The organism is Paraburkholderia phymatum (assembly GCF_038900715.1).
GTDB lineage: Bacteria > Pseudomonadota > Gammaproteobacteria > Burkholderiales > Burkholderiaceae > Paraburkholderia > Paraburkholderia phymatum_A.
This window is the reverse complement of record NZ_JAYMRZ010000024.1, coordinates 1-114,231: the sequence shown is the minus strand read 5'-3', so window position 1 is coordinate 114,231 and position 114,231 is coordinate 1. Positions and strand designations below refer to the sequence as shown.

The window sequence follows — 114,231 nt, the reverse complement described above, 5'->3', positions numbered from 1 at the left end:
TGCCAGAAAAAACCCCGACTAGCCGACTAATTGCGACAGACGCTTGCGGAAATGCGACACGGGCAAAAGAGAACGGCCGTTAGAGGATGGCTGCGAGGCTTGCCCAGCAAGGGTTTGTGACGATGGTGCAGTGCGTGATCAGCGGATGCGCATGTCGCTTGTGGAAAGGTCCGCGTCCGTTCAGCGATTCAGGCAGTGCGTCGCGCGGCTTGAGCGGCCGTGCCTTGCCACAGGAGCGCAGCGCTGTCGATGCGGTTTTGTCCTTGGTCGCGCTCTGCTGCAATGCAACCGCCCAGCTTCGCGAAGCGGGCCGCTTCTGCGTGGGTGCATGCATCGCGCGGCGAATCGGCTAAGCTCACCTTGCAGCGACAGGACAACGAAGAAGCAGGCAAAACGAAGCAGACCCAGGAGACATCATGCGCAAACTTCGCTCGCAAAGCTGGTTCGGCGGCAACGACAAGGACGGCTTCATCCACCGCTCGTGGATGAAGAATCAGGGCATTCCTCACGACGAATTCGATGGCCGCCCCGTGATCGGCATCTGCAATACGTGGTCCGAACTGACGCCCTGCAATGCCCACTTTCGCGACCTCGCCGAATACGTCAAACGCGGCGTGCGCGAAGCGGGCGGCCTGCCGCTCGAATTCCCCGTGATGTCGCTCGGCGAATCGAATCTGCGGCCCACGGCGATGCTGTTTCGCAACCTGGCTTCGATGGATGTCGAGGAGTCGATACGCGGCAATCCGATCGACGGCGTGATTCTGCTCGTCGGTTGCGACAAGACCACGCCGGCGCTGCTGATGGGCGCGGCGTCGTGCAATCCGCCCGCGCTGGCGGTCTCGGGCGGGCCGATGCTCAACGGCCGCTTTCGCGGACGCACGCTCGGCTCGGGCACGGGCGTCTGGCAGATGTCCGAAGAAGTGCGCGCGGGCACGATGAGCCAGCAGGAGTTCATCGACGCGGAATCGTGCATGAACCGCTCGCGAGGCCACTGCATGACGATGGGCACAGCATCGACGATGGCATCGATGGTCGAGTCGCTCGGCATGGGACTGCCGCACAACGCAGCGATTCCCGCCGTCGATGCGCGCCGCCAGGTGCTTGCACATCTCGCGGGGCGGCGCATCGTCGAGATGGTGCGCGACGACGTGACGATGGACAAGATCCTCACGCGCGCGGCCTTCGAGAACGCGATCCGCACGAATGCGGCGATCGGCGGATCGACGAATGCCGTCGTGCATCTGATCGCGCTCGCGAAGCGCATCGGCATCGACCTCACGCTCGAAGACTGGGAACTCGGATCGAACGTGCCGTGCCTCGTGAATCTGCAGCCGTCGGGCGAGCACCTGATGGAAGATTTCTATTACGCGGGCGGCTTGCCCGCGGTGTTGCGTCAACTGGGCGAGCAAGGTCTTCTGCATCGCGATGCATTGACCGTCAACGGCAAGACGATCTGGGAGAACGTTTGCGATGCGCCCAACTACGATCAGAAAGTGATTACGACTTTCGCCGAGCCGTTCAAGCCGCACGCGGGCATCGCTGTGCTCAGAGGCAATCTCGCGCCGAATGGCGCCGTCATCAAGCCGTCTGCGGCGACGGCTTCGTTGCTCAAGCATCGAGGCCGCGCGGTGGTATTCGAGAACGTCGAAGAACTGCACGCGAAGATCGACGACGACTCGCTCGATATCGACGAGCACTGCGTGATGGTGCTCAAAGGCGCGGGGCCGAAAGGCTATCCGGGCTTCGCGGAAGTCGGCAACATGCCGTTGCCGAAAAAGGTCCTGCAAAAAGGCATCACGGACATGGTTCGCATTTCCGACGGCCGCATGAGCGGCACCGCGTATGGCGCCGTCGTGCTGCACGTGTCGCCCGAAGCAGCGGCAGGCGGGCCGCTAGCACTCGTGCAGACGGGCGACATGATCGAACTCGACGTCGACGCGCGACGCCTGCATCTCGACGTGTCCGATGAAGAACTCGCACGGCGCCGCGCCGCATGGCGAGCGCCAGAACTGCCCGCGCGCGGCTACTACCGGCTCTACGTCGAGCACGTGTTGCAGGCCGACCAGGGCGCCGATCTCGACTTCCTCGTCGGCGCGAGCGGCGCGCCCGTGCCGCGCGAATCGCATTGATATGGCATCGATCATGACGACCATCACGTCACGCCTCGATTCTTTTTCGCCGCGCGGCATATGGCCCGTGCTCTACGCGTACTTCGACGCCGACAACGCGCTAGATCGGCGCGCCATTCACACGCAGATCGATCGCACGATCGAAGCAGGCGCAAGCGGCATCGTGATTCTTGGTCTCGCGACTGAAGTGAACCGTCTGTCGCTGGAAGAGAAGCAACGCTTCATCGAATGGACCAGCGAACATATCGGCGATCGCGTTCCGCTGGCCGTCACGATCACGGGCGATACCATCGAAGCGCAACTCGCGCTCGCGGATTACGCAGTGGAACACGGCGCGTCGTCGCTGATCCTCCAGCCGCCTTCCATGCGCGACCAACCCGAATCGTTCTACTTCGATTTCTTCTCGCAAGTCATGGCGCGCGTGAAAGCGCCCGTGGGAATTCAGAATGCGCCCGAGTATCTGGGCGTGGGCTTGTCGGTGCAATCGCTCGTCGCGCTTTCGTCGCAGTGCCCGCAATTTCAGTGGCTCAAAGGCGAAGGCCCGGCCACGGTCATTCAATCGACGATAGAACGCCTGCGCGAACAACGCAGTCCACTGCCCGTTTTCAATGGACGCGGCGGACAGGAACTCATCGACAACCTTCGCGCCGGTTGCGCGGGACTGATCGTTGCGCCCGATACATTCGACTGGCAAGCCGCCATTTACGACGCGTTTGCCAAAGGCGATCATGCGAACGCAGAAGCGCTATATGAGCGCATCCTGTCGTCGATCGTATTCGTGATGCAATCGCTCGATGCTTTGACGTGCTACGGCAAACGCATCGCTGCATGGCGGATGGGTTTCGACGTCGCTCACGATCGCGGCATGCGTCCGACCGCGTTCGGACTGGAATGCGCGCGCCGGTTTGCGCGCCGGCTCGGTCCATTTTCGGACCAGCGCCAGACGCGCGTCTGATGCAAATGCAAAGGGGGAAGACGCTTGCGCGCTTCCCCCTTTCGCCTCAGCGTGGCGCGCTCGTTACTGCGCTGCCGATGCTGCTTCGTCGCTGGCTGCCTTCGGCGCTGCCTTGTGAGCGTGGTGCTTCTTGGCGTGATGCTTCTTCGCGTGGTGCTTTGCGGCCGGTGCCGAAGCCGGTGCCTGTTCCGTGGCAGCGGCAGCCGGTGCTGCGGCGGCGGGTGCCGATGCCTGCGCGAATGCGGCGACCGAGAACAGACCTGCCAGAGCGGCAGCGATGATGTGCTTGTTCATTGACTTGATTCCTCAAAACCTTGCATTGATTAAACGGCTCATGGGCCGCCGACCTGATAGGTCATCGCTCTAAACGCCTCGCCCGACAAAGCGTTGACGACTTTTCCACCGCCCCTTCATTTTTGACAGTTCTTGACGAACAGTTGAAAGTTCAACGAAGCAACGTGTTGATCTCGACGACATCCGTGAGACTCAACGTCGACGTATCGCCTTTGAGCTGCAACAACGTGACGACGGCGTCGTAGCGGGCTGCGAGGAGATCGCGCTGCGCCGAATAGAGCGTATCGATGGCGCGCAATACGTCGATGCTCGTGCGCGTGCCGACCTTGTAGCCGATCCGTGTCGCCGCGAGCGTTTCGCGGCACGACGCGACCAGATGCACGAGCATGTCCACGCGTGCGCGGCCTTGCTGATAGCGCGCGTAGTTGTCGCGAGCGGATGCGTCGGCCGTGCGCGTCGCGCCGACGAGCGCTTGCATCGCCTCATCCTGCAGCGCCTCGGTTTGCCTGACTTTCGATTGCGTCGCCCCGCCGGCGTACAGCGGAATCGACACGGCGAGCATGCCCGTCGCCGTCGTCGTCGGTCGCGCATAGCCGGATGCCGCGCCCGACGGCGTATAGCTGCCCGTCAGAAAGACGGACGGATAGTGCTCGCCCTTCGCCTTGCCGACATCGAACTTCGCGACCTGCCATTCGAGCTGCTTCTGTTGCACCGGATAGCCGTGATCCTTTGCCTGATTCGCCCACGCATCGGCATCCTCGGGCGCGAGACGCGGCAGCGCAAGCGTATCGGGCAAACGCGACAGCGCGGCGAACGGCACGCCCGTCACCTGTTCCAGCGCGCGGCGCTTCGTAGCAAGCGCGTTTTGCGCGTCCGACTGTTGCAACGTGACCTGTTCGCGCGAGGTCAGCGCTTCGCGCATGTCGATGACGGTCGCCTCGCCGGCCGCGCGGTTGCGCTGCAGAATCTGGATCTGCGTGTCGACGGCGGCGCCGTAGTCGGACGCGCGCTTCACTTCGTCCTCCGCCGCGAGTTCGTCGAAGTACGCGCGCACGGCGCGCAGCAACGCCGTCTGCTGCGCGACGTCCACGTTGACTGCGCCCAGTGCTTCGACGTAATCGGCCTGCCTGTAGGCCTCCCATTTGGTCCAGTCGAAGATCGGCTGCGTGAGCGACACAGTCCAGCCGTTCTGCCAGTACGACGTGCGCGGAAAGCCTTGCGTCGCGATGCTGTTGTACGTGCGTCCCCAGCCTCCGGAGATCTGCGGCAAAAGGGCCGCGCGCGCCTGCGGCACCGCCTCTTTCGCGGCGACCTGAGCGGCCCGCGCCTGCGCGAGATCGGCGTCGCGCCCGAGTGCCTGCTGCACGACGGTGACGAGATCGGCGGCCTGAGCGCTCGCGCCGATGTTCAGCAAGCAGAAGGCTGCCGCCATCGCGATTGAGTGTTTGAAACTATGCATGCAACGGGTCCGATTCGATATGACCTTGATGTGACGGCTCGCGCATAAACGCACCGTCGATGAGCCGGTAGCGCGTGCCGAAGCTCGCGGCAAGCGACATGTCGTGTGTAATCACGACGACCGTGCAATCGAGGCGCTGCAGCAGCGCGCCGATGTGCTTGACGGATGTGGGATCGAGATTCGACGTGGGCTCGTCGAGCAGCAACAGGCTGCGCTGCTGATACAGCGCGCGAGCAAGCAGCAGGCGTTGGCGCTGGCCTGCCGAGATGTTCGCGATGGTGTCGCTGATCACCGTGCGCGCGCGCATCGGCAGACGCATCACGTCGTTCCATAGGCCCACGTCTTCGAGCACCGACTGCACGCGCGCCTCGTCGATATTCCCCGAGAACAACGACACGTTATCCGCGATCGAGCCGTGCAGGATCAGATCGCCCTGCCGCATATGCGCTGCGTGACGGCGGATTTCATCGACGGTGAGGTTCGGCCATGCAATACCGTTGAGCGACATGTCTCCATGCTGAAGCGGCACTGCCGCCGACAGCAGCTTGAAGAGCGTCGACTTGCCCGCGCCCGATGGGCCTATGATCGCAATCTTGTCGCCCGCGCTGATGTCGATGCTCGCGTTCTTCAGCACCGGCTGGTCGGATACGCCATAGCTGAATGTCACGTCGCGCATTTCGATGCGCTCGAACGCGTGCACTTCCGTTGCGCGGTTGGTATCCGAAGGCGGCGTGTAACGCTCTTCTTCGCATTCGACGATATCGTCCACGCGCGCGACGGGCACGCTCAGCATGAAGTGCGAGAACACGCCGTTGACGGTGCGCGCAAAACGCTCGGACATCAGCGACTTGTAGATCAGGAAGGAATAGAACACGCCGACGGACACTTTGCCGCCCAGCATCAGTTGCGCGGAAAACCACGTGATCGCGAGCGTATCGGCGTACTGCACCGCCTTGAGAATGGCGTCGCGCGCGCTGCTCAAGCGGTTGTCGGTCAAAAGCGCTGCGACGTACTCGCGATACTTCGTCATGAAAATTGCCGTGCGCCGCGTCTCGCCTTGTGCGAGCTTGATCAGCGACGCGGCGCGTATCGTCTCGATCAGCGCATCGTCGCAACGCGCGGAAGTTTCGAGCACGAGCGCGTGGTTGTCGCGCATGCGAGCGAACATGCCCAGCGCGATCGACAGATAGACCACGAAGATCGCCACAGCCACAGCCGTCAACCGCGGGCTCTGGATCAGCATCAGCGCGAGCGCGAACACGCCGACGGCCGTGTCCACGCACATATGCGTGAAAGTACGGACGGCCTGCACGCTGATTTCGTCCTGTGCCTTGAGACGCGCATAGACGTCGCCGACATGGCGCTTTTCGAACCACGACATCGGATTGCGCAATAGCTTGCCCAGCAGCCCTTCCGTCGTGTTCATCTGCGTGCGCTGATGCAGCAGTTCGATCAACCGCGTTTCCACATACTGGCTCAACGCGCCGACTGCGAAAATGCCTGTGAATGTCAGCACCAGCACGTTCAACAGATTGACGTTGTCGACCGCGACGACATAGTCGAGCACCAGACTGCCGAGATACGGTGCCGCGAGAATCGCGAACTGGCTGCCGAGCATCACGAACATCACTTTCGCGAGATGCCTGCGCAGATCCGGATTGAGCGCGCGCACGCGCGCCAGCGCTTTCGGAACCTGGGATTTCACCTTTACGCGCGGCATGCCGGGTGTCGGCGAACATTCGAGCAGGAAGCCCGACACGGCCGCGGCAAACGTGTCCATCGAAATGCGCCGCCGCCCCGTCGCCGGGTCGATGACCTGCACGTGGCCGCGTCCGCACTTCTCGAAGACGACGAAATGCGCGCCGCCGAAATGAAGAATCGAGCCGCGTTTGATGGTCGGCACGTCTTCGAGTCCGAAGCGATAGGCCTGTACCGCCAGTCCGAACTCGGTGGCCATGTCGTAGAGGTCCATCAGCGAGAGGCCGTTCGCGGAGATGGGCCGATGTGCGGACAGTTCGCGCACCTCGGTCGCGCGGCCGAGATGCGTGAGCACCATCGCAAGACACGCGTAGCCGCATTCCGCGACTTCGTTTTGATAGATCGTGCGCATTCCTTCAACCTCTGATCATGCGAAACAACGGCTCAAGTACCCACTCCGCAATCGTTCTGCGTTCGACGACGATGCTCGCCGTCGCGCGCATGCCGGGCAGGATGTCGAAGTGCTGCTTGCCGTAGTCGAACGTTTTGCCGCGCAAGGTCGCCCACGCCATGAAATCGCCCTCACCGTTGTCCTTCGGACGCGTCGCCGCCACAGGCGATGGCGACATTGGCGACTGGACCGTGGTCTGCGAGATTGCGTCGATGCGCGCTTCGTAGGTGCCGAATTTCACGTAGGGAAACGCGTCGAACTTGAGACGCACGGTCTGTCCTGTCTGCACGAAGCCGCGACGGCGCGACGGGATGCGCAGCGCGGCGCGCAACGCGCCTTTGTCGTCGGTGGAAATGACGAGCGCAACATCGGCGGGGTCCAGCGTGCGGCCGGCCACAAGAGCGGAGAACGTCACGACGCCCGACTTCGGCGCTGAAATCGTGGAATTCTGGCGAGTCTGTTCGAAACGCATCTGGATGTCCTGAACATCGCGCGCATGTCTGGCATCGTTCTCCTTCAACTGTGCCGCCAGGTCGCTTTGGGTGCTGCGCAGCGTCGCGATTTCGCCATTCAGCTGCTCACGCCGCGCGACGCCTTGCGCCACCGAGACCTTCGCCTGATGCGTGTCGGCGCTCGCCTGCTCGATGCGATCGGCGCTCACGTAGTCGGACACCGATTGCAGCCGGCTCAGCTTGCGCTGTGCCTCGATGACGAGTTGCCGGTTTTGTGTGACCTGTTCGTCGAGCGCGGCCACCTCGGCGCGGCGGCTTTCGGCCGTCGCATTCGACGCGTCGAGCTGCGCGCCCAACTGCGCCTTGCGCTGCTCGTACTGCTGATCGGCGGTGCGGATCTGTTCATCGCGCATCTGCTCGTCGAACATGGGCCGCTGGCGCCCATCGCTCGCAAGCGACAGATCGCGTTGCACGCTGAAAAGCGGCATGCCCTCGATCACGCGCTCGCCGGGATGCACATAGACAGACGACACGAGCCCGTTCAAGCCCTGCACCTTGACGTCGGATGGCGAGACGATTTCGCACTGGACGTCCTGCTTGAGTTCGACCTGATGCACAAATCCGAATGTGACGGCCGCGACGACGATGCCTGACGCGCAGTAGGCAATCCATCGCCACGGCACGTCCTTGAATTGAGGAAGACTGGTTGGTTCCATAATGTTCTGCGCGACTGCTACAGCCCGCATCGACTCTCTAAGGGCTATTAAGTGCTATTTCGCAGGCGCAAACGCATACAGGGAAGGATGACCCACCACGAGCGAACTCTCGAAGTTGGTCATGAGAGCCTGCTCGATCTCGCACGCGACGCGTTGCGGCGCGTCGGGGTCGGCGAGCCGTATGGGATCGAGGATAGTGCCGTCAAACCTGCCGCGCTCGAAGCGCAGATAGAACGGCAACAGGATCGCGTCGAGCGACGCTCCCATGCGGAACACGCCATTGTGAATGCGAGCCGCGTGGCCGAAGATGGACACGCCGACGGTCTCCATCGGGTAGCGATGTAATGTGTACGGCGGCACGTCGGCAAAGATCACGACGACACCGTTGCGCCTGAGCGAGCGCGCGACCTGCAGTCCGAGGCCGCCGCGATTGTCCTGACTGTAGGTGTACAGCACATCCACGTTGGGAATCATCGCGTCGTCGCTGCCATAGAGATCGCGCGGCACGCCGGACACGACACCGATGCGCGAAAGGCCGAGCTTCGCGCGCAGATCGTCGATCACGTAGATGTTCGCGTACTGCGATACGTAGTGAAACGGCGACACGATGATGGGCCGTCCGGGCGCTTCGCTCTTCAGCTGCGCGATGGTCTGCGCAAGCATGCCGGCAATGCGTTGAAGGTCGGGCCATGCTTCCGCGAAATGGCGTTGACGACCGAAGTGAAGGCGCTGGTCGATCAGCTTTTCCAGGGTGCGGGCTGCGAGCAGGCGACGGTTGCTCACGCCGCACTTCTTCATTACATCGAGCGCGAACTCGCGGCGCTCGATGCCGCTCCAGCGGACGTTGGGACTGTATAACCGTTGAAACAGCACGATCGCATCGGCGATTGGCTCTATTGCGCCCAGCGAAATGCGCGACATCAGCGCGCGAACGGCGAAACGTCCGAGGCTTTTGAAAGCGCGATCCAGGCGGCGCCGAATGGCGCCAGGCCACTCGAGCGGGGACTTCCAAGACATCATAAAGTGAGAGATTCAGAAATCGGAAGCGGAGGCGGAAACAGGCAAACAAGTGCAAAAGCCCCACGCTCATGGCGTGGGGCTATCTCAGCGCTATGCGGTCAATAATGACCGGGGTGTACTGGAGCGGTGATTACAGGGTGTTATTGCCGCCATTGCCGCCAGTTGCCGGCGGCGTCACCGGCGTCTTCGGCTTGCAGCAGCACTTGCAGCAACCGCCTGCGACCTTCGATTGTTCCAATACGTTGCGTTCGACTTTTTGCATTTCTGTTACCTAGTAAAAAAATTATGGAAGTCACAACTACTTCTACTGCCAACACCAACAGCGATATCGCTACCCCTGTCAATACTTGAATGTCGTTTCGCGGGCCGCCGTCATTGATAGGACATCGTGAACGTGGCCGATCCGTTTGCCGCCCCCCCGCGGATCGTTGACAACGTCTGCACGTAGCGTGCGCTCAGCGGAATCGTGGTTACCGTGCCGTTCACCGGACCGATATCGATCTGGTTGGTCGTGCCGGCGATGTTCGAATCAGGTCCGTATGAAACAGCCGCTCCGTTGCGCAAGATCTGAATACCGACGCCGCTGGCCGTCGATGTTGAACTCAACGGCAACGTGTTCGTCTGGTTCGATGGATTGGCCGCATCCGTGAACGTAATGTGGAGATCTGTCGACAGCCCCGTACAATCGACTCCGATGCTGAAATCCGCCGGCTTGGAGCCCGACCCCACCGTCGTGAACTGGTTGACTGGTACTGCTCCGAGATCCACGCCGATCGACGGCGTAGTGACCGAACAGGTCTGGCTGATGATCTGAATGGCGTTCGAGATCGACACTGTCGAGTCCGGAAGTCCGTTGATCGTGACGTCCATGTAATTACCGGCCAGCAATGTGGGATTGTTGAGCGTCTGTTTCAATTTGACGAGTTGCATCGTCAGGGGGGATCCAAGCGTCACAGAACAAGGCGACGCGGTACATGTCGTTCCGTTTGGCGCGAAAGTCGCAGCGCCTAAGTTTCGTGTGCCAGTCACATAGTTGCTGGTGCCAGCGTTCGCCACCAAGGTGAAACCGATTCCCGTATTTCCAATCGGCGTAACGTTGCCTGACGACGCGATACCGCCCTGATCGTTAGTGAAAACGGCGGGCACCGTTTCGGAACCAGTGAAAGTGCACGTGACGCCGTGTGATGCGTCCGCCGGCCCCGTGACGGTGACCGATGCGCCCGGTATGGAGGCATTGACGGGCAGATCTCGCGGCACCACGATGGAAGGAGGAAAGGCCACCATGAACTGCGCCGGAGTAAGCGCAGTGCACGTCGCCGCGCGTACACCCATAGGCAGAAGTGCCCACATCAACACGCATGACAGAACCGAGAGCCATCTTGCTTTCCGCTCGCCATGCGTGTGGCTCGTGCTCACATATGAGAGAAGCGCGCGCATTACAGCCCCCTCCAGCCTCGTCGCCCGCTTTGCTGTTGCGCAGCCTGAGCGGCCGCATTCGCAGGCTGATTCACAACCGCCGCCGAAGTGCCGACAGGTGCCGCCGTGACCACAGGCTGGGTGACGACGGGACCGCGCCCAATTGCGCCGCGCATCGTGAACTGCTGCGTGAACGGACCAACCACAGGCCCACTCGCGAGCGCGCTGTTCGCAAAAGTTATCGTCGCCGCGAAAGCAGCAGCCATCGACGTAGCTCGCGCCACCCGATACAGACATCCGTGCATTTCATTCACCTCTGTGATTTCATCCGCCTGTGCGATGTTCGCATCGCAAACATCACCACGTCCGCACACTGCTGCGTCACTGCGCTACAGCGTTATTCATCGACAAGACCGACAAAGTCGAAACGCGCGCCTTCGTCGTCACAGGCGCAGCGCTCATCAACTGCATCAGCCGCCCCGCGCCGTCTGTCTGATCGGTCGTCGCGACATTCGACGCAACCGCTTCTTCGATCGCGGGCGCCGCGTAACTCGTGCTGACCACGGGCGCCGCGTCGACTGGCGGCTGGCTGTCGCCCGTGGAGATGGCGGGCTTCGGCTGCCAGTCGTCCCACGCCGACGTGCGCTTGACGACCTCTGTCGGCACGCGCAGCGGAGCGTTAGCCGCTCGCGCGAGTGTCGGGAAGGTCGGCCCCAGCGCGACGGGCTTGATCGGGTTTGCCTCGGCCACGGGCTGAGCGGGAGTCGCCGGCACTGCGTGACGCGCGGCTTCCTGCGCGTCGGGCGCTGCGTTCGCAGCAGGCACACGTCCGGCAGACTGCGCGCCGTCGATTTCTACGATGGGCTTGCGCTCGACGGCAACGGGCTTCGACGCGCCCGCCTGCGTCGACACGCCATTCGATGCAATGCCGACGTCGCCGCATACACCCGTCGCGTGTGCATACGAACCCCGGTCCTCGGAACTCGGCGGCAAGCGGTACGTGATCTCGCACGTCTGATCCGCCTCGCTGCCCCACTTCGCGATCAGCGTGCCTTCGTCCGCGATCCCGCGCACAAACAACTGGCTGTTCTGACCGATTGCACCAACGGCATTGCCCTTCTCGTCCGTGACCGTCGCGCCGAACGGTATCTGCGCGCCGTTGGGCAGACGCGTCGAAATGATGGCCGAACGCCCCCTTGAAGTCGGAAAGCGCACCATCACGACCGAGTTCGCCCGCGGCGCAATCTGCTGGCTCGTAGCCTTCAGTTCGACATCGAGCGGAATGCCCTTCGGATCGATCTCGACCGTGTTGAGGGAATACGGCGACAGATAGGGCACGACTGCATAGCCTCGGCTGTCGATACGCACGCCCGATGCATTCGTGACGCGCGCGCCCGCAGCATCCTTCGCCTCCACGACAGCAATCGTGTCCCCCAGATAGTTCGCGAGCGTGAGGCCGCCCGGATGCGCGACAACCGCGCCCTGGATGCCCGCCGATACCTGCGAATAGCCCGATCCGCCGCTGGCGCTGCCGGAGAAGGTAGCAAAGGGTGCGCGGTACTGTCCATTGCCGCCGGCCGTTGTCGTGCTGTCCGAATGCGTGCCGAATACGCCGTATGTGAACTGGTTGTCGGTGCCCGCCGCACCAGCGAGCATCGCCTGCTCCGACCAGCCGGCATTGCTGTCGCGCATGACGGCTGTCGTGAGCGACGGAGCGTGTTGCGACTTGCCGAGCGGCACGGAGAGGCTGGCATATACCTGATTGCTCACCTGCCCATACACGCCATTGGTCTGCCGCGACAACGACAGGTTGTAGGCGACGTTCGTATCGAGCACGCGCAAGAAGTTGTTGTAGCCGACCTGAAACTGCGTCAGCGTGCCACGACGATTCCAGTAGTCCGACGTCGAACCGACGGCATACAGGTTGCCGTACTTGTCGCCGAGGCTCTGGTTCAGCGTGATCTGAAGCTGATTACGCTGATGGTCGACGCGATTGGGATCCTGGCCCCGGTCCACCCAGCTACGTGCAACCATCGCGTCGCGCAGCGTCCAGAAGCCGCTCGACGAATATCGATACGCCGCAACGGCCACGTTCGTATTCGTCTCCGGCAGAAACTTGCTGAAACCAATGCGGAAGCTCTGGCCCGTCGTGGCCTGCATGCGTGGAATATCGGACTGCGCTTCCGTGAAGTCGGCCGACAACGCGCCGATCGGCGTATTGAACGCCGCGCCGACCAGTGCGGCGATGTAGCCGTCCGCGAGAACCGTGCCCGCGTAGCCTGTGACCAGATTGCTCAAGCCGCGCTGGATCGTACCTTGCACGAGCGCCTTGTGACCCGACACCTCGGTGTCGCGTATCACGCCCGCGACCACGTTGTAGCGAGTCGCGCCCGGCCTCAACAGCTGCGTCACCGATGCGTACGGCACCGTGAAGCTATGCTGGCTGCCGTCTGCCTCCGTCACGGTCACGACCAGATTTCCGCCGTACCCCGTGGCATACAGGTCGTTGATTTCGAATGGACCCGGCGCGACGACCGTTTCATACAGACGATTGCCGTTCTGCGTCACGGTCACGTGCGCATTCGAAGTCGCAATGCCTCGAATGACGGGGGCGTAACCGCGCATAGAGTCAGGCAGCATGCGATCGTCGGTGACGAGCTGCACGCCTTTGACCCCGACGCTGTCGAACACCGCCCCGTCCGTATACGAATCGCCGAGAATCAGCTGGCTTTTCCACGACGGAATATCGTGCTGCAAATACGTCGCGATGTTCTGATACGACGTGCCTTGCCCGGTAGCCTGCAGGATCGAAGACTGCTGACGCAGATGCCAGCTGCCGATATTGATGCCCGCAGTAAGGCCAAGAAAGGACTGCGTACCTGAGAAGCCATGCCCAGAGTAGTGAAACGTGTTGGCGTTGTAGCCGAGCGTCGCCGACGTGACGCCCTCATCCCAAAGCTCGGGGCTGACGTACCCTTGCGGATTGCGCAGCACGATTGCCTGAGGAAGGCTCACGTCAAGGCGCAAATCGGACATGTCGAACTGATATGACGCGCTATCCGAAATACCCGGCAAGCTCGCGCACTGCCCAGCCACTGCCTTTGCGACTTCCGCTCGCGCGGAGTCGGGAAGCCCTTCAATGTTCAGGCCGAAATGCGTCAGCAGCGATTTGTCGAAACACGGTACCGCACTGTCCCGGCCGTCTTGCGCAACGAAGCGCACCGTGCTCTTTCCCGCCCAGTTGCCGTTCACATAGACGTCGACGGGAAAATCGCCAGCCGGCACGGGAGTGCCACGCTCGAAGCGCGAAACGTCGAGGCTTTGCCCGCGCGGCTTCATCAGCAACTCGTCGTTGAAGTGAACGTCCGCGACCGTCATCGTTTGCGCGTGAGCCGCCATGGGAACCCAGGCCGCAAGTGCGCCGAGCACCAATGCGTGACTACGCCTGAGCGCGGGGCGATTCAAATCGCAGGCAAAAACAGTCTTTTCGTTGAAGCGCATATCAAGGATCGCAGTTCGTGTGGTACGGATGCGCTGCGCACAGACACCCAACACGGTGCCGGATGGCAGACGCGTCGAGTCTCGATGACGTGCAATGGAATTCAGTGCTCGGCATGCGGGCGGTACTTCCCGCTCACGCCCGCACCGTAATCGTCGACAAATCCATAGTCCACTTCAGTCGGCACAGCGCCAGGCGGCGGCGTATTGCCGACATCGAACTCGGCAGTCGCACCGGGATTGACCATGCCACCCGTCTGATTCGTCCATTTCGACGAGCCGACGGTCGCAGTCATGTTCGTGAACGTCACGTGATACGGCGTCGGGTTCGTCGCCTGCAATGCGTATCCGCCGTTGTGACCGTGCACGAACTTCCATGCCACCTGCGCGGGCGCTTCGCGAGCGTTACCCCGCAGTCCTGCGGGACGGAAGAAGAACTTGATGCGCGAGCGGAACGCGAGCTGCAGCATGTTCTTGTCCACGTTCGTGTCACTCGGAGGCACTTCCAGCACGTTGAGCCAGAAGAGCGTTTCCTTGTCCTGCGCGAGCGGCTCCTGCGTATACACGACGCGCAGCGTCTGCCCTTTCTTCGAATCGAGACGAAAGAGCGGCGGTGCAAGCGTGAACGGCACTTTGGTATCCTGCGGCAACGCCCGGGGGTCGCCGTCGTCGAGCCACGCCTGCACGAGCGCAGGCAGACTACCTTCGTTGGTGAGCTTGACGGTGACTTCCCGTTCGTCCGACGGATAGATCACACGCGTTCCGTTGATGACGACACTCGCCTGCGCGCCAGCCATGCCAAGCACCAGCGCAACGGCCGTCAAAGCCGTTATCAGTTTGTTCCTCACTGCCATTTCACTTCGCTCGTTTGATTTCGCGAACCATAGTCCGCTGTGAAATCCGTCGCGACCACCCTTGCATGAACGGTGGCCGAGTGATCGCGTACTTCGACCCAAATCGTTGAACGATTACTGATAGATGATCGTGTACTGCGATGTGGTCTGGACCGAGCCCGCACCCGCTGCGCCGCCCTTTGCCACGTACTCCGCGATGTACGACAGGGTCGCGCTGCCCGAGGCGATCGAGGCCACCTTCACGTTCTGCGTGGTAGCACCCTGACCCAGATTGATCTTGCTGGTGTCGCCATTCAGCAGACCCACTTCAACGTTCGTCGCCGTACCGGTAGCGTTGATCAACTGCCCCGTCGTCGTGTCGACGGTAGCGCCCGGCTCGAAGTACACACCCGCGCTACCCGATGCCGGCGTGCAGTTGGTCAGTGCGATAGTGAACGGCGTACGCATCGCCCAATCCGTGTCTTTGGGGAGCGACGACACCGACACTGTCGGCAGCGACACGGTGAAGTTGCTGCCTTGACCATTGCCGCTGATCTGGCATGTCGTCGCCGTGATGTTGCCGCTGAACGTAATCGTTCCGTCATATGCAAACGAAGCCGTCGGCAACGCAGCACCCGCGGCGATAGCCATCGCGATCAGCAATCCTGATTTTTTGACTTTCATATCTTTTTCTCACAAATAGAATCGGGAAGCAGCAAACTGTTTGACGGCCATCTGCACAACCAGAAAGTGCCTCAAACCGTCCGACGAAATTATGCTGATCGTTGGTGCGTTCCGGTATCGGATTTCTTCGAAATATCTAACGATTGCGATAGAAGCGGATCATTCGTGGATATTTTCGTCATCCTTACGACATCCGTTTGATTCGTCGCCATACTGCGATATAGAATCCGCGTCACTTCAGAACTGCGGACAAGTCTCCACCGATCAGCAGGTCTCCATCTCAAATCTTCCGCATGCAGCAGACACGGGGCCCGCGCCGCGCTGCCTTACTATCATGAACGCCACACGCGAGTTCAGGATTGCCATTGCCGACGACCATCCGGTGATCCGACATGCTGTCATCAATGCGCTAAGCAGCCTTCCCGGCTTTACCGTCAACGCGGCCGTGAAGTCGGGAATGGAGCTGCTGGAGACGCTGTCCAGCGGCCTGTGGGACCTGATCGTCACGGACTTTTCGATGGACAGCACGCAGCGCGACACCGACGGACTCGCGTTGATCGCTCGCCTGCGCAGACAATACCCGCGCATTCCCATCGTCGTGTTCACGATGCTCAACAACGACGACACGCTGATCCGGCTGTCACGCTCCGGCGTGGCCGGCATCGTCGACAAGACCGAGGGCATCGCGGAATTTCAGGCTGCGGTACTCGAAGTGACGAGCCATCGCGGACCTTACTTTTCGCAGAAGATCCGCGCGCGCCTGCTGCGTCGCGTGGGCGACGACGCGCTGCAAAGCGGCAAGCCGATGCTGACAAAGAAGGAACTCGAAGTGATACGACACTTCGCGGCGGGTGCGTCGCTGACCGTCATCGCGCGGCAGGTGAACCGCTCGATCTCGACGGTCGCCACGCAAAAGAGCACGGCAATGAAAAAGCTCCGCCTGGAGACGAATGCGGATCTCGTCAAATACGCACAAGAGCACGGGCTCGCCTGATGCTGCCGCGCGTCACGTCGAGTCGCGCTCGCGACGTGCGTGGCAAAGAAAAAGGCCGCTTGCATCGCGCAAGCGGCCTTTCTTCCGTCAAGCAAACTGAAACGCGTCAGAAGTTGAAGTTGTCGATATTGTTCGCATCGAACGTGGTCGGCGGACCGAGAATGATCTCGCCTTGCGGGCCGATCGTGCGCTTGCCGAGCTTGCCCGCGTCGAACGATTCACCCTCTTTGCCCGTGATCGCACCCGACGCGAGACTGGCCGCCGCGTACGCCGCGAGATAGCCCAACTGGCCCGGGTCCCACAGCTGGAACGCCTTCACGGTGCCGTTCTTGACGAACGCGCGCATCTGGTTCGGCGTGCCGAGGCCCGTGACAGCGACCTTGCCCTTGCTCGACGACGACGAGATATACCGCGCCGCCGCTGCAATGCCCACCGACGTCGGCGCGACGATCGCCTTCAGGTTCGGATACGCCTGCAACAGCCCTTGCGTCTCGACGAACGACTTCTGATCGTCATCGTTGCCGTACGCGATCTTCACGAGCTTCATCTTCGAATACTCGGGCTTCTTCAACTCCTCCTGCATCCACTTGATCCACGTGTTCTGGTTCGTCGCGTTCGGCGTCGCGGACAGGATCGCAAACTCGCCCTCGCCGCCCATCAGCTTCGACACCAGCTGAATCTGGCCGCGCCCGATACTCTCCGCGTTCGCCTGATTCACGAACAGCTGGCGGCCTTCGGGCGCCGTATCGGAGTCGAATGTCACGACCTTGATGCCTTGCGACATCGCCTTCTTCAGATACGGCACGAGCGCGTTCGCATCGTTCGCCGCGATCACGATCGCGTCCTGGCGTTGCGTTGTCAGCGTGTTGATGTACGACACCTGCGACGAAGCGCCCGCGTCCGACGGTCCCACCACCTTGCCCGCACCGTTGAATTCCTTGATCGCGGCCATGCCGCCGTCGTCGGCGATTACTTCGTATGGGTTGTTGATCTGCTTCGGCACGAACGCGATTTTCAAGCCGGACTTGATGCCGGCCGCGCCCGCCGCGGCGCTGATGCCCAGCAAGGCCGCGCAGAGCATCAGCGCTCCCGCGTGACGCAATGGTCTGTTCATGTGTTGTCTCCTGGTGGTGGATCGGACTTGTGCTGTCCGGGTTTGTCGATTGAACACGTTGCCCGTCTGACGCTTCTTCTACCTTCTTCTACCTTCGTCTACGGTGTGGCCTTCGTTTGCGCGGCAATCAGCTTGCGGTCGCGCATCGCGCGCCAGCGCGCGACCACGTTCGGAATCAGCACCGATGCGAGCAGCAGCGCGCCCGTCACGATGGTCAGCGTTTCGCTGGAAACGTCGTCGAGCGTCAACGCATTCTTCAGCACGCCGATAATCAACAACGACAGCAGCACGCCGACCATCGATCCGCGTCCGCCGAAAATGCTCACGCCGCCGAACAGCACGGCCGCGATCACCGACAGCTCGAAGCCTTCGCCGTTGTCGCCGCGCGCGCTCGTGAAGCGCAGCGTGTAGACGGTGCCCGCCAGCGCGCTCACCAGCCCCGACAATACGAACAGACGCAGCCGCACTTTCGCGACCTCGATGCCCGAGAACGCAGCCGCCGTCGAGTTCGCGCCGATCGCATAGAGGCTGCGGCCGAATGCCGTCGCCTGCAACAGCACGGTGAAGAGCACGGCGCACACGATGACGATCACGAACGGCAGCGGAATGAACGTGCCGCCGAGCGTGTCCATCCCGAACGCGGTATAGCCCGCCGGAAAATCCGCGACGGCCTGATCGCCGAGCAGCACGTAAGCGAGGCCGCGAAACAGCGCGAGCGTGCCGATCGTCACCGCGAGCGAAGGCAGATTCAGCTTCACGATCACGAGCCCGTTGAACAGCCCCGCAAGCATGCCGAAAAGCAGCACCAGCGCGATCACGACGGGCATCGGCAGACCCATGTGCCACAGCACGCCCATCAGCGCGCTCGACGCGCCGAGCACCGACGCGACGGACAGATCGATTTCCGCCGCGACGATGATCAGCGTCATCGGCAGCGCCATCAGCGCGATCTCGGTCAGATCGGCGAGCACGTTGCTGAGATTCGCGCCCGTCAGGAACACGGGCGACAGCGCGCGCCCCAGCCCGAGCGACGCGATCAGCACGATGACGAGCAACGTTTCCCAGCGCAGCGGCGTTTCGCGCTTGCGCGTGAGCAGCGCGGAATCGGGTTTAGCCATGATCGCGTTTCCTCATCATGCGTTTGGCGACGGAGCGGGCGAGCAGCGTATCGGCGGCAATGGCCGCGACGATCAGCGCGCCTTCGATCGCCTGCTCCCAGAACGGCGACACGTGCAGCACGACGAGCGCAATGCTGATCACGCCGAGCACGAGCGCGCCCAGCGTCGCGCCGAGTATCGTGCCGACGCCGCCCGTGATCGCCACGCTGCCGACCACGGCGGCCGCCACGACCTGAAGCTCGATCCCTTTCGCGGTGCTCGCATCGACGGTGCCGAAGCGCGCGAGCCACAACGCGCCCGCAAAACCGGCGATCGCGCCCGACAACAGGAAGCCCGACATCACGCGCCGTTCGACATTGACACCCGCGAGCCGCGCCGCCTCGGGGTTCGAGCCGATCGCGTAATGCTCGCGTCCCGCGCGGAAATGCTTCAGATAGAACGACAGCGCGAGCAGCACCACGGCTGCGATCAGTGCGAGCGTCGGAATGCCGAGCAGCGTGCCCGTCGCGAGACGCGAGTACGCATCGGGCAGGCTCGTCGCGTTGATCTGGCCGCCGTGGACCCACGCGTAGTCGGCGCCACGGAAGATGTAGAGCGTCGACAGCGTCGCGACGAGCGACGGCACGCGCCCCACCGCGATCAGCAGCGCGTTGATGCCGCCCGCAACGAGCCCGATCGCGACGCCTGCAAGAAGCGCCACGAGCACGGGCATATGCGGAAACGCGACGTACAGACTGCCGACGGCATACGCGCTGATCCCGACCGTCGAGCCGACGGACAGATCGATATGCCGCATCAGGATCACGACCGTCATGCCCGCCGTGAGCAAGCTGATGATCGACACATTGAGCAGCACGTCGCGCAGATTCTGCAGATTCACGAACTGCGGCCGCGCGAGCGACGTGCCCAGTATCAGCAGGATCAGCACGATGAAGAGCGTCGTCTCGCGGCTCTTCGCGAGTGTAGAGACGAAGCCGCCGCGACCCGTGCGCGTGTGTTGCGGCGGCGCGTGCGCGATGGGCGCTGCGTGCGAAGGAACCTGTGACGCGGCGTGTGAAGAAGTATGTGAAGCAGTCGAATGCCGGATCATGCTGCGCGCCCCAGTAGTGCCGCCGATTGTCCGAGCGCCGCGCTCATGATGCGCTCTTCGCTCGCGTCGGCGCGCGCGATCTGCGCGCTGATGCGGCCTTCGTGCATCACCAGCACGCGGTCGGCCATGCCGAGCACTTCGGGCAGCTCGCTCGAAATCATCAGCACGGCCATGCCTTCCTGCACGAGCTCGGACAGCGCGCCATACACTTCGGCCTTTGCGCCGACGTCGATGCCGCGCGTCGGCTCGTCGATGATCAGCACTTTCGGGCCTGTCGCGAGCCACTTGCCGAGCACCACTTTCTGCTGATTGCCGCCCGACAGCGTGCCGACGGGCGCGGACGGATCGCTCGCCTTCAACCTCAGCCGCGTGCCCCAGCGCGTCGCGAGCTGCGTTTCGCTGCGCGACGAGATCAGGCCGTGGCGCACGAGCCGTCCGAGCACCGTCATCGACGCGTTGCGCGCGATGCTCAGCTCGAGCGCGAGCCCTTGCTGACGGCGGTCTTCGGGCACGAGCGCGAGCCCCGCGCGCACGGCTGCGGCGGGATTGCCCGTCTTCAGCCGCTTGCCCGCGATATGCACGTCGCCCGAATCGATGGGATCGATGCCGAAGATCGCGCGCGCCACTTCGCTGCGGCCCGCGCCGACGAGCCCCGCGAGCGCGACGATTTCGCCCGCGCGCACGTCGAACGACACATCCTTGAACACGCCGATGCGCGTCAGGTTGCGCACCGACAGCCGCACGTCGCCGGGCGTCACGTCGGCCTTCGGATAGAACGTCTCCAGATCGCGCCCGACCATCTTCGCGACAACCGATTCCGTCGTCATCTCCGAAGTCGGCGCATCGAATACTTTCGCGCCGTCGCGCATGATCGTCACGTGCTGCGTCAACGCGAACACTTCATCGAGCCGATGCGTGATGAACAGGATCGCGACGTCGCGCTCGCGCAGCTTGCGCACGATCGCGAAGAGCCGCTCGACTTCGGGCAGCGACAGCGCGGCTGTCGGCTCATCCATGATCAGCACGTTCGCGTTCAGCGACAGCGCCTTCGCGATCTCGATCACCTGCTGGTCGGCGATCGACAGACCGCGCACGAGGCGATCCGCGCGCAGATCGACGCCGAGCGATGCGAGCAGGCTGTCGACTTCGCGGCGCATCGCATCGTGCTGGATGCGCCCGAAGCGATCGACAGGCTGCCGCCCCATGAAGATGTTCTCGGCGATCGACAGATCGAAGAACAACGTCGGTTCCTGATAGATGACGGCGAGTCCCGCGTCGCGCGCTTCGGCGGGCGTCGCGAAGCGGCGCTCGATGCCGTCGATGCGAAGCTCGCCCGTATCCGGCTGATGCACGCCCGCGAGAATCTTCACGAGCGTCGATTTGCCCGCGCCGTTTTCGCCGAGCAGCGCATGCACTTCGCCGGGCCATAGCACGAGTTCGCCGTCCGACAGCGCGCGCACGCGTCCGAACGATTTGCTCGCATGCCGCAGTTCCAGTCTCGGCACTTCCTGAATGTGTTGCTGCACCCTCTCCTCCTTCATGCTGCGACCGCGTGTTGTCGGATGCTTCAGATGGCCAGATGCTTCAATGCCCCGATGCTTCAATGCGCCGATGCTTCAGATGCGATAGAGCCGTTCGGCGTTGCGCACGAAGAGCGCGTCCTTTTCCGCGTCGCTCGCCGCGCCGACGATCGACGCATACGCGCGCCACAAGTCGCCGTACGCGCCGAACTGCCCGTCCACAGGAAAGTTCGATGCGAACATCGCGCGCTCGACGCCGAACGTATCGATGGTTTCGAGCACATAAGGGCGCAGGCTTTCCACCGTCCAATGATGATCGAACATCGCAAGGCCGCTGATCTTCACCGCGACGTTCGGACATTGCGCGAGCGTCTTCATCCCTTCACGCCACGCGCGATAGCCGGCAACGCTGTTGCGGTCGACGAACATGCCCGCGTGATTGACGATGAACTGCGTGTCGTGATGCTCGTTCGCGAGCGAGGCCGCTTCATCCATCTGCGACGGATAGAGCTGCATGTCGAACGACATGCCGTGTCGGCGCAGCAGCCCGAAGTTTTCGCGCCATGCCGCTTCGCGCATGAAATGACGGCCGACGTAGTCATACAGCTTGTCGTGATGCACGTTGAGGATCTGCCGCACGCCGCGCGTGTTGGCGAACGCCGCATGTCCTTCGAGTATCTGCGCGGCGTTCTTCGCCGACAGATCGACGCCCGCGACGATCGCGTTCGGCATCGAGCGCGAGTCCGGCGCCTGCGCCACCGATTGCAGCCAGCGCGTCTCCTCGACGGGATCGGCGGGATCGTGATTCGCCTCGACGTGCACGCACTTGAGCAGCTCGATATCGGCGGCGTCGTTCAGCAGATCGGCGATCAGATAATCGTGCTTCAGATCGCGCGCATCGCCGGCGAACGACACGCCCGGATTGGCGAGCCACGGGTAGTGATGCGTCTTCAGATCCCACAGATGAATGTGCGGGTCGACAACTTTCATGGCGCGTCCTTCGTCGCCTGCGCATGTGCGCGGCGAGCGTCGCGAATCAGTTGAAGGGATGCTGCAATTCAAATACAGGGACGAGCGGCGCTTGCAGCGGTGTGTGGTCGGGCGCCGTCTGCATGATGTCGGCCATGTAATCCCACCATTTGCGCATCACGGGCAGATCGGGAAGACGCTCCATCGAATGATCGGCCGTGCGCGTCAGGATCGCGAACAGATGCTGCGTGCCTTCATCGAAAAAGATGCGGTAGTCGCGCACGCCCGCCTGATGCAGCGCATCGACGAGCTCAGGCCAGATCTCCCGATGCCGGCGCTCGTACTCGTCGCGCATGCCGGGGTTCAGCACCATCCGGAAAGCGATTGTCTCCATGCCGGGCGTGTCTCCACTCTTGTTCATTTATACGTTGCGCTCTCTGAGGAAGCGTCTCGATGCGACTATAATTCGGGCGTCGATAGCATCTCAATCCGTTGTTGGGATTGGGCGATACGCAAACCGAATCGCTGACTGTCCCACACTGCCGACCATTCATGAGCCAGAACGCCGCCACCGTCGCCCTCGTCAACCGGCTCAAGTTCAAGCATCTTGCGCTGCTCGTCGCCCTCGACGACGCCCGCAACGTCCATCAGGCCGCCGACGCGATCAACGTCGCACAGCCGAGCGCGAGCCGCATGCTCGGCGACATCGAGGAAGCGCTCGGCTTTCTGCTGTTCGAGCGCAACGCGCGCGGCATGCAGCCGACGCCGCTCGGCGTCGTCACGCTCGCCTACGCGCGCCGCGCGCTCGCGGACCTCACGCGCTTTGCCGACGACCTCGACATGAAGCGCAAAGGCGGCCACGGACAGCTGACCGTCGGCGCGATCATGGGCGCCGCGCCCGATCTGCTCGCGATGGCCGTCGCCGCGCTGAAAACCGAAAGGCCGCTGCTGCACGTGTGCATTCTCGGCGAAACGAGCGATCAGGTCGTGCAGTTGCTGCATCGCCGCGAAATCGACCTTGCGCTCGGACGTCTGACCGATCCGCTGCAGCACAACGACTTCGGCTTCGAGCCGCTCGCGCGCGAGACGCTCGTGCTGGTCGTGCGCGCGGTGCATCCGCTTGCGAAGCGCGCGTCGATCACGCTGCCCGAGCTGATGGCCTGGCCTTGGGTCGCGCAGCCGATCACGAGTCCGGCGCGCATGCTGTTCGAAGAAGAGCTGGCGCGCGCGGGTCTCCGCACGCCCGCGAACCTGACGGAATGCGCGTCGATCTTCGCGACGCTGCAACTGCTCGAAAACTACGACGCCGTCGCGATGCTGCCGGAGTCCGTCGTGCGCGATCACGTGCGCGGCAAGCTGCTGGTCGCGCTGCCCGTCGAGATCGGCAAGAGCCTCGCGGGCTTTGGCATCCTCACGCGCAAGGATGAAGCGCTTGCCGAACCGGCACAGCGCTTCGTCGAACTGCTGAGGGTGCATTCGCAGCGGCTGGCGGGTGAGGAGAGCCTGGCGGTTTGAGTTTTTTTGTTGTCGGCGACGCTGTTGGGTTTTTGCTCTTTTCGCGGGCATCTGCGATGCGGTTTGTGTCTGCGACCGCTTTGTTTTGGTCTTTATGGCTTGCAGCCGGCATCCGCGATTGCGTTGGCTTTCTTTGCCCTTCGCGGGCATCCGCGATGCGCCTCGCGGCGCGGGCGTTGCCCCTGTGCGGGGCGCTAACGCGGATGCCGGCTGCAAGCCATAGAGACCAAAGCAAAGCGGTCGCAGACACAAACCGCAATCGCGGATGCCGACGACACGCCCAAAAAGCAAAACAGCGTCGCAGACACAAATCCGCTATTGCAGACTAACAAAAAGCCCCCCATCGACGAGAAGCGCAGCGCCCGTCACATACCGCGCGCGATCCGACGCGAGAAACACGACGCAATCGGCGACATCTTCCGGACGGCCTAAACGCCCCAGCGGAATGCGCCTCTCGAAGTACGCTTTCTTCGCCTCATCGGCGAGATCTTCGGCGTTCAGATCGGTCGCGATCGTGCCGGGCATCACCGAATTGCAGCGGATGCCGTAAGGCCCGAGCGCAATCGCGCACGACTGCATCAGCGAATGCACACCCGCCTTGGTCGGCGTGTAATGCGTCTGCATCCCGCCGCCGACGAGCGCGCTGATCGAACTGGTCGCGACAATCGCGCCGCCCGTCCCCTGCGCCTTCATCTGCTGCGCGGCCGCCTGCGTGACGAAGAACGCGCCGTTCAGATTCACGGCGACCGTGGTTTCGAGCACGTCGGCGGGCATGTCGAGAAACGCATGGAACGGGCAAATGCCCGCGTTGCTCGCGAGCACGTCGACCTTGCCGAACGCATCGACCGTGCGGCGCACGAGCTCGGGGCCCGTCTCTTTCGCCGCGACGTTGCCTTCGACGGCAATCACGCGCCGCCCCAATGCCTCGATCTCGCCGACCACTTCTTCGACGGCGGAACGCCGGTTATACGACGCGTCGTTGTCCCCCCAATAGTTGATCGCCACATCGGCGCCCTCTTTCGCGCACGCCACCGCGATCGCACGACCGATGCCGCGCGAACCGCCCGTGACGATCACCGACTTGTCTTTCAGCAGCACGTGCCTCTCCTTCAATCGACGTATGGATCAATGCTGATAAGGCCGCTCGAGCTTGCACTCCGGATTCAGGCGCACGCCGAAACCCGGCGTATCGGGCACCTTCATGCGGCCGTTGACGGGCACGGGCTCGTCCAGCAGCAGCGGCGTGAACATCGGCACGACCTGATCGGCCTTCGGCGCCATCATCAGAAACTCGGCGAACGGCGAGTTGTGGCGCGTGACGACGAAGTGATAGCTGTACACCGACGAGCCGTGCGGCACGACCATCACGTTGTGAGCATCGGCGAGCGCGGAAATCTTGATCAGCTCGGTGATGCCGCCGCACCAGCCCACGTCCGGTTGAATCAGGTCGCAGCAGTTCATCTCAAGCAGCATCCGGAAGCCCCAGCGCGTCGCTTCGTGCTCGCCCGTCGACACCATCATGCCGCGCGGCACATTGCGGCGCAGTTCGGCGTAACCCCAGTAATCGTCGGGCGGCAGCGCTTCTTCGATCCACTTGAGCCCGTGTTCGTGCGCAGCCTTCGCGAGCTTCGTCGCGTAGGTGACGTCGAGGCTCATCCAGCAGTCGTACATCAGCCAGAAATCGCTGCCGACGCGGCTGCGCATATCCGCGAGCTTGTCGATGTTCTGCTTGAGGCCCGCTTCGCCTTCGGCGGGACCGTGCTGCAACGGCAGCTTGCCGCCGATGAAACCCATCTGCTTCGCGAGATCGGGCCGCGCGCCCGTCGCGTAGAACTGAAGCTCGTCCCGCACGGGACCGCCCAATAGCTGATACACGGGCTCCTTACGCACTTTCGCGAGCAGATCCCACAGCGCGAGATCGACGCCCGAAATCGTGTTGAGCACGATGCCCTTGCGTCCGTAGTAGAGCGTCGAGAAGTACATCTGATCCCACATCTTCTCGATGTCCGTCACCAATTGCCCTTCGAGAAAGCGCGCGAGATGCTTCTCGACGATGAACGCGCCGATCTCGCCGCCCGTCGTCACCGCGAAGCCGACCGTGCCGTCGCTCGCTTCGATTTCGACGACCAGCGTGCCCAGCACATTGATGCCGAACGACTGGCGGCTTTGCCGGTACTCGGGATAACGCGCCATCGGCGTTGAGATGTGATCGTCGATCCAGTGTCCGTCGGCCTGGTCGTGATAGTCCGCGCCGCCGCCGCGGACGACGAAGGCACGCACGTGCCGGATAGTGGGCATCGCCATGTTCTAGAGCTCCGTTCGTGGTTTGCGCGCGCTCGTATCAGCGGACGCGGTGAATGGGTTGCGAGAAAGCGGGCGCTTCGCGCGCGGTGCGAAGGCGAACCGCCGTGCCGATCAGCAACGCGGCGAAGAGGCTCGCCGCGCCCAGCAAAAGCAGCCCCGCCGACGTCGACTGGAACGCATGCTCGGCGCTCGTGCGCAGCGTCGGCGCGATGAAGCCGCCGAGGCTGCCGAGCGAATTGATCAGCGCGATGCCGCCCGCGGCCGCCGCGCCCGTCAGATAGCGTGTCGGGAAGGTCCAGAAGAGCGGCTGCGCGGCGATGAAGCCGCTCGCCGCGCAGCACAGCGCGAGCAACGCGACGAGCGGACTGTGGGCAAGACCCGACACGCCGATGCCGCAGCCCGCGAGCACCAGCAGCGCGACGGCCCAGCTTCGATGCGCGCCCGTGCGATCGGCGCGGCGCGGCACAGCCCAGGTCAGCGCGAGCGAGCAGATCCACGGCACGGCCGCGACGAGACCGACGCGCAGGCCCACCGATTCGCCCATCAGCGCGGCCACTTGCTGCGGCAGATAGAAGATCACGCCATACACGCTCATCTGGATCAGCAGATAGATCGCGGACAGCAGCAGCACGCGCCTGTCCACCAGCGCCGCGACGATGTTGCGCGGGCCATGCGCGGCAGCGGCGCGGGCGTCGTCGTCGAGTGCAGCGCTCAATGTCTTCCGCGCGCCGGGCGTGAGCCACGTCGCGTCCTCGGGCCGGTCGTCGAGATAGAAGAACGCCCACACGCCGACTATCGACGCGAGCCCGCCCTCGATCAGGAACAGCCACTGCCAGCCCGCGAGGCCCAACATGCCGTGCAGATCGAGCAGAAGGCCCGACAGCGGACTGCCGAACATGAATGCGAGCGGCGCGCCGAAATAGAACACGCCGACGGCACGCCCGCGCGCCGCTTGCGGAAACCAGCGCGTGAGGTAATAGATGACGCCCGGAAAGAAGCCGGCTTCCGCGACGCCCAGCAGGAAGCGCAGCGTGTAGAAGGCCGTCGCCGTATGCGCGAGACTCATCGCCGCCGACACGATGCCCCACGTCACCATGATCCGGCACATCCACAGCCGCGCGCCGACGCGATGCAGCAGCAGATTGCTCGGCACCTCGAACAGCGCATAGCCGACGAAGAACACGCCCGCGCCGAACGCAAACGCCGCGTTCGAAATGCCCGTGTCGTGCTGCAACGCTTTCTGCGCAAAGCCGATGTTCGCGCGGTCGAGAAACGCGAGCACGTACATCAGCAGCAGGAACGGCAACAGCCGCCGCATGACCTGGCCGACGATGCCGTCGATGGATTCGGTTGGGGTCCGGCTCATCGTGTCTCCTGATGTCCTTTGTATCGCGCGAGCGCGCGGACGGCATGCATGTGCCGCTGTTGTTCTTCTCGAAGTGACTGCGGGTTACTGCGGGTCGCGGCGCGACACGCTCAATAAGTCGCGCGGCCGCCCGACAGATCGAACACCGCGCCCGTGCTGAACGCGCAGTCTTCCGACGACAGCCACAGAATCAGCGACGCCGCCTCTTCGGGCAGCAGGAAGCGGTTCATCGGTATCTTCGAGAGCATGTAGTCGATGTGCTGTTGCGACATCGAATCGAAGATTTCTGTTTTGGCGGCAGCGGGCGTGACGGCATTGACGAGAATGTTCTTCGTCGCGAGTTCCTTGCCGAGCGATTTGGTGAGACCGATCAAGCCCGCCTTCGACGCGCTGTAGTGCGACGCGTTCGGATTGCCCTCCTTGGCCGCCACCGATGCAATATTGACGATGCGCCCGTAGCCTTGCTTCAGCATCTGCGGAACGACTGCGCGACACACGAGATACGGGCCGATCAGATTGACGTCGATCACCTGCCGCCATACATCCGGGTCGAGTTCCCACGTCGTGCCGTTGCCGCCCGTAATGCCCGCGCAGTTGATCAGCACGTCGATCGCGCCGTGCGCAGCGAGCGTCTTGCTGACGGCGGCGTCGATCTCGGCTTCTTTCGTTTGATCGACGGTGACGGCCGAGACCGTGCCCCGTTCGCCGACGAGTTCGTCAAGCTCGCGCGCGCTGCGCGCGAGCCGTTCGCCGTCCCTGTCCCACAGCGAGACGCTCGCGCCCGAGCGCAGCGCGCGCTGCGCAACCGCGTAGCCAATACCTCGCGCGCCGCCCGTGATGACGACGACACGGCCCTCCAGATCGATACGATTCATGCTCGCTCCAATGTTCCCGGTGCGCGGTCTTAACGTGCCGCGCATTCTTCGTTGTGGGTTCGTGGTCAGTGACGGCCCTCGGTGTACGCAATATAAATCGGTGCCCGATACAGGAACAATCCGAGGTTTGGATGGGCTGATAACAAAAGCGGATCGCGCGGTGAATCGCGTGTTGGACTGCGTGTTGGACTGCGTGTTGGACTGCGTGTTGGACTGCGGGTTGGACTGCGTGTTGGACTTTATATAGAAGCGGAAAAAAACCCGCCCATTCGGCATCGATGACCTAACCTGATGGAACGTGCCGCCGCAGGCCACATGCGCCGCACGAGCGACATACGCGACACGCGCAGATCCATCGCCCCGTCCCTATCCGCCGAGGAGCACCGTCATGACCACTGCCACCGCCGAGCAGGCGACTGCCTTCGTGACGAGCGCCGTTCTGCCCGACCAGCGCCGGCGCGGCGCCGATCCCAACACGTCGAACCTGCAGCCGCCGGCGTTCGACGCGAGCAAGGACCAGGCGATCGTCGCGGGCTCGGGCGTCGTGTCGTTCAAGTCGGGGGTTCCGGCTAACCGGCGCCAGGCCGTCGCGGACTCGCTGTTGCTCGCGCAACTGATCCTCAAGCACCAGGGCGTTTCACCCGACGACACGCAGAACTGGTATCGCGGCTATGGCGGCGTGCTGTCGAACCTCGGATGGCGCGTCGAAAGCTGCGAGATGACCGACTACGTATCCGGCGACGCGGGACTCGACGTCCACGAAGCGATCACGGCCGTCGCGGCGCTGCTGCTCGGGCCGGGCGCTATCGCCGCCGCGCCGCTGATCGAGGCGGTGCTGAAGGCGCTGCGTTCGATGGATACGTCAACGCCCTGGATCACGCTCTTCAATCGCGAAAGCCGCCGCGCGAACACGGCGAGCTTCCAGATCGCGCTCGCCGAGCCGACGGAAGCGGGCGATCTCAGCGTATCGCTGATGGCGTTTTCGCTGGCGGCAAGCATGACGATCACGCAAGTGCTGTTCGTCAAGGTGCAGAACAACGAGGCGAACCTCAAGCGCTTCTCGACGACGGCGCAGATCAACCTGTCGGTGCTCGATTCCGTTCAGGCCACGCTGCAACAGAAGGTGGCGAGCTTCACGAGCAACTATCTGAGCGCGCTGCCCGATCTGTCGTGACGAACGGCGCGAACGTTACGAACGCTACACACACCACGAGCGCTCACGCCGACGGCTGCTGCGGCGATTGCGGCGGCTGGTCCTCATGCGCCCATTGCCCGAGCATGTCGAGCAACTGCGAGGCGGCCGCTTTCTCGCCGTCCGCGAGAGCCGGCTGGTTCGCATACCGGTAGAGCACGAAATCGTATTGATCGAGCACGGAACTCCAGTTGCTTCTGGACGGGACGCGCGTGTGCAGATCGACGAAATCCGCGCGGATCGCGGCAAAGCTCGCCTCGAGCTCCTTCGCCGCGAGGCTTTCGTAGATCCTCAGCTCCGTCATCGCCGAGATGTTCCAGAAGTCCGGTTCCCCACGCGCGCACTGCTCGAGCATGTGCCTGAGCCTGTCGACGGAAGCGGCGTCGAATCCGTCCGCTGACGGCACGCCCATGCTCAGCATCAATTCGGCCGCGAGCCGGTTGATCAGCGGATAGAACGTCGCGGCATCGCCTTGCGCATCGCCGAGCTGCTCGGCTTCCCGATACAGCGCGAGCATCTTGCCGATCGCCGCCGACTCCGCTGCTGCGTCGCCCGCGATCCGCTCGACGAGCGCGATCCGCTTGTACGCCGCCGCGCAAATGCTCAGGCGGTCGACCGTGCGCCGCACGTCGAGCAGCGACTGAAGCAGCGCGATGCTGCTGCCGACCTGGCTGCGAGCGGCGTCGATATCGGATGCGGATACGACGCTCTCGCCGCCCTGCGCCGCCATCGCCTTCAGCGTGATCCACGCGAGCCGGGCCTGCAGGTTCGCGAGCTGATCGGTCGCGGCGAACGTCGTGCGACCGTCGCCCGCGCGCACGGCCCGCTCGTACCACTCGACCGCCTTTTCTTCGATCCGCCACGCGGCCCATGCTCGGCCGAACGCCTCCGCGACGTCGCCCTGCGCGCCCCAGCGCGAGCCGAAGCGCTCGTCGAGATAGCGCAGCCGATCCGGCGAGCCCAACGCGTCGAAGCGCGCGCTCGTCTCCAGTTCTTCGAGCGCGAGTATCAGCGACACCGACGACGCGATGCCCGCATAGCGGTCCTCGGCCGTGCGCTCGCGGGCGCCCACGCTGCCCGATGCCGGCTCGAGCGTCCAGTTCGCGTCGCCGTAGCACTGGTACGCGGCCCACGTGTTGCCGCCGCATAGCCACGCCGCGTCGCGCGCGACGGCGACGGCATCGAGAAAGCGCTCCCCTTCGAGTATCTGCCGGTAGAAAGTGGTCGCGAACTGTTGCGCCGGCTCGTCGTCGACGGCCCAGCCCGACGCGATCACGCACTTCACGCCGATCCGGATCAGCGCCTCGGCGACATTCGCGGCATAGCGCGGCCGGTCGTAGACAGGCACGTCCGCCGCCTTCAGCAGCTGGTCGCCGCTGCGCGCGGCGAGATAACAGCAGTTCACGAACACAAGTTCGGGCGTGCGCTGCAACATGCCGATCTCGCGCGGCCCGAGGAAGATGCCGTCCGACAGCACGACGCCGCGCAAACGGTCGTCGCCGGCATCGACCGGGTTTGCGTCGTCGGCGGGCGGCTCGCCGTGTCCCGAGATGTGCAGCACGCGCCAGTCGCGTTCGAGCAGCGTGCTGATGACGTTGCGCGCGTCCGGTCCGCGTTCGCCGTCCGAGGCGGCGACGAGCCCCGTCACGCGCGCCGCGCCGATCTTCTCGCGCAGCAGGTTCGCGATCGCCTGCGCTTCCTGCCGCGCGCCCGGCAGCGCCGGATAGCGCGGATCGTTGCAGTACGGCTCGCCGATCACGAGAATCTGCGCGTCGCGCGGCGCATCGTCGACGCGATGTCGAAAGTCGCCGATGCGCAGCTTGCGCAGCAGTTTCGCGCGTATCGCCCACGGCCTTGGCGATTCGGCGTTGCGCTGCGGCGCGTTCGCGGACGTGTCGAGCATTTCCCACGGAATGCCCGCCGTGCCGCTGTCGACTTCGATCTGCATCTCCGATCCGCCCGCAAGAAACGGCCGCATCTCGCGCGGAACGATCAGCTGATACAGCACCTGGCCGATATTCGCGTCGTCGTTGTCGGCGTTCGACGCCGCCTTCACGAGTTGCGCGAGCAGACGCCCTTGCGTCGCCGTCGCGCGGACTTCAGTGCGCGCGCGGCGCGTGTCGAGCGTATAGACGATGTTGGTGTCGCCCGACGCGTCGATCTGCGTGACGGCGCTGATCAGATCGTAGTCGGCGCCGCGATAGCTGCTGTCGAGCGGCCGCAGCAGCGCGCCCGTCGACGGCAGGATCGTGTCGTCGATCTCGTAGCACTCGGGGCTCGCCTGTTCGAGCAGCTTCAGCGAGCGCCACGCTTCCGCCGAGCGGTCGAGGTATAGCTCGATCAGCCGCAGGTGCCGAACGCAAGGCCAGTCGGTGCTTGCCAGCCGCAGGTTCGCGTCGCGCACCCCTTCGGCGACGAGCCGCGCCGCCTGGCCGGGCGCGATGCCCGTGCCGCCGCTGCCGATCAGCGTCGCCGCGAGCGAGAACGGCTCCGCGCACTGCTCCTCGTTCTCCGCGAGCCGCTGCGCCCATGCGATTACGCCGAGGCGCACGGTCGTCGCAAGGTCGCTCGCGCGAAGCTGTCCCTCGCTGCCGAGCCCGACGACGATCAGCCCCGCAGGCCGCGGCAGGCGAAACGGATGCGGCGAGCGGAAGCCCGCGTTGACGAACACCTGCTGGCTGCCGAGATGCTGCGGATAGCGCCCGAGACGGATCGACGTGCTCAACGCGCCGCCGATCAGATCGTCGACGACGCGCTCGACGCCCGTCAGCGACGCATCTCGGTAGTGCCCGATCAGGAGCGGCTCCTGAATGAATTGCAGATTGCCGTTGATGACGCTGATCTTCAGCCGCCTGTCGTCGGCGGCAGCGGGCGCGCGTTCTTGCGACAGTCCCGCGAGCACATCGGGCGGCACGGCCCCTTCGATGTTTTGCACGCTTCGCTCCATCGGGCCCGTCGTTGCGCGAACCCGCCGCGGTTCGTCGACAGCGGGCGTATCAGCTGCTCAATCCCTGTTCGAACAGCAGCGCCTCCAGCTCGCGGCGGCGCACGAGACCCTGCATGTTCGCCTGGTTCTGCCACAGCCGCTTCATCGCGCGAAACTGCGCCGGGATATCGGCGAGATTGCCGTTGGCGACATCGGCCGCGATCGCGCGCATTTCGGTGTAGCGGTCGCCCGCGGCCGCGAACGACGCGCCGCGGTTATAGACGAGCGAGACCAGCGCGCCGAGGCAATCGGGTTTCAGCTGATCGGCTTTGGGCAACGCGGCAATCGTCTGCGCAATCGTGCGTTGCAGCGTCACCTGTCTGAACACCGTATTCGCCGCCGCGAACGGCACGTTCACCGACTTCACGTTCGCGAGCGCCTGTTGCGCAGCCGTGCCCTTGAGCCCGCATACGCCCGCGAGCAGCGCGACGTCGGCGGCGGCCAGTTGCGCGGCGTTCCAGTCGGAGGTCATGCGTTGGGCGTCCACGTACCCGAGGTCATAGCCGACGCCGATCGTGCAGCCCGATTGCCCTTGCGGCCAGACGGGATGCACGTAGAGCCGGTTGTACACGGCCTCGCTCGTGACCTCGAACGTGACGATCAGCTCGACCGCCCGGTCGGAGATCGCGGGCAATGCCGCGCGGCGCACGGGCAGCGTGACGGGATGCTCAGCGTCGTATGCCTGGCGCTCTTCGCTGCCCGTGGTATCCGAGAGCAGATCGGGCGAGCTGAGGGTTTGCGCAAGCAGCGTGTCGAACGCATTCATGGCGAGGCTCCCGATGAGCGCGAAAATCCGGCGCGTGCGCGCCGACGCGTCTGTGCCTGGGGGATCGGCAGGCTTGCCCAGGCTTCAATGAGGATAGCAAAGAGGGCTGACTTGCCAAGGTGAGTTTGCGGATTTTGCGCGATGCCGAACAGAGCGCGGCGTGCGGGTGCTGATAGCGCGTCCGAAGTTGGCTTTTATATTTACTTTTGGATTGTCCTTCACCGCGATCATTGCGCGCGGGAACGCACCTCGCGCGTCACGCTTCCGGAGCATTCGCAAGCGCACGGATATCGATGATTCGCACTTCGCCGTGAGCCGCGCGCACGGCGCTCGCCAGATGCGCGGTGCCGCCCGGCCCGTCGCCGGGCTGGCCGTCCCACACGCACACGAACGCGAACGCGCGCGCGCCGATCCGCCTCGCTTCCGACAGCATCAGCAGATTGTTGCGCGTGAACGGATCGGCGCCGGACGGCAGCGGACCCAGCACGTCGTCGGCAACGATGCAGGTCGCCGCATCCGTGACGCGCCGATAAAGCTCGACCCATCGCTCGCCGCCGTTCGCGACCGAGCGCTCGATGAACGCGCTCTCGTCGAAAGGCAGATGAATGCGCAACGTCATATGCCGTTCGAGCGCCGCGACAGCGAACAGCAGATCGCTTCCGCACGCGGCACCGCACAGCCCGATAGCCGCGCCGTCAGTACGTAGCGCGTCCAGTTCGTCGCCGATCGCCTGCGCGACGCGCGGCGCGAGTCTCGCCGGAAAACGCTCGATGGGCCGCCCCGGCGCATCGATCATGTGGCCGGAGAAAAGCACAACCTGATCCGCAACGTCGGCCGTCATTCGATTCGATCTCCAGGAAACGCGCGCATTCGATACGGCCTTGCGCGGATGCCTCGCGGAAGCGTTCGTTCTCGCGCGGCGTGGCGTCGGACGCGTTGGATGTATCCAAGGCGATGCGCGCATCGGACCGCACAGCGTCATCCGCTTTACGCGGCGCAGTCGGTTGGCTACCGCACATAACGTCCGCGTCGCGAGCGCCGGATGCCCGCTCGCATTCCCGACACGACACGCATTGCTCTGCTTTAATTAAAAGGCTTTGAATTGCAGGCTCGGCTCGCCGTTCAACCCGTTGAGGGAGGGATCGTTCGATGCGGCCCATTTTCATCAGTTATAGGCGCGAAGACTCGGAAGGCCAGGCGGGACGCCTGTTCGAATCGTTGCGCGAAGTGTTCGGCGAGCAGATGGTGTTCATGGACGTCGCGACGATCGAACCGGGCGCCGACTTCCGCCGCGCGATCGAGACGAATATCGACCAGTGCGGCGTCGTGCTCTCGCTGATCGGCCGAACGTGGCTCACCGTCACCGGCAAGGACGGCAAGCGGCGGCTCGACAATCCGAATGACTTCGTGCGGCTCGAAACGTCGTCGGCGCTCAAGCGCGGCGTCACGCTGATTCCCGTGCTCGTGCAAGGCGCGACGATGCCGCAGGAAGCCGACCTGCCCGACGACATCAAGGATCTCGCCTATCGCAACTCGATCGAGCTGACGCACGCGCGATGGGACAGCGACGTGCAACTGCTGATCAACGCGTTGCGCGGGCATGCGGGCGCAGAGAAGGATGCGACGCCTGCGCCGTCGCCCGTTTCCGGCAACCCTGCCGAACCGAAGCGGCGCACGCGCGTGCTGCCGATCGTCGGCGCGCTGGCCGCCGTGGGGCTGATGGGCACGGTGCTGCTCAAGATGTCGGGTTCGAATCAGGACGCGCCCGCCGTCGAGGACGCGGCCGCATCGCCGGCTTCCGTTGCCGTCGATCGGCCCGTCGCGAGCGGCGTCATATCGAAGGTCGAACTGCAACGGCGCGCGCATCTGCGCGGCGCGTGCATCAAGGGCTACGTGTGGCGCCAGGCGCGGCCCGGCGACCGCGTATGCGTGACGCCCGATACACAGGCGCGCATCTACGCTGAAAACAGGGCCGCCACCGACAACCGCTCGCCGACAGGCGGCGCATATGGGCCGAACACCTGCAAGAACGGCTTCGTGTGGCGCGAGGCCTTTCAGGGAGACGACGTGTGCGTCACGCCCGACGCGCGCCAGCAAACCGCGCAGGACAACTCGCTCGCCGTGCAGCGGATCGTCCCGATGCCGCAATAGGGCCTATCCGTCGGCGGTCCATTGCCTCTCCTTTGCGCTGCTGCACGCATTTGCTGCACGCATTACGCGCAAATCGCGCACGCATCCATCCGAAAGCACGCAAAAAAAAAATGCCCCGGTCCTGTTCGAGCCGGGGCCAATCCCATGTCAAGGAGTTTTCATGGAGGAGACGCGTTCATCATAACGCTCGTCGCCGTGCCTTCCAACGATGCCTTTCGCACAACGATTCCACCCTGCGCGGCGCGGCGAAAGACCCTTTCCCCGTTATATCGTTAGAACAAAAAGTCGTTTCGCGCTGCTACCATCGGTCACTAAGATGGCAGTTCAGGTTCACGCGCCGTTCGCATGGAAAACACGTCAGGTCGTCGACCGTGCATTCGGCCAGCCGTCACAGCAGCAAGGAGCATCCAGTTGACCCGTTTCGATCAGAACCGCCGCCCGCTCGTGATCGGCATCGGCGGCACCACGCGCGCCGCGTCGTCCACCGAGCGCGCGCTCGGATTCGCACTGCGCGGCGCGGAGCAGGCCGGCGCGCGCACGCGCCTTTTCGGCGGCACGTTCTTGCATAGCCTGCCGCACTATTCGCCCGAAAGCACCCATCGCACCGACGCACAGCTCGAACTCATCGAGGCCGTCCGTCACGCCGATGCCCTCGTCATCGCGACACCCGGCTATCACGGCGGCGTGTCGGGTCTCGTGAAGAACGCGCTCGATACGCTCGAAGAATTGCGCGGCGAAGCGCGGCCCTATCTCGACGGCCGCGCAGTCGGCTGCATCGTCACCGCGTATGGATGGCAGGCGGCGGGCTCGGTGCTGACGTCGCTGCGCTCGATCGTGCACGCGCTGCGCGGCTGGCCGACGCCGTTCGGCGCGGGCATCAATACGCTCGAAACACGCTTCGATACGGCCGATACGTGCTCCGATCCGAAGGTCGTCGAACAGTTGTCGATGGTGGGCCAACAGGCCGCGCAGTTCGCGCTCGCGTTCTGCTCGCAGGCGCAGCATTCGCAACACGCGCAACACGCGCAGCACGCGTGCGCCGCGTCGCATGTCTCCGCCGCGACGCCGGACCACTCCGACGAAACCCACGCCAGCAAGGTTTTCGCACTCGCGAACTGACGCGCTTGCGAACCGACACGCTTACGAACTGACACGCTTGCGAACTGGCGCGCTTGCGAACCGACACGCTCGCGAACCGTCGCGCGTGCGAACCGACACGCTTGCGAAACGACACGCATACGAACCGACACACTTACGAACCGACGCGGTTACAAAGTAACGCGATGTAGCGGCGCAACGCGTTCACGCACGCGAGCCCGTGCACTTCGGCCTGCGCCATCGCCAGGCTGACAGCGTGTGTCCCTGGTGCGCGATGCAGCGGCGCATTGCGTTCACGCACGCGAGCCCATGCACTCCGGTCTGCCCCATTGCCAGGCTGACAGCGTGTGTCCCTGGCGTATGTCACTCTCTGAGCACGCGCTCTGCGTGCGCTCGCCCACACACCCGGGCCCGCCATCGTGGCCCAAACAACAGACACGCCCCCCTCGCCGCCCGATGATCCCGACAACGCACGCGATACGCCACATCCAGATCTTCGAAGACCGTTCCCGGCCACCCGTGATTTGCTTGCGACGAAAGATTGGTTCACGCGCTACACGGCACAGCCTACGCTAGTCCCTGCCCGCTTCATTCGACTGATCGCTGCGCTGCGCGCAATCCGCCGCGGGGAGGCGATCGAACATGAAACCGATGAACCGACACATCCGCTACAAAGGCTACGAAGTTGCCCCCGCTGCGCAGCGCCTGCCCAACGGCCTCTTCGCAGCGAATCTCACGATCGAAAAAGCCACGGCCGCCAACGACGGACACGCGTATTCGTTCGACGCGCTCGACTACTTCTTCGACGAAGAACACGCGCTCGCGTATGCATTTCGCTGGGGGCGCCTGTGGGTCGATAGTCAGCAATGAGCGCAATACTGCATTGCAATTTTTCACGCCGCGCGGCGCGAAAACGCGTGCGGCACTCCGGTAAGCGCCCGCTCCACGCCACAGATTGACGGGGTATGACAGAATAGGCGGAATAACTCGCCAAAGTATTCGCCTGTCATGTCCGACACCCTGATAACAGAAGCCGATCACGATCGCGCGCTGCGTCACTGGACGTTCCACGGACACGCGTGCATGCCCATCGGCTCCGAAGAACACAAGCAGATGTTCTGCCGGATGCTTCTGGAAACGCACAACCCGTACAAACCAGCCGTCATCGACTGGCCGCAGTTGCCCACCGACGCGCTCAAGCGCATCACGTCGCTGCCCATCTGGGACATCGCCGTGCAGACGGAAGGCCGCGCGTCGATCCGGGTCGCGACGTATGCGGCGCAGGTGCAAGACCCTTTGGTGCGCGAAGCAATCGAAATGGACGCGGCCGAAGAGGCGCGCCACAAGCACGTCTTGTCGCGGCTCGTCGCCGCGTACGGCATCGAGCTCGCGCCCGAGCCCCATTACCCCGCGCCGCGCGACGCCGAATGGGCGTGGATGTTCACCGGCTACAGCGAGTGCATCGACAGCTTCTTCGCGTTCGGCCTGTTTCGTTCCGCGCAGCTGTCGGGCTATTTCCCGGAAGAACTGGTCGAAACGTTCGAGCCCGTGATCCAGGAAGAAGCGCGCCACATTCTTTTTTTCGTCAACTGGGTCGCGTGGTATCGGCGCACGATGCCGTGGTGGCGGCGTCCGTGGCACGCGTTGCGTGTCGGCGCAATCTGGATCAAGCTGATCTGGGACCGCGTCGCGATCGCGAAAGGCATCGATGCCGACGGCGTCGCGCACGACTCGAACTTCCTGGCTGCGAACAGTTCGACGATCGGCCAGGCGCTCTCGGCGCGTCAGCTGATCGAACTCTGCCTTCAGGAAAACGACCAACGAATGAGCGGCTACGACAAACGGCTCGTTCGTCCGGCGCTCGTTCCGAGGCTCGCGCGCCTCGCGCGGCGGTTCATGCGCAAGTGAGCGCGCCGCGCGCTCGCGCACGGGCACATTCACGACACGTCGCGCGGCGCAACGCGCCGGCGAACCGGGAGGAACACACTACATGCAATGGACCGTCGATGAACAACTCGCGCTGACGGCAACGCAGGCCGTCGCCGCCATCCAGTCGGGCCGGCTCAATGCAACCGATTACGTCGCGACGCTGCTCGCGCGCGCCGCCGCGCTCGCGACGCTCAACGCGTTCACGGCGCTCGACATGGAAGGCGCGCTTGCCGCCGCGAAGCGCATCGACGCATTGACGCCCGACGAAAAAGCCCGCCTTCCGCTCGCCGGGCTGCCTGTCGTCATCAAGGACAACATCAACACGGCGGGGCTGCTGACTTCGGCCGGCACGCCCGCGCTCGACGGCTTCAAGCCGAAGACCGACGCACCTTCCGTGCGCAAGCTCGTCGATGCCGGCGCAATCGTGCTCGGCAAGACCAACATGCACGAACTCGCGTTCGGCATCACCAGCACGAATCTGGCCTCGCACGCGGGCCCCGTGCGCAACCCGTACGATCCGTCGCTGATCGCGGGCGGCTCGTCGGGCGGCACGGCCGTTGCCGTCGCCGCGCGCATCTCGACGGCGGGGCTCGGCAGCGATACGGGCGGCTCGACGCGCATTCCCGCCGCGCTCACAGGCATTGCGGGCTTTCGCCCGTCCGTCGGCAACGGCGGCGGCGAGCGCCGCTATCACGATCCGCAAGCCGTGGTTCCCATCAGCCATACGCGCGATACCGTCGGGCCGATGGCGCGCACCGTCGCGGATGTCGCGCTGCTCGACGGCGTGATTACGGGCGACACGACCTTGCCCGACGTGCAACTGTCGGCGCTGCGCATCGGCTTGCCGTCGCCGCTGTGGGCCGATCTCGAACACGCGACGGAAGACGCAGCACGCGCGGCGCTCAGGAAGCTCGAAGCGGCGGGCGTCACGATCGTACCCGTCCACATGCCGGAGTTGCTGCACCTGAACGACCAGACGGGCGGCCCCGTCGCGATTCACGAAGCGTTCGACGACGTGCGCGACTATCTCGTCGCGAACGATGCGCCCGTCAAGACCGTCGCCGACGTCGCGGCGCACATTGCAAGCCCCGACGTGCGCGACGTGTACGACGTGGTGTTGGCGCATGCGCTCGCGCAGCAGTATCACGACGCAATGACCATCTGGCGTCCGCAATTGCAGCAGCATTACGCGGACACGTTCGCCTCCGGGCGCCTCGACGCACTGATCTTCCCGACCACGCGGCTCGTCGCCGCGCCGCTCGACGAAGTGAACGGCTCGTCCGTCGTGTCCATCGACGGCGCGCCCGCCATCGACGAAATGACCGCCTACCTGCGCAATACCGATCCCGCGAGCAACGCGGGCATTCCGGGCCTGTCGCTGCCGGCGGGCCTGACGCGGGACGGCTTGCCCGTGGGCATCGAAATCGATGGGCCGCTCGGCAGCGACCGGCGGCTGCTGGCGATCGGCATCGCATTCGAGGCTGTGCTGGGCGCAGTTCCCGCGCCCACCATCTGACATCCGCACGCTCCAATGATCCGACCGCGTCTTCGACACCTGGCCGCGCTGGCCATCGCGCTTTGCACATCGGGCTGCGCGATCATCGCGGCCGCCGATCCCAATGCGCTCTGGTCGATCGTCAACCGTCAATGCGTGCCCGTTGCCCGCGCGACCGGGAGCCCAGGCTTCTGCACGACCGTCGATCTCTCGAAACGCTATGCGATCCTGAAGGACATCAACGGCAACACGCAATATCTGCTGATCCCGACGGATCGCGTGATGGGCATCGAAAGCCCGAGCGTGCTCGACACCCATGCGCCCGAGTATTGGGCCGATGCGTGGAATGCGCGGCAGTATGTCGGCTCGCGCATCGGCCTGACGTTTCCGCCCAATCAACTGGGACTCGAAATCAACTCGAAGTACCGCCGCACGCAGCAGCAGTTGCATATCCATATGGACTGCATGCACGACGACATCATCAAGAATCTTGCGCGCTACCGCACATCGGAGCCGGGCAAATGGCAATGGACGACGCTCGACGGCAGCCGGTATCGCGTGATGCGCGTTCTCTCGCTGACGGGCGACAGCGACCCGTTTCGCATCGTCGCGCGCGACCGCCAGGGCAGCGATGCAATGGCGCAGCAGACCATCCTCGTGACGGGCGCGGGGCCGTCGGACAAAGACGGCTGGCTCGTCGTGAACAGCGGACTCGAACTCGACGACGGCAGCGGCACGGCGGAAGGATTGCTCGATCATTCCTGCGAGATCGGCATGCATCAGTAAAGGCGACCGCGTTCGCGCAGACGCGGTTCGCTTGGTTCGCTTGGTTCGCTTAACCCGCTTTCCTCAAAAGCTTAGCGAAACAAATTGGTTCGGCCGCTGCGTGCCCGCCATTAGGATCGTATCGACTGCAAAACGACCGATCCGCCGATGGCCATTTATCTCGACGACACGCAACGTCTGGCGCTCTCCCATCAACGCACGCGCTTCACGTGGCGCACCGAATGGCCGACGTGGCTTCTGATCGGCGTGATCTACGGCGGGTGGTTTTTCATCGCGAGCCATGCACAGACGCTCGGGCTGAGCGTTTCGCTCCCGCTGCTCGCGCTGTTCAGCGCGTGGTACATGTCGTTGCAGCACGAACTGCTGCACGGCCATCCGACGCGTTCTACGTTCATCAACGGCCTGATCGGCTTTGCGCCGCTCGCCGTGTGGTTTCCGTATGCCGTCTATCGCGATCTGCATTTGCAGCATCACGACGACGCGCATCTGACGCGTCCCGAGATCGATCCCGAAACGTTTTTCGTGAGCCTCGAAACGTGGCGACAGGCGGGTACGCTGACGCGCGCTCTGCTTGTCGCGCGCAATACGTTCGCGGGACGTGTTCTGCTCGGCCCCGCGTTCTCGATTGCGGCGACGGCCACACAGGCGCTGCGCAAACCTTTGCGCGGCGACGGGTCCGATGTGCCCGCGTGGCTCGCGCATTTTTGCGCGCTGGCCGTGCTGATCGTCTGGCTCGATCGCGCGTGCGGAATCACGCCGTGGCTCTTCATTGCGGGCGTCGGCTATCCGGCGCTCGCGCTGAGCTCGGTGCGCTCGTTCCATGAGCATCGCGCCGCGGCTTCGCACGAGGAACGCTCGGTCATCAATGAAGCCAGTTGGTTCTGGCGGCTGCTGTTTCTGAACAACAACTACCATCTGGTTCATCACGACCTGCCGCATGTCCCCTGGTTTGCGCTTCGGGACATCTATGAACGATCCCGCCAGCAATACATAGAACGCTCAGGAGGCTTTCTGGTAAAGGGCTATCGCGAATGGGCGAGGCTCTACTCGTTCGTGCCGGTTGCTCATCCGGCGCACGTCGATCGTTGCGGCGTCATCCCGTTGAAGCCGCCTGCATCCGTTGAATTTGCGGGTAAATCGCGCGTAGAACTGACGAAGGACGATTGGTCTGCACTCCGTCACGAAGCTCGAGTACCCGCTGCCGCCGATCGTCAGGCCAGACGACACACACAATGAGCTTCGTGGCCGCGGCTCCACGTATTTGCTTGTGCCCGTCACGCGTTCGCAAACGTTGTATCGAGCTTGCCACCTCTTGACGCCCTAAAGTTGTCTCCCGCAAGCGCCGATAACCGGTCATGTGGTGCCGATCGCTTCACTCACGGGACGGCCATCCCGCTGCCGAGTTGAAGCTCACGGACATCCGGTATGTGCCGCGGACGCGTCGATCCCTGCCCTTTTCGCGTTCCCGGTCACACCGCATGGGGCGACAAATAATCGTCGCGAGGCAATTCGCAGGTGCTCAGGTGACGAATCCAACCAAATCGTTCAGCTTGCCGCAGGGCAAGCTTGCTTGCTGGCTGCTGCACCCCGGCAGAGACACCCCGCAAGAGATCCGGACAGCGCTTGTCTATACGCTGTTCGGCACGCTGCCGATTTTCCTGGGCGGCGTGTTCAACACGATAGCCGTTGCGTGGGTGCTCGAATACCGCCATCCGAGCGCGCTGTTCCGGTTCTGGCTGATCTCGGAGATCGTCGTCTGCGTGGCTCGTCTGTTCGTGCTGATGCTGGCGCATCGACGGGCGCAACAGGGCAAGTCCACGCCGACTGACCTCTATCTTCTTCTTGCGCCGCTGTGGGGAGCGACGGTCGGCTATGGCGCGTTCATCAGTTCGATAAGCGGCGACTGGGTGGCGGCGACGCTCTCCTTTCTTTCGGCGGCGGCGATGGTCGGCGGAATCTGCTTCCGGAACTTCGCTGCGCCGCGGCTCGTCGCCATCATGATCTTTCTGTCGCTCGGCCCATGCTGTCTCGGCGCGGTGCTATCGGGCGAACCTGTGCTGCTGCTGACCCTGGTTCAGATTCCGTTTTATCTGTTTGCGATGAGCGTTGCCGCCAGAAAGCTCAACGCGATGCTCATTACCACCATGGAGGCGGAGCGCGAGAACGATCGCCGCGCGCGTCACGACGGCCTGACGGGACTGCTCAACCGCGCCGGCCTTTTCCATGCGACGACCTATGAACTCGCCAGATCGGCTCGCATCGGAACCGGCGTGCCGCTTTTCTATATCGACCTGGACGGTTTCAAGGCGGTGAACGATGCGCATGGGCATCAGTTCGGCGACAAGTTGCTGGTGCAGGTCGCGGCGAGACTGCGCCAGCTTGCCGGACCGGACGCGCTCGTTGCGCGTATGGGCGGCGACGAGTTCGTGATCGTCGGCCAGGTACCGGGTGCGGCGGAACCGAACACCTTCGCGGACAGCGTCATCGCGGAGATCGAGAGGCCGTTCCATCTGGCAGACGATGTCGTCATCGAAATCGGCGCCAGCATCGGTATTGCGCCGGTGACTGGCGTCGGGAACGGGATCGACAAGGTGCTCGGATCGGCGGACGTCGCGATGTACGAGGCCAAACGCCATAAAAAGAAGAGCGCGGTCGCCGCTTGAGCCGGGTCGACGCGCGTCGATCCGATTTCCCTGCACGCCGGTTACATCCAATGCGCGTGTGACGACGCGAGGGCAAGAGCGCGGCGCGGGGACGTCCGTAGATGCCTCTATTTCGTCGCCGGAGACTGGATCATCTTCCAGCCATTGCCCGCAGGATCGCGGAAGCCGGCGTCGACGCTGCCGAAGCGCTCGATGGGCTCCTGGATGAATTCCACGCCTCGCGCTGTCAACTGCGCATAGCTCGCGCGGCAGTCGGCCACGGAGAGAACGAGCGGCGGCATAGCCCCTTTGGCGACCATCGCGCGCAAGGTTTGCGCGGTGGCTTCGTCGTGGATGGGCGGGCCGGGCGTGAACAGGCCGAGCTGGAACAACGGCTGCTCCGGATGCTGGACCGTGAGCCAGCGATAGTCGCCGTTGCGCACATCCGTATGGACGCGAAATCCGAGTTTGTCGACGTAGAACGCAAGCGCCTCGTCCTGATTGTCGACGTACAAGCCCACCACATTGATACCCTGGTTCATCATCACGACACCTCCTCCTCGATTGATGACGGGAATGTACCTTTGGCCACGCGGCGGCGCTTCTCCAAAACTGCGATCGTGAGGTCCGGCCGCTGCGCCGCCTTCAGCACGCAGGCAGGCACGCGGTCGAGTTGAGCGGTAGCGGCCCGCGCTTCGATGCGCATCGCGCTGGGGCTTTGGCCCGTGATGTCGCGGAATGTGCGGCCGAATGTACCCAGGCTCTCCCAGCCGGTAGCGAAGGCAATGTCCGTGATGCTGAATTCCGTGTCGCGCAGGAGGGTCGTGGCCCGCTCGATGCGCCGTGTCAGCAGGTATCGGTGCGGAGGAACGCCGAACGCTCGCTTGAACGAGTGCGCGAAATGGGCCTCGGATACGCCGCTGACCTCGGCCAGCCGCTTGACGGGCCAGGCCTCGTGCGATGCAGCATCCATGCGATCCTTGGCGCGCAGCAGGCGGCGCAGCAGGCCCGGGTCTTGCAACGCGTCGTCATCGACCGGTGCGGGTGACGAAGCAGATTGCCGAGCGTTGCAGGTTGCGCGTGGAGGCATGATCTTCCGAATCGGGTGGCACGTGAGCAGAGTTTAAGTCCCACCAGGCGTGCCCGCTAGCGAAGGATGCCGCAATGGACACGCGCCGCGCGAACGCCAGATCGTCGACTCAAATACCGCCACACTTGTTACTCCCCACGCTCGGCTCAACGGCCCAAACTGTCTTTCAGCAAACATCCGGCGACGCATGCTGAATGGAATCGCGCTTCAGCCTCGCGACGCAGGAATTTCTCCCAGATCAGGAGGTTGCACAAGCCATGACTACATCAGCCGGAAACAGAGCGAAAGACGCAGCGAAAGAAGGACAGTCCGCGATGCATACACCGCCCGTGGTGTCGCAGCAGGCATGGGAAGAGGCTCGCCAGCAGTTGCTCGTGAAGGAAAAGGCCCACACTCGCGCCCGCGACGCGCTGGCCGCCGAGCGTCGCCGCATGCCGTGGATGGCCGTCGAGAAAACATATGCATTCGAAGGGCCTGCGGGCAAGGCAAGCCTGCTGGACCTGTTCGACGGTCGGCGCCAACTGATCGTCTATCGCGCTTTCTACGAGCCGGGCGTGTTCGGCTGGCCCGACCATGCGTGCCGGGGCTGCTCGATGGTGGCCGACCAGGTCGCCCACCTCGCCCACCTGAACGCCCGCGACACGACCCTCGTGTTCGTCTCACGCGCGCCTCAGGCGGACATCGAGCGACTGAAGGCGCAAATGGGCTGGCAGATACCGTGGTTCACCGTCACGGACAGCTTCGACGCCGACTTCGGCGTCGACGAATGGCATGGCACGAACGTGTTCTACCGTGACGGCGACCGCGTGTTCCGCACGTATTTCATCAACAATCGCGGCGACGAGCAGATGGGCGGCACCTGGAACTATCTCGACATCACGCCGCTCGGTCGGCAGGAAGTCTGGGAGGATTCGCCCGAGGGCTATCCCCAGACGCCGACCTACAAGTGGTGGAACTGGCACGACAGCTATGTCGCCGACGCGCCGCCCGACAAGAAGTGGGTCGAGGTGTCGGATGCCGGAGAGGCGGCGTTCAGGAACCAGCAGAAGAGCGACGGCCAGCCGTAAACCCGAGCAATCCGATGGGCGGTCCCTCTGGACGGTCGTGACCGTTCTGAGAGACCGCCATCGATTGCACGAGCTATTCGATACGGCGCCGCGTCGAAATAGCCGAAGCCGTGGAAATGACCAGATCGGCGAAGCGCTTTTCGTCGCGATCGGCTTGCCATCGCGATCGCGCCACCGCGATGTTCACCGCGCCGATGCCGCGCCCATGCGCGTTCGTGATCGCCGCCGCCGTCGAGATGTCGCTGACGAAATACTCATCCTCCGTATGCGCGTAGCCCTGCTTGCGGATCTGCACGATGCGTTCCTTGATCTTGCGCGGCTGGTACACGGTCGACGCCGTATAAGGCACGAGATTCGTGCGCGAAAGAATATCGTCGATCTCGCCGTCGCCGAGCGTCGCGAGAATCGCGAGTCCCGGCGCCGTGCAGTATGCCGGTAGGCGCGAGCCCGTAATCACGTGTGCATTGAACACGTTCCGGCTCACGATGCGCAGAACGAACACGATATCGGTATCGTCGAGCACCGTGAGATTGGTCGCCTCTTCCGTCTCCGAGCCCAGTTGCTGCAGATAAGGCGTCGCGCGGCTCACGAGTTCGTTCGACGTGAGGTAGTGATACGTGAAGTCGAGAAGCCGCGGCGACAGCTCATACTTGCGGCTGTCCGGGTCCTTCAGCAGATAGCCGAGCGCGGACAGCGTATACGCGAAGCGCTGCGTCGCGCTCATGTCGAAACCTGTGAGCGCCGAGATTTCCGAGAGCGACAACTGACGCTTGCTGCCGTCGAAAGCGGTGAGCACTTTCATTGCCTTTTCGACGGACTGCACATAAAGCGAAGACGCGCCTGGATCGGCCGCGTCGCCGCGCGGCTTCGCCACGGGGCTCTTGCGCTTGCGCGGAACTTTGGGCTCGTCGCTCATTGCTTTTTTCGTCTTTATGATCGGTCGTTAAATTATCGCATGGCCCTGGAGCGCTATCAGTATCCGATAACTACGCGGTAACGACGGGGATAGCCACCCGACAACTATGCGCGAACACGGCTGAGCCGGTCCCATGCGTCGTCGACGGTGCGCGGCAGCAGATGCTTCCGGATGCGCTCGCTCGCCGTCAGCTCGAAGCCATCGACGGCCCGGTAATAGCGCGGCAACTGGAAGCTCGCGAGCCGCTCGCGCGCCCACGCGTCGATCGTTTCCCACTCGACGGGCGCGCCCTTGAACTGCACGTTGAGCAGAATATCCTGCTCGCCGATCGGCGAAGCGACGCCGATCGCGGCGCTCGCGCGAATCGCAGGATGCGCAGCGAACACGCGCTCGATTTCCCACGCCGATACGTTTTCGCCGCGCACGCGCATGCTGTCCGTCTGCCGGCCGACGAAGAAAAAATCGCCGTCGGCATCGCGCCGCGCGCGGTCGCCCGTATGCAACCGGCCGTTGCGCAAAGCGGCTTTCGTCGCTTCGGGGTGCTTCAGATACGCCGGCAGGAACGTGCCTTCCACTTTGCTCGACAGCACGATCTCGCCGGCCTCGCCCTCTTTCACAGGCTGGCCGTTTTCATCGAGCAACTCGACGTCGATCCACGGCAGCGCGCGGCCGATCGATCCCGGCTTGCCCGTGACGTTCGCGGTCGCGAAGCTCGAGCATTCCGTCATGCCGTAGCACTCGCGCAGGCGCACGCCGAGCCGCGCCTGCACCGGCTCCCACGCAGTGGCGCTCACGCCCGCGCCCCACGCGACGCGCAGCGTATGCGCGTGAGGCTGCGCGCTCTGCGGCAACTGCATCAGGATATCGAGCACGCCGCCCAGGTAATGCAACTGCGTCGCGCCCGCGCGCTCCACTTGCGACCAGAACTGCGAGGCCGAAAAACGCGGCACAGCGTGCAGCGTCACGCGTTCGAGAAACGGCAGCAACAACATCTGCGCGCCGCCGATATGGCACAGCGGCTCCCACAGAAAGAGGCGGTCGCCGTCGCGCACATCCGCGATGCGCAGCGCCGCCTCGCTCGCGATGCGCATCATCCGGTGCGTGAAGACGACGCCCTTCGGCGCGCCCGTCGTGCCCGACGTGTAGATGACGCACAGCGGATCATGTACGCCGATTCGAGGCGTCACGAAAGCGGCGTCCGCATCGTTCGCGTCGAACGCGGGCAGACGCACGCGCCGCGATGGGCCGCACTCGATCTGCGAAGTCACATCGTCGAATGCGTCCTCGATGACGAAGAGCTTCGGCTCCGCATGCTGCAGCACATATTCCAGACCCGCCGCGCGCAGCTTCGTGTTCACCGGCACCCAGACGAGGCCGCTCAGCACCAGCGCGTAAATCAGATGGATGTGTTCGGCGCTGTTGCCGAGCATCACGGCGACGCGATCGCCCGGCACGAGCCCTTCGTCCGCGAACCAGCGCTGCAACTGCGCGATGTGTCGCGCGGCATCCTCGCAGGTGATCGCGCGATCGTCGAAATGAACCACGGTGCGCGCGGGCTCGCGACGCAATCCCGCGGCGAGCAGCGGCGCGCAGTCGAGTTCGTCGTCGGGGTGCCGGTGAGCGAAGTATTCTGGGTAGTGATGCATGTCTGGATGGGTATGAGAGCCTGAGATTTAACGCGCGCGGCGCTTGAGCCAGGAAGACGCCGCGACGACGAGCGCGATCAGGATGACGAGCGTCGTCGATACGGCCGCGAGCGTCGGCGTGATCGCGAGCTGGATGTCGTCCCACATCTGCTTGGGCAGCGTCGAGTTGATGCCGCCGCTCACGAAGATCGCAATGGTCAGATCGTCGAAGGAAACGAGGAACGCGAACAGGAACGCCGCCGTCACGCTCGCCATCAGCAGCGGCATCACGACCGACGTGATGCGCCGCAACGGCGACGCACCCATCACGCGTGCGGCGTCGTCGAGACGCCAGTCGAAGCGCTGAAAGCCTGCGGCGAGCGTCACGACCACATACGGAATCGCAAGCACCGTATGACCGATCACGAGCCCGAGGTTCGTGCCCGTGAGCCCGAAGCGTCCGAAGAGATACAGCAGACCCACCGCGACCACGATGCGCGGCACGATCAGCGGCGCGACGAACAGCGCGAACATCGGCTTGCTCGCGCGGCGCGGCATGCGGGTCATCGCGAGCGTCGCGCCGAATCCGAGCAGCAGCGAAAGCAGCGCCGTGCCGAGACCCACTTCGAACGAGCGGACGATCGCGCTCTGCCACACGGGCGAATCGATGAACGTGCCGAACCAACGCGTGCTGAAAAGCTTCGGCGGAAACGCGATGTAGTCGCTCTTCGTGAACGCATACGGAATCACCGAGAGCACGGGCGCGACGAGCACCACCATGACGATGCACGTGTAGAGACCGAGCGGGCTCGTCGCGCGCGCGGACGGTTCGCCGTGGGCGTTACGACGCATCATCAGAGGCGCGAAGACGCGGCCGAGCGCCATCAGCAACGCGAGCCGCAAGCCTTGCGCGCGCGAGCCGCGCGAGCGCTCCGTCACTTCGCCCGTCAGCGACGTGAGGCCCACCATGCGGTCGTACACGAAGAAGATCACGATCGAGCAGACGAGCAGCACCGTCGAGAGTGCGCCCGCGAAGCGCATGTCGAACAGTTCGAGCACCGACGAGATCACGAGTTGCGCGATCATCGTTTCCTTTGGCGAGCCGAGCAGCGCGGGCACGATGAAGAAGCCGAGGCTCGAGATAAACACGAGCAGCCCCGCCGCCGCCACGCCCGGCGACGACAACGGCAGGAACACCGTGAAGAAGCTGGTGCTGCGTTCCGCGCCGAGCGTTTCAGCCGCTTGCGCGAGGCGATCGTCGATGCCGCGCATCACGGGAAGCATCGTCATCACGGCGAGCGGCAGCATCGAATGCACCATGCCGATCAGCACGCCCGTCAGCGATGGAATCGTGCCCGTCGTCTCGTGTACGAGGCCGAGCGAGAGCGCGATCGTCGAGAGCACGCCTGTTTTCGACAGCAGCAGCATCCACGCGTAGGTCTTGACGAGATAGCTGGTCCAGAACGGCAGCATGATCCACAGCAGCCAGCGTTCGCGCACCCGCTCCGATAGCCGGCTCAACATGTACGCGACGGGATAGCCGAGCAGGATCGACAGCGCCGCCGTCATGAACGAAATGGCGAACGTGATCCACAGCACCTTCGCATAGACAGGCGTGCGCGCGATGCGGGCAAACTGCGCGAGGCCGACCTGCCCGTCAGCGCTGACAAGCCCCCCTTGCAAAATTTCGCTGACGGGCACGATGAAGAACACGAGCAGGAACAGCAGCGTCGGCACGATCGGCAGGAAGCGCAACGAGCGCGCGAGCCAGGCGGACCGGCCGCGACGCGAGGCTTCGTTCTCGCGGTGCGCGTGCAGAGCGATGGTCATGACGGTTCCTCAGGCGTGGAGCAGCGTCGTGCGATACGGGTCCCACACGAGGCCCACCTTGTCGCCGATGCGCGGCGACAGGCTGCGCTCGCAACGCACGGTGAGCTGGCTGCCGTCGTTCATCGACAGCTGTACGCGCGTGTCGCTGCCGAAGAAGACGACATCCGCAATGGTGCCGTCGACAAAGCCGCTCGCAGGCTCGACGAGGCGCGGCGCTTCGGGGCGCACGAGCAGCGTGTGGCGCGCGGCGGGCATGATGGGCGCGCTCATCGGCAGTGGAATGCGGCCGCCCGCTGCGAGCAGGATCGGCTCGCCGCTTGCGCTGCGCGCATCGTCGAGCGCGCCTTCCAGCAGATTCGAGTGGCCGATGAAGCCAGCCGCGAAGCGTGTCGCGGGACGGTCGTAGAGATCGGCGGGCGTGCCCACCTGTTCGATGCGCGCCTGGTTCATCAGGCAAATGCGATCGGAGAGCGTGAGCGCTTCGTCCTGATCGTGCGTCACGTAGACGAAGGTCGCGCCGAGTTCCTTGTGCAGCCGGCGAATTTCGGACTGCATGTGCTCGCGCAATTTTTTATCGAGTGCGCCGAGCGGTTCGTCGAGCAGAATGACGGAAGGCCGGTACGCGAAGCAGCGCGCGAGCGCGATGCGCTGCTGCTGCCCGCCCGACAGCTCCTTCGGAAAGCGCTTCGCGTATTCAGTCATGCGCACCATCGCGAGCGCATCGTCGACGGCGGCGCGCACGTCGTCGCGCGACTTGCGGCGCATGCGCAAACCGTATGCGACGTTGTCCCACACGCTCATGTGCGGAAACAGCGCGTAGCTCTGAAACACCATGCCGATGCCGCGCTTACCAGGCTCGACGTAGGTGACGTCGCGCCCGTCGATCTCGATGCGCCCCTCGCTCGGCGCGACGAGGCCCGAGATCATCTGCAGCATCGTGGTCTTGCCCGAACCCGAGGGACCGAGCAGCGTCAGGAATTCGCCGGCCTGCACGGCGAGATCCGTCGGTTCCAGCGCAACCGAATCGCCGTAGCGTTTCGCGATGCCGATCGCCTCGAGTTTCGAGCTCATCTTGCCGTCCTCACGAAATGACCCACGAATTGAACCGCTCGGTGACCTTCTGACGGTTCTCTTCCCACCACTGCGGACTCGGCAGGCGCATGTCGCGGATGTTGTCGGGCGCCGTGGGCAGAAGCGTCGCGCGCTCCTTGCTGATCGTATCGAAGGCCTTGCGGTTGGTCGGGCCATAGGCGAGCGTGCGCGTGAGCAGCGCCTGGCGCTTCGCGTCGGCGCAGAAGCGCACGAACTGCTTCGCGGCATCCGCACGAGGCGTGCCCTTCGGAATGCCCCAGCCTTCGATCGAATACAAGCCCTGATTCCAGACGATCGAAACGGGCGCGCCGCCGTCCTTCGCCGCTTGCGCGCGGCCGTTCCACGTCGAGATCATGTCGACGTCGCCGCTTTGAATCGCCTGCATCGCCTGCGCGCCGGAGGTCCACCAGATGTTGATGTGCGGCTTGATTTTGTCGAGGCTCTTGAACGCGCGATCCACGTCGAGCGGATAAAGTTTGTCGAGCGGCACGCCGTCGGCGAGCAATGCCTGCTCGAGCGTGTCGAGCGGACTGCGGCGCAGGCAGCGGCGGCCCGGAAAGCGCTTCACGTCCCAGAAGTCCGCCCACGATTTCGGACCATTCTGGCCGAACTTGTCGCTGCGATACGCGAGCACGGTCGAATACACATCGACGCCCAGCCAGTTCGGCGTGATCGCCTCCGACATCACATCCGGATAGTCGCTCGTCTTCAGGCCGATGGGTTCGAGCAGGCCTTTCGCTTCGAGATACGGAATGTCGGCGGATAGCGTGAGCGTCGTGACGTCCCACACGTAGTTCTTCGTCTGGACCATCGCGGCGAATTGCGCAACGGGCTGCGATTCGCGCGCGACACTCACGACCTTGATACCGGTGGCTTTCTCGAACGGATCGTAGAAAGCCTCGCGATAGGCGGTGGTGTAAGGGCCGCCTGGATCGGACACCACGATCTGCTTCGTCTGCGCGCGCGCGGCGAGCGGCATCGCGCTGGTCACGGCGAGCGCGCCCGCGCCTTGCAGAATGCGGCGGCGCGTCGGGTTGAAGTCTTGCGTCATTGCTCAGGTCTCCCGCAGTTGTGATTGCAATGGGAACAGCTCGACTCGTGCTCGATTCAGGCTCGACTCACTTCGCGCGCTTGCTGAAGAACGCCTCCATCATGCGCGCAGGCTCCCCGGAGTCATACGCTTCGCGCTGAATGCGCACGCCCGCTTCGATGCAGTCGACGAAACCCGGCTCGGTCATCTCGCGAAAGCGCTGCTTGTCCAGACGCATCGCGACGGGTGGCTTCGCGGCCAGCTCGGTGGCGATTTCCAGCGCCTTCCCGAACACCTGGTCTTCGGGAACGAGGTGATGAATGAGGCCGATGCGATGGCACTCGTCGGCGTCCATCAGACGCCCGGTAAGCGTCAGTTCGATGGTGCGCGACATGCCGAGCATCGCATTCATGATCCACGGGCCCGTCGTGCTGGCGATGCCCGCGTTGATTTCCGGCTGGCCCATCCGCACGCCGGGATGGCCCACGCGGATATCGCCGAGCAAGGCGACCTGGAACGCCGAGCCCGCGGCCGTGCCGTTCAGCGCGATCACGAGCGGCTTTTTCAGGCCGCGCAGCGCGGTGTAGTACCGCTGCCATTCCTTGACCCATGCCACCGCACGTTCGCCGTCGAAATCATGCGCCTCCGACAGATCCTGTCCCGCCGAGAACGCGCGGTCGCCCGCACCCGTCATGATGATCGCCGCCACTTCGTCGTCGGCGTTGAAGCGGTCCAGCGCCTCGATGATCGATTCACGCATCGGCGTCGTCCATGCGTTCAGGCGTTCGGGACGGTTCAGCGTGATGACCGCGACGCGGCCATGATTCGACAACAACACGTCTTCGCTCATGATTTATCGCATAGTAATAGTTGATGGTGTATTCCAATATAGAAGGATCAAAAACATGGTGCAAGCGGGTTTACGCGGAAAGACGCGACGAACGGGAAATCGGGGAAGACGGACGAGCGACGCAGGATCGCGGTCGCAAAGGGGCGGGACTTCAGGCGCCGGAGCGGCGTGCACTACGCTGGGACTTTATGTACCGGCAGCGATGAACAGGCAGCCGCTGTCTAGCCCGGTCGTGCCGTGAGCGGCTGGCAAGCGGCGGCTGGGGAAGCCGCCGCATATGAGATGCCTAGCCGGTCAACGAAGCTGCAATAGCTTTTCTGAAAGGCGTCGCGAACGAAGCAGCACGCAGCATGATGTTTCGCGCCAGTTTCGCCGGAACGCTACTGTTCGTGTAGATGTCAGTGACAAGGCGCGTGGCGAGATAGAGCGGTCTGGTCGCGCGGCGATGGCGATCTTCGTAGCGGCTCAAGACGGACTCGGCGCCCACATCGAAGCGGTTCCTCTGCGCGGCGACGATTTCCTTGCATAACGTCTCGACACTCGCCAGTCCGAAGTTGAACCCGTGCGCAGTCACGGGATGCATGCCGACAGCAGCGTCGCCCACTGCCGCGAAGCGCTTTCCGACGAATCGCGCGGGATAAACGGAGACTAATGGATAGAGATGACGGGTACTCGCCAGTTTCATCGCGCCCAGCCGCCGCGCGAATCTTTGCTCGATGTTTGCGCTGAATTCGTCTGGATCGAGCGATACAAGCCGCGTCGCATCACACCCGGGCAGCGTGAGCACCACTGACGACTGATGCGCGTTCGTCGATCGATCCGGATTCATCGGAAGCAGCGCGAGCGTCTGGTCATATCCAAACCATTCCCACGCGGTATGCTGATGAGGCTGCGCGTGTGTCATTCGGCACACGATCATCGATTTGCCGAAGTCGCGCATATCGGCCGAAATTCCCATCATTTTGCGCGTCGCCGAGAAGCGGCTATCGGCTGCAATGATCAGACTGGCCGAGAGGGTCTTTCCGCTTTCCAGTGTCACGCTGGCAGAGGTGTCACCGCTCTTGACGCTACTCACCTTTTCCGACGCGAGCAGCGTGACGTCATGGTTCTCAGCGATACTGCGATGTACCGCGTCATAAGCGGCCTTGCGGATCAAGTGATTGGAAACCAGCCAGCCCAGCTCCGTATGACCGGCCAGTTCGTGCCCGATCTCCAGCGCGGAAAGCGACGAGCCATTGAATACCTTCGCGCGGCGCAGCGGAGAACGTGCGTCTGCGTCGATGAGATCCCAGAGACCCAATTGCTGCATGAATCGAACCGACTTTTGAGTCAGCGCGATTTCACGGCCATCGAATTTCGGCTCGCTGATTTCATTCAAAGGCTGCTGCTCGATCAATGCGATTCGCAGGCCGAGGCCACTGAGTGAGTGCGCGAGGCATAGCCCCACGGGGCCTGCGCCCACGATAACGATGTCGTTTGCCATGTAAGCGAATGACTGGTCTGAAGTTGCGTGAATCGATGAGAGTGGCTCGTGTATCGTTCACGCAGCCTGAGGAATGCCGTGTTCCTGCATGTAGGCGACCATCATTGCATCCATCGTTCTCACGTGATGCGCGAACCACACACGCAATTCGCTCAACAGTCGCCGGCCCAGGTCAAAGCGGCCGTTGTCAGTCATTTCGCTGCGCACCGCGTCGACCACGTGCAGAACATGATGATGCTGGCCCGCATGGCAATGACGAGGTCCAAAGTCCAACGCTTCCATCCACGATTCTTCTTGTGCGAAATGTTCGTTGGTGTGCGCGATCCAGGCGTCGAACGACGCGATGAGCGATTCGTCGGAAGCAGAGTCCGCCACGTCGAGCAGGCGAATGAACTCGCTATGCGTTGCATCGGTTATAGGTTCTCCCAGCTGCAGATCGGGAGGAAGTATTGGCGTGCATTGCATTGCGGATGTCGACATAGCGGGAACTCGAAGCAACAGGTACGGCTTTCTCAGAGAGGAATGAAGATAGCAAAGTACTGCAATTGCTCCGCTGATCTCGATCAAGCGTCACATCATTGATGATTCGATGGAGGCTTGAGGCGAGCGGCATGCTCAATACGGGCGTGGCCATCGCCACGATCATCTCGCCCATGCTGTTCGGCGCGGTGATCGATGCGACGGGCAACTGGAGTTTGCCTTTCGTGGGATCGCTGCTTTTCCTGCTGCTCGGCGCGGTGATGACGCTGAGAATCCGGCCGGATATCGGTATTGCCGACGGAGCCGCTTCGACAGCAAACGCTGTTCCCGTGTCGCCTCGATCTGCGAAGCCTGAACGCTGATTCGCTTTACTGGCATCAAAGGGAGTGGATCGCGAAAATGAAGTACGTCGAATAGCATCCACTCCGAATAACGTGAGAACTACTCGCAATTTGAGAACATTTAAAGTCCTTTCTTTATCGGACTTCAAACGTCGAGTCATTGCGCGCGTACTCGCAAAGCCGAAGATCTCATTGAATGGCGTATTGATGTTCCGCAACGCCCAGCAAATACCCTCGCCGTCACAAAAGATTCTTGCTACAAATGCGGCCACGACCTAAAGTCCATTGCATTCGGCCGACGATTGTCAGCCGTTAAACGGCGGACGGGCAACCCAAGCAAAGTACTGTCGCCCGACGACGAGAGCACACCTCAACTTGTGATGGAGCCGTACCGACGCGGTGTCGGTTTTCACCGCTGGTGGCATGCAGCAGCCGGATGGGTAGCGCATGTGCAGCCTCGGAAGCTACTGTCGCGCCTGTTGCAGACCGCAAATGAAAAGAGAGGGCTTTCATGCGTCGCAACACATCCAATGTACTTCTGTCAGGGACAACACTGGTTCTCGCGTTCGCCGCGAGTACAACGAGCCTGGCTGCCCCCGTTCTCGTTTCCGCCACACCCAGCCCGTTTGCAAACTGCACGATCGGCGGACCCGGCACTAACTTCGTGAACGCCGAGGTCGAACCGTGGCTGGCCGTCAATCCCGCCAATCAGTCGAACCTGATCGGCGTATGGCAACAGGACCGCTGGGACAATGGCGGAGCGCACGGTCTCGTCGCCGGCTACTCTTTCGATGGCGGCCAGACGTGGAAGCAGACCAATCTTCCCTTTAGCGCATGCGCAAACGGACTCGGATATGAGCGTGCGTCGGACCCGTGGGTGTCGATCGGACCGGACGGCACCGCGTATTCGGTATCCATTTCCTTCAACCAGTCCAACAACAACAATGCCGTGGCCGCGGCAGTGTCGACGGATGGCGGCATCACGTGGGGAAACCTGAGCGTGCTCATCGCCAACAACGAGCCGACGGTGCAGTTCTTCAACGACAAGGAGTCGGTCACTGCCAACCCGATCAAGGCAGGCGTTGCATACGCAGTGTGGGACCGGCTCGAGTTGCCGAATGGCAATCCGTACGCCAATCTGCACACGGCCGCTTTCCGCGGACCGGCTTACTTTTCGAAGACTGTGGACGGAGGCAAGACATGGAGCTCGCCCTCCGTCATCGTGAAGGTTCCGTCGCGGCAGCAGACTATCGGCAACCAGATCGTGGTCGATTCACGGAATGGAACCCTCTATGACTTTTTCAATCTGATCTCGCCGCCCTTCAGCGTGACGGCCAACAAGGTCGCGTTCATCAAGTCGACGGACGATGGGGCAACGTGGACGAAGCCGCAGATCATCGCCGACTTGAGAACCGTCGGCGTCACGGACCCGAATACGAATGAGCCTTTGCGTACCGGCGATATCATTCCCGAGCCCGCAATCGACGCGGCGACAGGTCAGCTTTACGTCGTCTGGCAGGACTCGCGCTTCAATGGCGGTCAGTTCGACGAGATCGCGCTGTCCACGTCCACCGACGGCGGGAAAACCTGGAGCAGTCCGATCCGCGTCAACACGCCGACGGGGCATGCCGCTTTCAATCCGTCCATTCGCGTCAATTCCGCCGGCACGGTCGCCGTCACCTACTACGATCTTCGCGACTTGCAGGCCGGAAACATGACGACATTGCCCACCAACATCTGGCGCACCACATCGACCAATGGCGGACAGAGCTTCGGCGGCGAAGTGAAGGTGTCAGGTCCATTCGATATGAAATTGGCGCCGAACGCGGAGGGCTTTTTCGTGGGTGATTATCAGGGTCTCGACGTCCGGGGAACGAGCTTCGTGCCGTTCTTCGTGCAAACGAACTCGGGCAGTCCCGCGAATTCAACTGATGTGTTCGCTGCGCCGTAATTCGTAGAGTCGAGTCTGAACGCGGGTCCCGAGAGTGTTAGGGCATCCGCGAAACAGAGTGCGCGCGGCGATGGTCCGTCTTGCCCGATGGGCAGGATGCACATTGCGATCGTCGCTGCGCCATCGACATCGGTGCGGTGGCCACATCACCGGCCGATCCGCGTTTAGAATCGCAGGCATGAACGCGATCGCCGCCCTGCCGATGTACAACGTGTCGCCCGCACTCGCGGCCGACTGGCGCACGCTGCTCATCGACGTGCTGAAGCATGTCGATCCGACCGCACGGATCGTCGAGCCGGACGATCTGCATGCGTTCTGGCGTCAACCCGGCCTGCTGATCTCGCAGACATGCGGCTATCCCTACGTGCTCGGCCTGCACGAACATGTGCGATTGATCGCGACGCCGCACTTCGACGCGCCAGGCTGCGACGGTGCAACGTATTCGAGCGTGCTTGTCACTCGGGCCAGCGCGCAGTTCGATTCTCTCGACACATGTCGCGACGCGCGTGCCGCATACAACGCGACCGATTCGAACAGCGGCTACAACGCATTGCGGCACGCGGTTGCGCCGCTTGCCCGCGATGGCCGGTTCTTCGGCGCGACATTGGAGACGGGCTCGCATCTCGGCTCGCTTCGCGCGCTTGCCGACAACCGCGCGGACATTGCCGCGATCGATTGCGTGACGATGGCGTTCGTGCGCGACGCGTATCCGCAGCTCGCGAGTGCAGTGAAAGAGATCGGCTATGCGGGCGCATCACCGGGCTTGCCGCTGATCGCCGCGAAGAACATATCGATCGAACAGATCGCCGCGCTGCGCGTCGCGCTCGATCAAGCCCTCGCGACACAGCCCGCGCGTTCGCGACGCCTGCGGCTCAAAGGCTTTTCGGTGTTGCCACACGAAGCGTACGACTGCATCGCGCAAATGGAAAACGAGGCGCGCGTAGCGAACTACGCGCGCCTCGCATGACGTCGAGTGCCTAAGCGTTATCTGTGCGTTATTCGACGTCGAGCACCAGCAGCTGCGCACCGTCGGCGACCTGATCGCCGACGCCGTACAGCACCTCCGCCACCTTGCCCGCTGCGGGCGCGCCGATCGTGTGCTCCATCTTCATCGCTTCCATCACGAGCAGCGGCTGCCCCTTCTCGACGACAGCGCCCTCTTCGACCAGCACCGCGATCACCTTGCCGGGCATCGGCGCGGTGAGACGCCCTTCGCCGTGCTCGGCATCGGCGGCATGCGCGAGCAGGTTCTGCCATTCGAATGCCAGCGCTTCGCCACGGCAAAACACATGGAACGTATCGCCGTCGATGAACACACGACCCGTCACGTGCGCATCGCCGATCGTCGCGCCGTATTCATGCTTGCCCGCGCCCGTCCACCACTTGAACGGCTCCGTCTTGCCATCGTGCGTGAGCGTCCGCGATTCGCCGTCGCGCGAGAAAACCGCTGTAAATGCAGCCTCTTTCTCGACATCGCGCCAGTTGAGCGTCTGCGTATAGCCGCCATTCAGACGCCAGTGCGACAGCGCATCCCACGGCGACGCGCCGTGCGCGAGCCCGCCTTCGCGCGTCATCAGCGCGCCGCAAGCGAGCGCCAGCGCTTCGCGGAACGGCTTCGCAACCGGCGCAAAAAGCGCATCGTGATGACGCTCGATCAAACCCGTATCGAGGTCGCCCGTCGAGAACGGCACGCTCGTCACGATGCGTTGCAGGAACTCGACGTTCGTATGCGGCCCAACCACTTCGCAGTCGCGCAACGCATGGCTCATGCGCTTCAACGCTTCGTCGCGGCTCGCGCCGTGCACGATCAGCTTCGCGATCATCGGGTCGTAGAACGGCGTGATCGTATCGCCTTCGCGCACGCCGCTGTCGATGCGCACGGGCGCGCGCTCGCCGCCCAGCCCCAACGAGAACTCGACGCCATCCGGCATGCGCAGATGCTTCAACGTGCCCGTCGACGGCAGGAAGCCGCGCGCGGGATGCTCGGCGTAGATACGCGCTTCGATCGCATGGCCTTCGATCTTCAACTGTTCCTGCGCGAGCGGCAGCGGCTCGCCCGACGCGACACGCAACTGCCATTCGACGAGATCCTGGCCCGTGACCATCTCCGTGACGGGATGCTCGACTTGCAGGCGCGTGTTCATCTCCATGAAGTAGAAGTCGCCGCCCGCCGTCATGATGAACTCGACCGTGCCCGCGCCGACGTAGTTCACCGCGCGCGCCGCCGCGACGGCCGCCTCGCCCATCGCGCGCCGCACATGCGGCTGCAAGCCCGGCGCGGGCGCTTCTTCGAGCACTTTCTGATGGCGGCGCTGCACCGAGCAGTCGCGATCGAACAGATACACGGCGCCGCCGTGCTTGTCCGCGAACACCTGCACTTCGACGTGGCGCGGCCGCGTCAGATACTTTTCGATCAGCACGCGGTCGTTGCCGAAGCTGCTCGCCGCTTCGCGCTTGCACGACGCGAGCGCGGCCGCGAAATCTTCCGTGCGCTCGACGACCCGCATGCCCTTGCCGCCGCCGCCCGCGCTCGCCTTCAGCAACACCGGATAGCCGATTTCGTCGGCCTGGCGATGCAGCAGATCGGCGTTCTGATCGTCGCCGTGATAGCCCGGCACGAGCGGCACAGCGGCCGAATGCATCAGCGCCTTCGCGGCCGCTTTCGAGCCCATCGCGGCAATCGCTTCGACGGGCGGCCCGATGAACTCGATGCCCGCCTTCTCGCACGCGTGCGCGAAGTCCTCGTTCTCCGACAAGAAGCCGTAGCCGGGATGCACAGCCTGCGCGCCCGTCGCAAGCGCCGCTTCGATGATGCGTTCGACGCGCAGATAACTCTCCGCCGCCGTCGATCCGCCGATGTGCACGGCTTCGTCGCACGCGGCGACGTGCTTCGCGTTCGCGTCGGCGTCGGAATAGACCGCGACGCTCGTGATGCCGAGCCGCTTGCAGGTCGCGGCGACGCGGCAGGCAATTTCGCCCCGGTTCGCTATCAGGATCTTGTTGAACATGAGGTGTCTCGATGGGGTGTTGTTCTGTGTGCGCGTGCCGTCGCGTTCGGCTTCATATGCCGCGCGTTCACGCGCGCCACGAAGGCGAACGTTTTTCGAGGAACGACGCGACGCCTTCGCGTCCTTCGGCACTCGCGCGAACCTGCGCGATGCGCGCCGCTGTCTCTTCGATCAACGCCGCGTTCAGCTCGCGGCCCGCTACGTCCTGAACCAGTTGCTTGCAGGCCTTCACCGCTTGCGGGCCGTTCGCGCACAGCGTCGCTGCGATCTGCTGCACGGTTTCGTCGAGCTTGTCCGCGCTCACGCATTCGCCGACGAGGCCAAGGCGATATGCCGTTGCGCAGTCGAACTGCTCGGCGGTCGTGAAGTAGCGGCGCGATGCCTGTTCGCCGAGCGCGCGGATCACATACGGCGCGATCGTCGCGGGAATCAGGCCGAGGCGTGCTTCGGAGAGACAGAACTTCGCGGTATCGACGGCCACGACGATATCGCACGCCGAAATCAGGCCCATGCCGCCCGCGTAGGCATCGCCGTTCACGCGGGCGATCACCGGCTTGTTGCAGCGGTAGATCGACGCGAGCATGTCGGCAAGACGCATCGCATCGGCGCGGTTCTCGTCATCCGAGTAACCGGCCATCTTCTTCATCCAGTTCAGGTCCGCGCCCGCGCAGAACGCCTTGCCGTTCGCGGCGAGCACGACGGCGCGCACGTCGTCGCGTTCGTTCATCGCGCGAAAGACCGACGTGATTTCCGCGATCATCGCTTCGTTGAACGCGTTGCGCACGTCGGGGCGATTGAGCGTGACGGTGGCGATCCGGTTATCGATTGCGACGGTCAGGTTTTCGTATTGCATGATCGTGGGCTCCTCGATCGATGGCATCACATGCGGAATACGCCGAAGCGCGTGTCTTCGATGGGCGCATTCATCGCCGCCGACAACCCGAGACCCAGCACGTCGCGCGTCTGCGCGGGATCGATCACGCCGTCGTCCCACAAGCGGGCGCTCGCGTAATACGGATGGCCCTGATGCTCGTACTGCTCGCGGATCGGCTGCTTGAACGCCTCTTCCTGCTCGGCCGTCCACGTGCCGCCCTTCGCTTCGATGCCGTCGCGCTTCACGGTCGCGAGCACCGATGCCGCCTGCTCGCCGCCCATCACCGAGATACGCGCGTTCGGCCACATCCACAGGAAACGCGGCGAATACGCGCGGCCGCACATGCCGTAGTTGCCCGCGCCGAACGAGCCGCCGATGATCACCGTGAACTTCGGCACCTTCGCCGTTGCGACGGCCGTCACCATCTTCGCGCCATTGCGCGCAATGCCCTCGTTCTCGTACTTGCGGCCCACCATGAAGCCCGTGATGTTCTGCAAGAACACGAGCGGAATCTTGCGCTGCGCGCACAGCTCGATGAAGTGCGCGCCCTTCAACGCGGACTCGGAAAACAGAATGCCGTTGTTCGCGACGATGCCGACCGGGTGCCCCCAGATATGCGCGAAACCGCACACGAGCGTCGTGCCGTAGCGCGCCTTGAACTCGTCGAACGCGGAATCGTCGACGATGCGCGCGATCACTTCGCGGATATCGAAAGGCTTGCGCGTATCGACGGGAATCACGCCGTAAATGCTCTTCACGTCATGGCGCGGCGGCTTCGGCTCCTGCATCGTGACGGGCATGTCCTTGCGCCGGTTCAGATTGCCGACGATGCTGCGCGCAATCGCCAGTGCGTGCGCATCGTTTTGCGCGAGATGATCGGCGACACCGGACAGACGCGTATGCACGTCGCCGCCGCCGAGATCTTCCGCGCTGACCTCTTCGCCCGTCGCCGCCTTGACCAAAGGCGGGCCGCCGAGAAAGATCGTGCCCTGGTTCTTCACGATGATCGACTCGTCGCTCATCGCGGGCACATACGCGCCGCCCGCCGTGCACGAGCCCATCACGACGGCGATCTGCGGAATGCCTTGCGCGGAGAGGTTCGCCTGGTTGTAGAAGATGCGGCCGAAGTGGTCACGGTCGGGGAACACGTCGTCCTGGTTCGGCAGATTCGCGCCGCCCGAATCGACGAGATACACGCACGGCAAGCGGTTTTCCTGCGCGATTTCCTGTGCGCGCACGTGCTTCTTCACCGTGACGGGGTAGTAAGTGCCGCCCTTCACGGTCGCGTCGTTGCAGACGATCACGCACTCCTGGCCCGCGATGCGGCCAATGCCCGTGATGACACCCGCGCCCGGCGCATCGTCGTGATACATGCCGAACGCCGCAAGCTGCGACAGTTCGAGAAACGGCGTGCCCGGATCCAGCAGTTGCGCGATGCGATCGCGCGGCAGCAGCTTGCCGCGCGACACATGCTTGTCGCGCGCGGCGGGACCGCCGCCCAACGCGAGCTTGCTGATCTTCGCTTTCAGGTCTTCGACGAGCGCTTCGAGCGCGGCCGCGTTCGTACGGAAATCGTCGGAGCGCGGATTCAACTTCGATTCGATGATCGGCATCGCGTTGTTCTCCTTTTCGATGCGCGTGCTTTACATCGTTTCCGCGAACAGTTCGCGGCCGATCAGCATGCGGCGGATTTCGCTCGTGCCCGCGCCGATTTCATAGAGCTTCGCATCGCGCCACAGACGGCCCACCGGGTACTCGTTGATGTAGCCATTGCCGCCGAGAATCTGGATCGCTTCGCCCGCCATCCACGTGGCCTTTTCGGCCGTGTAGAGAATCACGCCCGCGCAGTCCTTGCGCACCTGGCGCACGTGTCCCGCGCCGATCGTGTCGAGCTGGCGGCCAACCGCGTACAGATACGCGCGACACGCCTGCAATGTGGTGTACAGATCGGCGACCTTGCCCTGGATCAGCTGGAATTCGCCGATCGACTGGCCGAACTGCTTGCGGTCGTGGATATACGGCACGACGGCATCCATCACGGCCATCATGATGCCCGTCGGGCCACCCGCGAGCACCGCGCGTTCGTAGTCGAGGCCGCTCATCAGCACCTTCACGCCGCCGTTCAGTTCACCGAGGATGTTCTCTTCCGGCACTTCGACGTTCTCGAACACCAGCTCGCCCGTGTGCGAGCCGCGCATGCCGAGCTTGTCGAGCTTCTGCGCAACGGAGAACCCCTTCATGCCCTTCTCGACGATGAACGCCGTAATGCCGCGCGGGCCCGCTTCGATGTCGGTCTTTGCATAGACGACGAGCGTGTCGCAATCCGGGCCGTTCGTGATCCACATCTTCGTGCCGTTCAGCACATAGCGGTCGCCCTTTTTCTCGGCGCGCAGCTTCATGCTGACGACATCCGAGCCCGCGTTCGGCTCGCTCATCGCAAGCGCGCCGACGTGCTCGCCCGACACCAGCTTCGGCAGGTACTTCTGCTTTTGCGCTTCGTTGCCGTTGCGGTGGATCTGGTTCACGCACAGGTTCGAGTGCGCGCCATAAGAAAGACCCACCGATGCCGACGCCCGCGAAATCTCCTCCATCGCGACCATGTGCGCCGTGTAGCCCATGTTCGCGCCGCCGTACTCTTCGGAGACGGTCATGCCCAGCACGCCCAGATCGCCGAACTTCTTCCACAGGTCCATCGGGAATTGATCGGTGCGGTCGATTTCGCCCGCGCGCGGCGCAATCTCCTTTGCCGCAAACGACGCGAGGCTGTCGCGCAGCATCTCGATCTCTTCACCAAGCGGGAACTGCAAACCGGGCAGGTTAATCATTTGTGTGTCTCCAGGAGTTCATCGTGCGCGGACCACGCGCAGGTGCGCGCCGCATCGCATCAACCGTTTTTTCTGAGCGGGGCTCAGCCAGCTTGTCGGCCGCGCAGCCGGTGTGATGGCCGATGGTGCCCGAATGACCGGCGCGCGACAGCATAGACCGCATTTCACTCCAGATTTACGTATGCGTCAATCGGTATTTTTGAGTGTCACTCAAAATCGTTAAGTGCGCGCTGAACCGCTATTTGCCGTGGTAGTATCGGCCACAGCGGGGCTTTCCTGCCCTGAAATCTGAACTGGACTCATATGATGGGCGTAGCAAGGGCCGAAGTGCCGGGATCGCGCCGCCAGCCGGCGGGACGCAAATCGCAGCAGCGCGTGAAGGAAATTCTTCAGGCGGGCCGCGACGTGTTTTCCGAAAAGGGTTACGAGCGCGCGACCACGGCGGAAATCGCGCAACGGCTCGGCATTTCCGAGGCCACCGTATTCAGCTACTTTCGCGGCAAGCGCGAACTGTGCGCACGCGTGATCGGCGACTGGTACGACGAGATCATCGAGGCCATCGAGTCGGGCCTGCCTCGCGACGGCAGTATCCGCCAGCAGTTCGCGTTCATCGTCCGCACGCATTTGCGGCTGATGCTGGTCAACGGGACGGGCCTGTGCGCGCTCGTGCTGTCCGAGGGACGCACGCGCCAGCACGAGCTCAGCGAAGAACTGACGGGCCTGCAACGGCGCTATACCGCGCCGCTGATGCGCGTGCTCTCGCAGGGCCAGCAAACCGGCCAGATCCGCTCGGACATGCCGCTGCGCCTGTTGCGCTCGCTGGTGTTCGGCCCGATGGAGCATGTGCTGTGGGACGCGACGCTCGGCAATCGCCGCAGCGATATCGATGCGACGGCCGACCGTCTGATCGACGTGCTGTGGTCGGCGCTGCAACCGCCCGACGCATCGCTCAGCGCGCTCGTGCAGTTCCGCCAGGAAGTGGGCGAAGCGGCGCGCCGGCTCGCGGAAGCCGAGGCCGCGCAAAAGCAGGCGAAACCACGCGAGACGGCAACTGCAACCGCGAAAAACGGCGAGAACGCGTAGATCGCACGCGAGCGCCCGGCCGGGAGCGCTACTTGCTGGCAACACCTATGCCAGCAATGAACCCAAGGACGACCGGCCATGCCCACGAAGCCCAGCCAAGGCGACGATCCGATCCGCCACGATCAGTCCGATTCGCCCTCACCCGGGACTGTCAAAACCGACGTGCCTAACGTCGGTCCGCCGCAGGACCCGGACGCTCCGCCACTCGATCCCGACGTGAACCCCGACTACGAGGACGACAAGCCGTAGGGTGCGCACCGTTCATCAAAAAGAATGACGGTTACGCCATGCACGTCCATGCATGGGATCAGGACAGCACGCGTCACAGGCGCCAACTATGGTCGACAGGGAGGACCATCGTGCAACAAGCATTCAATCGAACATGCCGGATCGGCCTCGCAGGTCTGCTGGCCGCGCTCGTCACGACATCGGCGCTCGCGCAAGGCGCGCAGCAGTCGATCACCGAGCGCCACACCGAGGTCATGCAGACAGGCACCGGCTTTCGCGCATCGAAGCTCTCGGGCGCGACTGTCTATAACCGCGACAAGGACAAGATCGGCATCATCGACGATCTGGTCGTCTCGCCGTCCGATCACACTGCGTTCGCGATACTTTCGGTGGGCGGCTTTCTCGGCATGGGCAAGCACTATGTCGCCGTGCCATTCAGCGATCTGCAGATCAACAGCAAGCAGGTGACGATGCCGGACGCGACGAAGTCATCGCTGGAGGCGCTGCCCGAGTTCAAGTACGCACCGGACTGACGGGCTTTCATCGCCTTCATCACTTTCATCGCTTTCATCGCGCAGCAAGAGACAGCGCGGATATGTGCATGCTGCACATGTCCAGACGTGAGGCACTCGCGTCTTTCGCTCACGCCCGATCAGTAATAGGGATACGGTGAGTAGACCACGCCCGGCGGGCCATAGTAGTAGTAAGGACGCGGCGCGTAATAGACGGGCGGCGCCGAGTAGTACGAGGGCGCGGGCGGCTGCGCGATTGAGTTGCCCTTCGCCACCATGCACTGCGCGTAGGCGGCGTCGTAGCGCGCCTGCAAACCGTAAGCCGAATACGACGCGCTGTTCGCACCTGTCGCGCCGCCGAGCAGCAATCCGCTGCCCGCGCCGATCGCCGCGCCCGCGCCTGCGTTGCCCGCCGCCGCGCCGAACAGCGCGCCGACCGCGGCGCCCCCGAGCGTGCCGACGGCCGCGCTGTTCACCGAATTGTGCGTCGCCGCCTGCGACGCGCCATTCGCATCGGTGCTGCGGAACGCGTAGTCGCGGCACGCGTAATCGTCCTGCTGGAACTGCTCGAGCGGCTCGCCCTTGCGCGGCAGCGCGACCACGCTCGGCCCGCTGGGCGGCGCAACGGCGCAACCGCCCAACGCAAGCATCGTTCCGACGACGAGCGCCGGCACGGCAAGCTTTCTCGTGATCTGTGTTCTGTTCATCTTCGTCGACACGCCAGTATGTAAATCCGGAGTCCGGTATAAGAACAATAGTCGAAGCGACTCGTCGATGAGTTACGAATCCGTTACTGGATATTTCCGCGCAATTCACTGAAAAACGAAAAAAAGAGGGTCAGCCGGATTCGCGTTGAATCCGTGTATCGATATGTGCATCATGCACATATGCACATTGCACACGTCGAGGTGGCGTCATGATCCAGCGCACGGCAAACCTGCTCGGTGTGGTCGCCGTTCTGGTGAACGACGATCTGAGTTCGCGATCCACGCTGCCCGAACTCGCCGGACCGACCGCACGCGCGATGCTCAATGCCATCGGCCAGTATCCCGATTCGTCGATCGAAGTGCTGCGCGAAGCCGTCGCTCTGTCACACCCCGCCGCCGTGCGCGCAGTCGCTGGGCTCGTCGACGCGGGCCTCGTCGAAAAGAAGGCAGGCAGCGACAAGCGCTCGGTCGCGCTGGCTTTGACGCCTGCGGGGCGTCGCGAAGCCAGCCGCTTGCGCACGGTGCGTGGACGCTTGCTGGAGCGCATCGTCGGACGACTCGGTGACGACGAACGCGCCGTCTTCGAAGACCTGCTGATCAAGATACTCTGGAACGAAACACGCGACGCATCGCACGCGATGCAACTCTGCCGATTCTGCGACGACAAGCCGTGCCTGAAGGCCGGCTGCCCTGTCGAGTGCCGCGAGCAAGGCATGCCGATGCCCGGACGCGGCGCATCATGAGCGCGCCTGCGCCCGGCTCAATACTCGTACCCGTGCGCGAGTCACTCAACGCAGGCGAACGAGCGTCGACTTCAACTCCGTATACTTTTCCAGCGCATGCAGCGACTTGTCGCGGCCATTGCCCGATTGCCTGTAGCCGCCGAACGGGAAGTTCATGTCGCCGCCCTCGTCATAACAGTTGACCCACACGGTGCCTGCGCGCAAACGCCGCGCGACTTCGTGTGCCGTCGTCAGGTTTGCGGTCCACACGGCTGCGGCGAGACCGTAGTCGCTGTCGTTGGCGATCTTCACGGCATCGTCGATCGAATCGAACGTGATCACCGACAGCACCGGCCCGAAGATCTCTTCGCGCGCGATCTTCGCGGTGCGTTGCGATACGTCGAAAACAGTCGGCTCGATATAGAAGCCGCCGCTTTCCTGCTGCACGCGCGAACCGCCATGCAACAGCTTCGCTTCGGCGCGGCCCGCTTCGATATACGCGAGCACGCGATCCAGCTGAAGCTGATCGACGATCGCGCCCATCGACGTTTTCGGATCGAGCGGATTGCCCGGTATATAGCCGCGCGCCGCGTCGATGAGCCTGTCGAGAAACACGTCCTTGATGTCGCGATGCACGAGCAGCCGCGAACCGGCCGTGCACATCTCGCCCATGTTGTAGAAGATTGCGCCCGCAGCCGTCTTTGCCGCGCGCTCTAGGTCCGGGCAATCGGGCAGCACGATGTTCGGCGACTTGCCGCCCAGCTCCAGCCATACGCGCTTAAGATTCGATTGCCCTGCGTATTGCATGATCAGCTTGCCGACATTCGTCGACCCGGTGAATGCGAGGCAATCGACATCGCGATGCAACGCGAGCAGCTTGCCTGCGTCTCCACCGCCCGGCACCACGTTGAATACGCCCGCAGGAATGCCAGCATCAAGCGCGAGTTGCGCGACGCGAATCGCCGACAACGGCGACTTCTCCGATGGCTTCAGCACAACGCTGTTGCCCGCCGCAAGTGCGGGTCCGAATTTCCACGACGCCATCAGGATCGGGAAATTCCACGGCACGACGGCGGCGACGACACCCAGCGGCTCGCGCGTCACGAGGCCGACGAGATGATGATCCGCGGGCACCACTTCGCCGCCCACCTTGTCGATCGCCTCAGCAAACCATTCGACGCAATACGCGGCGCCCGGCACATCGACTGACGTCGTATCGCCGATCGGCTTGCCTGCATCCAATGTTTCGAGCAGCGCAAGCTCGTCGAGATGTTCGCGCATCAGCGCAGCCCATTTGAGCAGCTTCGCCTTTCGCTGACGCGGATTGAGTCCGCACCACACGCCTGCCTCGAACGTGCGGCGCGCGGCACCCACGGCCGCATTCACGTCGGCTTCGCCGCAATCGGCGACCTGAGCGAGTACTTTGCCGTCGATGGGACTCACACAGTCGAACGTGCGCCCGCTTTCAGCCGCCCGATACTCGCCGTCGATAAACGCGCGGCCTTCGATTGCAAGTGCCGCAGCCTTTTCATGCCAGTAAGCCAATGTCGTCTTGTCCATCAGGATGCCTCAATGTCATACAAGTGACGCAAAGCACCAGCCTTGCGCGTTCGCCGTGGTACGGCATCTCTGCGCAGCGTGAGACGGCTGCGCACTCCGCTTTGATTTCAAATGTGAAGAATTCCGCAGCGCTCGTCGAAATACATGCCCGCTTCTTCTTCAATGAGCTGACAGAAGAACTCACGCGATTCTGTTTCATGAGCGAGAACTGTGCGAGAACAGCGGTTCGAATAGCACACACGTGTATTGAATATACTCGTCACTTTAAATCGACTGCCGCCGGGGAAAACCCTGCAAAAAATCGACACTTCTATATACCTGCCGCATTCAAATGCCGATTTGAATATCGATAGATAGCTCAGGGTAAGCCCGCATAAATTGACGAAAACGCTTTTCCGGCGTTTACGACTCGTATATGCTGATGGCAGGTTGATGTTCTTTCGTTCGGTTATCCAATGCGCTGAGCAATTCGAGCGGCGTCATAGCGATAAACAATGTATTTTGAATGACAACCCGGCGTCCCGTTTTCTTTTTTATTGATGCGTTTTTTGTGTGAGGCGCTCAATACTTCTACGTGCCAGTCGAGTGTCATCGTGAGAGTCCGAGGCCCTTTGATAAGGTGGGATCGTAGTCAGTTCGCGAGGTGTCTTCGCGATGACAACGCCATCGCCGACGGCAGCAACGGCAGGCGTGCGTTTCGCCGCTTTCTGTCCGTCTCCACGATCCTGTCGCGCCGTTCCGTCCGACGTCATAACTCCATTTCAGCGCGTGCCTTCATCGCGGTGCACACCGACGGTGTCGCATCGCTCTTGCCCTAGCGTCTCTCCATCTTCCGCTGCCGGGCCCGCTCGCGGGCCGATGCTTCGCGCGCGTCATTGCGCCGCGTCTTCGCTTGCGCTCGCCCCTGCGCCGGGCACGCGTCGCTGCACGCCCGCAGTCGCACGCAGCGGAGCAAACCGGACTGCGTATCTGATCGCGACACGCGGCGCCATCCGCTGACGACCGTGGCGAGCAAGCACTCCTGAAGCGGCTTTGCGCGTTGCGCACGGCCGCGGAATCGTGCCGCGCGCACGCAGCCACGTACACAGTGGCCTTTGCAATGCGTGTCGCGTTAGTGCAGCAATCAACGAATACGATTAGTCATGCAAACGAAACCTTTGGTCGGCATCAGCGCCGACAGAACGATGAGGGGCGCTCATCCATCTCATGTGGTCGGCGAGAAGTACATCGCGGCCGTGGTCGACGGCTCGCAGGCGCTGGCGATGTTGGTGCCGGCGTTAGGCGAACGGCAAACGCCCGAAGGCGTGCTCGCGCACGTCGACGGCCTGCTGTTTACGGGCAGCGATTCGAACGTCGAGCCGCATCGCTACGGCGGTCGTGCGAGCGCGCCAGGCACGCTACACGACCCCGCACGCGACGCGACGACGCTGCCGCTGATGCGCGCCGCCATCGACGCGGGCATCCCCGTTCTTGCGATTTGCCGTGGCTTTCAGGAAATGAACGTCGTATTCGGCGGGACGTTGCATCAAAGCGTTCACACGGTGGACGGCTACGACGACCATCGCGAGAACAAGGACGATGACCTCGACGTGCAGTACGGGCCTTCGCATGCGCTGCGTCTCGTGCAAGGCGGGCTGTTGCAGAAGCTCGCCGGCGGCGCAAGCGAAGCGCGCGTCAATTCACTGCACGGACAAGGCGTCGAGCGGCTCGGCAACGGCCTCACGGTCGAAGCCCACGCGCCTGACGGTTTGATCGAAGCAATCAGCGTCGCGAATGCGCGTGCTTTCGCGCTGGGTGTGCAATGGCATCCGGAATGGAAGCATGCGAACGATGCGCTATCGACAGCAATCTTCCGCGCGTTTGGCGCAGCGTGCCGCGAGCGAATGCGTATGAAGACGGGATCGGCTGCAAGAGCGCACGCCTGATCCCCGTCTCGCGCAATAAAACAGAGAGAACGATCATGCAAGACATTGATGAATTTCTGAAGAAGCATCACATCACCGAAATCGAAGCGATCATTCCTGACATGGCGGGCATCGCGCGCGGCAAGATCATTCCGCGCAGCAAGTTCGAATTGGGAGAATCGATGCGGCTGCCCCAGGCCGTGATGATCCAGACCGTGACGGGCGAGTATCCCGACGACGGCTCGCTCACGGGCGTCACCGATCCCGACATGGTGTGCGTACCCGATCCTTCGACGATCCGCATCATCCCGTGGGCCGTCGATCCGACCGCGCAGGTGATTCACGACTGCGTGCATTTCGACGGCACGCCCGTCGCGATCTCGCCGCGCCGAGTACTGCGCCGCGTGCTCGATCTCTACAAGGCGAGAGGCTGGAAGCCCGTCGTCGCGCCGGAGCTTGAGTTCTATCTGGTCGACATGAACAAGGACCCCGACCTGCCTTTGCAGCCTCCCGTCGGGCGCACGGGGCGCGCCGAGACGGGACGCCAGGCCTATTCGATCGAAGCCGTCAACGAGTTCGATCCGCTTTTCGAAGACATCTACGAGTACTGCGACATTCAGGAACTGGAAGTCGACACGCTGATTCACGAAGTAGGCGCCGCGCAAATGGAAATCAACTTCCTGCATGGCGACCCGCTCAATCTCGCGGACCGTGTGTTTCTCTTCAAGCGCACCGTGCGCGAAGCGGCGTTGCGTCATCACATGTACGCGACGTTCATGGCGAAGCCGATGGAGGGCGAACCCGGCTCGGCGATGCATGTGCATCAAAGCATCGTCGATGAAGAGACGGGGCAGAACCTTTTCACCGGCAGCGACGGCAAGCCGACCGCGCTCTTCAATCAATACCTCGCGGGACTGCAGAAGTACACGCCCGCGCTGATGCCGATCTTCGCGCCGTACATCAATTCGTATCGACGGCTGTCGCGCTTCATGGCCGCGCCGATCAATGTGCAATGGGGCTACGACAATCGCACGGTCGGGTTCCGCATTCCACATTCGAGTCCGCAAGCGCGCCGTATCGAGAATCGCATTCCGGGTGTCGACTGCAATCCGTATCTCGCGATAGCCGGCACGCTCGCCGCCGGCTATCTCGGCATCACGCAGCGTCTGACGCCCACGGAACCGCTCTCGAGCGACGGCTACCAGTTGCCGTATCAGTTGCCTCGCAATCTCGAAGAAGGGCTCACGCTGATGGCCGCATGCGAGCCGCTTGCCGAAATCATGGGCGAGCAGTTCGTCAAGGCGTATCTCACGCTAAAGGAAACCGAATACGAGGCGTTTTTCCGCGTGATCAGTTCGTGGGAACGCAAGCATTTGCTGCTGCACGTCTAAGCCGCAATTCATCGAAGTACCCGGAACGCGACGTGCAAGCGCGAGACAACTGGAGGCAACATGAGCTACAGAACAGAAGAACTCACTTACGCACAATCCGTGCAGTCAACCGCAAAGACCAGCGCATCGCGACAGCAGCGCAGCACGGCGGAATATCGCGCGCTCGACGCCGCGCATCACATTCATCCGTTCTCGGATATGGGTGCGTTGAATCGCGCGGGCAGCCGCGTGATCGTGAAGGCCGAAGGCGTCTATCTGTGGGACTCCGACGGCAACAAGATCATCGACGGCATGGCGGGGCTGTGGTGCGTGAACGTCGGCTATGGCCGCAAGGAACTCGCGGACGCGGCCTATCGGCAATTGCAGGAACTGCCCTTCTACAATACGTTCTTCAAGACGACGCATCCTCCCGTGATCGAGTTGTCGGCGCTGCTCGCCGAACTGACGCCCGCGCCTTTCAATCACTTCTTCTACTGCAACAGCGGCTCGGAAGGCAACGACACGGTGCTGCGCATCGTCCATCAATTCTGGGCGACGCAAGGCCAGAAGCAGAAGAGGTTCGTCATCTCGCGCAAGAACGGCTATCACGGATCGACGATCGCGGGCGGCACGCTCGGCGGCATGGGCTACATGCATGAACAGATGCCGTCGCAGGTCGAGCACATCGTGCATATCGATCAGCCGTACTGGTTCGGCGAAGGCGGCGACATGACGCCGGAAGAATTCGGCCTCGAACGCGCACGGCAACTCGAAACCGAAATTCTCGACCTGGGAGCCGAGAACGTCGCGGCGTTTATCGGCGAGCCGTTCCAGGGCGCAGGCGGCGTGATTTTTCCGCCGTCGACGTATTGGCCTGAAATCCAGCGCATCTGCCGCAAGTACGACGTGCTGCTCGTCGCCGATGAAGTGATCGGGGGCTTTGGCCGCACGGGCGAATGGTTCGCGCATCTGCATTTCGGCTTCGAACCGGATCTGATCACGATGGCCAAGGGTTTGACAAGCGGTTATGTGCCGATGGGCGCTGTCGGCCTGCATGACCGCATCGCCAAGGCGATCATCGAGAACGGTGAATTCAATCATGGCCTCACATATTCGGGGCATCCCGTCGCCGCTGCCGTCGCCGTCGCGAATCTGAAACTGCTGCGCGACGAAAAGATTGTCGAGCGCGTGAAGAACGAAACGGGTCCGTACTTTCAGCAGTCGCTGCGCGAGACGTTCGCCGGTCACCCCATCGTCGGCGAAGTGGCGGGCGCGGGTCTCGTCGCGGGCATTCAGCTCGCGCAGAACCCAAAGAACAGAAAGCGCTTCGAAAACGGCGGCGACGTGGGCACTATCTGCCGCGACTTCTGCTTCAACGGCAATCTGATCATGCGCGCAACGGGCGACCGCATGCTGCTCTCGCCGCCACTCGTCATCACGAAGAGCGAGATCGACGAAGTGGTATCGAAGGCGAAAAAAGCCATCGATGCAACCGCGCGGCAATTGGGACTGTCGTAACAGTACTCGGATCACGCGCTAACAACGCGTCTCGCACATGACAGAAAGGGGGCGATAGGGGCAGAATGTGCTCCTCGCCTTCAACACGATGTTCGGCCCGTGCGTGCCCGAGCAAACGGATTGAAGGCTTACCGTAACCCCTATGTCCGTTATGACGAGGCGTCGATGAATGCCGTGCTCACATCTGAAATCGCATCGAAATTCGCTGGCCTCGCGCTTGCTCATCTGACGCGCGAGTATCCGAACAAGCTCACGCACTCGCTCGCCGGTCCTCAGGACGTGCAAGGTCCGCGCGAGTTGCATCCCATCTTCTACGGCAGCTATGACTGGCATTCGTGCGTGCATGGCTACTGGTTGTTGTTGCATCTGCTCGAACGCTTTCCCGAGTTGCCCGAGGCGCCGCACATCATTGCCGTCGTCGACGAGCACTTCACTGAACAAAAGGTCGCGGGAGAACGCGCCTATCTCGACCTGCCGCATAACCGCGGTTTCGAGCGGCCGTATGGCTGGGCATGGCTGCTTGCGCTGTCGGGCCAGGCCGCATCGCTGAAGCTGCCACAAGCCGAACGCTGGTCGAAGACGATCGAGCCGCTAACGGATGCATTCGTCGAACGCTTCGAAGAGTTCTTGCCGAAGGCGACTTATCCGCTGCGCGTCGGCACGCATTTCAACACCGCATTTGCACTGGCGCTTACGCTCGAATTCGCACATCGCACGCAACGCGATTCGCTGGCCATGCTGATCGTCGAAACGGCGAAGCGCTGGTATCTGAACGATGCAGGTTGCCAGGCGTGGGAGCCATCGGGCGACGAGTTCCTGTCGCCTGCGCTGATGGAAGCGGAGTTGATGAGGCGCGTGTTGCCGCCCGCCGAGTTCGACGGATGGTTCACATGCTTTCTGCCCGATCTCGCACAGCGCCAACCCGCGACCCTGTTCGTGCCCGCCACCGTCACCGACCGCAGCGACGGCAAGATCGCGCATCTGGACGGGTTGAATCTGAGCCGCGCGTGGTGCCAGCGATCGCTTGCGCGCGCGCTGCCGAACGACGATCCGCGCCGCGCGGTGCTGTTCGAAGCCGCCGACATCCATCTGGAAAGCGCGTTGCGGCACGTCGCCGGCGACTATATGGGTGAGCATTGGCTCGCCACTTTCGCGACGCTTGCGCTCGAAGCTTGATGACTGCTTGAGCATCGCGGTGAAAAGAAAATGGCCGGTGTATCGCACCGGCCATTTTCTTTTCAACTATCGGATCTGCTTTTGAATGACCAGCGCGGGGACCCTTCCCGCGTGACGCCCGCGCGCCGCACGCCGAATGCGGGAATACTTCTCCATCACCACGTTCATGCCGCGAACACGCTGTCGATGGTCGGTCGGAACGCTTGATCGAAGAGCCGCGCTTACAGCAGTCCGCAGCCGGATATCTGTTCAGAAAAGAAGGGACAAAAAGAAAGGCCCACCAAGGCGGTGGGCCGAATCCATATCAAGAGGAGACATGGAGGAGACAGTTCCTAGTATAAACCCTTAGCGCCGTTATGCAAGTGCATGTGTCATGACCACAACGCGCTCGTTGGAATACTCATTAACCGGAAATTTTTTCCAACTCGACGCATTTAGGCGGTCGTTCCGGGCCTCTACAAAACCGGCTAGATCAGAAATACGGTAAATAATGCCGACAAACGGCTCGACAAACGAGGCACCGGAAGTTCACAAGGTCTGCAGGCTCGCTCGAAAGCCCTGACGATGTTCGCTGCAAATACCGGCGAACGTAGCCGCTGTACAAAAGCTCGCAGAACTCGAAGAAGAATCCCAGATTAAAGAAGGATCACTAACTTCAAGAGCACGCTTCAATCTATAGGTCCGCGCCCAAATCGTTCCCGCATCGCATTCGAGCAGTCTTCGAGAAGCACGACACGCGACGACGCAAGTATCGGCAGAACGGGAAATGAAGTGTGACAGGCTTGTGTGCTACCCCGCGCGGCCACGAGCCGCGCGTAGCCGCGTTCCGCGCAGCTTCGGCGTGCATTGAACGCGGCACGGCGACGTCTAACGGTATTCGAAATCGTCCGCGGTAATCGACACGTGCGTCGAGCCCTTCGCAAGCGCCTTGCGTTCGGCCACTGCCGCGATGCGGCGCTGACCGTTGCCGAATGCCTTCGTGAGGTGCAATTCGTCCGCGCCACGTTCCAGCCAGAAATGCTGTTCGAGCGCATCGCGCGTGATCGAACATCCTATCGCGCGCCTTTGCACAACGATGTCAAAAGTCACGGATTGGCCGTTAGTCGAAAGGGCGAAGTTGCGTACGGACTGTTCCATTTTCAGCCTCTCATGAGCTGCGATCTAGCCGTATTTCGTGTTGCTTTCATGAACCATGCGCCGATCATCCCGCATTGAAACTATCTCACTCCGTTCGGCATCGATCAGTTCGGAACAACCCTTGACACACACCCGTCGCAAACGTTTGATAGCGCGCAACGCGGATATCAGCCACGGATTAGCGGTTGCGGGAACCCGATATCAACGCCTGCGAGTACTTTCCGGAACATTTTCATAACGGAGAAAACGTCCGGAACGTACCCATTTTGAACGATTGCGGCGAGACTGATCTCCGCAGTCAGACAGAAGATCGCATCTACGGTTGCACCGCGTAGATCGCGCGGTTTTCTGTCTGACGAAAGATTGCACGCAAATGAATCGACAACGTGCGTTACAGCCTCGTCAAGCATACAGCGCAATCGTTTGCGTGACATGTCACTTTGCTCGCACCAGAAAAATCCATGTCATCGCGGAACCTCGTATGATCGAGGCTCTAAAAAGAACTCATACGAATCGCTCGATGAAGCATCCACGCTGGACAGGACTCTTCTATCTGCTCATCACCGCAACGGGATGGGCCCTCAACTGGCCAGCAATGAAAGTGCTGTTGCGCGAATGGCCGCCGCTCTTTTCGCGCGGGGTCGCAGGCGTGACGGCGTCGGTGCTGCTCGGCATCGTCGCAGTGTGCGTGGGCGAAGCGCCGCGCGTCCCGCGTCGATACATTCCGCAATTGGTTCTCGCGGCTTGCACGAACGTCTTCGCATGGATGGGCTTCTCCACACTATCGATGAAGTGGCTCAGCGTCAGCGAGGGCGCGCTGCTCGTCTACACGATGCCGATCTGGGCAATGTTGCTTGCGTGGCCGGTCCTCTCGCGCAGGTCATCTGCGATGGAATTTCTCGCATTGCTGCTCGGACTTGCCGGCGTTGTCGTGCTGCTCGGTGGACGCGGCGTCGCGTTCGATGCCGGCAAGATCGCGGGCATTGTCTTCGCGCTGCTTGCGGCCGTCCTGTTCGCGCTCGGCACCGTGATCGCACGCACGCCGATACCCGTCGCGCCGATCAGCCTCGTTGCGTGGCAAGTGGGACTCGGCTGCGCGCCGATGATCGTCGCCGGCCTGCTGATCGAGCACCCCGCTTACGCGTCGCTGCACGTGGACGGCTGGGCCGTCATGATCTACATGACGCTCGTGCCGATGGGCATCTGCTACCTCGCGTGGTTCGCGACGCTGCGGCATCTGCCTCCGCAGATCGCGTCGATCGGCATGCTGCTGGTTCCGATCATGGGGATCATCGCAGCGGCACTCGCGCTCGGTGAACCGCTCGGCCGGAAAGAAGCGGTCGCGATGGTGCTGACGTTGAGCGGTGTCGCGCTTGCATTGCGACGGAAAGCGCCGCAAGAAGAATGAGTCCGGTCGAGCCGACCTGATCGCCTGCTACTCACGCCACTCACCCCCTCGCTTGCTGTTCAAGCACATTCTTGAGCCGCTCGACGGCCTCGTCCGATTCCGCCTGGATCTTCGCGCGCAGTAGCACCTCGTTCAGCAACGCGAACCAGAGCGTCGGCGAACGGTAGATAAACGTGCGCTCGAACCGCGTGCCGTTTGCACCACCTGTGCCATTGGCATCGGGTGTCATCGAGTAGCTGACCGTGCCCGCGGGACGGCCTTCGATCTTGCCGTCGATCGTCCATTTCTCCGGCCGGTTGCGCTCGACGACCGTCCACACAACGCGCCCACGTCGTCCCGCGACGCGAAACTCCTCCGTCGTCTGCTCGCCGACGACTAGCGAGTGATCCGTTGCGCCCGTGACCGACAGCGACGACGGATGCCATGCCGGCCAGTACGCAGGCGTCGTTACATAGTCGAAAACGGCCGTATTGGGCCGCGCGATGCGTTCAACAGTGACAATGCGCGTCGAAAGATGAAAAGCGCGCGGCAACGGAACGAACAGGAGACCGAGCGCGGCCGCCACACATGCCACAGTCGCGATCGTTCGCACGAGCGTTTTCATTGCTATTCGCGCCAGTCCGCGCGCCCCGAATGAAGGAAGTACTTCTTTGCCGTCTACTCAATGGCAGAGACCGGCTTGTCGATCTTACCGCCGCTACTCGGCGCGGGATGACCTCCAGTGTTGCCAATCACACTGCCGGATCATGTGTTTCCTGACACATTGTGCCTGGAACATTCCTCGCTTATGTGTTCAATTAACCTCAATCCGCACGATATAGGAGTGCGCGCTGCAATGCCGTACACTTGTCGAGTCGGAAACGAATGGTCCACAAATCAGTTGTTCAAGGAGGGAACGTCCGTGGCAAATGACAAAATGTTGACGCAGATTTCTGAAAAGGACGGCTTTATCGCCGCGCTCGACCAGAGCGGCGGCTCGACGCCGGGCGCGCTGCGGCAGTACGGCATTCCCGACGACGCTTACAGCGGCGACGCCGAAATGTTCAAGCTGATGCATGAAATGCGCGTGCGCATCATCACCTCCCCCGCCTTTACCGGCGAAAAAGTCATCGCGGCCATTCTCTTCGAGGCCACGATGGACGGACAGGCTCAAGGCAAACCCGTGCCGTCGTTTCTCTGGGAAGACCGCGGCGTCGTGCCGTTTTTGAAAGTCGATAAGGGACTCGAAGCGGAAAAGGATGGCGTGCGCCTGATGAAGCCGATCCCCGGGCTCGATGCGTTGCTCGACCGCGCGCGCAAGCTCGGCATTTTCGGCACGAAGATGCGCTCGGTGATCGAGCAGAATTCGCCGTCGGGAATTGCCGCGATCGTCAAGCAGCAATTCGAATATGGCGCGCAAATCGACGCAGGCGGACTCATGCCGATTCTCGAGCCCGAAGTGTCGATCAAGGCACCGGACAAGGCGGGCGCGGAAAAGACGCTGCGCGATGAAATCAGCAAGGGCCTCGATGCACTGCCCGCCGACAAGCAAGTGATGCTCAAGCTGACCATTCCCGATGTCGCCGACTTCTACAAGCCGCTGATCGATCACCCGCGTGTCGCGCGAGTCGTCGCGCTTTCGGGCGGCTATACGCGCATGGACGCGTGCAAGAAGCTCGCGCACAATCACGGCATGATCGCGAGCTTCTCGCGTGCGTTGATCAACGACCTGAAGAAGCAGATGAGCGACGACGAGTTCAATGCGAAACTCGCGGAAGCCATCGATGAGATTTACGAGGCTTCCTCCATCAAGGTCTAAAAGGAAAGCCTTCTGGCAGTCGCGCGGGATGCAGTGACACTGCGTTTCGATCCCGCGCGGCTCAGATTCCACGCGCTGATACGCGGCATCAATGCGCGGTTGGCGGAACGTCGGGATCGACGTATTCGTTGCGCGAGAGCCAGTACGGATCGCGGTTGTAATACGTGTGCAACGACTCGCCCCATTTTGCATCGGCCATCGACGGCCAATGATCCTTGTCGAAACCCGGCTCGTCCTTTAGCCGCTGCGCGCTAATGTCGACGTGGAAGCACTTCTCGGCGGTATCGAGCGTGAGCGCGCTCCACGGAATCGCGTGCAGGTTTGCGCCCATGCCGAGAAAACCGCCTTCGGAGAGCACCGCATAAGCGATTCGTCCGCTACGCACGTCGAGCATGATGTTCGATATCTTGCCAACGTGTTCTCCGTCTGAAGAGATCACCTTGTTGCCGTCGAGCGTCGATGCGGCCATCACTTCCGGCCCCGGACCTTCGCCGACACCACCGCCGACAATCCCTGCTCCACCCGTTCTGCGCGTCTGCGGATTGATTGAACCCATAGTTCACCTCCTATGAACGTGAGTGTCCTGTAGGCGCGCAATGGGTGTACCTGAAGCGCTTCGCGAAGACAGTTGTCAAGCAAGCCTTACCTGGCGGGCGCGAGCCTGAGTCATCTTTTCCGAAAACGACTCTTTGTTGTCCGTTCTCAAGGGAATAAGCCGGGTCTACTGGAGACGACGTGAAACGGTTTCGAGTAGGGCCGCAATATTGGCAACTCAGCAGTGATCACGCCTTGAATTTCCGCGCCAGTGAACGCGCGAGAGGTTCTGGACGAATCCATCGCGGAGTCTGTTAATGAAACACGCGCTGCTCACTTCACTGATTGTGTAACGAGTTCGCCGAGTACGCGGACGGCACGGTCGATATCCTCGTTCCACGGATGTCCGAAGTTGAGGCGCACGCAATGCCGGAAGCTGCGTGCCGCCGAGAAAATGGGCCCCGGCGCAATGCTCACGCCCTGCTCGATCGCGTGTCTGTGCAGCGTCAACGCGTCGATCGTTTCAGGCAATTCGAGCCATACGAAATAGCCACCCGACGGACACGTCCATTTCACGCCACCCGGCATGTAACGCCGCAACGCCACGTTCATGGCATCGAGCTGCGTGCGCAATGCCGTGCGCAATTTACGCAAATGCCGGTCGTATCCGCCATGTTGAAGATAATCGGCGATACCCGCCTGCACTGGAATGCTCGCCGAAAGCGTCGTCATCAGCTTCGCGCGCTGTACCTTCTCCGCGAATTTTCCCGCAGCGGCCCAGCCAATTCGATACCCAGGCGCAAGCGTCTTCGAGAAAGAACTGCAATGCATGACAAGCCCTTTTCGATCGAATGCAATCGCGGGCAACGGATAATCCGCCTGAAAATGCAGCTCTCCATACACGTCATCTTCGATCAACGGCACCTCGTGTCGCGCAAGCAGTTCGACTAGCGCCTTCTTCTTTTCGAGCGGCATCGTCGCGCCCGTCGGGTTCTGGTAGTTCGTCATGAACCAGCAGGCGCGAATGGGATGCCTGTCGAGCGCCTGTTCGAGCGCATCCAGATCGAGGCCGGTTTGCGAATCGACAGGAATTTCGACGGCGCGCAAATCGAGTCGCTCAATCGCCTGCAGCGCGGCGTAAAAGCCCGGAGACTCGACCGCCACCACGTCGCCAGGACGGGTCACGGCCATCAAACATAGATTCAACGCTTCGAGCGCGCCATTGGTGACGACGATTTCATCGAGCCGCTGCGACAGCCCCATGCCCAGATAACGCAGCGCAATCTGTTGACGCAATGCCTCGTTGCCAGGCGGCAAGTCGACGACGGTACTCCATGGATTCACCGTGCGCGCCGTTTGCGCAAGCGACTTCGCAAGACGCTGCAACGGAAACAACATGGGCGAAGGAAACGCGGAACCGAGTGGCACGACACCTGGATGCCTTGCCGCTTCGAGCACGCTAAATACGAGTTCGCTGATATCGACTTTCGCGGACTCGGCGAGCGCGCGCTTCGCGGTTGCCTCGCGACTTTCGGTAACGGCCGCGCCCCGCGCGACGTAATAGCCGGAACGCTCTTGCGCGCGAATGAGTCCCCACTCCTCCAACAGATAGTAGGCGCGAAATGCCGTCGACTGACTGACGCCGTGCTGCGCGATGACCTGTCGCAATGAAGGCATCCGTGTGCCGACGGCGAGACTGCCCGAGCGTATTTCCGCCGCCATCGTGTTGGCGAGTGATTCGTACCGAGTCATCGAATGATGCGCGTCGCAACGCACTCTTTATGGAGAGCTTTTTATACTAATCGGTACTGCACCGCGCAATCAACGTTTGCTGCTTGTCATCGACTTCTCATCGACTTCTCATCGACAGATAGACCACGAATGCGGAAACGGCCGCGACCAGCGCAGCCGCGCCGAATGCTTGCGAGAAGCCCTCGCCGTAGCTCGAACGCGCAATATGGGTCAGCGCATCCGTCAGTGCAGGCGGATACAGCGTGAATGCGCGCGCGAAGTCGCCCGCCATCACGCGCTCCGCGAACCCCGGCACAGGAGGCACTTGCACGTGAGACATCCGCGCGGTCAACGCCGAACGCACACCCTCGGCCAGCACTGCGCCGAGTCCAGAAAAGCCCAGAAGAATGCCCGTGAAGCGCGATGTCGTGCTGATGCCCGACGCCATGCCCGCACGTTCTCGCGGGATCGTGCCCATGATCGCCTTCTGCGTTTCGCCGTTCAGTAGTCCGCCGCCGCTGCCGAGCAGTGCCATCGCGGCAATCAGCCACGCATGGTCCGCGCGGCGCGCGGCAAGCATCATCGCCAGATTGCCGCATGCGACCACTGCGAGGCCGAGCGTCAGAATCCGCCGTGAATCCATATACGCCGCGAGTTTGCGCCCAAGTTGCGGCAGCAACAGCATCGCCAGCGCGAAAGGCAACATGCCGGCTCCCGCGCTGAGCGCGCTTTCGCCTCGCGCATTTTGCAAAAACAGCGGCAACAGCGAGGCCATCACTTGCGCCGACGACGCATACGCGAACATCGCCACGATCGCGCCGACGAAGGGCAGCGAACGAAACAGTGTGAGATCGAGCATCGGATGCGCGCGCCTGCTTTCGACCAGCGCAAACGCAGCGAAAAGCGCGACACCGGCACACGCGCGCGACAGGGCGGCGAGACTGAACCATCCGCGTTCGGGGCCAAGAATCAGGGCCCACGTCAACGAGAACATCGCTGCCGCAAAGAGCGCAATGCCCGGCAAATCGAGCGAGCGCGGCGTCGGGTCGCGCGACTCGTCGACGATCCTGACCACACCCGTCGCCAGCAGCGCGCAGATGGGCACATTGATCGTGAACGCCCATCGCCACCCCAGATACGCGCTGACGACACCGCCGATCAGTGGCGAAAGCACCATCGTCAGCCCCATGATGCCGCCCCACACCGCCCACGCGCGCGCGCGTTCGCGCTCGTCATGAAACGCGTGGCCGATGATCGCGAGCGCGGGCGCAAGCAGGAACGCCGCGCCGACGCCCTGCGCGGCTCGCGCGACATACAGCAGCGGCGCACTCGGCGCGACGCCGCATGCGAACGAAGCGAGCGCGAAAAGCGCGATGCCCGCGAGGAACACGCGCTTGCGCCCGAAGCGGTCCGCAAGCGAGCCGGCGGGCAGCAACAGCGCAGCGAAACACAGCACATAGGCGCTGATCACCCATTCGATATCGGCGAACGATGCATTCAGATCGCGCGCAATGGTGGGCAGAACAATGCCGACGACATTCGTGTCCAGCACGGTCATCGCGCATCCCATCGACGCAATGAGTAGCAGCGGCGTGCCGCGAGAGGCCGAACGGGTAGCGGTGATTGAACTCATGAGACTGGCTTTGCGGAAAGACGGCGAACGATGAGCCCGTATTTCACCAGTTTTTTCTATTCCGTTCATTCCCGCATCTGTTCAATATAATTAGATTCAACCTAATACTCACCACGCGTCATGGAACTCCGGCATCTGCGTTACTTCATCGCCGTCGCGGAGCGGCTGCACTTTGCACAGGCCGCCGAAGCACTCGGCATCGCGCCGCCCACGCTGACCGTGCAGATCCAGGAAATGGAGCGCGCGCTGCAGGCGCAACTGTTTCGCCGCACCAAACGCACGGTCGCCCTCACGCCCGCCGGAGAAGCGTTTCTCGCCGAAGCGCGCGAGACCCTCGCGCAGTTCGAGCGCACGCTGAATGTCGGAAAGCGCGCAGGACGCGGCGAACTGGGGCGAATCCACATCGGCTATGTCGGCTCGGCTGCGTTTTCCGGCATCCTGCAGAAACAGATTCGCGCGTTCCGCAAATCGCGGCCGGGCGTCCTCGTGCAGGCAACCGAGCATCCGATGGGCGAACTGCCCGCGTTGCTGGAGGAAGGACGCGTCGACGTCGCGTTCGTGCGCATGCCTGTCGACCTGCCGTCCTCGCTGCGCGCGCACGTGCTGGCGCGCGATGCGTTCTGCGCGGCGCTGCCCGCCGAGCACCCGCTCGCGGCAGCAGTGGGGCCGATCAAGGCGCGCGCGCTGGCGGGCGAATCCTTCGTCGTGCCCGAACAGGATCTCGGCACGCGGGAAATCGCGCGGCGCGGCCGCTTCAATCCGCGCATCGTGAGCGCGCCGGGCACGCTGCTCGCCGTGTTGACACAGGTCTCCGTGGGCGCGGGCGTGGCCATCGTGCCCAATGTGCTGACCCGGGTCGTCAATTTGCCGAACGTCGTCTTCAAGACGCTCGCGGGCGAGCCAGTCGTGTCAGAGGTCGCCGCCGTTTTCCGCAAATACGAGCATTCGCCCGCGACGAAAAAACTGATCGAGCAGATGACGGGCAAGGCGGGTTAGTACTTTCCCGGGCTTTTACCCGCCTCGCGACCTATCATTGGAGAGCGAGACCGACGCTCGACGTCGCCCGCCATCGGGCTGGGCATGTTCGAAGCGGACTGGATCGTTCCTTGCTGCACAGCACCGAAGCGAACGCCCCAGACCGGACCACCTGGCCCCGGGCAAAGGAACAATCGCCTGGAAAACCGCGCTGGCGAACGTTCGCGTATCACACCTGGCTCTCACGGAGAAATCAAATGACCATCGAATTCACCAGCCGCCGGCACGTCGTAGCCGCATCGCGAGTCGCATTCGAAGCGAACGTCGAAGGAAAGGAGGTATGGTGCAGCGTATCAATCGACGCACTCAATGACCACTTCGGCAATACGGGCACGTCGTCCCACGATCTGATCGCTGCGTTCGAGGGTAACAGGAAGGCGATTGAAGCCGCCGCCCGACGTGTGCTACAGCGAAATGGGGGACAGTCGGTGGAACTGGAGACGCGCGACTTTCATTAGATCCCGCCCGAAAGTGGCGTCGCGCGCAGAAAGAGCAACACCGGCGCGCGCGACGCCAACGAGATCAACGATCGATCCACGCAAACTCGTTGCGATTCGGCCTGCAGTACTTTCACCTGAAAGCAGCCTTTTCAGGGCGCCAGGTGCAAGTAAAGAGGGAGTGCCGAAAGAGGTGAACTTCTAGTTTTCGCAGGGGCCGACAACCCATTGTGCATTGCTCACGCAGATCGCACTGACGAAAGTTCTCAGCAATAGCGAAAAGAACCGGCACGACGACGAGCTTTGAGTCCGCCGCCGTGCGTGGCGTTCTGGCGAGGCAGCAGCGCAGCGCGCCGCCCTCCCATCGATTTTTTAAGCGCGTGATTTTCTCGCAACCTTCCTGGCCGCTGTCTTTTTCCGGGCAACGCCATTCATGCCGGCGGCCTTTGCACCGCCAATCAAAAACTTGTTACGGTCTTTTTCCGCTGCCAGCCATGCGGGCGCCGGACCACGGCCGCTCCAGGTCGCGCCCGTCTCCGGGTGACGATATTTGGCAGGCTGCGGTCCTTTAGGCTGACCGTTGCCCTTTGCGCCCTTGACGGACACGCTCGTCACAACCTGGCTAGCCGCGCCGGAAACGAGGTACTTGTTGCGATCCTTCGCACCTGCAATCCAGGCCGGCGCGCGGCCGTGACCTGTCCAGGTCGCGCCTGTTTTGGGATCGCGATATTTGGCTGCACCTTTCGTCTGCACACCTGCCGACTTCAGCGAAGGACGGCCGCGCTTTCTATGGCCGAGATGCGCATCGATATCGGCCGTCGTCAGATTGTGCCTGGTCATCAATGAGCGAATGCTTTCGAGCGCAGCCGCCGACTTTTGAGAAGCCATGGCATCGGCCTGCTGCTGAAGCTTTTGTATCTTTGCCTGAAGTGCTTCGAGTGTAGCCATATTGAAACTCCTGATTGAAGATATCGGCACTATGCCATGGACATGTCATATATGGCTAGAGTTCATCCATTACATGAAAAGAAAGACGCCTTTCGTTTTGCCGCCCGGCACGGCGCTCAGTGAGAGCATTAAGAAAAAATCCGATACGCGTAAGGAATAGTGAGAATGTCAAATTGCTTGCATTGTCGTTGGACAGCCGGCTAACCGCTCTATGCAGCGTTCCATGCAGAAGAGAGATAAACCGGTCAAAGGTCTATTCTTCGAGCATCGCGCAACGAATGAAAGGCGCGACTTCAACGAGTCTTTACAAGCGTGGCGACTTTGAGTTTCCACATCGGCGGCTTCATGTGATGGCGATGCATTGTTTTGAAAGCATAGTTGACGCAAGCCAATATCTTTCACGCGCTGCCGATCTTTTCGTTTTCCTTTTCGACCGACAGTCCCGATTCGATTTCCGCAATCGCCGTTCCACCGGCATCTGAGCGAGCCGAGGTGATGAGTCACGCATCGACTAAGCCGCTCATGAGCACGCTCAACAAAGAAAAAGGCCGGAACCTGCATCACACAGGTTCCGGCCTTGAATCCGAATCGAAACGCCAGTTGCAGCGTCAGCGATTCATATCGATCCGTCTAATCGCGGTTATCGCTGGCAATGCACGCGATCAGTGGTGCGCAAACGTGATGCCGTTCGTGCGGACGTCACGCACGCCCGCTTGCGACGACCCATTCGACGCCGCGCCGTATCCGCTTTCCTGCGCGGACGCCGTATTCTGCGCGGTCAGCCGGGCTTCGGCGGCCGCGATGTGGACGGGATAGCTGTTGCGGTCGTCGAGCGGGCTATAGCCGACGTTATGCAACTGCACCAGTTCTTCGCGAACCTGCGCGCGCGTTACAGGCTGACTGGTCTGCGCAAATGCAGCGAGGGGAGCGCTAATGAGAGCCGCAATGACAAAAGCTTTAGCAAACGTTTTCATGGCAACACCTCCGGGACTGTTCGTTTGGGCTGCTTCGAACTGCTTTCTGCAACCGTTGAACAGGAGTCTAGAGGCGCGGCGCCAGCGGATAAACCCGCGGTGCGTGAAAAGATCATTCAGGGAATCGCGACAATCCGCGATGCATCGCTGCGCCCGCTTCCAGCGGGCATCCCGAACGCGATCTGCGGCGCGCGGCCCGTCAGCCCGCCAGCTTCCTGAACGTTTCGAGCACGGCGTCGCCCTTGAACGGCTTGACGATCCAGCCCTTTACGCCTGCCGCCTTGCCGCGCTCCTTCATCGCGGGACTGCTTTCCGTCGTCAGCATGATGATGTTGACGCTCGCGTTCGCCAGTTCGCTACGAATCTTTTCGGCCATCGTCAGGCCGTCCATGTTCGGCATGTTCACGTCGCTGACGATCAGACGGATGCCCGGCGACGACTTCAGCTTCGCGAGACCGTCCTTGCCGTCCACGGCCGTCTCGACATCGAGGCCGTTCTTTCTGAGGAAGCCGGCCACTTCATCGCGAACCGTGCTCGAATCGTCCACTACCAGAACCTTTCCCATTGCTCACCCCGTAGCGCCTTTGAAGCGGCGCGTTGATTGATTGAAGATTTGCGTCGTGCGCGAAAGCCGGAACCGTTCAGAACAGTTCGAGCTCTCCGCCGCTTTCCTCGACTTCGGCCACATGGGCGACGAAATCGACGGGCGCACTCGCGCACACGCAAAGCGTCGCGCCGATTTGTACGTTTGCGCCGACGGTCACGCGAAATGCCGCGAGGTACTCCGGCTTCAATTCCGTCAGATAAGGCACGCACGCGCCATTCAGCTGATAGGGCGTCGACATGCCCAGATCAGGAAAGTACTCGACCAGTTGCTGATTGATCGCGCCACAGCACAGATTGCCGACTTCCATCAGTGCTTCCGCCAGCGAACGGTCTTCCGCGTCGCGCAAGTAGTAATCGCGGGTCGTCTGGTCGTCGTCGAAATGCAGCACGAGAAGAAAGCGGAATGCAATCGATGAAATGGTCAAGACGACGATATGGCTTGCGAGCGCCTTATTGGCCAGATGTGCGTCGAGAGCCGTGATTTCGCATGCGTCGCCCGCATGGGCGGGCAAACGCGTGCGCGCGGACTGATGGAATATCCGTTCGATACTGTCTTTCGCTTGCTGACTGATCACGACGTCGCCTGCTCTAACCGGGATTGAATCTGGCCGGCGAGCGCTTCGACGCTCGCCAGCGACGCTGCGATCATCTTGCCGCCAGCCTGAATATCCTGAAACGTGGCCGTCGTGATGAGGTCGTTGCGGTTCAGGCTGTCGTGATAACTCTTCGACAATTCCTGCGAGCGCGAAGCCAGCGCGCGCACTTCGCTCGCGACGATCGAAAACCCGCGTCCCGCAGCGCCCGCGCGCGCCGCTTCGATCGAAGCATTCAACGATACGATCAGCACGTGCCGCACGATCGACGACAGCTCATTGTTCTTCGCGTGCATGTCGTGATTCTGCGCCATCAGCGAAATCATCTGCTCATGCCAGCGCTCGAACGTGGCCGACAGATGCCGCAAGCGCGCGGCCTCGCCGGAAAGACGCGTCGCGTGCTGAAGCCATTCGTCCTTCTGGTTCAATAGCGCATTGAACGCGGCGCGCGCCTCTTCGGCTTGCGTCGAATGATGCACGAGATCCTCGCGCAACGTGTCGGCCAGCGCGTGCAATTCGCGCGCCTGCTGTTCGTGCTGCCGGATTTCAGCTGCATGTCGCTCTTCGGCCTGCGCCCTTTCGTTCGCCTGCGACTCGAGCGCCGTCCGGTGCTGCTCGCTGACCTTTCTGATGAGCCAACGATGCGCGAGCACGCCGACCAGCGCGCTCGCCACGACGCCGGCCAGCGCCGCGATCACATACTGTTCAACCACAACGAATCCCCGTAGTGCTATTCGGAAAGTGCATTCGCCTGAATCGAATTCACCGTTTTGGCGGCATCGTGCATCGACGTGCCGACGCTATCCACAGCGCAGTTTTCCGGCAGATAGACGATAGTCTGGAACTGGCGGAAGTCGGCGCCCGTGCGCTCATCGGTGAAGCGCAATTCGATGCGGCCGCCTTCGCGACGGACGAAATCGCGCACGGCATCCATGCCGACGCCGCGACCTGAGACTTCCGTCACGTTTTGCGCCGTCGAGAAACCCGGCCGGAAAATGAACTCCGCCACGGCTTCGTCGCTCAACTGCGCATCGGGTTGCAGCCAGCCGCGCCCGGCGGCGATGCCGCGAATGCGCGACATCGCGAGGCCGCGTCCGTCGTCGCTCAACGTGATCTGCAACGCCCCTTCCGCAACGCCCACTTCGACGTCGATCACGCCGGCCTCGGGCTTGCCGAGCGCCGCGCGCTGCGCCGCCGTTTCGATGCCGTGATCGACGGAATTGCGCAACAGGTGCATGAAAACATTCTTTAGCGCGCTGCCTGCCTGCGAGCGAACGCGATAGCCGTTATCGTCGATACGCACGGTCGGCGCGGCCTTGCCGAGTTCAGTCGCAAGCGAAGGCAGCGACTCCAGCACGCCCGCGAGCGCGTCTTCCACCTTCTCCGTGCCGAGCAGGCGCAAGGTTCTGCGCACCGCGTCGCGCGCTGTCAGCAGATCGCGCACGTCGGCGGGATTCGCTGAATCGAGCAGGCGCAGGCTTTCCTGAATGTGTTGGCTGTCGACCATCAGATAGCGCTCGACGCTGCTGCGGTGCCCCGCATTGCGGCGGCCGAGGCTCACTTCGTTGATCGTCGCGTAGTGTTGCAGCGCTTCCTTCACGCGCGCGAGTTCGGTGATCAGTTGCTCCTGGTCCCACTCATGCGCGGTCTCGGGACGGCGCAACGCGTCGTAACGCTGCTCCGTTTCGTGCACGATGCTCGTCAGATGCTGAAGGCTATAAGTCCGCGCATTGCCCTTGATCGTGTGCATGTTGCGGAACAGCTCCGCAACGGCCGAGCCGTCCGCCTGCGCGTGCTGACGAATGATGCGTTCGTTCTCGTTGATAAAGCCCGTCGCGCTTTCGACGAAATGATGGAACTTCTCCTCGCTCACCGCGAGAATCTCGCCGATCATTTCAAGGCGGCGCTTCTGCTCGCCCGCTTCGGCGGCAAGCTGGCGCAACTCCGTCACATCGCGCACGCACAGCATCAGGCGCATCACGGTGTCGCTTTCGTCGGTGATCGCGGACCAGCTCAAATCGAGCGTCTTGACGCGGCCATCGGGCATCTTGCGCGTCAGTTCGTTGACGAGCAGATGCTGGTTGAACTCGAAGTTGATGCTGTCTTCGCCGATGCACGCGTCAACGGCCGCTTCGACTTGCGACACCGTATCGGCGCCGAGCTCGCTGTCGGCGAACACGAGATCCATCAGCGGACGGCCCGCAATATCCTTCGTTTCGAAGATCGCTTCGAGATACGCCGAGTACTCGGAGTGGATCACAGCGCCATCGACGACGGTCAGAATGCCCTGCTGCATGTTCTGCAACATCGCCTGAATGTCGGCCGTCTTCTGCTTCAGTTGCGCGGAGCTTTGCTGGATCTTCTCGATCATGCCGTTGAACGCGACGATCGAATGGCCGATCTCGTCCATGCGGCCCACGGGTACGCGGCGCGTGAAATCCTGGCTCGATGCGATCTCGCTCATCATCGACTGCATGCGCGAAAGCGGACGCGTGATCTGACGGTACAGAAGCGAGCCGATCATCACCAGCACGAGAATGGCCGCGCCCGCTGCGGCCGCGATGGCCGTCGTCGTCGTGGCGAGGCCCGCGTTCAGCGCGTCGATTGCGTCGTCCTTCTGGCGGTTCTTCTCGATGCGCAGCGTTTCGACGATGCCTTCCAGCTCGTCGCGATACTGCGCGACGTTGGCGAACAGATACGCTTGCGCGAGATCGTTCTTCCCGTCCGCCTTCATTTTCGCGGTGTCGTTGATCGCCGCGAAGTAGTTCGCGAGACTGTCGCGCGCCTGCGTGACGAGCCCTTCCTGCGCGTGGCTCGCTGCGGCTTTCGCCTGCACGTCGAGTGCTTCGCGCAACGACTTCTCTTTGGTGGCCAGTTCCTTTTGCGCCTGCTCGACCATGTTTGCATCGGGCGCATAGACAAGCGTCATCGTCGCGAGCTGAACGTCCTTGACCTGCGAAACGAGGTCGGCGGAAGCGAGCGCGCTCGGCACGACGCCCTGCGTCACTTGCCGGACGTCTGCGGCGCTGCCGCGTGTCTGATAGACGGCGTATCCGCCGATTGCCGACAAGGCAACCAGCATCGACACCACGAGTAGAGTGATGCGGTGACGGATGGTCATTTGCGGTATTCCCCGAGGTCTTGCACTGCGCTGCGCAGCACTGCCCGTTCTGATTTATCCATTTGACGGGCGACGCGATTATCGTCGGTGGCTGATGACGAAGCTGTGACCAGACGAATTGTTTTGCGGGCTAAAAAACGCAATACAACATGCGCGCAAATCGGCCTAAAGTTTTCGTATTCGTCGCCGTTAACCCGAACACTTTCGTCGACGCAAACGTTTTGCGTGCCGTCGGGCTCAACCCGTCACGAACGGCTGCGAAGCGCGCTCGTTACCGCTCGCATTCAGCCGCTCATATTCGGCGATCAGTTGCGCGCCGAACAGCATCAGCGTCGCGAGCGCTTCGAAGCTGAACAGCACGACGATGGCCGTCGTCAGCGAGCCGTAGACGACGCTCACCTGCGATAGCGTCGCGAAGTACCACACCAGCACGCGCCGCGTGATCTCCCACAGCGCGGCAGCCGCCACCGCGCCGACGAACGCATGCCACGGCGTCGTGCGTCCAGCGGGTATCACCAGATAGATGGCCGCGAGCACGAAGATCTCGCCGGCAAGACCCAGCAGATAAAGCACGACGCGCGTCGCGCCCGTCAGCGATATCGTGTGACCGAGCAACACGATGCTGTCGCTCGCAACGGCGCGAAGTCCGCTCGATACGAACGTGACGAGCAGCACGCCGACGCCGAGCGAGAGGCTGAACAGATACGGCAAAATCGCCGACAGCAGAAAGTGCCTGCGCCGTATCGCGACGCGATGCACGAAGATGATCGACAGCGCATTCTCGAGCACCGTGAACGCGAGCGAACTGAAGAAGATCATCGTAACGACGAGGAACCAGCCGATCACCGCGCGATGCGCAAGGAAATTGGCAAGCTCCTGCACGATCGCTTTCGATTGCCCCGGCACCAGCCATTCGAGCAGATGCGCGAGCGTATCGAGCAGCAGTTGCTGGCCAACGAAATGACTGAACGCGATCGCGACGAGTATCAGCAACGGCACGATGGACAGCAGCGCGTAGTACGCAATCGCGCCCGCGAGCAGCAGCCCCTGGTTCTTGCGGAATGCCTTGAACACCTGCAACGTGAACTGCGCAGGATGCTTCGCGACGTAATGCAGCGCGCGATTGCGCATCGTCTTCACGTTCGCCTCCGCTTGTCGTGCGTGTGTCCGCGCCCTCGTCCGATCGCCAGCAAACAACGGTCCCGAAGAGAACAAAAGGCGCCGATTTTTCGAGCATTTGCCCACTAAAAGAGCAAATGAACTTAACTCGCAAGGCGCGAAGCTCCTGATTTACCCCTATCCGCCAAGGCTTTCGCGGCTCTGCTTCATGGCCCGTCAAGGCTTGTGCAGCAAGGCTTCGAGGATCGTCACCCACCCGCTCGGCGTCGCGCCGCATCAAAACCCGCTTCTTGATTTTTGCGGTGGCCGCTGCTGTACTAACTAAAACAACTTGATTTAGTAAGGCCGGCGCGGCCGCCGATCCATCGCAAGGCGGCGCGCGGCAGAAGGCGCGATCAGCGCCCGCCGAAGCCGTTGAACCCATCGCTGTTCACAACTCGTCGTCAAACATCCGGAGGAGCGTCCCATGAACCCGAATTTCCGCAGGCCGTTGCGCCGTGCGTCCCACATGCAGCCCGTCGTCAAGGGCATTGCCGCAGCGTGCGTCGCCGCGTCGGCGCTGTGGTGCGCGAGCGCGAGTCTCGCGGCCGATCAGCCCGTCGTCGGCCTGATCACGAAGACCGACACCAATCCGTTCTTCGTCAAGATGAAGCAAGGCGCGGAAGCCGCCGCGCAGAAAGACGGCGCGAAGCTGATCACGGCGGCCGGCAAGTTCGACGGCGACAATGCCGCGCAGGTCACGGCCATCGAGAACATGCTGACGGCGGGCGCGAAAGCGATCCTCATCACGCCGAGCGACACGAAGGCGATCGTGCCGAGCATCAAGAAGGCACGCGCGGCAGGCGCGCTCGTGATCGCGCTCGATACGCCGACCGATCCGCAGGACGCCACCGACGCCCTCTTCGCCACCGACAACTTCAAGGCAGGCGTGCTGATCGGCGAATACGCGAAGGCCGCGCTCGCCGGCAAGCCCGCGAAGATCGCGACGCTCGATCTCGCGCCCGGCGTCTCCGTCGGCGTGCTGCGTCACAACGGCTTTCTGAAGGGCTTCGGCATCAAGGAAGGCGATCCGTCGATCGTCTGCAGCCAGGACACGCGCGGCGATCAGGCGAAAGGCCAGACGGCGATGGAAAACTGCCTGCAGAAGGCGCCCGACATCAACGTCGTCTACACGATCAACGAACCCGCCGCGGCGGGCGCATATCGCGCGCTGAAGAATGCGGGCAAGGACAAGAGCGTGATGATCGTGTCGATCGACGGCGGCTGCGAAGGCGTGCGCAACGTGAAGGCAGGCGAGCTTGCCGCGACGTCGCAACAGTATCCGCTGAAGATGGCTTCGCTCGGCGTGGAAGCAGGCGTCGAGTACGCGAAGACAGGCAAGAAAGCGTCCGGCTATCACGACACGGGCGTGACGCTCATCACCGACAAGGTGCAAAACGGCGTCGACAGCAAGGACACGAAGTTCGGTCTCGACAACTGTTGGGGCAACAAATGACAGCGCAAGTCGAATAGCAGGCACCAGGCAGCAACGGAGATGCGCAAGGTGCGCATCTCCGCGAGTTCTCCAGCGTGAGCGCGGCGGGTTCCATTGCGTTACATGAAACCCGCCGCGCGCAGATCACGCATCGCTTCGAGGAAACACATCATGTCGACTCCCACCGCTCCCGCTCAAAGCCACCGCCGGTTCGCGGATCATATGCCGACGCTCGCCGAGGCCGGTCCGTTGATCGCATTCGTGCTCGCGTGCCTCTTCTTCATCTCGCAGAGCAACCGCTTCCTGTCGTTCCAGAACCTGTCGCTGATCCTGCAGCAGACGATGGTCGTCGCCGTCATCGCGATAGGCCAGACATTGATCGTGCTGACGGGCGGCATCGATCTGTCATGCGGGATGGTGATGGCGTTCGGCTCGATCGTGATGACCAAGTTCGCCGTCGTGATGGGCGTGCCGCCCGCGATCGCGATCCTGTGCGGCGTCGGCGCGAGCACGCTGTTCGGATTGCTCAACGGCGTGCTGATTACGCGTATCAAGCTGCCCGCGTTCATCGTCACGCTCGGCACGCTGAATATCGCGTTCGCGGCCACGCAGATCTATTCGAACGCGGAGAGCGTGTCGAATCTGCCCGACGCGATCATGTTCTTCGGCAGCACGTTCAGCGTCGGTCCCGCGACGGTCACGTACGGCACCGTCCTCACGCTGCTGATGTATCTCGCGACGTGGTTCGTGCTGCGCGACACCGTGCCCGGCCGCCATCTCTACGCGCTCGGCAACAACCCGGAAGCGGCGCGCCTGATGGGTCTTTCCGCGCAACGCATCCTGATCACGGTCTATACGCTGTCGGGCGCGATCTACGGCATCGCGGCGCTGCTCTCCGTTGCACGCACAGGCGTCGGCGATCCGCAAGCGGGACAGACGGAGAACCTCGACAGCATCACGGCCGTCGTGCTGGGCGGCACGAGCCTCTTCGGCGGACGCGGCTCGATTGCGGGCACGCTGCTGGGCGCGCTGATCGTCGGCGTGTTCCGCAATGGCTTGACGCTGATGGGCGTGTCGTCGGTGTACCAGGTGCTGATTACCGGCATTCTCGTGATTCTCGCCGTCGCCGCCGACAAGCTGTCGCGCCGTGGCGCACGTTGATCGTTATCAGAAGGAGACTGTCATGTCGACAACCCCCTCATCCGCCAACACCACGACCCGCACCGCCAACGGCAAGACACCCGTTTTGCAGGCGCGCGGCCTCATCAAGCGCTACGGACACGTCACCGCGCTCGACGGCTGCGACTTCGAAGTGATGCCCGGCGAGATCATGGCCGTGATCGGCGATAACGGCGCGGGCAAGTCGTCGCTGATCAAGGCGCTCTCCGGCGCGCTCGTGCCCGACGAAGGCGAGTTGCTGCTCGACGGCAACCCTGTGAACTTCCGCAGCCCGATCGACGCGCGCCAGCAAGGCATCGAAACGGTCTATCAGGATCTTGCCGTCGCGCCGGCGATGAGCATCGCGGAGAACCTGTTTCTCGCGCGCGAACTGGTGAAACCCGGCTGGCGCGGCAAGCTCTTCAAGATGATCGACAAGCGCCGCATGCTCGACGAAGCGACCAACGCAATGAAGGATCTGCAGATCGGCATCCGTTCGATGCGCCAGGCCGTCGAGACGCTCTCGGGCGGCCAGCGCCAGGGCGTCGCGGTGGCGCGCAGCGCGGCGTTCGCGCGCCACGTCGTGATTCTCGACGAGCCGACGGCCGCGCTCGGCGTGAAGGAAGGCAACATGGTGCTCGAGCTGATCCGTCGCGTGCGCGAGCGCGGCCTGCCCGTGATCCTGATCAGCCACAACATGCCGCATGTGTTCGAGATCGCGGATCGCATTCACATCCAGCGGCTCGGACGTCGCGCGGCGCTCGTCAACAAGAACGACATCCACATGTCGGATGCCGTTGCGATCATGACGGGCGCAAAGCAGGCCGACGTGCGCGCAATCGCATGACGAATGAGCACGAGTAACCAGATACCGTCGATGGATACGGGCACCCGTTCACCGCTGAAACGCACGGTCGGATCGAACCAGGTCGGCATGCGGCAGTTCAACGAGCGGATCGTGTTGCAGGCGATCCGCTTGCACGGGCCGCTGCCGAAGGCCGACGTGGGCCGGCTCACGCGTCTGTCGATGCAGACCGTGTCGATGATCGTCGAGCGTCTGATCGACGACGGCCTGCTCGAAAAACAGGCGCGCGTGCGCGGACGCATCGGGCAGCCGTCGGTGCCCATCGCGTTGCGCGCGGAAGGCGCGTATACGATCGGCGTGAAAGTCGGGCGGCGCAGTCTCGACGTGCTCGCGATGGACTTTCTCGGGCGCGTGTGCTGCCGCGAAGTGCAGGAGTACGCGTACCCCGATCCGCGCACGCTCTTTCCCGCGCTCGAAAGCAAGCTCGCGCGCGTGAACGACACGCTCGGCGCGCGGCGTGCGAAGGTAGTCGGCGTGGGCGTCGCGGCGCCGCTGTGGCTCGGCGGCTGGCGCGACTTTCTCGGCGCGCCGGGCGAGGCGCTCGACGCATGGAACGACATCGACATCCGCGCGCGCATCGCGTCGATGACGGGCCTGCCCGTCGAGTTCGCGAAAGACACGACCGCCGCCTGCGCCGCCGAACTCGTGATGGGCCAGGGCCGTGGCATCCACAACTTTCTGTATCTGTTCGTCGGGACGTTCATCGGCGGCGGGCTCGTGATCGACGGACGCCTGCACGGCGGTCCGCACGACAACGCGGGCGCCGTCGGGTCGATTCCGATTACGGGCGGCGGCTCACGTCAACCCGCGCGGCAACTGCTGCATGCGGCATCGGGCTTCGTGCTCGAAAAGCTGTTCGTCGATGCGGGCGCGCCAGCGACTGCCGCGCACGATCATCGCGCGTTGTCGGCGGACCTGTGGCGTCTGACGGAGCAATGGCTCGACACCGCGTGCCCCGCGATCGCCGGCGCGTTGACGAATGCGGCGGCGCTGCTCGATCTCGAAGCGGTGGTGATCGACGGCGAAGTGGACCGGCAACTGGTGCGCGAAATCATCCGGCGCACGGAGCGCGTGCTCGACCGGTTCGAATGGGAAGGCATCGTGCGTCCGCAGTTGCTCGAAGGCACGATCGGCTCGGACGCGCGCGCGATGGGCGGCGCGATCCTGCCGCTCTACGCGCACTTCGCGCCGATGCACGAACTGTTTCTGAAGCCGGCCACCGACGTCGGCTATTGAGCGCGCGGCGCGGCGCCCTCATCCGGCGACGCGCTGCCCGCGACTTTCGGCGTTGTGCTGTCTTTCGGTGCAGGCTCGTCGAGCAACGGCTGCAACGCGGGCGCCATCGACTTCAGCAACTGCACGGCGAGCGCGCTCGTGAAGTCGTAGCGCTTCGCATACGGCTCGTGCACGACGGCCGTCAGCGTGCCGAAGAAGCGGTCGCCGATCGCGAACACGAAGGTCGCCGTGCGGTTGACCTTGCGCGACTCGATCAGCCTGCGGCCCTTCGCGTAGATATTGAGGCGCTGGTCGCCCGTGCCCGTCTTGCCGTAAACCTCCATCGTCTTGCCGTCGGGGAACGTCATGCCGCCCGCGAGACGCCTCGCCGTGCCGCCCGTGACGACATCGCGCAACATGCCCTGCACGACGCGCGCGATATCCGGCGACACGCCTTCGTTCGGCTGCGGCGCCGCGTGAACGAAGCGCGTTTCATACGGCGTGCCCTTCGCGAACTCGAGATCGGCGATGCTGTGCGTCGGCGCCAGTTCGCCCTGGTTCGCGATCACGCCGATCAGTTGCGCGAGCGCCGCCGGCCTGTCGCCCGATGCGCCAATGGCAGCCGCATACGACGGCGTCAGATGCGCAAACGGATAGCCGAGCGCCTGCCACGACTTGCCGACCGCGTCGTACGCATGCTGCTCGACCATGCGGCGGATGCGGCGGTCCTGCGTCGCGTGATAGCGCGTCTTGAAGAGCCACTTGTACGCGTCGGCGCGCACGTCACGGCTCGCGTCCATCACTTCGTTCGCGCTCGCATCGGGATGCACGCGCAGATAGTCGACGAGCCACAGCTCCAGCGGATGCACGCTCGAAATGTACGCGCGGTCGTTCAGGTTGAACTTGTCGATGCCGTACTTCGCGTAGAGCTGCGCGAGCGCATCGTCGGGCGGATTGGCCTTCGGCGTGTTCTTCAGTTGCGCGCGCATCTGCTCGTTGAACCACGCCTGCGGCGCATCGGGCCGCACGCTGCGCAGCACGGTCGCGAGCTTCGGAGGCGACTTGCGCACGCCGCGCAGCAGGATCGCGACCATCTCATCCTGGGTCTTGCCGTGATACTTCGTGTAGAAACGATTCATGTACACACGGCTTTCCTGATCGGCGAAACGCGTCAGGTACATCTTGCGCGTGTCGGGATCGTCGAGCCATTGCGACGACGGGCCCGACGTCCTGATCGTTTCGTAGTGGACGATGTCGCGCATCAGCCGCACGAACACGAGATTCACCGAATGCTGGAAGGCCTGGTGCACGGTGAGGATGCGCGAGTTTTCGTCGGCCTCGAAGTTCGTGAACGCCTGCGCGCCGCCGCCCGTGTAGAACAACTCGCCCGCGTTCGCCGAGTACTTGCGCTCGACGGACGCATCGAGCATCGCGGAGAGCGAGCGGTCCTTCGTGTGCATCAGATAATCGACGGCCCAGCGCGTCAACGCGTCTTCGCGTTCGGGCTTCACGGCGCGCAATTCGTCGACGCTCATCTGCCCGTAACGCTGGTTCAGTTCCGTCACGATCTGCAGATACGTGATCAGCGTGCGCAGCTTCGCCGTCGAGCCGAGGTTCAGGCGCGCGCCCGAGTTGATGTCGAAAGGACGGTTGACGCTGTCCGTCTGCACACGCAGCAGGTTCTCGCCGCCGCTCCGCTCGAACAGCGTGAAGCTGAACGCGATCTTCGACGGATCGTCCTTCGGCTGCAGCATGTTGAAGCCGTACAGGCCCGCCGCCTGCGCGCCGTCGCGTGTCGCGGCGTCGGCGAGCCGGTCGCTGACGTCCTGCTGCACCTTGTTGTTCATCGTCGACGTGACGCGCACATCGAGGCGGTCGAGGTCATACAGATTCGACACGCCGAGCGACGACATCAGATGCGTGCGCAAGGACGTGACGGCCTTGCGCGCGACGTACGAATCCTGGGGCGTCGCGAGTTTGCCGCGCGTCAGCACGAGTTGCTGCGAGAGCGCCGCGTCGCGCAGTTGCGCGCCGATCACGCCGTTCGCGGCCAGCAGACGCAGATAGCTTTCCGTCAGCGCATTGAGTTCGGCGTTGTTGCGCAGCAGGAAGTGCGACGGCCCGCGTTGCGCGATCATCAGCGACAGCACCTGACGGAACGCGAGGCCCTGTTCGGCGAGATTGTCGGGCGTCGATGGCGCTTTCAGCACGCGGTTCGCTTCGTCGAAATCGCGGCCGTACCACGCGGCGAGCCCGTCGCCGATTCCGTTGATTTCGCCGATGCCCGGCTGCGCGGCGAGCGGCACCGAGTTCAGGTAGCGCACGACGATCTGCTCGCGCGCGGGCATCGTGCGCGGACCGTCGAGATACGCGCGCACCGATGCCGACGCGATCTGCCGCAGCTTCTCCTGCGGTGTCGCCGTGCGGCCGCCCGGCGAGTGGCGGAATTTCTCGATCTGCGTGGCGAGCGTGCTGCCGCCGGGCTGCGCCTGATGACGGTTGAAGAACCGCATGCCCTGGTCCATCAGCGCGCGGCTGAAGCGCGTCCAGTCGATCGCGGGATTGCGGTTCGGCTGGTCAGCGTCGAGCAGATGCCGGTCTTCGATGAAAAGCAGCGCCGACACGACGACGGGCGGCACCGACGCGAAATCGTCATAGACGCGCGTCGGATACGACGAACCGAACAGGTGCGCGCCCGTCGAGTCGTAGAGCATCAGCCCTGCCTGATCCTTTTCTTCGTAAGGAATGAAAAGGCCGTCGTCCGCGAGCGACGCCATGCGTTCCGAATCGCGCGCCTGCGATGCAACAGAAAAGCCGCGCTCTTTCAGGCGGCGTTCGAACGCCGGCAGCAGCGCGTAGCCGAGGCGGATGTCGTAGGGGCCGTCGGTGGGAAAACGGATGTTGTCGCTCGGGCCTGTGGCAACGGTAAAACCGACGTCGCGGGTGAGCTCGGAGAGGTAGCGGGCCTGCAATCTTGACGTGTCCATTTCGATCGGGACAAAGCGCACGCCGATCGCGACGGCCACGAGAAACGCGGCGAAAAAGAGCCACTTGAACCACTTCCAGACGGACGTGGGGCCGATTGCGCGTAGCGGAAACCGTAGTGGCCGGTTCATGGCGGCGTCTCCTTGCAGATGCCTGACCACATTAACCTCGACTAATGTCAGTCTACCGCGTAAAGCGCTGTTGCGAGGTGTCGGCAGTGCGACGACTTCGTGAAGTGAGTACGCCGCGCAACATAGCTGTCATGGATGCGCAACGAAGCCGCCGTTTTCGGCGCGCGGGCACAGTGACGCCGGATTCACGAAGCGTCGCGCGCGAGCCTGGCGGCCTGATGCCGGCGCAATGTGCGCGCTTGCGCCAACGCAAAACCGCCCGCGCCGACCGCTTCGGTATACCGAATATGACGCGCGGACGAATTTGAGTAACATAGCCGCGCACCTGACTCTCAACGCCCTATGCAGAGCTACTACGAAGCAACCGTCGAGCGGCCCGCGCGCCCCGCATCGGCTGGCAAACTGAGCGCGAACGTGTGCATCGTCGGCGGCGGACTGGCGGGGCTGTCGACTGCGCTCGGGCTCGCCGAGCGCGGCGTGCGCGATGTCGTCGTGGTCGAGGCGAACCAGGTCGGCTATGGCGCATCGGGCCGCAACGGCGGCTTCGTGTTCGGCGGCTACAGCCTCGATTGCGCGGACCTGCTGAAAATCCTCGGGCCGGCGCGGGCGCGCGAGCTCTACGCGCTGACGATCGATGCCGTCGATCTGATGCGCACGCGCATCCGGCGCTACGCGATCGCGTGCGATGCGACGGACGCGGGCGCGATCCTCGCGAACTGGTTCGACGATGCGGCGCGGCTCGAAAGCCAGCGCCGTCTGATGAAGGAATCGTTCGGCGTCGAATGGGAGACGTTGAGCGCCGCCGAACTCGCCGGACGGCTGAAAACGTCGCGCTATCACGGCGGCCTTTTCGAGCGCAACGCGTTCCACTTTCATCCGCTGAAGTATGTGCTGGGCGTCGCGCGCGCGGCGGAACGGGCGGGCGTGCGCATCTACGAGAAGTCGCCCGTGACGGCCTTGCGCAGGCAAGGCGCGGGCTTCGTCGTCGAAACGGCGCAGGCGTCGATCGACGCGCGGCATGTCGTGATGGCGGGCGGCGGCTATGCGCGCAACGTCTATCGGCGGGTCGAGCGCGCCGTCCTGCCGATCGCGACCTACGTGATGGCCACCGAGCCGCTCGGCGCGCGTCTGTCCGAGGCGATCGCCTGCCCTTCCGCCGTCTACGACACGCGTTTCGCGTTCGACTACTACCGGCCGCTGCCCGACACGCGCATCCTGTGGGGCGGGCGCATTTCGATTCTCGAGCGCGAGCCCGACGAAATCGCGCGCCTTTTGCGCCGCGATTTGCTGCGGGTCTATCCGCAACTGCGCGACGTTCGCATCGAACACGCGTGGGGCGGCCTGATGAGCTATGCGCGGCACAAGATGCCGCAGATCGGCCAGAGCGCGGACGGGGTCTGGTATGCGGTCGGCTTCGGCGGACACGGCATGGCGCCGACGACCGTTTCCGGCGAACTGCTCGCGGCCGCCATCGCGGGCGAGCGCCCCGTGCCCGAAGCGTTCGCGACGTTCGGCCTCACGCACACGTTCGGTGCGCTGGGGCTGGCGGCCGCGCAACTGACCTACACGGCGATGCAGACGCGCGATGCGCTCGCGGATCGTCCGCGGCGTGCGTCATGAGATGCGTGGCGCGGCTCGCGCGCCTGCGTCGCGAGGAACGTCGCGGATGCCGCCAGGCCGCGCCGGACGGTATTTTCGACATGCTAGAATGAATCGTCATCGCCGCCGGAATACACAATGAAAAAGGGAAGCCGAGCTATTGCGCCCGAGCCAGTCGACACCCCCAAAGAAATCTCCGAACCACGGCGCAAATACGATCCCGAAGAGACGAAGCGCAACATCCTCGAGGTAGCCACGCAGGAGTTTTCGTCGATGGGACTCACGGGCGCGCGCGTCGACGCGATCGCCGAGCGCACCAACACCACGAAGCGCATGCTCTACTACTACTTCGGCAGCAAGGAAGGGTTGTACGAGGCCGTGCTCGAAAAGGTGTATGGCGACATCCGCTCGCTCGAACAGGATCTGCACGTGAGCGACATGAGCCCTGTCGAAGGCTTGCGCAGCCTCGTCGAGTTCACGTTCGACTATCACGACAAGCATCGCGACTTCGTGCGCCTCGTGACGATCGAGAACATTCACGGGGCGAAGTACATCGAGCAGGTGAAGACCTTCAAGAGCCGCAACGCGAGCGTGATTCGCACGATCGAAGATCTGCTCGCGCGGGGCGTCGCATCGGGCGACTTCCGCGACGACATCGATGCGATCGATCTGCACTTGCTGATCAGTTCGCTGTGCTTTCACCGGATCGCGAACCGGCATACGTTCGGCACGGCGTTCGGACGCGATCCTTCGCATGCGAGGCTGCGGGCGCGGCATCGGGCGATGATCGTCGATGCGACGTTGAGGTTTGTCAAGCGGAACGACGCTTAAGGTCTTTTTGTTTTTTTCGTCTGCGACGCTGGTTGGGTTTTGGTTTTTTTTCGCTGGCATCCGCGATTGCGTGGCCATTTTCCAGCGTGCCGCTGGCATCCGCGATGCGCCTCGCGGCGCGGGCGTTGCCCCTGTGCGGGGCGGCATTGCTTTTGTTTGCACCGGCTTTTGTTTTGGTGCTTTTGCCTTTGCGCTGGCATCCGCTTAGCGCCTCGCGGCGCAGGCGTTGCCCCTGTGCGGGGCGGCACCTACTTTTCTTTGCCGCCGCAAAGAAAAGTAGGCAAAAGAAAGCGGGCTAACACCGCCCGCGCTTGACCTTTACCCACGGGCTCTCAACGTCCCTATCCTTCAACCGGCAACACTCATGGCTCATGTTCGTTGCCAGCGCATTATCCGAACGCCTCACCTGCTTCATGCACCCGCGTTGCAGCCCGCGACATCGGACATCCTCGGCCCCTTTGCGGCAAACTGTGTGTAGGCCATCGCACCACACAGGACACCATCGCTACGCGATGCGGCTACAACTGCGGGCGGTGTCCTGTACGACACTGCAACCTCCATTCACTACCGACATGCGGCGCTGAAACATTCGATACCCTTAGCCGTGCCACACGTGCATGAAGTGGGTGAGGCGTTTAGCCGGAACATTGGCAACGAACATCAGCGAGCACATTGCCGCATGAAACACGGGGACGTTGAGAGCCCGTGGGTAATCGTCAAGCACTGGCGGTGTGAGCGGCTTTCTTTTGCCTACTTTTCTTTGCCGCTGCAAAGAAAAGTAGGTGCCGCCCCGCACAGGGGCAACGCCCGCGCCGCGAGGCGCTAAGCGGATGCCAGCGCAAAGGCAAAAGCACCAATAGCGTCGCAGACAAAAAAACATCAATCGTGCAACACAATCCGCTTTATATCCCCAACGATAAAGATATACGACAGTGCCCCAATCAACGCGACCACACCGATAAACACCAGCGCGCCCACGAAAGAACCCGTCGCCGACACGATGAAGCCGACCACTAGCGGCGTCACGATGCCCGCCAGGTTCGCAGCGAAGTTGAAGATCCCGCCCGTCACGCCGAGCAGTCCGTCGGGTGCGATATCCGACACCAGCGTCCAGCCGAGCGCCGCCATGCCCTGCGCAAAGAACGCCACCGACAGGATCACGATCACCGTCACGTTGCTCTCGACATAGTTCGCGAGAATGATCGTCGACGCGAGCAGAAGACCGGCAATGATCGGGAGCTTGCGCGCCACGTTAGCCGACACGCCACGGCGCAGCAGCCAGTCCGAGAACGTGCCGCCGAACATCACGCCGATCGAAGCCGCGATGAACGGCATGATCGCGAAAAAGCCGATCTTGAGCCAGCCCATGTGGCGCTCGGTGGCGAGGTAAGTCGGGAACCAGGTCAGGAAGAACACCAGCGTCGAGTTGCCCGCGAACTGGCCGAGACAGATGCCCGTCAGTTGACGATGCTTCAGCAGTTGCCCGATCGTGCGCCAGCTGAAGCCGCCGTTGTTACCGGTCGCAGCCGTTGCTTCCCTCGATGCCTTGCGATGCGTCAGACCGCCGCCCGCTTCGATGTACTCCAGCTCGGCCGCGTTCGCGCCCGGATGATCGCGCGGCTCGCGATAGAAGCGCCACCACACGAGACCAAACACAACACCCACGCCGCCGACGACCCAGAACAGCGAGCGCCATCCAAATGCGCCCATCAGCGCGAACAGGAACGGGCTGAAGAATGCGAGTCCGATGTATTCGCCGACGGTGTACGTGCCCGTTGCCATCGCGCGCTCGCTTTGCGGAAACCACGTCGCAACGATGCGGCTGTTGGTCGGAAAGCACGGCGCTTCCGTAACGCCCAGGCCGAGTCTGCACGCGAGCAGCGCGCCGACGTTGTGCACGAAACCCTGCGCAAGCGTGAAGCACGACCAGAGCGTCATCGACAGGTAGTACGTGATCTTGCTGCCGAAGCGGTCGAGAAACAGTCCGCCAGGAATCTGCGACGCGACATAGCTCCACGAGAACGCCGAGAACATCACGCCCATCAGCGCGGCGCTGATGCCGAGTTCCTTCGTCAACTGCGGCGCGGCGATGCCGAGCACCGTGCGGTCCAGGTAGTTGATCATCGTTCCGATCGCGAGCAGCGCGAGGATGCCGTAGCGCGCCTTCGAGCGGCGCGCGGTGGCCACGCTCTTCGGCTGAGCAGCCGATGCGTCGGGATGTTGAATCGATTGCGGCATGGTTGTCTCCGTGTCCTGGGGAAGGACCTGTCGTAGTGCGTAGTAGCGGGTGTTAGCGGTTCAGCAGCGACTGCAGGTGCGCGTACATCCGTTCCGGGTCCGGCTCGCGGCCCGTGAAGATGCGAAAGGCGTCGACGGCCTGATACACGGCCATGCCGCCGCCGCTCAACGTGCGGCAGCCCGCTTCTTCAGCGGCTTGCAGCAGCGCCGTGCGGATCGGGAAATAGACGATGTCGGCGACCCACAGCGCGCTATGCAGCAGCTCGGCGGGCAACGGCATGCCGGGCAGCTTCGCCATGCCCGTCGGCGTCGCGTGAATCAGGCCCGTGGCCTGTTCCATTGCGCCTTGAAGGAACTCGCCCGCGCTCACCGTCGCGGCCGGGAAGCGCTCCTGCAATTCGGCGGCGAGCGACTTCGCACGCGCGCTGTCGACGTCGAACACCGTCAGTGCGCGCGTGCCCATCATCAGCGCCGCGTGCGCGACGGCCGCGCCCGCGCCGCCCGCGCCCAGTTGCACGACACGATCGAGATTCGCGCCCGGCAGGCCGCGCTGGAACGCGCGCGCGAAGCCGGACCAGTCGGTGTTGTGGCCGATGCGCTTGCCGTCGCGCAACAGCACCGTGTTGACGGCGCCGAGCGCGCGGGCGTCGTCGGCGAGTTCGTCGAGCAGCGGAATGATCTGCTGCTTGCACGGATACGTCACGTTGAAGCCGTTGAAGCCCATCCGCTCGGCAGCGACGATCAGCTCCGGCAACGCGGACGCGTCGAGCTTCAGCGCTTCGAGATCGATGCGCCGGTAGACGTATTGCAGGCCGAGCCGACGGCCCTCTTCTTCATGCATGGCGGGACTCAGCGATCCGCCGATGCCCGAGCCGATCAGACCCACCAGATACGATTGCGTGCTCATTACTTCACCTTCTTCGACTTCAGGATTTCCACCATGCGCTCCAGCGCGAGCACATAGCCTTGCGTGCCGCAGCCGCAAATCACGGCTTCCGCGACGGCCGACACATACGAGTGATGCCGGAACGACTCGCGCTTGTGGATGTTGGAGATATGCACTTCGATCACGGGCTTCGCGATCGCCGACAACGCATCCGCGATCGCGACCGACGTATGCGTATAGGCAGCGGGATTGATCACGATGCCCTGCTGCGTTTCGCGCGCTTCGTGGAGCCAGTCGATCAGCTGATGCTCGGCGTTCGACTGACGGAAATCGATCGCGAGATCGAGCCGTTCGCCCGCCTCGCGGCAACGGCGCGCGACGTCGTCGAGCGTTTCCGCGCCGTAGATAGTCGGCTCTCGCGTGCCGAGCAGGTTGAGATTGGGTCCGTTCAGGACCAGCACCGACGCAAAGCTCATGACTGACCGCTCCACAAAATTGACTCTCCGCGCGGAAAACACAAACCGCCTCAACGACGTTGTTCCGCGACGTGAACCGAAGTTTGCACCTGTATCCGGCGCGCGTCTTTTGGGGTTTCTACTGAATTTGTACGATCTAGTTAGTTTTAAATTGCATCGCACAAGCCGTTATTTTTCATGCACTTCTCGTGAAGCAGACAGCGAATAGTAGTAACCAAGTGGTACGAAAGTCGTGACGCCCGGGTCGCCGGAACACGCTTCAAATCGCGCTTGCGGAAGGGACGGCGGGCACTTCCGGAGCGGACCGGCATCGCCGCGCCAGCCGGCCGAACGCCGGGCATGCGGCTTGCGTCGATATAATTTCCCGAATGTTTCGCGGCATTTCGCCGACGGGCGCGGCAGTCACGCCGCGCACCGATGCGCAGCCGCCAACGCGAAGGAGAGTTATGAGGAAGCTAGCCGTCACCCTGTCCGTTCCGCTGTTTCTCGCCGCCTGCGCGGCATATCAGGCGTCGCACAATCCGGATGCCGGCGATCCGATGAAAGACACGATGACGGACCGCTCGACCGACGACGTCATCCGATGCATGACCCAGGCGGCAGCGAAGCACGACACGCCCGTCAAGGCCACGCCGATTCCGCAAGGCCAGATGCTCGATTTCGGCGATTCGAACATCGTCAAGGTCCGCACCGATAACGGCGGCACGACGTTCCGCTATTACGCGGGCAAGCGCAACACGTCGAATCTGTGGATCGAAGGCGCGAGCAAGGAATGCGCGCCTTGAAGGCGGCTTTCGGCGTTGAGTGGCCGCGACGATGTAACTAGATGAAACAACTTCGCCGGCCCGGCAAAGGCCGCTGGGCGGGGACTTTAAGAATCGTTTAAGTCTTGGCCGTCACGATTCGTCTTCGACACTGACCCGCGTTCCGCACAAGGTGCCCTGGATGGATTACTTCAACGACCGTAACGACCTGACGAAGCGCAGCGCAGCCGGATCATCGGCCGCGCCGGCGCACGCCGCCATCACGACGACTGCGCCGAAAAAAACGACGCTTCTGCGCCGCCTTCTGAGCCCGCATGAAATCGCCACGCTGCTGCTGTTGCTGCACGCGCCCGTCGCCGCGTTTGCGAAACCGGAGCTTCCGATGCTGCAGGAAGCGGGTCTGGTCGAGACCGTCTCCACCGATGCGGGCGAATCGCATATCCGTCTGACACCCGAAGGCAACGCGATCCTGCGCGGACTCGGCGTCCGCTGAACGTCTACGGCAGCGCGCCGCGCTTCTAGCGCCCCTCGCACCGCTCGCCGAGTCATCACGCCTGCCACACGGCATAACCGGCTTCACGCAATCCGATCGCCAGCTCGACTTCCATATCGCGTGCGCCTTCGTATGGCATCGGGTTGAACACTTCATACAATTCCGGCATCAGCCTCAAGCCGTAGTCGCGCACGTAGCGATTCGACTGGATGCCCGCCTTGTGCCGGTCGAAACGCAGATCCGGGTCCAGCCCCGTCATTCCCACATACACGCACGGACGTTCGAAACGATAGTCGGGATTCGCGCGCCGAAAGCGTGCCACGTTCCAGACGGTATCGTCGAGCGCCACCACATACACGTAGTAGCGAAGCTTTTGACGGCGAACAGGCATCGTTTGCTGGATTTTTCTTCTGAGCGCGCTCGACTGGATATGCATGAGGCCGTTCGTGGCGGGCGTCGGCGCGATTGACTGCTAGTTGCGCGAAGTGCCGTGCAACAGCATCCGGTATTCGGTCGGTGTCACGCCGACCGTCGCCTTGAACTGACGCGTGAACGCGCTGTGATCGGTGTATCCGCACAACGCGGCGACATCCGTCACCTTGTCGTGCGAGACGAGCAGCGACGTCGCCGCATCGAGGCGCGTCTTGAGCAGCACCTGACGCGGCGTCAGATGAAACACCTTGTGGAAATACCGTTCGAGCTGCGCCACCGACATATCCGCCATCGCCGCGAGATGCTTCAGGTTCAGCGGCTGCACATAGTTCTCTTGCAGATACTGGACGACCGTCGCGAGCCGGCTGTACGCCGGGTGGCTGCTTTCGTCGGCGCGCAGGTCGCGCGAGATGCCGGCCAGACCGACCACGCGCCCCGACGCATCGCGCAACGGCTGCTTGCAGGTCAGGCACCAGCCCGGCTGCCGGCCCGGATACAGATGCAGTTCCAGTTGATCGACCATCTGGCTGCCGACATGAATCACGGCCTTGTCCTGCGCCGTATAGATCCGGCCGAAGCGGCTCGGGAACACCTCTTCCGCCGTCTTGCCGAGCAGCGCCTCTTTCTCCTTGAATCCGCAGCGCGACACGAGCGTGCGATTGACGAGCGCATAGCGCGCCTGCGCGTCCTTCACGAAGAACACGATGTCGGGCATCGCGTCGAAGACGGGTCCGAGCAGCGCGAAATGCGAAAGCATCCCGGCGAGCGACGCGTCGCCCGGATCGAGCGCGTCGAGCGTATGTGCGAGCGTGTTCATCGTGCGGGTTCCGTGCATGAACTGCGGTGAACGGTAGATGTCGGCCCCGGCAAACGCTCGCGGGGCTGGTCGATTATAGGGCGGCGCGATGCGCGCGAAGAAATTCGCTTTGCGGGTTCGCAGGCGACTTTTTGTCTGACGCGTGCCTTCCATGTGCGTGAGGTGCTTGCCGCGCAGCGCGGTCGACGCTCGCGGCTTGTCAGTCGGCGAGCGTGTGTGTGTCGGCGGCCAGCATCAATGTACCGATCTGCGCGGGACTGATGGGCGGACGCGTCTGTGCGACCTGCCACCCGAACAGCGTGTGCGCCGCCGCGCCGCACACGCGCCCCTGACACGCGCCCATGCCGCAGCGCGTGTGCAGCTTCGCATCGCGCCAGCTCGCATGCACGCGGACCTCTCCAATCGACACGTCCTCGCAGCGGCACAGCAGCGTGTCGTCGCTGGGCATCGCGCGCGCAAAATCGCGCAACGCGAATGCCGTCTCGACGCGCCGCGCAAAATGACGCCAACGCTCGCGTTCCTTCACGAGCGCGTCGACGAGCGTCTGGTCATTAACACCCGCAGCATGCAGACCTGCAAGCCGCCCTTCGACGTGCGCCAGTTCCATCCCGCCGACGCCCGTGCATTCGCCCGCCGCGAACACGGAATCGACGGACGTGTGCTGAGCGTCGTCGACGATGATCGCTCCGTCGTCGTCCGTCACGCAGCCCAACGCCTGAGCGAGCGACGTGTTCGGCACGAGCCCGTAGCCACAAGCGATGCGGTCGCAATCGACCGACACGATGCGCCCATTGGCTCGCTCGATGAGCGCGCGCTCGACGCGCCCGTCGCCCTGCGCCGCACGCACGGCGCCCGACGTCAGATAGCGCAGCCCCGCGAAGCCGCGCGTCAATTGCGCGGCCTGCCAGAGCTTCGCGGGCGTGGCCGCAAGCGACGCGCCGAAGCGCATCACGGACGCCCATGACGCCTGCTCCACGACGGCGACGATCCGCGCGCCCGCCGCGCGCGCGGTGGCCAGCGACGCGAGCAACAGCGGCCCGCTGCCCGCGATCACGATGCGCTCGCCGCGCACGGGCACGCCGCCTTTGATCAACGCCTGCAAGCCGCCCGCGCCCGTCACGCCGGGCAGCGTCCAGCCGTCGAACGGCAGCAGCCGTTCGCGCGCGCCCGTCGCGAGAATCAACCGCTCGTAGCCGATGCGCGCGCCGCCGACTTCGGCCGATTCGATCAGCAGACGGCGTCCGTCGAGCGGCGCGACGACGCGCGTCGATTGCAACAGCGTCACGCGGGCGTTCGTATCGTTCGGATCGTTCGGATCGGTAGCGCGCATCGCCCCTATCGCCTGCAAATGAGCGGTCAACGCCTTTGACGGCGGATGCGTCGGCCCATTGCGCCACACCTGTCCGCCCGCGCGCGGATTGTCGTCGAGCACGGCGACGCGCGCACCCGCTTTCGCCGCCTCGCGCGCAGCAGCGAGACCCGCGGGCCCCGCGCCGATGACGACGACATCGAAATGCGCGTCGTTCATCGCCGCCTCGCCGTCTGAATGATCTGGCCATCGCGGCACAACGTCTGACACGCGAGCACATGTGCGCGTCCGTCGACTGTCACGCGGCATTCATGGCAGATGCCCATCCCGCACAACGCGGCGCGCAACTCGCCCGTCACTGATGCGCGCGTCCCGCTCATGCTCGCGCTGCAGACCGCGAGCGCCGCGGCGACGGTCGCGCCCTGTTCGACATCGACCGGCTCGCCGTCGATCACCACACGGATGCGTGGACGTTGTGCATCAGACATGGCAGGGCTCGAAGCGGGCGGGCAGGAACGGATCGGCGGAAATCGCGGCGGGCGTCTGCGTGATCTGTGCGGCGAGCAGTTGCGCCGTGCCGAGCGACGTCGTCACGCCGAGCCCTTCGTGTCCGACGGCGAGCCACACGCCGGGCGCCGCGCTGCCGGCGCGCCCGATCAACGGCAAGCCATCCGGCGACGCCGCGCGAAATCCCGTCCATGCGCGCAAGCCGTTGAGCGCGGGCAATTCGGGCAGATAACGCGCGGCGCGCTTGAGCATCTGCGCGAGCACGGGCATTTCGACGGCCGGATCGGTCGTGTCGAACTGGCGCGACGAGCCGATCAGCAGTTGTCCCGTCGGACGCGGCTGCGCATTGAACGCGACCGACGTGCCCGTCGCGTGATGCGCGCTCTTGATGTAGCCGAGTTCGAGCAGTTGATGTCGAATGAAACCGGGGTAGCGGTCCGTGATCAGCAGATGGCCCTTCTTCGGCTGCAACGGCAGCCCTGATACGAGCGCAGCCGCCTGCAATCCGTTCGCGACGACGACATGCGCACACTCGATACGTTCGCCGTTCGAAAGCGTGACTTGATGACCGTGGAGCGCTGTCACACGCGTATCGAGCCGCACATCGATCAGCGCTGCCGCCGGCGATTGCGTGAGCAGCCATTGCGCGGCGGATGGCGCGTACACGATGCTGTCGTCCGCGATGAGAAGACCCCCTGCCATGCCCGGCGCAAGCGACGGCTCGCAGTCGTACAGCGCGCGCGCATCGAGCAGATCGGCCGCGACGTGTTGCGCGGCGAACGCTGCTTGCATCGTGCGCGCGGCGTCGAGTTCCTCGGCATCGGCGGCGACCCAGAGCGTGCCGCAACGCGCGAACGCATCGCGCGCGCGCAACTGCGGCGCAAGATCGAGCCACAGCTCACGCGAATAACGGCTCAGCGCGAATTCAGCGGGCGAGTCGTTCATCACGACGATGTGCCCCATGCCCGCCGCCGTCGCGCCGCCGCCGATGCCCTGCGCGTCGAGCACCGTGACGCGCAGACCGCGCGCGGCGAGCTCCGCCGCGCACGCCGCGCCGACGATGCCCGCGCCGACGATCACCACGTCGGCCGACATACCGTGCGGATGCCCCACGCGAACGGGTCGCGCTCGTCGAAGCACAGGCGGCTTTCGGCCATGATGTGCGCGTGCCCCGTGATGGTCGGAATGACGGCGTGGATGTCGTTCCGCGTGCCGCCATCTATATAGCTTGCGTCGAACACGCTGCCGATGATGCTCTCCTGCCGCCACACCGCGCCGGCCGCAAGCTTGCCGTCGGCGGCGAGGCACGCGACCTTCGCGCTCGTTCCCGTCCCGCACGGCGAGCGGTCGTATGCGTTACCCGGGCACAGCACGAAACTCCGGCTGTCGATTCCTTCACGCGAGCCCGGACCGAACAGTTCGATATGGTCGATCAGCGCGCCATTCGCCCCTGTGATGCCCGACGCGGTGAGCGCATCGCGGATCGCCGAGCTGAAGCGCGTGAGTTCGGGAATGTTCGACGCGTCGAGCGCGCGGCCATGATCGGCGACGAGGAAGAACCAGTTGCCGCCCCACGCGACGTCGCCCGTCAGCGATCCGAAGCCCGGCACGTCGACGGTCACATGCTTGCGATGCCGGTACGCGGGCACGTTGCGCACCGACACGCTGAGATCGTCATTGAGCGTCGCCTCGACGATGCCCACGGGCGTGTCGATCAGATGCCGTCCCGGCCCGATGCGCCCCATGTGCGCGAGCGACACGACGAGCCCGATCGTCCCATGTCCGCACATGCCCAGATAGCCGACGTTGTTGAAGAAGATCACGCCCGCCGCGCACTCCTTGTGATCCGGCTCGCATAGCAGCGCGCCGACGACCACATCCGAACCGCGCGGCTCGGTGACGATGCCCGCGCGCCAGTCGTCGAAGCGCGCGCGAAACACGTCGAGCCGTTGCGCAAGCGTGCCGCCGCCGAGATCGGGGCCACCGGACACGACGAGGCGGGTTGGCTCACCGCCCGTGTGCGAATCGATTACGTTCAGGGTTTTCATGACGCTCATGGTAGGAATGCGGCACCGCGCAGTCTTGAAACGGCTGCGCGTGGATTGTGACGATTTCGGCATAATCAGCGAAACGCTGATTGCGTGCTTGATGCGCCGCCGGCTGATCCATTGAACGGTCATCGGCATGTTCCGGCGTCGCATCGTGAGGCGACATCGCGAGCATGCGTCACTTGGGCGGAGCAATGCGGATCACGGTCATGAGTCAACAAATGCGCCTTGAATTACGGATCGTCATCGCACAGACACTGTGCTGAAATCGTCACGCGCGACGCGCGATTCGCGCAAGACACCCGGATATTCGCTGCTTACACTGCACTCGACTCATCACTTTTAGGAGAGCAGTTGTGGCGCACATCTGGGAAGGCGTATTGCCCGCAGTCACCACCAAATTCAACGCGGATTTCAGCATAGACCGCGCAGCGACCCGCAAGAACATCGAGGCGCAGATCGATGCGGGCGTCGACGGCATCATCGTGTGCGGATCGCTTGGCGAGGCGTCCACGCTGTCCCTCGACGAAAAGCTGCAAGTGCTCGACGTGGCCGTCGAGGCATCGCGCGGCCGCGTGCCCGTGCTGCTGACGATCGCCGAGAACAGCACGCTCGATGGCTGCCGTCAGGCCGAAGCGGGCGCGAAACACGGCGCAGCAGGCTATATGGTGCTGCCCGGCCTGCGCTATCTGTCCGACCGCCGCGAGACGCTGAACCACTTCCACATGGTCGCCGATGCGAGCCCGCTGCCGCTGATGATCTACAACAATCCGCTCGCCTATGGCGTCGACATGACGCCGGAAATGTTCGCCGAAATCGCCGATGAGAAGAAGATCGTCGCCATCAAGGAGTCGTGCGGCGACGTGCGGCGCGTGACGGACCTGATCAATGCAGTCGGCGACCGCTATGCGATTCTGTGCGGCGTCGACAATCTGGCGATGGAAGCGATGCTGATGGGCGCGCACGGCTGGGTCGCGGGGCTCGTCTGCGCGTTCCCGCACGAGACGGTCGCGATCTATCGGCTGCTGAAGGCGGGACGGCTGGAGGAAGCGCGCACGATCTATCGCTGGTTCGCGCCGCTGCTGGCGCTCGACGTTTCGGCGAAGCTCGTGCAGAACATCAAGCTCGCGGAGGCGATCGTCGGCTTGGGCACGGAGCCGGTGCGCCCGCCGCGCCTGCCGCTCGCAGGCGATGAACGCAAGGCCGTCGAAGCGCTGATCCGTCATTCGATCGAAACGCGGCCGGCGCTTCCGAAGCTGTAAGCGAGAGCGTCTGTAAAGAGTGACCGGCGCGCGAAGTCGACACGCAGGGACATCGCGCAAAAGCCGCGCACAAAAAAATGCGGCGGCCGAAGCCGCCGCATGAACCACGTGCGAGACGGAATACGATCAGGCCGCTTCGGCGTGCTGCACGACGGCTTCTTCGTTGCGCAGATGCAGCAGCCGATAGCCGCTCTTGTACACGGGCTGCAAACGGAAATCGTTGTGCGGATCGATTTGCAGCAGCAGGCGCAGACGCGACACATGGCTGTCGATCGTGCGGGTCACTTCGCGGAACTCGCGTCCCCAGACCATCGCGAAGATGTGATCGCGCGACAGCACACGGCCGATGTTCGAGAAGAACAGCGATGCCAGCCGGTATTGCGTGCCCGACAGCTGCACGGGTGTGCCGCGCAGCGTGACGAGCTGACGGCGGGTGTCGAAGTGATAATGCCCGACATCGAAGCTGTCCTTGCCGTACCGTTCCGGATAAGCGCGGCGCAGCAGCGCGGAAATCCGCTCGCGGAACTCGGCGGGACGCGTGGGCAACGTGACGTAGTCGTCGGCGCCGAGCATGAACGCGCGCACGACGCTTTCTTCCGCGTCGTCCTTCGACGCGAACACCACCGGCATCCGCTCGCCGCCGACCGAGCGGACCGCCTTCAGTACATCCGTGCCCGACAGGCGCAGCGCGTGCCAGTCGAGCACGAGCATGTCGATCGTCGAACGGGCCAGCACTTTGGACAGCGCGAGGCCGTCGTCGTAGAGCATGCAGCTGTGTCCGGCCTGATCGCAGTAGGAATCTCCATTGCTGGACACCCCCTGCACAGATCCGTACGTGCCCAATTCAGGCATACGGCTCCTACCTCGGGTGCTTGACGGCAAAGCGTTGCTCCGGCCACGGGTGAAGTAT

At 63.2% G+C, this 114,231-nt stretch carries 104 protein-coding genes; 39 read left to right on the top strand and 65 right to left on the bottom strand.

Annotated elements, in window-relative coordinates; genetic code table 11:
* The first annotated feature begins 416 nt into the window (after window positions 1-416).
* Together VSR68_RS33505 and VSR68_RS33500 are read left to right on the top strand one after the other, a co-directional pair.
* Window positions 417-2,129: an IlvD/Edd family dehydratase gene (locus VSR68_RS33505; RefSeq protein ID WP_342943865.1), complete on the top strand. Its 1,713-nt coding sequence runs from the start codon at window positions 417-419 to the stop codon at window positions 2,127-2,129.
* A gap of 13 nt (window positions 2,130-2,142) precedes the next feature.
* Entirely contained in the window at window positions 2,143-3,084 is a 942-nt protein-coding gene (locus VSR68_RS33500) for a dihydrodipicolinate synthase family protein (RefSeq protein WP_342943864.1), read from the top strand.
* A gap of 63 nt (window positions 3,085-3,147) precedes the next feature.
* On the opposite strand, the gene VSR68_RS33495 is transcribed toward VSR68_RS33500, so the two are convergent.
* From VSR68_RS33495 to VSR68_RS33445, 11 genes are all read right to left on the bottom strand, one after another.
* A complete protein-coding gene (locus VSR68_RS33495) occupies window positions 3,148-3,378 on the bottom strand; it encodes a hypothetical protein (protein WP_342943863.1) in 231 nt (76 codons plus the stop codon).
* 151 nt (window positions 3,379-3,529) lie between these two features.
* Window positions 3,530-4,837 (bottom strand): TolC family outer membrane protein, encoded by a 1,308-nt coding sequence (locus VSR68_RS33490; protein ID WP_342943862.1) that lies wholly within the window; start codon window positions 4,835-4,837, stop codon window positions 3,530-3,532.
* Complete coding sequence (locus tag VSR68_RS33485; RefSeq protein WP_342943861.1) at window positions 4,830-6,947, bottom strand: peptidase domain-containing ABC transporter; 2,118 nt, start codon at window positions 6,945-6,947, stop codon at window positions 4,830-4,832. Before VSR68_RS33485 ends, VSR68_RS33490 begins: the two co-directional genes overlap by 8 nt.
* 4 nt (window positions 6,948-6,951) lie before the next feature.
* Window positions 6,952-8,154 (bottom strand): HlyD family efflux transporter periplasmic adaptor subunit, encoded by a 1,203-nt coding sequence (locus VSR68_RS33480; RefSeq protein WP_342943860.1) that lies wholly within the window; start codon window positions 8,152-8,154, stop codon window positions 6,952-6,954.
* 54 nt (window positions 8,155-8,208) lie between these two features.
* Window positions 8,209-9,075: a hypothetical protein gene (locus VSR68_RS33475; RefSeq protein WP_342943859.1), complete on the bottom strand. Its 867-nt coding sequence runs from the start codon at window positions 9,073-9,075 to the stop codon at window positions 8,209-8,211.
* A gap of 229 nt (window positions 9,076-9,304) precedes the next feature.
* Window positions 9,305-9,436: a hypothetical protein gene (locus VSR68_RS33470; protein WP_342943858.1), complete on the bottom strand. Its 132-nt coding sequence runs from the start codon at window positions 9,434-9,436 to the stop codon at window positions 9,305-9,307.
* 110 nt (window positions 9,437-9,546) lie between these two features.
* On the bottom strand, window positions 9,547-10,458 hold the full coding sequence (locus VSR68_RS33465) for a fimbrial protein (protein WP_342943857.1): 912 nt from the start codon (window positions 10,456-10,458) through the stop codon (window positions 9,547-9,549).
* A 152-nt stretch (window positions 10,459-10,610) separates the two neighbouring features.
* On the bottom strand, window positions 10,611-10,856 hold the full coding sequence (locus VSR68_RS33460; protein ID WP_342943856.1) for a hypothetical protein: 246 nt from the start codon (window positions 10,854-10,856) through the stop codon (window positions 10,611-10,613).
* Window positions 10,857-10,971: 115 nt separating this feature from the next.
* Window positions 10,972-13,968, bottom strand: a complete 2,997-nt coding sequence (locus VSR68_RS33455) for a fimbria/pilus outer membrane usher protein (RefSeq protein ID WP_342943855.1) — start codon at window positions 13,966-13,968, stop codon at window positions 10,972-10,974.
* Between the two features lie 224 nt (window positions 13,969-14,192).
* A complete protein-coding gene (locus tag VSR68_RS33450) occupies window positions 14,193-14,942 on the bottom strand; it encodes a fimbrial biogenesis chaperone (protein ID WP_342943854.1) in 750 nt (249 codons plus the stop codon).
* A gap of 114 nt (window positions 14,943-15,056) precedes the next feature.
* Window positions 15,057-15,605 (bottom strand): fimbrial protein, encoded by a 549-nt coding sequence (locus tag VSR68_RS33445; RefSeq protein ID WP_342943853.1) that lies wholly within the window; start codon window positions 15,603-15,605, stop codon window positions 15,057-15,059.
* A 334-nt stretch (window positions 15,606-15,939) separates the two neighbouring features.
* Between VSR68_RS33445 and VSR68_RS33440 the strand changes: the two genes are divergently transcribed.
* Entirely contained in the window at window positions 15,940-16,599 is a 660-nt protein-coding gene (locus tag VSR68_RS33440; RefSeq protein WP_342943852.1) for a response regulator transcription factor, read from the top strand.
* A 106-nt stretch (window positions 16,600-16,705) separates the two neighbouring features.
* On the opposite strand, the gene rhaS is transcribed toward VSR68_RS33440, so the two are convergent.
* The 6 genes from rhaS to VSR68_RS33410 all read right to left on the bottom strand — a co-directional run bounded on the left by rhaS (window position 16,706) and on the right by VSR68_RS33410 (window position 22,804).
* Window positions 16,706-17,713, bottom strand: coding sequence for a rhamnose ABC transporter substrate-binding protein (gene rhaS / locus VSR68_RS33435; RefSeq protein WP_087739263.1), 1,008 nt, complete (start codon window positions 17,711-17,713; stop codon window positions 16,706-16,708).
* Window positions 17,714-17,811: 98 nt separating this feature from the next.
* Window positions 17,812-18,831, bottom strand: coding sequence for an ABC transporter permease (locus VSR68_RS33430; RefSeq protein ID WP_342943851.1), 1,020 nt, complete (start codon window positions 18,829-18,831; stop codon window positions 17,812-17,814).
* Complete coding sequence (locus VSR68_RS33425; protein ID WP_342943850.1) at window positions 18,824-19,921, bottom strand: ABC transporter permease; 1,098 nt, start codon at window positions 19,919-19,921, stop codon at window positions 18,824-18,826. The genes VSR68_RS33430 and VSR68_RS33425 overlap by 8 nt, the downstream gene beginning before the upstream one ends.
* A complete protein-coding gene (locus tag VSR68_RS33420) occupies window positions 19,918-21,462 on the bottom strand; it encodes a sugar ABC transporter ATP-binding protein (RefSeq protein WP_342943849.1) in 1,545 nt (514 codons plus the stop codon). The genes VSR68_RS33425 and VSR68_RS33420 overlap by 4 nt, the downstream gene beginning before the upstream one ends.
* A gap of 75 nt (window positions 21,463-21,537) precedes the next feature.
* Window positions 21,538-22,431: an amidohydrolase family protein gene (locus VSR68_RS33415; protein ID WP_342943848.1), complete on the bottom strand. Its 894-nt coding sequence runs from the start codon at window positions 22,429-22,431 to the stop codon at window positions 21,538-21,540.
* Between the two features lie 46 nt (window positions 22,432-22,477).
* Window positions 22,478-22,804, bottom strand: coding sequence for an L-rhamnose mutarotase (locus tag VSR68_RS33410; protein WP_342943847.1), 327 nt, complete (start codon window positions 22,802-22,804; stop codon window positions 22,478-22,480).
* A 158-nt stretch (window positions 22,805-22,962) separates the two neighbouring features.
* Between VSR68_RS33410 and VSR68_RS33405 the strand changes: the two genes are divergently transcribed.
* Window positions 22,963-23,925: a LysR family transcriptional regulator gene (locus VSR68_RS33405; protein ID WP_342943846.1), complete on the top strand. Its 963-nt coding sequence runs from the start codon at window positions 22,963-22,965 to the stop codon at window positions 23,923-23,925.
* A 315-nt stretch (window positions 23,926-24,240) separates the two neighbouring features.
* On the opposite strand, the gene VSR68_RS33400 is transcribed toward VSR68_RS33405, so the two are convergent.
* The 4 genes from VSR68_RS33400 to VSR68_RS33385 all read right to left on the bottom strand — a co-directional run bounded on the left by VSR68_RS33400 (window position 24,241) and on the right by VSR68_RS33385 (window position 28,470).
* Window positions 24,241-25,023 (bottom strand): SDR family NAD(P)-dependent oxidoreductase, encoded by a 783-nt coding sequence (locus VSR68_RS33400; protein ID WP_342943845.1) that lies wholly within the window; start codon window positions 25,021-25,023, stop codon window positions 24,241-24,243.
* 27 nt (window positions 25,024-25,050) lie between these two features.
* A complete protein-coding gene (rhmD, locus tag VSR68_RS33395) occupies window positions 25,051-26,229 on the bottom strand; it encodes an L-rhamnonate dehydratase (protein WP_090865008.1) in 1,179 nt (392 codons plus the stop codon).
* A 37-nt stretch (window positions 26,230-26,266) separates the two neighbouring features.
* Entirely contained in the window at window positions 26,267-27,595 is a 1,329-nt protein-coding gene (locus VSR68_RS33390; protein WP_342943844.1) for an MFS transporter, read from the bottom strand.
* A gap of 110 nt (window positions 27,596-27,705) precedes the next feature.
* The gene (locus VSR68_RS33385) at window positions 27,706-28,470 is read right to left on the bottom strand and encodes an SDR family NAD(P)-dependent oxidoreductase (RefSeq protein ID WP_342943843.1); all 765 of its coding nucleotides are present in this window, start codon (window positions 28,468-28,470) and stop codon (window positions 27,706-27,708) included.
* 388 nt (window positions 28,471-28,858) lie between these two features.
* Here VSR68_RS33385 and VSR68_RS33380 point away from each other — a divergent pair, with 388 nt between their 5' ends.
* Window positions 28,859-29,644, top strand: a complete 786-nt coding sequence (locus tag VSR68_RS33380; RefSeq protein ID WP_342943842.1) for a hypothetical protein — start codon at window positions 28,859-28,861, stop codon at window positions 29,642-29,644.
* 43 nt (window positions 29,645-29,687) lie between these two features.
* Here VSR68_RS33380 and VSR68_RS33375 read toward each other — a convergent pair whose 3' ends face one another.
* From VSR68_RS33375 to VSR68_RS33365, 3 genes are all read right to left on the bottom strand, one after another.
* Window positions 29,688-32,597, bottom strand: coding sequence for a CHAT domain-containing protein (locus VSR68_RS33375; protein WP_342943841.1), 2,910 nt, complete (start codon window positions 32,595-32,597; stop codon window positions 29,688-29,690).
* Window positions 32,598-32,658: 61 nt separating this feature from the next.
* A complete protein-coding gene (locus tag VSR68_RS33370; RefSeq protein WP_342943840.1) occupies window positions 32,659-33,414 on the bottom strand; it encodes a glycoside hydrolase family protein in 756 nt (251 codons plus the stop codon).
* Between the two features lie 256 nt (window positions 33,415-33,670).
* Complete coding sequence (locus VSR68_RS33365; RefSeq protein ID WP_342943839.1) at window positions 33,671-34,255, bottom strand: hypothetical protein; 585 nt, start codon at window positions 34,253-34,255, stop codon at window positions 33,671-33,673.
* Between the two features lie 308 nt (window positions 34,256-34,563).
* Here VSR68_RS33365 and VSR68_RS33360 point away from each other — a divergent pair, with 308 nt between their 5' ends.
* The 8 genes from VSR68_RS33360 to VSR68_RS33325 all read left to right on the top strand — a co-directional run bounded on the left by VSR68_RS33360 (window position 34,564) and on the right by VSR68_RS33325 (window position 43,536).
* Window positions 34,564-35,565: a toll/interleukin-1 receptor domain-containing protein gene (locus VSR68_RS33360; protein ID WP_342943838.1), complete on the top strand. Its 1,002-nt coding sequence runs from the start codon at window positions 34,564-34,566 to the stop codon at window positions 35,563-35,565.
* A gap of 411 nt (window positions 35,566-35,976) precedes the next feature.
* Window positions 35,977-36,684, top strand: a complete 708-nt coding sequence (locus tag VSR68_RS33355) for an NAD(P)H-dependent oxidoreductase (RefSeq protein WP_342943837.1) — start codon at window positions 35,977-35,979, stop codon at window positions 36,682-36,684.
* Between the two features lie 630 nt (window positions 36,685-37,314).
* Window positions 37,315-37,533: a transcriptional regulator gene (locus VSR68_RS33350; RefSeq protein ID WP_152756140.1), complete on the top strand. Its 219-nt coding sequence runs from the start codon at window positions 37,315-37,317 to the stop codon at window positions 37,531-37,533.
* Window positions 37,534-37,671: 138 nt separating this feature from the next.
* Complete coding sequence (locus VSR68_RS33345) at window positions 37,672-38,571, top strand: ferritin-like domain-containing protein (protein ID WP_342943836.1); 900 nt, start codon at window positions 37,672-37,674, stop codon at window positions 38,569-38,571.
* 82 nt (window positions 38,572-38,653) lie between these two features.
* On the top strand, window positions 38,654-40,108 hold the full coding sequence (iaaH, locus tag VSR68_RS33340; RefSeq protein WP_342943835.1) for an indoleacetamide hydrolase: 1,455 nt from the start codon (window positions 38,654-38,656) through the stop codon (window positions 40,106-40,108).
* A gap of 15 nt (window positions 40,109-40,123) precedes the next feature.
* A complete protein-coding gene (locus VSR68_RS33335; RefSeq protein ID WP_342943834.1) occupies window positions 40,124-40,873 on the top strand; it encodes a CDP-diacylglycerol diphosphatase in 750 nt (249 codons plus the stop codon).
* Window positions 40,874-41,020: 147 nt separating this feature from the next.
* Window positions 41,021-42,109 carry a fatty acid desaturase gene (locus VSR68_RS33330; RefSeq protein ID WP_342943833.1) on the top strand — a complete coding sequence of 363 codons (1,089 nt, stop codon included), beginning with the start codon at window positions 41,021-41,023 and terminating at the stop codon, window positions 42,107-42,109.
* Window positions 42,110-42,396: 287 nt separating this feature from the next.
* Window positions 42,397-43,536, top strand: coding sequence for a GGDEF domain-containing protein (locus VSR68_RS33325; RefSeq protein ID WP_342943832.1), 1,140 nt, complete (start codon window positions 42,397-42,399; stop codon window positions 43,534-43,536).
* Between the two features lie 107 nt (window positions 43,537-43,643).
* On the opposite strand, the gene VSR68_RS33320 is transcribed toward VSR68_RS33325, so the two are convergent.
* Window positions 43,644-44,057 carry a VOC family protein gene (locus VSR68_RS33320; protein WP_342943899.1) on the bottom strand — a complete coding sequence of 138 codons (414 nt, stop codon included), beginning with the start codon at window positions 44,055-44,057 and terminating at the stop codon, window positions 43,644-43,646.
* Window positions 44,058-44,059: 2 nt separating this feature from the next.
* On the bottom strand, window positions 44,060-44,605 hold the full coding sequence (locus tag VSR68_RS33315; protein WP_342943831.1) for an AraC family transcriptional regulator: 546 nt from the start codon (window positions 44,603-44,605) through the stop codon (window positions 44,060-44,062).
* A gap of 314 nt (window positions 44,606-44,919) precedes the next feature.
* On the opposite strand from VSR68_RS33315, the gene VSR68_RS33310 reads away from it, so the two are divergent.
* Window positions 44,920-45,672 carry a DUF899 domain-containing protein gene (locus tag VSR68_RS33310; RefSeq protein WP_342943830.1) on the top strand — a complete coding sequence of 251 codons (753 nt, stop codon included), beginning with the start codon at window positions 44,920-44,922 and terminating at the stop codon, window positions 45,670-45,672.
* Between the two features lie 73 nt (window positions 45,673-45,745).
* Here VSR68_RS33310 and VSR68_RS33305 read toward each other — a convergent pair whose 3' ends face one another.
* From VSR68_RS33305 to VSR68_RS33270, 8 genes are all read right to left on the bottom strand, one after another.
* Entirely contained in the window at window positions 45,746-46,588 is an 843-nt protein-coding gene (locus VSR68_RS33305; RefSeq protein WP_342943829.1) for an IclR family transcriptional regulator, read from the bottom strand.
* 104 nt (window positions 46,589-46,692) lie between these two features.
* Window positions 46,693-48,234 (bottom strand): AMP-binding protein, encoded by a 1,542-nt coding sequence (locus VSR68_RS33300; RefSeq protein WP_342943828.1) that lies wholly within the window; start codon window positions 48,232-48,234, stop codon window positions 46,693-46,695.
* Between the two features lie 27 nt (window positions 48,235-48,261).
* Window positions 48,262-50,043 carry an ABC transporter permease subunit gene (locus tag VSR68_RS33295; protein ID WP_342943827.1) on the bottom strand — a complete coding sequence of 594 codons (1,782 nt, stop codon included), beginning with the start codon at window positions 50,041-50,043 and terminating at the stop codon, window positions 48,262-48,264.
* Window positions 50,044-50,052: 9 nt separating this feature from the next.
* Window positions 50,053-51,114: an ABC transporter ATP-binding protein gene (locus VSR68_RS33290; RefSeq protein ID WP_342943826.1), complete on the bottom strand. Its 1,062-nt coding sequence runs from the start codon at window positions 51,112-51,114 to the stop codon at window positions 50,053-50,055.
* 10 nt (window positions 51,115-51,124) lie between these two features.
* The gene (locus VSR68_RS33285; protein WP_342943825.1) at window positions 51,125-52,186 is read right to left on the bottom strand and encodes an ABC transporter substrate-binding protein; all 1,062 of its coding nucleotides are present in this window, start codon (window positions 52,184-52,186) and stop codon (window positions 51,125-51,127) included.
* Between the two features lie 67 nt (window positions 52,187-52,253).
* Complete coding sequence (locus VSR68_RS33280; protein WP_342943824.1) at window positions 52,254-53,015, bottom strand: enoyl-CoA hydratase/isomerase family protein; 762 nt, start codon at window positions 53,013-53,015, stop codon at window positions 52,254-52,256.
* Between the two features lie 286 nt (window positions 53,016-53,301).
* Window positions 53,302-54,498, bottom strand: a complete 1,197-nt coding sequence (gene ubiM / locus VSR68_RS33275; RefSeq protein ID WP_342943823.1) for a 5-demethoxyubiquinol-8 5-hydroxylase UbiM — start codon at window positions 54,496-54,498, stop codon at window positions 53,302-53,304.
* A 57-nt stretch (window positions 54,499-54,555) separates the two neighbouring features.
* Window positions 54,556-55,065 carry a hemerythrin domain-containing protein gene (locus tag VSR68_RS33270; protein WP_428983645.1) on the bottom strand — a complete coding sequence of 170 codons (510 nt, stop codon included), beginning with the start codon at window positions 55,063-55,065 and terminating at the stop codon, window positions 54,556-54,558.
* Window positions 55,066-55,109: 44 nt separating this feature from the next.
* On the opposite strand from VSR68_RS33270, the gene VSR68_RS33265 reads away from it, so the two are divergent.
* From VSR68_RS33265 to VSR68_RS33255, 3 genes are all read left to right on the top strand, one after another.
* Window positions 55,110-55,340 carry a hypothetical protein gene (locus VSR68_RS33265; protein ID WP_342943822.1) on the top strand — a complete coding sequence of 77 codons (231 nt, stop codon included), beginning with the start codon at window positions 55,110-55,112 and terminating at the stop codon, window positions 55,338-55,340.
* Between the two features lie 490 nt (window positions 55,341-55,830).
* Complete coding sequence (locus VSR68_RS33260) at window positions 55,831-57,270, top strand: exo-alpha-sialidase (protein WP_342943821.1); 1,440 nt, start codon at window positions 55,831-55,833, stop codon at window positions 57,268-57,270.
* 178 nt (window positions 57,271-57,448) lie between these two features.
* Entirely contained in the window at window positions 57,449-58,237 is a 789-nt protein-coding gene (locus VSR68_RS33255; protein WP_342943820.1) for a phosphate/phosphite/phosphonate ABC transporter substrate-binding protein, read from the top strand.
* Window positions 58,238-58,265: 28 nt separating this feature from the next.
* Here VSR68_RS33255 and VSR68_RS33250 read toward each other — a convergent pair whose 3' ends face one another.
* The 4 genes from VSR68_RS33250 to VSR68_RS33235 form a co-directional block, all read right to left on the bottom strand.
* Window positions 58,266-60,278 (bottom strand): acetyl/propionyl/methylcrotonyl-CoA carboxylase subunit alpha, encoded by a 2,013-nt coding sequence (locus VSR68_RS33250; RefSeq protein ID WP_342943819.1) that lies wholly within the window; start codon window positions 60,276-60,278, stop codon window positions 58,266-58,268.
* Between the two features lie 67 nt (window positions 60,279-60,345).
* On the bottom strand, window positions 60,346-61,131 hold the full coding sequence (locus tag VSR68_RS33245; RefSeq protein ID WP_342943818.1) for an enoyl-CoA hydratase/isomerase family protein: 786 nt from the start codon (window positions 61,129-61,131) through the stop codon (window positions 60,346-60,348).
* Between the two features lie 26 nt (window positions 61,132-61,157).
* Window positions 61,158-62,765 carry a carboxyl transferase domain-containing protein gene (locus VSR68_RS33240; RefSeq protein ID WP_342943817.1) on the bottom strand — a complete coding sequence of 536 codons (1,608 nt, stop codon included), beginning with the start codon at window positions 62,763-62,765 and terminating at the stop codon, window positions 61,158-61,160.
* Window positions 62,766-62,795: 30 nt separating this feature from the next.
* Window positions 62,796-63,977, bottom strand: coding sequence for an isovaleryl-CoA dehydrogenase (locus tag VSR68_RS33235; RefSeq protein ID WP_342943816.1), 1,182 nt, complete (start codon window positions 63,975-63,977; stop codon window positions 62,796-62,798).
* A 303-nt stretch (window positions 63,978-64,280) separates the two neighbouring features.
* On the opposite strand from VSR68_RS33235, the gene VSR68_RS33230 reads away from it, so the two are divergent.
* The 3 genes from VSR68_RS33230 (at window position 64,281) to VSR68_RS33220 (ending at window position 65,821) form a co-directional block, all read left to right on the top strand.
* Window positions 64,281-65,060, top strand: a complete 780-nt coding sequence (locus tag VSR68_RS33230) for a TetR/AcrR family transcriptional regulator (protein WP_342943815.1) — start codon at window positions 64,281-64,283, stop codon at window positions 65,058-65,060.
* Between the two features lie 78 nt (window positions 65,061-65,138).
* Window positions 65,139-65,309, top strand: a complete 171-nt coding sequence (locus VSR68_RS33225; RefSeq protein ID WP_342943814.1) for a hypothetical protein — start codon at window positions 65,139-65,141, stop codon at window positions 65,307-65,309.
* Window positions 65,310-65,419: 110 nt separating this feature from the next.
* Window positions 65,420-65,821 (top strand): PRC-barrel domain-containing protein, encoded by a 402-nt coding sequence (locus VSR68_RS33220; protein WP_428983643.1) that lies wholly within the window; start codon window positions 65,420-65,422, stop codon window positions 65,819-65,821.
* Between the two features lie 119 nt (window positions 65,822-65,940).
* Here the strand turns inward: VSR68_RS33220 and VSR68_RS33215 are convergent, their stop codons facing one another.
* Window positions 65,941-66,507 (bottom strand): glycine zipper family protein, encoded by a 567-nt coding sequence (locus tag VSR68_RS33215; RefSeq protein ID WP_342943813.1) that lies wholly within the window; start codon window positions 66,505-66,507, stop codon window positions 65,941-65,943.
* A 209-nt stretch (window positions 66,508-66,716) separates the two neighbouring features.
* Here VSR68_RS33215 and VSR68_RS33210 point away from each other — a divergent pair, with 209 nt between their 5' ends.
* Entirely contained in the window at window positions 66,717-67,250 is a 534-nt protein-coding gene (locus VSR68_RS33210) for a MarR family winged helix-turn-helix transcriptional regulator (protein ID WP_342943812.1), read from the top strand.
* Between the two features lie 45 nt (window positions 67,251-67,295).
* Here VSR68_RS33210 and VSR68_RS33205 read toward each other — a convergent pair whose 3' ends face one another.
* Both VSR68_RS33205 and VSR68_RS33195 read right to left on the bottom strand, forming a co-directional pair.
* Window positions 67,296-68,789 carry an aldehyde dehydrogenase gene (locus VSR68_RS33205; RefSeq protein ID WP_342943811.1) on the bottom strand — a complete coding sequence of 498 codons (1,494 nt, stop codon included), beginning with the start codon at window positions 68,787-68,789 and terminating at the stop codon, window positions 67,296-67,298.
* Between the two features lie 448 nt (window positions 68,790-69,237).
* Window positions 69,238-69,381 (bottom strand): hypothetical protein, encoded by a 144-nt coding sequence (locus tag VSR68_RS33195; protein WP_342943810.1) that lies wholly within the window; start codon window positions 69,379-69,381, stop codon window positions 69,238-69,240.
* Window positions 69,382-69,400: 19 nt separating this feature from the next.
* Between VSR68_RS33195 and VSR68_RS33190 the strand changes: the two genes are divergently transcribed.
* The 5 genes from VSR68_RS33190 (at window position 69,401) to VSR68_RS33170 (ending at window position 74,757) form a co-directional block, all read left to right on the top strand.
* Window positions 69,401-69,607 carry a hypothetical protein gene (locus VSR68_RS33190; protein WP_342943896.1) on the top strand — a complete coding sequence of 69 codons (207 nt, stop codon included), beginning with the start codon at window positions 69,401-69,403 and terminating at the stop codon, window positions 69,605-69,607.
* Window positions 69,608-69,931: 324 nt separating this feature from the next.
* Window positions 69,932-70,714, top strand: coding sequence for a gamma-glutamyl-gamma-aminobutyrate hydrolase family protein (locus VSR68_RS33185; RefSeq protein WP_342943809.1), 783 nt, complete (start codon window positions 69,932-69,934; stop codon window positions 70,712-70,714).
* Window positions 70,715-70,749: 35 nt separating this feature from the next.
* Window positions 70,750-72,084 (top strand): glutamine synthetase family protein, encoded by a 1,335-nt coding sequence (locus VSR68_RS33180; protein WP_342943808.1) that lies wholly within the window; start codon window positions 70,750-70,752, stop codon window positions 72,082-72,084.
* Between the two features lie 60 nt (window positions 72,085-72,144).
* Complete coding sequence (locus VSR68_RS33175) at window positions 72,145-73,581, top strand: aspartate aminotransferase family protein (RefSeq protein WP_342943807.1); 1,437 nt, start codon at window positions 72,145-72,147, stop codon at window positions 73,579-73,581.
* 165 nt (window positions 73,582-73,746) lie between these two features.
* Window positions 73,747-74,757 carry a DUF2891 domain-containing protein gene (locus VSR68_RS33170; protein ID WP_342943895.1) on the top strand — a complete coding sequence of 337 codons (1,011 nt, stop codon included), beginning with the start codon at window positions 73,747-73,749 and terminating at the stop codon, window positions 74,755-74,757.
* Window positions 74,758-75,624: 867 nt separating this feature from the next.
* Here VSR68_RS33170 and VSR68_RS33165 read toward each other — a convergent pair.
* On the bottom strand, window positions 75,625-75,894 hold the full coding sequence (locus VSR68_RS33165; protein WP_342943806.1) for a DUF1488 family protein: 270 nt from the start codon (window positions 75,892-75,894) through the stop codon (window positions 75,625-75,627).
* A 520-nt stretch (window positions 75,895-76,414) separates the two neighbouring features.
* On the opposite strand from VSR68_RS33165, the gene VSR68_RS33160 reads away from it, so the two are divergent.
* Complete coding sequence (locus tag VSR68_RS33160; protein ID WP_342943805.1) at window positions 76,415-77,302, top strand: DMT family transporter; 888 nt, start codon at window positions 76,415-76,417, stop codon at window positions 77,300-77,302.
* A 40-nt stretch (window positions 77,303-77,342) separates the two neighbouring features.
* Here the strand turns inward: VSR68_RS33160 and VSR68_RS33155 are convergent, their stop codons facing one another.
* The gene (locus VSR68_RS33155) at window positions 77,343-77,906 is read right to left on the bottom strand and encodes an SRPBCC family protein (RefSeq protein WP_342943804.1); all 564 of its coding nucleotides are present in this window, start codon (window positions 77,904-77,906) and stop codon (window positions 77,343-77,345) included.
* 297 nt (window positions 77,907-78,203) lie between these two features.
* Here VSR68_RS33155 and VSR68_RS33150 point away from each other — a divergent pair, with 297 nt between their 5' ends.
* Window positions 78,204-79,100 carry a fructose bisphosphate aldolase gene (locus VSR68_RS33150; RefSeq protein ID WP_428983642.1) on the top strand — a complete coding sequence of 299 codons (897 nt, stop codon included), beginning with the start codon at window positions 78,204-78,206 and terminating at the stop codon, window positions 79,098-79,100.
* A gap of 88 nt (window positions 79,101-79,188) precedes the next feature.
* Here VSR68_RS33150 and VSR68_RS33145 read toward each other — a convergent pair whose 3' ends face one another.
* The 3 genes from VSR68_RS33145 to VSR68_RS33135 all read right to left on the bottom strand — a co-directional run bounded on the left by VSR68_RS33145 (window position 79,189) and on the right by VSR68_RS33135 (window position 82,998).
* Entirely contained in the window at window positions 79,189-79,656 is a 468-nt protein-coding gene (locus VSR68_RS33145; RefSeq protein ID WP_342943803.1) for a PRC-barrel domain-containing protein, read from the bottom strand.
* Between the two features lie 311 nt (window positions 79,657-79,967).
* Window positions 79,968-81,386, bottom strand: a complete 1,419-nt coding sequence (locus VSR68_RS33140) for a PLP-dependent aminotransferase family protein (RefSeq protein ID WP_342943802.1) — start codon at window positions 81,384-81,386, stop codon at window positions 79,968-79,970.
* Window positions 81,387-81,483: 97 nt separating this feature from the next.
* Window positions 81,484-82,998, bottom strand: a complete 1,515-nt coding sequence (locus tag VSR68_RS33135) for an MFS transporter (protein WP_342943801.1) — start codon at window positions 82,996-82,998, stop codon at window positions 81,484-81,486.
* A 120-nt stretch (window positions 82,999-83,118) separates the two neighbouring features.
* Here VSR68_RS33135 and VSR68_RS33130 point away from each other — a divergent pair, with 120 nt between their 5' ends.
* Window positions 83,119-83,994, top strand: coding sequence for a LysR substrate-binding domain-containing protein (locus VSR68_RS33130; protein ID WP_342943800.1), 876 nt, complete (start codon window positions 83,119-83,121; stop codon window positions 83,992-83,994).
* 236 nt (window positions 83,995-84,230) lie between these two features.
* Window positions 84,231-84,491 (top strand): DUF1488 domain-containing protein, encoded by a 261-nt coding sequence (locus VSR68_RS33125; RefSeq protein WP_087737022.1) that lies wholly within the window; start codon window positions 84,231-84,233, stop codon window positions 84,489-84,491.
* 351 nt (window positions 84,492-84,842) lie between these two features.
* Here VSR68_RS33125 and VSR68_RS33120 read toward each other — a convergent pair whose 3' ends face one another.
* The 7 genes from VSR68_RS33120 to VSR68_RS33090 all read right to left on the bottom strand — a co-directional run bounded on the left by VSR68_RS33120 (window position 84,843) and on the right by VSR68_RS33090 (window position 91,843).
* Window positions 84,843-85,418 (bottom strand): H-NS family nucleoid-associated regulatory protein, encoded by a 576-nt coding sequence (locus VSR68_RS33120; protein WP_342943799.1) that lies wholly within the window; start codon window positions 85,416-85,418, stop codon window positions 84,843-84,845.
* Window positions 85,419-86,080: 662 nt separating this feature from the next.
* The gene (locus tag VSR68_RS33115) at window positions 86,081-86,392 is read right to left on the bottom strand and encodes a DUF4148 domain-containing protein (protein ID WP_342943798.1); all 312 of its coding nucleotides are present in this window, start codon (window positions 86,390-86,392) and stop codon (window positions 86,081-86,083) included.
* 199 nt (window positions 86,393-86,591) lie between these two features.
* On the bottom strand, window positions 86,592-86,957 hold the full coding sequence (locus VSR68_RS33110; RefSeq protein WP_152755941.1) for a response regulator: 366 nt from the start codon (window positions 86,955-86,957) through the stop codon (window positions 86,592-86,594).
* 76 nt (window positions 86,958-87,033) lie between these two features.
* Entirely contained in the window at window positions 87,034-87,573 is a 540-nt protein-coding gene (locus VSR68_RS33105; RefSeq protein ID WP_342943797.1) for a hypothetical protein, read from the bottom strand.
* The gene (locus tag VSR68_RS33100; RefSeq protein ID WP_342943796.1) at window positions 87,570-88,304 is read right to left on the bottom strand and encodes a methyl-accepting chemotaxis protein; all 735 of its coding nucleotides are present in this window, start codon (window positions 88,302-88,304) and stop codon (window positions 87,570-87,572) included. The genes VSR68_RS33105 and VSR68_RS33100 overlap by 4 nt, the downstream gene beginning before the upstream one ends.
* 17 nt (window positions 88,305-88,321) lie before the next feature.
* Complete coding sequence (locus tag VSR68_RS33095) at window positions 88,322-90,712, bottom strand: ATP-binding protein (RefSeq protein ID WP_342943795.1); 2,391 nt, start codon at window positions 90,710-90,712, stop codon at window positions 88,322-88,324.
* Between the two features lie 237 nt (window positions 90,713-90,949).
* Window positions 90,950-91,843: a YihY/virulence factor BrkB family protein gene (locus tag VSR68_RS33090; RefSeq protein WP_342943893.1), complete on the bottom strand. Its 894-nt coding sequence runs from the start codon at window positions 91,841-91,843 to the stop codon at window positions 90,950-90,952.
* A 496-nt stretch (window positions 91,844-92,339) separates the two neighbouring features.
* Here VSR68_RS33090 and VSR68_RS33085 point away from each other — a divergent pair, with 496 nt between their 5' ends.
* From VSR68_RS33085 to VSR68_RS33070, 4 genes are all read left to right on the top strand, one after another.
* Window positions 92,340-93,326: a sugar ABC transporter substrate-binding protein gene (locus VSR68_RS33085; RefSeq protein WP_342943892.1), complete on the top strand. Its 987-nt coding sequence runs from the start codon at window positions 92,340-92,342 to the stop codon at window positions 93,324-93,326.
* A gap of 150 nt (window positions 93,327-93,476) precedes the next feature.
* Entirely contained in the window at window positions 93,477-94,466 is a 990-nt protein-coding gene (locus tag VSR68_RS33080) for an ABC transporter permease (RefSeq protein ID WP_342943794.1), read from the top strand.
* A 22-nt stretch (window positions 94,467-94,488) separates the two neighbouring features.
* On the top strand, window positions 94,489-95,310 hold the full coding sequence (locus VSR68_RS33075; RefSeq protein WP_342943793.1) for an ATP-binding cassette domain-containing protein: 822 nt from the start codon (window positions 94,489-94,491) through the stop codon (window positions 95,308-95,310).
* A gap of 30 nt (window positions 95,311-95,340) precedes the next feature.
* On the top strand, window positions 95,341-96,564 hold the full coding sequence (locus VSR68_RS33070; protein ID WP_342943891.1) for an ROK family transcriptional regulator: 1,224 nt from the start codon (window positions 95,341-95,343) through the stop codon (window positions 96,562-96,564).
* Here VSR68_RS33070 and VSR68_RS33065 read toward each other — a convergent pair.
* On the bottom strand, window positions 96,558-99,659 hold the full coding sequence (locus VSR68_RS33065; protein ID WP_342943792.1) for a transglycosylase domain-containing protein: 3,102 nt from the start codon (window positions 99,657-99,659) through the stop codon (window positions 96,558-96,560). The genes VSR68_RS33070 and VSR68_RS33065 overlap by 7 nt on opposite strands.
* Before the next feature lie 342 nt (window positions 99,660-100,001).
* Between VSR68_RS33065 and VSR68_RS33060 the strand changes: the two genes are divergently transcribed.
* Together VSR68_RS33060 and VSR68_RS33055 are read left to right on the top strand one after the other, a co-directional pair.
* Window positions 100,002-101,279 (top strand): FAD-binding oxidoreductase, encoded by a 1,278-nt coding sequence (locus tag VSR68_RS33060; RefSeq protein ID WP_342943791.1) that lies wholly within the window; start codon window positions 100,002-100,004, stop codon window positions 101,277-101,279.
* Between the two features lie 117 nt (window positions 101,280-101,396).
* Window positions 101,397-102,089, top strand: coding sequence for a TetR family transcriptional regulator (locus VSR68_RS33055; protein WP_342943790.1), 693 nt, complete (start codon window positions 101,397-101,399; stop codon window positions 102,087-102,089).
* A gap of 879 nt (window positions 102,090-102,968) precedes the next feature.
* Here the strand turns inward: VSR68_RS33055 and VSR68_RS33050 are convergent.
* From VSR68_RS33050 to aroQ, 3 genes are read right to left on the bottom strand one after another with little or no spacing between them, the layout of a single operon-like run.
* Entirely contained in the window at window positions 102,969-104,327 is a 1,359-nt protein-coding gene (locus VSR68_RS33050) for an MFS transporter (protein ID WP_342943789.1), read from the bottom strand.
* Window positions 104,328-104,379: 52 nt separating this feature from the next.
* Entirely contained in the window at window positions 104,380-105,234 is an 855-nt protein-coding gene (locus VSR68_RS33045; protein WP_342943788.1) for a shikimate dehydrogenase, read from the bottom strand.
* Window positions 105,234-105,689: a type II 3-dehydroquinate dehydratase gene (gene aroQ, locus VSR68_RS33040; protein ID WP_342943787.1), complete on the bottom strand. Its 456-nt coding sequence runs from the start codon at window positions 105,687-105,689 to the stop codon at window positions 105,234-105,236. The genes VSR68_RS33045 and aroQ overlap by 1 nt, the downstream gene beginning before the upstream one ends.
* 446 nt (window positions 105,690-106,135) lie before the next feature.
* Here aroQ and VSR68_RS33035 point away from each other — a divergent pair, with 446 nt between their 5' ends.
* Both VSR68_RS33035 and VSR68_RS33030 read left to right on the top strand, forming a co-directional pair.
* Complete coding sequence (locus VSR68_RS33035) at window positions 106,136-106,474, top strand: hypothetical protein (RefSeq protein WP_342943786.1); 339 nt, start codon at window positions 106,136-106,138, stop codon at window positions 106,472-106,474.
* Window positions 106,475-106,634: 160 nt separating this feature from the next.
* On the top strand, window positions 106,635-106,946 hold the full coding sequence (locus VSR68_RS33030; protein ID WP_342943785.1) for a hypothetical protein: 312 nt from the start codon (window positions 106,635-106,637) through the stop codon (window positions 106,944-106,946).
* A gap of 55 nt (window positions 106,947-107,001) precedes the next feature.
* Here VSR68_RS33030 and VSR68_RS33025 read toward each other — a convergent pair whose 3' ends face one another.
* The 7 genes from VSR68_RS33025 to VSR68_RS32995 form a co-directional block, all read right to left on the bottom strand.
* A complete protein-coding gene (locus VSR68_RS33025; RefSeq protein WP_342943890.1) occupies window positions 107,002-107,337 on the bottom strand; it encodes a hypothetical protein in 336 nt (111 codons plus the stop codon).
* An 81-nt stretch (window positions 107,338-107,418) separates the two neighbouring features.
* On the bottom strand, window positions 107,419-108,195 hold the full coding sequence (locus VSR68_RS33020; protein WP_342943784.1) for an AraC family transcriptional regulator: 777 nt from the start codon (window positions 108,193-108,195) through the stop codon (window positions 107,419-107,421).
* A 199-nt stretch (window positions 108,196-108,394) separates the two neighbouring features.
* Complete coding sequence (locus VSR68_RS33015) at window positions 108,395-109,723, bottom strand: FAD-dependent oxidoreductase (protein WP_342943783.1); 1,329 nt, start codon at window positions 109,721-109,723, stop codon at window positions 108,395-108,397.
* A complete protein-coding gene (locus VSR68_RS33010) occupies window positions 109,720-109,992 on the bottom strand; it encodes a 2Fe-2S iron-sulfur cluster-binding protein (protein ID WP_342943782.1) in 273 nt (90 codons plus the stop codon). Before VSR68_RS33010 ends, VSR68_RS33015 begins: the two co-directional genes overlap by 4 nt.
* The gene (locus VSR68_RS33005) at window positions 109,985-111,106 is read right to left on the bottom strand and encodes an FAD-binding oxidoreductase (protein WP_342943781.1); all 1,122 of its coding nucleotides are present in this window, start codon (window positions 111,104-111,106) and stop codon (window positions 109,985-109,987) included. Before VSR68_RS33005 ends, VSR68_RS33010 begins: the two co-directional genes overlap by 8 nt.
* Window positions 111,088-112,068 carry a 4-hydroxyproline epimerase gene (locus VSR68_RS33000; RefSeq protein ID WP_342943780.1) on the bottom strand — a complete coding sequence of 327 codons (981 nt, stop codon included), beginning with the start codon at window positions 112,066-112,068 and terminating at the stop codon, window positions 111,088-111,090. The genes VSR68_RS33005 and VSR68_RS33000 overlap by 19 nt, the downstream gene beginning before the upstream one ends.
* A complete protein-coding gene (locus tag VSR68_RS32995; RefSeq protein WP_342943779.1) occupies window positions 112,019-112,234 on the bottom strand; it encodes a hypothetical protein in 216 nt (71 codons plus the stop codon). Before VSR68_RS32995 ends, VSR68_RS33000 begins: the two co-directional genes overlap by 50 nt.
* A gap of 181 nt (window positions 112,235-112,415) precedes the next feature.
* On the opposite strand from VSR68_RS32995, the gene VSR68_RS32990 reads away from it, so the two are divergent.
* Window positions 112,416-113,321, top strand: coding sequence for a dihydrodipicolinate synthase family protein (locus VSR68_RS32990; protein ID WP_342943778.1), 906 nt, complete (start codon window positions 112,416-112,418; stop codon window positions 113,319-113,321).
* Window positions 113,322-113,447: 126 nt separating this feature from the next.
* Here the strand turns inward: VSR68_RS32990 and VSR68_RS32985 are convergent, their stop codons facing one another.
* The gene (locus VSR68_RS32985) at window positions 113,448-114,146 is read right to left on the bottom strand and encodes a response regulator transcription factor (RefSeq protein WP_428983646.1); all 699 of its coding nucleotides are present in this window, start codon (window positions 114,144-114,146) and stop codon (window positions 113,448-113,450) included.
* Between the last annotated feature and the right edge of the window lie 85 nt (window positions 114,147-114,231).

What these genes read in the sequence shown, in the direction of transcription:
- VSR68_RS33440 (WP_342943852.1), top strand. Translation starts at nt 15,940, where the DNA reads ATGAACGCCACACGCGAGTTCAGGATTGCCATTGCCGACGACCATCCG.
- aroQ (WP_342943787.1), bottom strand. Translation starts at nt 105,689, where the DNA reads ATGAGCTTTGCGTCGGTGCTGGTCCTGAACGGACCCAATCTCAACCTG.
- VSR68_RS33425 (WP_342943850.1), bottom strand. Translation starts at nt 19,921, where the DNA reads ATGATCCGGCATTCGACTGCTTCACATACTTCTTCACACGCCGCGTCA.
- VSR68_RS33010 (WP_342943782.1), bottom strand. Translation starts at nt 109,992, where the DNA reads ATGTCTGATGCACAACGTCCACGCATCCGTGTGGTGATCGACGGCGAG.
- VSR68_RS33145 (WP_342943803.1), bottom strand. Translation starts at nt 79,656, where the DNA reads ATGGGTTCAATCAATCCGCAGACGCGCAGAACGGGTGGAGCAGGGATT.
- VSR68_RS33110 (WP_152755941.1), bottom strand. Translation starts at nt 86,957, where the DNA reads ATGGGAAAGGTTCTGGTAGTGGACGATTCGAGCACGGTTCGCGATGAA.
- VSR68_RS33390 (WP_342943844.1), bottom strand. Translation starts at nt 27,595, where the DNA reads ATGAGCCGGACCCCAACCGAATCCATCGACGGCATCGTCGGCCAGGTC.
- VSR68_RS33385 (WP_342943843.1), bottom strand. Translation starts at nt 28,470, where the DNA reads ATGAATCGTATCGATCTGGAGGGCCGTGTCGTCGTCATCACGGGCGGC.
- VSR68_RS33470 (WP_342943858.1), bottom strand. Translation starts at nt 9,436, where the DNA reads ATGCAAAAAGTCGAACGCAACGTATTGGAACAATCGAAGGTCGCAGGC.
- VSR68_RS33350 (WP_152756140.1), top strand. Translation starts at nt 37,315, where the DNA reads ATGAACCGACACATCCGCTACAAAGGCTACGAAGTTGCCCCCGCTGCG.
- VSR68_RS33455 (WP_342943855.1), bottom strand. Translation starts at nt 13,968, where the DNA reads ATGACGGTCGCGGACGTTCACTTCAACGACGAGTTGCTGATGAAGCCG.
- VSR68_RS33170 (WP_342943895.1), top strand. Translation starts at nt 73,747, where the DNA reads ATGAATGCCGTGCTCACATCTGAAATCGCATCGAAATTCGCTGGCCTC.
- VSR68_RS33460 (WP_342943856.1), bottom strand. Translation starts at nt 10,856, where the DNA reads ATGGCTGCTGCTTTCGCGGCGACGATAACTTTTGCGAACAGCGCGCTC.
- VSR68_RS33300 (WP_342943828.1), bottom strand. Translation starts at nt 48,234, where the DNA reads ATGCATCACTACCCAGAATACTTCGCTCACCGGCACCCCGACGACGAA.
- VSR68_RS33125 (WP_087737022.1), top strand. Translation starts at nt 84,231, where the DNA reads ATGACCATCGAATTCACCAGCCGCCGGCACGTCGTAGCCGCATCGCGA.
- VSR68_RS33210 (WP_342943812.1), top strand. Translation starts at nt 66,717, where the DNA reads ATGATCCAGCGCACGGCAAACCTGCTCGGTGTGGTCGCCGTTCTGGTG.
- VSR68_RS33370 (WP_342943840.1), bottom strand. Translation starts at nt 33,414, where the DNA reads ATGAATGCGTTCGACACGCTGCTTGCGCAAACCCTCAGCTCGCCCGAT.
- VSR68_RS33135 (WP_342943801.1), bottom strand. Translation starts at nt 82,998, where the DNA reads ATGAGTTCAATCACCGCTACCCGTTCGGCCTCTCGCGGCACGCCGCTG.
- ubiM (WP_342943823.1), bottom strand. Translation starts at nt 54,498, where the DNA reads ATGGCAAACGACATCGTTATCGTGGGCGCAGGCCCCGTGGGGCTATGC.
- VSR68_RS33450 (WP_342943854.1), bottom strand. Translation starts at nt 14,942, where the DNA reads ATGGCAGTGAGGAACAAACTGATAACGGCTTTGACGGCCGTTGCGCTG.
- VSR68_RS33490 (WP_342943862.1), bottom strand. Translation starts at nt 4,837, where the DNA reads ATGCATAGTTTCAAACACTCAATCGCGATGGCGGCAGCCTTCTGCTTG.
- VSR68_RS33175 (WP_342943807.1), top strand. Translation starts at nt 72,145, where the DNA reads ATGAGCTACAGAACAGAAGAACTCACTTACGCACAATCCGTGCAGTCA.
- VSR68_RS33480 (WP_342943860.1), bottom strand. Translation starts at nt 8,154, where the DNA reads ATGGAACCAACCAGTCTTCCTCAATTCAAGGACGTGCCGTGGCGATGG.
- VSR68_RS33345 (WP_342943836.1), top strand. Translation starts at nt 37,672, where the DNA reads ATGTCCGACACCCTGATAACAGAAGCCGATCACGATCGCGCGCTGCGT.
- VSR68_RS33495 (WP_342943863.1), bottom strand. Translation starts at nt 3,378, where the DNA reads ATGAACAAGCACATCATCGCTGCCGCTCTGGCAGGTCTGTTCTCGGTC.
- VSR68_RS33320 (WP_342943899.1), bottom strand. Translation starts at nt 44,057, where the DNA reads ATGAACCAGGGTATCAATGTGGTGGGCTTGTACGTCGACAATCAGGAC.
- VSR68_RS33015 (WP_342943783.1), bottom strand. Translation starts at nt 109,723, where the DNA reads ATGAACGACGCGCATTTCGATGTCGTCGTCATCGGCGCGGGGCCCGCG.
- VSR68_RS33445 (WP_342943853.1), bottom strand. Translation starts at nt 15,605, where the DNA reads ATGAAAGTCAAAAAATCAGGATTGCTGATCGCGATGGCTATCGCCGCG.
- VSR68_RS33045 (WP_342943788.1), bottom strand. Translation starts at nt 105,234, where the DNA reads ATGAGCACGCAATCGTATCTGGTGGGTCTGATCGGCTCGGGCATCGGC.
- VSR68_RS33335 (WP_342943834.1), top strand. Translation starts at nt 40,124, where the DNA reads ATGATCCGACCGCGTCTTCGACACCTGGCCGCGCTGGCCATCGCGCTT.
- VSR68_RS33160 (WP_342943805.1), top strand. Translation starts at nt 76,415, where the DNA reads ATGAAGCATCCACGCTGGACAGGACTCTTCTATCTGCTCATCACCGCA.
- VSR68_RS33330 (WP_342943833.1), top strand. Translation starts at nt 41,021, where the DNA reads ATGGCCATTTATCTCGACGACACGCAACGTCTGGCGCTCTCCCATCAA.
- VSR68_RS33075 (WP_342943793.1), top strand. Translation starts at nt 94,489, where the DNA reads ATGTCGACAACCCCCTCATCCGCCAACACCACGACCCGCACCGCCAAC.
- VSR68_RS33315 (WP_342943831.1), bottom strand. Translation starts at nt 44,605, where the DNA reads ATGCCTCCACGCGCAACCTGCAACGCTCGGCAATCTGCTTCGTCACCC.
- VSR68_RS33050 (WP_342943789.1), bottom strand. Translation starts at nt 104,327, where the DNA reads ATGCCGCAATCGATTCAACATCCCGACGCATCGGCTGCTCAGCCGAAG.
- iaaH (WP_342943835.1), top strand. Translation starts at nt 38,654, where the DNA reads ATGCAATGGACCGTCGATGAACAACTCGCGCTGACGGCAACGCAGGCC.
- VSR68_RS33085 (WP_342943892.1), top strand. Translation starts at nt 92,340, where the DNA reads ATGCAGCCCGTCGTCAAGGGCATTGCCGCAGCGTGCGTCGCCGCGTCG.
- VSR68_RS33215 (WP_342943813.1), bottom strand. Translation starts at nt 66,507, where the DNA reads ATGAACAGAACACAGATCACGAGAAAGCTTGCCGTGCCGGCGCTCGTC.
- VSR68_RS33195 (WP_342943810.1), bottom strand. Translation starts at nt 69,381, where the DNA reads ATGACACTCGACTGGCACGTAGAAGTATTGAGCGCCTCACACAAAAAA.
- VSR68_RS33000 (WP_342943780.1), bottom strand. Translation starts at nt 112,068, where the DNA reads ATGAGCGTCATGAAAACCCTGAACGTAATCGATTCGCACACGGGCGGT.
- VSR68_RS33280 (WP_342943824.1), bottom strand. Translation starts at nt 53,015, where the DNA reads ATGAGCGAAGACGTGTTGTTGTCGAATCATGGCCGCGTCGCGGTCATC.
- VSR68_RS33255 (WP_342943820.1), top strand. Translation starts at nt 57,449, where the DNA reads ATGAACGCGATCGCCGCCCTGCCGATGTACAACGTGTCGCCCGCACTC.
- VSR68_RS33465 (WP_342943857.1), bottom strand. Translation starts at nt 10,458, where the DNA reads ATGGTGGCCTTTCCTCCTTCCATCGTGGTGCCGCGAGATCTGCCCGTC.
- VSR68_RS33500 (WP_342943864.1), top strand. Translation starts at nt 2,143, where the DNA reads ATGACGACCATCACGTCACGCCTCGATTCTTTTTCGCCGCGCGGCATA.
- VSR68_RS33060 (WP_342943791.1), top strand. Translation starts at nt 100,002, where the DNA reads ATGCAGAGCTACTACGAAGCAACCGTCGAGCGGCCCGCGCGCCCCGCA.
- VSR68_RS33310 (WP_342943830.1), top strand. Translation starts at nt 44,920, where the DNA reads ATGCATACACCGCCCGTGGTGTCGCAGCAGGCATGGGAAGAGGCTCGC.
- VSR68_RS33115 (WP_342943798.1), bottom strand. Translation starts at nt 86,392, where the DNA reads ATGAAAACGTTTGCTAAAGCTTTTGTCATTGCGGCTCTCATTAGCGCT.
- VSR68_RS33090 (WP_342943893.1), bottom strand. Translation starts at nt 91,843, where the DNA reads ATGCGCAATCGCGCGCTGCATTACGTCGCGAAGCATCCTGCGCAGTTC.
- VSR68_RS33225 (WP_342943814.1), top strand. Translation starts at nt 65,139, where the DNA reads ATGCCCACGAAGCCCAGCCAAGGCGACGATCCGATCCGCCACGATCAG.
- VSR68_RS33165 (WP_342943806.1), bottom strand. Translation starts at nt 75,894, where the DNA reads ATGGAACAGTCCGTACGCAACTTCGCCCTTTCGACTAACGGCCAATCC.
- VSR68_RS33240 (WP_342943817.1), bottom strand. Translation starts at nt 62,765, where the DNA reads ATGCCGATCATCGAATCGAAGTTGAATCCGCGCTCCGACGATTTCCGT.
- VSR68_RS33140 (WP_342943802.1), bottom strand. Translation starts at nt 81,386, where the DNA reads ATGACTCGGTACGAATCACTCGCCAACACGATGGCGGCGGAAATACGC.
- VSR68_RS33265 (WP_342943822.1), top strand. Translation starts at nt 55,110, where the DNA reads ATGCTCAATACGGGCGTGGCCATCGCCACGATCATCTCGCCCATGCTG.
- VSR68_RS33155 (WP_342943804.1), bottom strand. Translation starts at nt 77,906, where the DNA reads ATGAAAACGCTCGTGCGAACGATCGCGACTGTGGCATGTGTGGCGGCC.
- VSR68_RS33185 (WP_342943809.1), top strand. Translation starts at nt 69,932, where the DNA reads ATGCAAACGAAACCTTTGGTCGGCATCAGCGCCGACAGAACGATGAGG.
- VSR68_RS33285 (WP_342943825.1), bottom strand. Translation starts at nt 52,186, where the DNA reads ATGACGCAAGACTTCAACCCGACGCGCCGCCGCATTCTGCAAGGCGCG.
- VSR68_RS33130 (WP_342943800.1), top strand. Translation starts at nt 83,119, where the DNA reads ATGGAACTCCGGCATCTGCGTTACTTCATCGCCGTCGCGGAGCGGCTG.
- VSR68_RS33035 (WP_342943786.1), top strand. Translation starts at nt 106,136, where the DNA reads ATGAGGAAGCTAGCCGTCACCCTGTCCGTTCCGCTGTTTCTCGCCGCC.
- VSR68_RS33205 (WP_342943811.1), bottom strand. Translation starts at nt 68,789, where the DNA reads ATGGACAAGACGACATTGGCTTACTGGCATGAAAAGGCTGCGGCACTT.
- VSR68_RS33235 (WP_342943816.1), bottom strand. Translation starts at nt 63,977, where the DNA reads ATGATTAACCTGCCCGGTTTGCAGTTCCCGCTTGGTGAAGAGATCGAG.
- VSR68_RS33295 (WP_342943827.1), bottom strand. Translation starts at nt 50,043, where the DNA reads ATGACCATCGCTCTGCACGCGCACCGCGAGAACGAAGCCTCGCGTCGC.
- VSR68_RS33230 (WP_342943815.1), top strand. Translation starts at nt 64,281, where the DNA reads ATGATGGGCGTAGCAAGGGCCGAAGTGCCGGGATCGCGCCGCCAGCCG.
- VSR68_RS33420 (WP_342943849.1), bottom strand. Translation starts at nt 21,462, where the DNA reads ATGAAGGAGGAGAGGGTGCAGCAACACATTCAGGAAGTGCCGAGACTG.
- VSR68_RS33360 (WP_342943838.1), top strand. Translation starts at nt 34,564, where the DNA reads ATGCGGCCCATTTTCATCAGTTATAGGCGCGAAGACTCGGAAGGCCAG.
- VSR68_RS33055 (WP_342943790.1), top strand. Translation starts at nt 101,397, where the DNA reads ATGAAAAAGGGAAGCCGAGCTATTGCGCCCGAGCCAGTCGACACCCCC.
- VSR68_RS33245 (WP_342943818.1), bottom strand. Translation starts at nt 61,131, where the DNA reads ATGCAATACGAAAACCTGACCGTCGCAATCGATAACCGGATCGCCACC.
- VSR68_RS33120 (WP_342943799.1), bottom strand. Translation starts at nt 85,418, where the DNA reads ATGGCTACACTCGAAGCACTTCAGGCAAAGATACAAAAGCTTCAGCAG.
- VSR68_RS33305 (WP_342943829.1), bottom strand. Translation starts at nt 46,588, where the DNA reads ATGAGCGACGAGCCCAAAGTTCCGCGCAAGCGCAAGAGCCCCGTGGCG.
- VSR68_RS33025 (WP_342943890.1), bottom strand. Translation starts at nt 107,337, where the DNA reads ATGCCTGTTCGCCGTCAAAAGCTTCGCTACTACGTGTATGTGGTGGCG.
- VSR68_RS33080 (WP_342943794.1), top strand. Translation starts at nt 93,477, where the DNA reads ATGTCGACTCCCACCGCTCCCGCTCAAAGCCACCGCCGGTTCGCGGAT.
- VSR68_RS33365 (WP_342943839.1), bottom strand. Translation starts at nt 34,255, where the DNA reads ATGACGGCCGACGTTGCGGATCAGGTTGTGCTTTTCTCCGGCCACATG.
- VSR68_RS33475 (WP_342943859.1), bottom strand. Translation starts at nt 9,075, where the DNA reads ATGTCGCGCATTTCGCTGGGCGCAATAGAGCCAATCGCCGATGCGATC.
- VSR68_RS33095 (WP_342943795.1), bottom strand. Translation starts at nt 90,712, where the DNA reads ATGACCATCCGTCACCGCATCACTCTACTCGTGGTGTCGATGCTGGTT.
- VSR68_RS33485 (WP_342943861.1), bottom strand. Translation starts at nt 6,947, where the DNA reads ATGCGCACGATCTATCAAAACGAAGTCGCGGAATGCGGCTACGCGTGT.
- VSR68_RS33505 (WP_342943865.1), top strand. Translation starts at nt 417, where the DNA reads ATGCGCAAACTTCGCTCGCAAAGCTGGTTCGGCGGCAACGACAAGGAC.
- VSR68_RS33430 (WP_342943851.1), bottom strand. Translation starts at nt 18,831, where the DNA reads ATGGCTAAACCCGATTCCGCGCTGCTCACGCGCAAGCGCGAAACGCCG.
- VSR68_RS33030 (WP_342943785.1), top strand. Translation starts at nt 106,635, where the DNA reads ATGGATTACTTCAACGACCGTAACGACCTGACGAAGCGCAGCGCAGCC.
- VSR68_RS33020 (WP_342943784.1), bottom strand. Translation starts at nt 108,195, where the DNA reads ATGAACACGCTCGCACATACGCTCGACGCGCTCGATCCGGGCGACGCG.
- VSR68_RS33005 (WP_342943781.1), bottom strand. Translation starts at nt 111,106, where the DNA reads ATGTCGGCCGACGTGGTGATCGTCGGCGCGGGCATCGTCGGCGCGGCG.
- VSR68_RS33070 (WP_342943891.1), top strand. Translation starts at nt 95,341, where the DNA reads ATGGATACGGGCACCCGTTCACCGCTGAAACGCACGGTCGGATCGAAC.
- VSR68_RS33415 (WP_342943848.1), bottom strand. Translation starts at nt 22,431, where the DNA reads ATGAAAGTTGTCGACCCGCACATTCATCTGTGGGATCTGAAGACGCAT.
- VSR68_RS33250 (WP_342943819.1), bottom strand. Translation starts at nt 60,278, where the DNA reads ATGTTCAACAAGATCCTGATAGCGAACCGGGGCGAAATTGCCTGCCGC.
- VSR68_RS33180 (WP_342943808.1), top strand. Translation starts at nt 70,750, where the DNA reads ATGCAAGACATTGATGAATTTCTGAAGAAGCATCACATCACCGAAATC.
- VSR68_RS33405 (WP_342943846.1), top strand. Translation starts at nt 22,963, where the DNA reads ATGAGCCAGAACGCCGCCACCGTCGCCCTCGTCAACCGGCTCAAGTTC.
- VSR68_RS33410 (WP_342943847.1), bottom strand. Translation starts at nt 22,804, where the DNA reads ATGGAGACAATCGCTTTCCGGATGGTGCTGAACCCCGGCATGCGCGAC.
- VSR68_RS33260 (WP_342943821.1), top strand. Translation starts at nt 55,831, where the DNA reads ATGCGTCGCAACACATCCAATGTACTTCTGTCAGGGACAACACTGGTT.
- VSR68_RS32995 (WP_342943779.1), bottom strand. Translation starts at nt 112,234, where the DNA reads ATGCTCGCGATGTCGCCTCACGATGCGACGCCGGAACATGCCGATGAC.
- VSR68_RS33290 (WP_342943826.1), bottom strand. Translation starts at nt 51,114, where the DNA reads ATGAGCTCGAAACTCGAGGCGATCGGCATCGCGAAACGCTACGGCGAT.
- rhaS (WP_087739263.1), bottom strand. Translation starts at nt 17,713, where the DNA reads ATGAACAGACCATTGCGTCACGCGGGAGCGCTGATGCTCTGCGCGGCC.
- rhmD (WP_090865008.1), bottom strand. Translation starts at nt 26,229, where the DNA reads ATGGCGATGCCCACTATCCGGCACGTGCGTGCCTTCGTCGTCCGCGGC.
- VSR68_RS33065 (WP_342943792.1), bottom strand. Translation starts at nt 99,659, where the DNA reads ATGAACCGGCCACTACGGTTTCCGCTACGCGCAATCGGCCCCACGTCC.
- VSR68_RS33380 (WP_342943842.1), top strand. Translation starts at nt 28,859, where the DNA reads ATGACCACTGCCACCGCCGAGCAGGCGACTGCCTTCGTGACGAGCGCC.